This window comes from Promicromonospora sp. NPDC050880 (genome assembly GCF_044456525.1).
GTDB lineage: Bacteria > Actinomycetota > Actinomycetes > Actinomycetales > Cellulomonadaceae > Promicromonospora.
On record NZ_JBITFV010000005.1, the window covers coordinates 1 to 111,125 of the forward strand.

General features: G+C 73.0%; 110 protein-coding genes, 2 tRNA genes, 1 rRNA gene, 1 other RNA gene and 2 riboswitches. Of the genes, 67 read left to right on the forward strand and 47 right to left on the reverse strand.

Translation table 11 applies throughout. The features are described 5' to 3' along the window. Together rrf and ACIBBF_RS10660 are read left to right on the forward strand one after the other, a co-directional pair. Positions 1–87 (forward strand): 5S ribosomal RNA (gene rrf / locus ACIBBF_RS10655); the annotation flags it as partial. A 175-nt stretch (positions 88–262) separates the two neighbouring features. Next, complete coding sequence (locus ACIBBF_RS10660) at positions 263–1,522, forward strand: AGE family epimerase/isomerase (RefSeq protein WP_397413061.1); 1,260 nt, start codon at positions 263–265, stop codon at positions 1,520–1,522. Between the two features lie 92 nt (positions 1,523–1,614). On the opposite strand, the gene ACIBBF_RS10665 is transcribed toward ACIBBF_RS10660, so the two are convergent. From ACIBBF_RS10665 to ACIBBF_RS10680, 4 genes are read right to left on the reverse strand one after another with little or no spacing between them, the layout of a single operon-like run. Further along, on the reverse strand, positions 1,615–2,697 hold the full coding sequence (locus ACIBBF_RS10665; RefSeq protein WP_397413062.1) for a sulfate/molybdate ABC transporter ATP-binding protein: 1,083 nt from the start codon (positions 2,695–2,697) through the stop codon (positions 1,615–1,617). After that, positions 2,694–3,461: an ABC transporter permease gene (locus ACIBBF_RS10670; RefSeq protein WP_397413063.1), complete on the reverse strand. Its 768-nt coding sequence runs from the start codon at positions 3,459–3,461 to the stop codon at positions 2,694–2,696. Before ACIBBF_RS10670 ends, ACIBBF_RS10665 begins: the two co-directional genes overlap by 4 nt. Further along, positions 3,458–4,216, reverse strand: a complete 759-nt coding sequence (modA, locus tag ACIBBF_RS10675; RefSeq protein WP_397413474.1) for a molybdate ABC transporter substrate-binding protein — start codon at positions 4,214–4,216, stop codon at positions 3,458–3,460. Before modA ends, ACIBBF_RS10670 begins: the two co-directional genes overlap by 4 nt. Before the next feature lie 44 nt (positions 4,217–4,260). Next, on the reverse strand, positions 4,261–4,671 hold the full coding sequence (locus ACIBBF_RS10680; RefSeq protein ID WP_397413064.1) for a molybdopterin-binding protein: 411 nt from the start codon (positions 4,669–4,671) through the stop codon (positions 4,261–4,263). 100 nt (positions 4,672–4,771) lie between these two features. Between ACIBBF_RS10680 and ACIBBF_RS10685 the strand changes: the two genes are divergently transcribed. The 3 genes from ACIBBF_RS10685 to ACIBBF_RS10695 all read left to right on the forward strand — a co-directional run bounded on the left by ACIBBF_RS10685 (position 4,772) and on the right by ACIBBF_RS10695 (position 6,851). Then, on the forward strand, positions 4,772–5,230 hold the full coding sequence (locus ACIBBF_RS10685) for an RrF2 family transcriptional regulator (RefSeq protein ID WP_397413065.1): 459 nt from the start codon (positions 4,772–4,774) through the stop codon (positions 5,228–5,230). A 212-nt stretch (positions 5,231–5,442) separates the two neighbouring features. Continuing rightward, positions 5,443–6,357, forward strand: a complete 915-nt coding sequence (locus ACIBBF_RS10690; RefSeq protein WP_397413066.1) for a sulfite exporter TauE/SafE family protein — start codon at positions 5,443–5,445, stop codon at positions 6,355–6,357. Further along, positions 6,354–6,851: a molybdenum cofactor biosynthesis protein B gene (locus tag ACIBBF_RS10695; RefSeq protein WP_397413067.1), complete on the forward strand. Its 498-nt coding sequence runs from the start codon at positions 6,354–6,356 to the stop codon at positions 6,849–6,851. Before ACIBBF_RS10690 ends, ACIBBF_RS10695 begins: the two co-directional genes overlap by 4 nt. Before the next feature lie 24 nt (positions 6,852–6,875). On the opposite strand, the gene ACIBBF_RS10700 is transcribed toward ACIBBF_RS10695, so the two are convergent. Both ACIBBF_RS10700 and moaC read right to left on the reverse strand, forming a co-directional pair. Beyond that, on the reverse strand, positions 6,876–7,115 hold the full coding sequence (locus tag ACIBBF_RS10700; protein WP_397413068.1) for a MoaD/ThiS family protein: 240 nt from the start codon (positions 7,113–7,115) through the stop codon (positions 6,876–6,878). Beyond that, the gene (gene moaC, locus ACIBBF_RS10705; protein WP_397413069.1) at positions 7,112–7,582 is read right to left on the reverse strand and encodes a cyclic pyranopterin monophosphate synthase MoaC; all 471 of its coding nucleotides are present in this window, start codon (positions 7,580–7,582) and stop codon (positions 7,112–7,114) included. Before moaC ends, ACIBBF_RS10700 begins: the two co-directional genes overlap by 4 nt. Positions 7,583–7,706: 124 nt before the next feature. Here moaC and ACIBBF_RS10710 point away from each other — a divergent pair, with 124 nt between their 5' ends. Next, on the forward strand, positions 7,707–8,477 hold the full coding sequence (locus ACIBBF_RS10710; RefSeq protein ID WP_397413070.1) for a PAS and ANTAR domain-containing protein: 771 nt from the start codon (positions 7,707–7,709) through the stop codon (positions 8,475–8,477). On the opposite strand, the gene ACIBBF_RS10715 is transcribed toward ACIBBF_RS10710, so the two are convergent. Continuing rightward, a complete protein-coding gene (locus ACIBBF_RS10715; protein WP_397413071.1) occupies positions 8,466–8,747 on the reverse strand; it encodes a DUF4235 domain-containing protein in 282 nt (93 codons plus the stop codon). The two genes, ACIBBF_RS10710 and ACIBBF_RS10715, sit on opposite strands and share 12 nt — an antisense overlap. 37 nt (positions 8,748–8,784) lie before the next feature. Continuing rightward, positions 8,785–8,890, forward strand: a riboswitch (TPP riboswitch). Here ACIBBF_RS10715 and ACIBBF_RS10720 point away from each other — a divergent pair. From ACIBBF_RS10720 to ACIBBF_RS10730, 3 genes are all read left to right on the forward strand, one after another. Next, entirely contained in the window at positions 8,885–9,973 is a 1,089-nt protein-coding gene (locus ACIBBF_RS10720) for a thiamine ABC transporter substrate binding subunit (RefSeq protein ID WP_397413072.1), read from the forward strand. (Overlaps the previous riboswitch by 6 nt.) Further along, on the forward strand, positions 9,949–11,679 hold the full coding sequence (locus tag ACIBBF_RS10725) for an ABC transporter permease (protein WP_397413073.1): 1,731 nt from the start codon (positions 9,949–9,951) through the stop codon (positions 11,677–11,679). The genes ACIBBF_RS10720 and ACIBBF_RS10725 overlap by 25 nt, the downstream gene beginning before the upstream one ends. Further along, complete coding sequence (locus ACIBBF_RS10730) at positions 11,679–12,395, forward strand: ABC transporter ATP-binding protein (protein ID WP_397413074.1); 717 nt, start codon at positions 11,679–11,681, stop codon at positions 12,393–12,395. Before ACIBBF_RS10725 ends, ACIBBF_RS10730 begins: the two co-directional genes overlap by 1 nt. Before the next feature lie 221 nt (positions 12,396–12,616). On the opposite strand, the gene ACIBBF_RS10735 is transcribed toward ACIBBF_RS10730, so the two are convergent. Beyond that, positions 12,617–13,801, reverse strand: a complete 1,185-nt coding sequence (locus tag ACIBBF_RS10735) for a PrsW family intramembrane metalloprotease (RefSeq protein ID WP_397413075.1) — start codon at positions 13,799–13,801, stop codon at positions 12,617–12,619. Positions 13,802–13,875: 74 nt separating this feature from the next. Here ACIBBF_RS10735 and ACIBBF_RS10740 point away from each other — a divergent pair, with 74 nt between their 5' ends. After that, entirely contained in the window at positions 13,876–14,640 is a 765-nt protein-coding gene (locus ACIBBF_RS10740; RefSeq protein WP_397413076.1) for a copper homeostasis protein CutC, read from the forward strand. Next, positions 14,637–16,352, forward strand: a complete 1,716-nt coding sequence (pgi, locus tag ACIBBF_RS10745) for a glucose-6-phosphate isomerase (protein ID WP_397413077.1) — start codon at positions 14,637–14,639, stop codon at positions 16,350–16,352. Before ACIBBF_RS10740 ends, pgi begins: the two co-directional genes overlap by 4 nt. Before the next feature lie 102 nt (positions 16,353–16,454). Here the strand turns inward: pgi and ACIBBF_RS10750 are convergent, their stop codons facing one another. Further along, positions 16,455–17,573 (reverse strand): M20 family metallopeptidase, encoded by a 1,119-nt coding sequence (locus ACIBBF_RS10750; protein ID WP_397413078.1) that lies wholly within the window; start codon positions 17,571–17,573, stop codon positions 16,455–16,457. A 59-nt stretch (positions 17,574–17,632) separates the two neighbouring features. Next, entirely contained in the window at positions 17,633–17,986 is a 354-nt protein-coding gene (locus ACIBBF_RS10755) for a DoxX family protein (protein ID WP_397413079.1), read from the reverse strand. A gap of 125 nt (positions 17,987–18,111) precedes the next feature. Between ACIBBF_RS10755 and ACIBBF_RS10760 the strand changes: the two genes are divergently transcribed. From ACIBBF_RS10760 to ACIBBF_RS10785, 6 genes are all read left to right on the forward strand, one after another. Continuing rightward, a complete protein-coding gene (locus tag ACIBBF_RS10760; protein ID WP_397413080.1) occupies positions 18,112–18,510 on the forward strand; it encodes a winged helix-turn-helix transcriptional regulator in 399 nt (132 codons plus the stop codon). Between the two features lie 56 nt (positions 18,511–18,566). Next, positions 18,567–19,817: a phosphotransferase gene (locus ACIBBF_RS10765; RefSeq protein ID WP_397413081.1), complete on the forward strand. Its 1,251-nt coding sequence runs from the start codon at positions 18,567–18,569 to the stop codon at positions 19,815–19,817. After that, the gene (locus tag ACIBBF_RS10770) at positions 19,814–21,277 is read left to right on the forward strand and encodes a sensor histidine kinase (protein ID WP_397413082.1); all 1,464 of its coding nucleotides are present in this window, start codon (positions 19,814–19,816) and stop codon (positions 21,275–21,277) included. The genes ACIBBF_RS10765 and ACIBBF_RS10770 overlap by 4 nt, the downstream gene beginning before the upstream one ends. Beyond that, entirely contained in the window at positions 21,274–21,939 is a 666-nt protein-coding gene (locus ACIBBF_RS10775; RefSeq protein WP_397413084.1) for a response regulator transcription factor, read from the forward strand. Before ACIBBF_RS10770 ends, ACIBBF_RS10775 begins: the two co-directional genes overlap by 4 nt. 125 nt (positions 21,940–22,064) lie before the next feature. After that, positions 22,065–22,490, forward strand: a complete 426-nt coding sequence (locus tag ACIBBF_RS10780; protein ID WP_397413085.1) for a hypothetical protein — start codon at positions 22,065–22,067, stop codon at positions 22,488–22,490. 109 nt (positions 22,491–22,599) lie between these two features. Beyond that, positions 22,600–24,093, forward strand: coding sequence for a M81 family metallopeptidase (locus ACIBBF_RS10785; RefSeq protein WP_397413086.1), 1,494 nt, complete (start codon positions 22,600–22,602; stop codon positions 24,091–24,093). Here ACIBBF_RS10785 and ACIBBF_RS10790 read toward each other — a convergent pair. From ACIBBF_RS10790 to ACIBBF_RS10800, 3 genes are all read right to left on the reverse strand, one after another. Further along, positions 24,074–25,216 carry a GNAT family N-acetyltransferase gene (locus ACIBBF_RS10790; RefSeq protein ID WP_397413087.1) on the reverse strand — a complete coding sequence of 381 codons (1,143 nt, stop codon included), beginning with the start codon at positions 25,214–25,216 and terminating at the stop codon, positions 24,074–24,076. The genes ACIBBF_RS10785 and ACIBBF_RS10790 overlap by 20 nt on opposite strands. A gap of 71 nt (positions 25,217–25,287) precedes the next feature. Beyond that, entirely contained in the window at positions 25,288–26,427 is a 1,140-nt protein-coding gene (locus tag ACIBBF_RS10795) for a GNAT family N-acetyltransferase (RefSeq protein WP_397413088.1), read from the reverse strand. Between the two features lie 62 nt (positions 26,428–26,489). After that, positions 26,490–27,113 (reverse strand): NAD(P)-dependent oxidoreductase, encoded by a 624-nt coding sequence (locus ACIBBF_RS10800; protein ID WP_397413090.1) that lies wholly within the window; start codon positions 27,111–27,113, stop codon positions 26,490–26,492. A 112-nt stretch (positions 27,114–27,225) separates the two neighbouring features. Here ACIBBF_RS10800 and ACIBBF_RS10805 point away from each other — a divergent pair, with 112 nt between their 5' ends. Continuing rightward, positions 27,226–27,807 (forward strand): TetR/AcrR family transcriptional regulator, encoded by a 582-nt coding sequence (locus tag ACIBBF_RS10805; RefSeq protein WP_397413092.1) that lies wholly within the window; start codon positions 27,226–27,228, stop codon positions 27,805–27,807. Here ACIBBF_RS10805 and ACIBBF_RS10810 read toward each other — a convergent pair. Continuing rightward, positions 27,804–28,913 carry a LacI family DNA-binding transcriptional regulator gene (locus ACIBBF_RS10810; protein WP_397413094.1) on the reverse strand — a complete coding sequence of 370 codons (1,110 nt, stop codon included), beginning with the start codon at positions 28,911–28,913 and terminating at the stop codon, positions 27,804–27,806. The two genes, ACIBBF_RS10805 and ACIBBF_RS10810, sit on opposite strands and share 4 nt — an antisense overlap. A gap of 182 nt (positions 28,914–29,095) precedes the next feature. On the opposite strand from ACIBBF_RS10810, the gene ACIBBF_RS10815 reads away from it, so the two are divergent. The 8 genes from ACIBBF_RS10815 (at position 29,096) to ACIBBF_RS10850 (ending at position 41,224) form a co-directional block, all read left to right on the forward strand. Next, complete coding sequence (locus tag ACIBBF_RS10815; protein WP_397413096.1) at positions 29,096–30,388, forward strand: extracellular solute-binding protein; 1,293 nt, start codon at positions 29,096–29,098, stop codon at positions 30,386–30,388. Positions 30,389–30,396: 8 nt separating this feature from the next. Then, positions 30,397–31,416 (forward strand): carbohydrate ABC transporter permease, encoded by a 1,020-nt coding sequence (locus tag ACIBBF_RS10820; RefSeq protein ID WP_397413098.1) that lies wholly within the window; start codon positions 30,397–30,399, stop codon positions 31,414–31,416. Continuing rightward, complete coding sequence (locus ACIBBF_RS10825) at positions 31,416–32,291, forward strand: carbohydrate ABC transporter permease (RefSeq protein WP_397413100.1); 876 nt, start codon at positions 31,416–31,418, stop codon at positions 32,289–32,291. The genes ACIBBF_RS10820 and ACIBBF_RS10825 overlap by 1 nt, the downstream gene beginning before the upstream one ends. Positions 32,292–32,353: 62 nt before the next feature. Beyond that, on the forward strand, positions 32,354–34,786 hold the full coding sequence (locus ACIBBF_RS10830; RefSeq protein WP_397413102.1) for a beta-glucosidase: 2,433 nt from the start codon (positions 32,354–32,356) through the stop codon (positions 34,784–34,786). Next, positions 34,783–36,360, forward strand: a complete 1,578-nt coding sequence (locus ACIBBF_RS10835) for a glycoside hydrolase family 43 protein (RefSeq protein ID WP_397413104.1) — start codon at positions 34,783–34,785, stop codon at positions 36,358–36,360. Before ACIBBF_RS10830 ends, ACIBBF_RS10835 begins: the two co-directional genes overlap by 4 nt. 47 nt (positions 36,361–36,407) lie before the next feature. Next, on the forward strand, positions 36,408–36,770 hold the full coding sequence (locus ACIBBF_RS10840) for an RNA-binding S4 domain-containing protein (protein ID WP_397413106.1): 363 nt from the start codon (positions 36,408–36,410) through the stop codon (positions 36,768–36,770). Between the two features lie 129 nt (positions 36,771–36,899). Next, positions 36,900–40,010, forward strand: coding sequence for a S8 family serine peptidase (locus tag ACIBBF_RS10845; RefSeq protein ID WP_397413108.1), 3,111 nt, complete (start codon positions 36,900–36,902; stop codon positions 40,008–40,010). Between the two features lie 86 nt (positions 40,011–40,096). Further along, positions 40,097–41,224, forward strand: coding sequence for a dipeptidase (locus ACIBBF_RS10850; protein ID WP_397413109.1), 1,128 nt, complete (start codon positions 40,097–40,099; stop codon positions 41,222–41,224). A 1-nt stretch (position 41,225) separates the two neighbouring features. Here the strand turns inward: ACIBBF_RS10850 and ACIBBF_RS10855 are convergent, their stop codons facing one another. From ACIBBF_RS10855 to ACIBBF_RS10865, 3 genes are all read right to left on the reverse strand, one after another. Then, positions 41,226–41,498 carry a hypothetical protein gene (locus tag ACIBBF_RS10855; RefSeq protein ID WP_397413111.1) on the reverse strand — a complete coding sequence of 91 codons (273 nt, stop codon included), beginning with the start codon at positions 41,496–41,498 and terminating at the stop codon, positions 41,226–41,228. A 163-nt stretch (positions 41,499–41,661) separates the two neighbouring features. Further along, positions 41,662–42,207, reverse strand: a complete 546-nt coding sequence (locus ACIBBF_RS10860; protein ID WP_397413113.1) for a GNAT family N-acetyltransferase — start codon at positions 42,205–42,207, stop codon at positions 41,662–41,664. A gap of 224 nt (positions 42,208–42,431) precedes the next feature. After that, positions 42,432–45,740, reverse strand: coding sequence for a S8 family serine peptidase (locus ACIBBF_RS10865; RefSeq protein WP_397413115.1), 3,309 nt, complete (start codon positions 45,738–45,740; stop codon positions 42,432–42,434). 385 nt (positions 45,741–46,125) lie between these two features. On the opposite strand from ACIBBF_RS10865, the gene dnaK reads away from it, so the two are divergent. The 5 genes from dnaK (at position 46,126) to ACIBBF_RS10890 (ending at position 50,757) form a co-directional block, all read left to right on the forward strand. After that, positions 46,126–47,991, forward strand: coding sequence for a molecular chaperone DnaK (dnaK, locus tag ACIBBF_RS10870; protein ID WP_397413117.1), 1,866 nt, complete (start codon positions 46,126–46,128; stop codon positions 47,989–47,991). Continuing rightward, the gene (gene grpE / locus ACIBBF_RS10875; protein ID WP_397413119.1) at positions 47,988–48,683 is read left to right on the forward strand and encodes a nucleotide exchange factor GrpE; all 696 of its coding nucleotides are present in this window, start codon (positions 47,988–47,990) and stop codon (positions 48,681–48,683) included. Before dnaK ends, grpE begins: the two co-directional genes overlap by 4 nt. Positions 48,684–48,756: 73 nt before the next feature. Beyond that, positions 48,757–49,758: a DnaJ C-terminal domain-containing protein gene (locus ACIBBF_RS10880; RefSeq protein ID WP_397413121.1), complete on the forward strand. Its 1,002-nt coding sequence runs from the start codon at positions 48,757–48,759 to the stop codon at positions 49,756–49,758. 91 nt (positions 49,759–49,849) lie between these two features. Further along, entirely contained in the window at positions 49,850–50,302 is a 453-nt protein-coding gene (locus ACIBBF_RS10885) for a heat shock protein transcriptional repressor HspR (RefSeq protein ID WP_397413123.1), read from the forward strand. A gap of 146 nt (positions 50,303–50,448) precedes the next feature. Further along, positions 50,449–50,757 carry a DUF1540 domain-containing protein gene (locus ACIBBF_RS10890; RefSeq protein WP_397413125.1) on the forward strand — a complete coding sequence of 103 codons (309 nt, stop codon included), beginning with the start codon at positions 50,449–50,451 and terminating at the stop codon, positions 50,755–50,757. Positions 50,758–50,838: 81 nt separating this feature from the next. Here ACIBBF_RS10890 and ACIBBF_RS10895 read toward each other — a convergent pair whose 3' ends face one another. Next, positions 50,839–51,606 (reverse strand): hypothetical protein, encoded by a 768-nt coding sequence (locus tag ACIBBF_RS10895; RefSeq protein WP_397413127.1) that lies wholly within the window; start codon positions 51,604–51,606, stop codon positions 50,839–50,841. Between the two features lie 249 nt (positions 51,607–51,855). On the opposite strand from ACIBBF_RS10895, the gene ACIBBF_RS10900 reads away from it, so the two are divergent. Then, entirely contained in the window at positions 51,856–55,302 is a 3,447-nt protein-coding gene (locus ACIBBF_RS10900) for a sigma-70 family RNA polymerase sigma factor (RefSeq protein ID WP_397413129.1), read from the forward strand. A gap of 13 nt (positions 55,303–55,315) precedes the next feature. On the opposite strand, the gene upp is transcribed toward ACIBBF_RS10900, so the two are convergent. Then, complete coding sequence (gene upp, locus ACIBBF_RS10905; RefSeq protein ID WP_397413131.1) at positions 55,316–55,951, reverse strand: uracil phosphoribosyltransferase; 636 nt, start codon at positions 55,949–55,951, stop codon at positions 55,316–55,318. A gap of 170 nt (positions 55,952–56,121) precedes the next feature. Between upp and ACIBBF_RS10910 the strand changes: the two genes are divergently transcribed. Next, entirely contained in the window at positions 56,122–56,556 is a 435-nt protein-coding gene (locus ACIBBF_RS10910; RefSeq protein ID WP_397413476.1) for a nucleoside deaminase, read from the forward strand. Positions 56,557–56,573: 17 nt separating this feature from the next. On the opposite strand, the gene ACIBBF_RS10915 is transcribed toward ACIBBF_RS10910, so the two are convergent. Together ACIBBF_RS10915 and ACIBBF_RS10920 are read right to left on the reverse strand one after the other, a co-directional pair. Further along, positions 56,574–57,209 (reverse strand): hypothetical protein, encoded by a 636-nt coding sequence (locus ACIBBF_RS10915; RefSeq protein ID WP_397413133.1) that lies wholly within the window; start codon positions 57,207–57,209, stop codon positions 56,574–56,576. Beyond that, positions 57,209–58,345, reverse strand: a complete 1,137-nt coding sequence (locus ACIBBF_RS10920; RefSeq protein ID WP_397413135.1) for an L-histidine N(alpha)-methyltransferase — start codon at positions 58,343–58,345, stop codon at positions 57,209–57,211. The genes ACIBBF_RS10915 and ACIBBF_RS10920 overlap by 1 nt, the downstream gene beginning before the upstream one ends. 113 nt (positions 58,346–58,458) lie before the next feature. Here ACIBBF_RS10920 and ACIBBF_RS10925 point away from each other — a divergent pair, with 113 nt between their 5' ends. After that, complete coding sequence (locus tag ACIBBF_RS10925) at positions 58,459–59,349, forward strand: Sir2 family NAD-dependent protein deacetylase (RefSeq protein WP_397413136.1); 891 nt, start codon at positions 58,459–58,461, stop codon at positions 59,347–59,349. Here ACIBBF_RS10925 and ACIBBF_RS10930 read toward each other — a convergent pair. Next, positions 59,327–60,286 carry a transglutaminase domain-containing protein gene (locus ACIBBF_RS10930; RefSeq protein ID WP_397413138.1) on the reverse strand — a complete coding sequence of 320 codons (960 nt, stop codon included), beginning with the start codon at positions 60,284–60,286 and terminating at the stop codon, positions 59,327–59,329. The genes ACIBBF_RS10925 and ACIBBF_RS10930 overlap by 23 nt on opposite strands. A 175-nt stretch (positions 60,287–60,461) precedes the next feature. On the opposite strand from ACIBBF_RS10930, the gene ACIBBF_RS10935 reads away from it, so the two are divergent. Next, positions 60,462–60,782 carry a hypothetical protein gene (locus ACIBBF_RS10935; protein ID WP_397413140.1) on the forward strand — a complete coding sequence of 107 codons (321 nt, stop codon included), beginning with the start codon at positions 60,462–60,464 and terminating at the stop codon, positions 60,780–60,782. A 35-nt stretch (positions 60,783–60,817) separates the two neighbouring features. Then, positions 60,818–61,387, forward strand: a complete 570-nt coding sequence (locus ACIBBF_RS10940) for a hypothetical protein (protein WP_397413142.1) — start codon at positions 60,818–60,820, stop codon at positions 61,385–61,387. Positions 61,388–61,644: 257 nt separating this feature from the next. On the opposite strand, the gene ACIBBF_RS10945 is transcribed toward ACIBBF_RS10940, so the two are convergent. After that, positions 61,645–62,397, reverse strand: coding sequence for a GntR family transcriptional regulator (locus tag ACIBBF_RS10945; protein WP_397413144.1), 753 nt, complete (start codon positions 62,395–62,397; stop codon positions 61,645–61,647). Positions 62,398–62,585: 188 nt separating this feature from the next. Here ACIBBF_RS10945 and ACIBBF_RS10950 point away from each other — a divergent pair. Continuing rightward, positions 62,586–62,672, forward strand: a tRNA-Ser gene (locus ACIBBF_RS10950). Between the two features lie 49 nt (positions 62,673–62,721). Here the strand turns inward: ACIBBF_RS10950 and ACIBBF_RS10955 are convergent. Further along, positions 62,722–63,336 carry a TetR/AcrR family transcriptional regulator gene (locus tag ACIBBF_RS10955; RefSeq protein ID WP_397413146.1) on the reverse strand — a complete coding sequence of 205 codons (615 nt, stop codon included), beginning with the start codon at positions 63,334–63,336 and terminating at the stop codon, positions 62,722–62,724. 51 nt (positions 63,337–63,387) lie between these two features. Between ACIBBF_RS10955 and ACIBBF_RS10960 the strand changes: the two genes are divergently transcribed. Beyond that, the gene (locus ACIBBF_RS10960; RefSeq protein WP_397413148.1) at positions 63,388–63,873 is read left to right on the forward strand and encodes a nuclear transport factor 2 family protein; all 486 of its coding nucleotides are present in this window, start codon (positions 63,388–63,390) and stop codon (positions 63,871–63,873) included. Between the two features lie 14 nt (positions 63,874–63,887). Here the strand turns inward: ACIBBF_RS10960 and ACIBBF_RS10965 are convergent, their stop codons facing one another. Beyond that, positions 63,888–64,085, reverse strand: coding sequence for a hypothetical protein (locus ACIBBF_RS10965; RefSeq protein ID WP_397413150.1), 198 nt, complete (start codon positions 64,083–64,085; stop codon positions 63,888–63,890). Between the two features lie 100 nt (positions 64,086–64,185). Next, the gene (locus ACIBBF_RS10970) at positions 64,186–64,728 is read right to left on the reverse strand and encodes an AAA family ATPase (RefSeq protein WP_397413151.1); all 543 of its coding nucleotides are present in this window, start codon (positions 64,726–64,728) and stop codon (positions 64,186–64,188) included. A 337-nt stretch (positions 64,729–65,065) separates the two neighbouring features. Between ACIBBF_RS10970 and ACIBBF_RS10975 the strand changes: the two genes are divergently transcribed. Beyond that, entirely contained in the window at positions 65,066–65,473 is a 408-nt protein-coding gene (locus tag ACIBBF_RS10975) for a carboxymuconolactone decarboxylase family protein (RefSeq protein ID WP_397413153.1), read from the forward strand. Between the two features lie 42 nt (positions 65,474–65,515). Here the strand turns inward: ACIBBF_RS10975 and ACIBBF_RS10980 are convergent, their stop codons facing one another. Continuing rightward, complete coding sequence (locus ACIBBF_RS10980; RefSeq protein ID WP_397413155.1) at positions 65,516–65,896, reverse strand: winged helix-turn-helix transcriptional regulator; 381 nt, start codon at positions 65,894–65,896, stop codon at positions 65,516–65,518. 119 nt (positions 65,897–66,015) lie between these two features. Between ACIBBF_RS10980 and ACIBBF_RS10985 the strand changes: the two genes are divergently transcribed. Together ACIBBF_RS10985 and ACIBBF_RS10990 are read left to right on the forward strand one after the other, a co-directional pair. Next, positions 66,016–66,924, forward strand: coding sequence for an NAD(P)-dependent oxidoreductase (locus tag ACIBBF_RS10985; RefSeq protein WP_397413157.1), 909 nt, complete (start codon positions 66,016–66,018; stop codon positions 66,922–66,924). After that, complete coding sequence (locus tag ACIBBF_RS10990; protein WP_397413159.1) at positions 66,921–67,808, forward strand: NAD(P)-dependent oxidoreductase; 888 nt, start codon at positions 66,921–66,923, stop codon at positions 67,806–67,808. The genes ACIBBF_RS10985 and ACIBBF_RS10990 overlap by 4 nt, the downstream gene beginning before the upstream one ends. 3 nt (positions 67,809–67,811) lie before the next feature. On the opposite strand, the gene ACIBBF_RS10995 is transcribed toward ACIBBF_RS10990, so the two are convergent. The 11 genes from ACIBBF_RS10995 to ACIBBF_RS11045 all read right to left on the reverse strand — a co-directional run bounded on the left by ACIBBF_RS10995 (position 67,812) and on the right by ACIBBF_RS11045 (position 79,037). Next, positions 67,812–68,711: a GDSL-type esterase/lipase family protein gene (locus tag ACIBBF_RS10995; RefSeq protein WP_397413161.1), complete on the reverse strand. Its 900-nt coding sequence runs from the start codon at positions 68,709–68,711 to the stop codon at positions 67,812–67,814. 1 nt (position 68,712) lies between these two features. Continuing rightward, complete coding sequence (locus tag ACIBBF_RS11000; protein WP_397413163.1) at positions 68,713–69,963, reverse strand: glycosyltransferase; 1,251 nt, start codon at positions 69,961–69,963, stop codon at positions 68,713–68,715. Between the two features lies 1 nt (position 69,964). Further along, positions 69,965–71,110 carry a glycosyltransferase family 4 protein gene (locus ACIBBF_RS11005; RefSeq protein WP_397413165.1) on the reverse strand — a complete coding sequence of 382 codons (1,146 nt, stop codon included), beginning with the start codon at positions 71,108–71,110 and terminating at the stop codon, positions 69,965–69,967. A 160-nt stretch (positions 71,111–71,270) separates the two neighbouring features. Further along, a complete protein-coding gene (locus tag ACIBBF_RS11010) occupies positions 71,271–72,587 on the reverse strand; it encodes a hypothetical protein (RefSeq protein ID WP_397413167.1) in 1,317 nt (438 codons plus the stop codon). Positions 72,588–72,653: 66 nt separating this feature from the next. Continuing rightward, positions 72,654–73,568 carry a DUF4097 family beta strand repeat-containing protein gene (locus tag ACIBBF_RS11015; protein WP_397413169.1) on the reverse strand — a complete coding sequence of 305 codons (915 nt, stop codon included), beginning with the start codon at positions 73,566–73,568 and terminating at the stop codon, positions 72,654–72,656. After that, positions 73,565–74,227: a LuxR C-terminal-related transcriptional regulator gene (locus ACIBBF_RS11020; RefSeq protein ID WP_397413171.1), complete on the reverse strand. Its 663-nt coding sequence runs from the start codon at positions 74,225–74,227 to the stop codon at positions 73,565–73,567. Before ACIBBF_RS11020 ends, ACIBBF_RS11015 begins: the two co-directional genes overlap by 4 nt. After that, positions 74,215–75,603 carry a sensor histidine kinase gene (locus ACIBBF_RS11025; protein WP_397413173.1) on the reverse strand — a complete coding sequence of 463 codons (1,389 nt, stop codon included), beginning with the start codon at positions 75,601–75,603 and terminating at the stop codon, positions 74,215–74,217. The genes ACIBBF_RS11020 and ACIBBF_RS11025 overlap by 13 nt, the downstream gene beginning before the upstream one ends. Positions 75,604–75,699: 96 nt before the next feature. After that, on the reverse strand, positions 75,700–76,920 hold the full coding sequence (locus ACIBBF_RS11030) for an acyl-CoA dehydrogenase family protein (RefSeq protein ID WP_397413175.1): 1,221 nt from the start codon (positions 76,918–76,920) through the stop codon (positions 75,700–75,702). A gap of 63 nt (positions 76,921–76,983) precedes the next feature. Then, a complete protein-coding gene (gene pnuC / locus ACIBBF_RS11035) occupies positions 76,984–77,667 on the reverse strand; it encodes a nicotinamide riboside transporter PnuC (RefSeq protein ID WP_397413177.1) in 684 nt (227 codons plus the stop codon). Between the two features lie 115 nt (positions 77,668–77,782). Then, positions 77,783–77,920: riboswitch (FMN riboswitch) on the reverse strand. 102 nt (positions 77,921–78,022) lie between these two features. Next, on the reverse strand, positions 78,023–78,772 hold the full coding sequence (locus ACIBBF_RS11040) for a helix-turn-helix domain-containing protein (protein ID WP_397413179.1): 750 nt from the start codon (positions 78,770–78,772) through the stop codon (positions 78,023–78,025). Between the two features lie 70 nt (positions 78,773–78,842). Continuing rightward, entirely contained in the window at positions 78,843–79,037 is a 195-nt protein-coding gene (locus tag ACIBBF_RS11045) for a hypothetical protein (protein WP_397413181.1), read from the reverse strand. A gap of 23 nt (positions 79,038–79,060) precedes the next feature. Here ACIBBF_RS11045 and ACIBBF_RS11050 point away from each other — a divergent pair, with 23 nt between their 5' ends. The 3 genes from ACIBBF_RS11050 to ACIBBF_RS11060 all read left to right on the forward strand — a co-directional run bounded on the left by ACIBBF_RS11050 (position 79,061) and on the right by ACIBBF_RS11060 (position 82,330). Continuing rightward, positions 79,061–79,987, forward strand: a complete 927-nt coding sequence (locus tag ACIBBF_RS11050) for an LLM class F420-dependent oxidoreductase (protein WP_397413183.1) — start codon at positions 79,061–79,063, stop codon at positions 79,985–79,987. 96 nt (positions 79,988–80,083) lie between these two features. Beyond that, a complete protein-coding gene (locus tag ACIBBF_RS11055) occupies positions 80,084–80,959 on the forward strand; it encodes a serine aminopeptidase domain-containing protein (RefSeq protein ID WP_397413185.1) in 876 nt (291 codons plus the stop codon). Positions 80,960–81,040: 81 nt separating this feature from the next. Beyond that, positions 81,041–82,330, forward strand: coding sequence for a uracil-xanthine permease family protein (locus tag ACIBBF_RS11060; RefSeq protein ID WP_397413187.1), 1,290 nt, complete (start codon positions 81,041–81,043; stop codon positions 82,328–82,330). A gap of 66 nt (positions 82,331–82,396) precedes the next feature. On the opposite strand, the gene ACIBBF_RS11065 is transcribed toward ACIBBF_RS11060, so the two are convergent. After that, on the reverse strand, positions 82,397–82,957 hold the full coding sequence (locus ACIBBF_RS11065) for a hypothetical protein (RefSeq protein WP_397413189.1): 561 nt from the start codon (positions 82,955–82,957) through the stop codon (positions 82,397–82,399). Between the two features lie 132 nt (positions 82,958–83,089). Between ACIBBF_RS11065 and ACIBBF_RS11070 the strand changes: the two genes are divergently transcribed. From ACIBBF_RS11070 to ACIBBF_RS11100, 7 genes are all read left to right on the forward strand, one after another. Then, complete coding sequence (locus tag ACIBBF_RS11070) at positions 83,090–83,800, forward strand: TetR family transcriptional regulator (RefSeq protein WP_397413191.1); 711 nt, start codon at positions 83,090–83,092, stop codon at positions 83,798–83,800. 68 nt (positions 83,801–83,868) lie between these two features. Further along, a complete protein-coding gene (locus ACIBBF_RS11075) occupies positions 83,869–84,813 on the forward strand; it encodes an ATP-binding cassette domain-containing protein (RefSeq protein WP_397413193.1) in 945 nt (314 codons plus the stop codon). Then, a complete protein-coding gene (locus ACIBBF_RS11080) occupies positions 84,810–86,465 on the forward strand; it encodes an ABC transporter permease (protein ID WP_397413195.1) in 1,656 nt (551 codons plus the stop codon). The genes ACIBBF_RS11075 and ACIBBF_RS11080 overlap by 4 nt, the downstream gene beginning before the upstream one ends. A 188-nt stretch (positions 86,466–86,653) precedes the next feature. Continuing rightward, the gene (locus ACIBBF_RS11085; protein WP_397413197.1) at positions 86,654–86,950 is read left to right on the forward strand and encodes a type II toxin-antitoxin system VapB family antitoxin; all 297 of its coding nucleotides are present in this window, start codon (positions 86,654–86,656) and stop codon (positions 86,948–86,950) included. Positions 86,951–86,969: 19 nt separating this feature from the next. Continuing rightward, positions 86,970–87,644: a LytR C-terminal domain-containing protein gene (locus ACIBBF_RS11090; RefSeq protein WP_397413199.1), complete on the forward strand. Its 675-nt coding sequence runs from the start codon at positions 86,970–86,972 to the stop codon at positions 87,642–87,644. Positions 87,645–87,664: 20 nt separating this feature from the next. Further along, on the forward strand, positions 87,665–88,294 hold the full coding sequence (locus ACIBBF_RS11095) for a hypothetical protein (protein ID WP_397413201.1): 630 nt from the start codon (positions 87,665–87,667) through the stop codon (positions 88,292–88,294). A 63-nt stretch (positions 88,295–88,357) separates the two neighbouring features. Next, positions 88,358–89,071, forward strand: a complete 714-nt coding sequence (locus tag ACIBBF_RS11100) for a YcnI family protein (RefSeq protein WP_397413203.1) — start codon at positions 88,358–88,360, stop codon at positions 89,069–89,071. Positions 89,072–89,136: 65 nt separating this feature from the next. Here the strand turns inward: ACIBBF_RS11100 and ACIBBF_RS11105 are convergent, their stop codons facing one another. Continuing rightward, positions 89,137–90,075 (reverse strand): endonuclease/exonuclease/phosphatase family protein, encoded by a 939-nt coding sequence (locus ACIBBF_RS11105; protein WP_397413205.1) that lies wholly within the window; start codon positions 90,073–90,075, stop codon positions 89,137–89,139. A 135-nt stretch (positions 90,076–90,210) separates the two neighbouring features. After that, positions 90,211–90,295, reverse strand: a tRNA-Ser gene (locus ACIBBF_RS11110). Between the two features lie 162 nt (positions 90,296–90,457). Between ACIBBF_RS11110 and ffs the strand changes: the two genes are divergently transcribed. The 4 genes from ffs (at position 90,458) to ACIBBF_RS11130 (ending at position 93,528) form a co-directional block, all read left to right on the forward strand. Then, positions 90,458–90,554: signal recognition particle sRNA small type (ffs, locus tag ACIBBF_RS11115), an RNA gene on the forward strand. Between the two features lie 375 nt (positions 90,555–90,929). Further along, on the forward strand, positions 90,930–91,817 hold the full coding sequence (locus ACIBBF_RS11120) for a MetQ/NlpA family ABC transporter substrate-binding protein (RefSeq protein ID WP_397413207.1): 888 nt from the start codon (positions 90,930–90,932) through the stop codon (positions 91,815–91,817). After that, positions 91,817–92,869 carry a methionine ABC transporter ATP-binding protein gene (locus ACIBBF_RS11125; protein ID WP_397413208.1) on the forward strand — a complete coding sequence of 351 codons (1,053 nt, stop codon included), beginning with the start codon at positions 91,817–91,819 and terminating at the stop codon, positions 92,867–92,869. The genes ACIBBF_RS11120 and ACIBBF_RS11125 overlap by 1 nt, the downstream gene beginning before the upstream one ends. Then, positions 92,866–93,528: a methionine ABC transporter permease gene (locus ACIBBF_RS11130; RefSeq protein ID WP_397413210.1), complete on the forward strand. Its 663-nt coding sequence runs from the start codon at positions 92,866–92,868 to the stop codon at positions 93,526–93,528. The genes ACIBBF_RS11125 and ACIBBF_RS11130 overlap by 4 nt, the downstream gene beginning before the upstream one ends. Here the strand turns inward: ACIBBF_RS11130 and ACIBBF_RS11135 are convergent. Beyond that, the gene (locus ACIBBF_RS11135) at positions 93,458–95,164 is read right to left on the reverse strand and encodes an HNH endonuclease (protein ID WP_397413212.1); all 1,707 of its coding nucleotides are present in this window, start codon (positions 95,162–95,164) and stop codon (positions 93,458–93,460) included. The two genes, ACIBBF_RS11130 and ACIBBF_RS11135, sit on opposite strands and share 71 nt — an antisense overlap. 323 nt (positions 95,165–95,487) lie before the next feature. Between ACIBBF_RS11135 and ACIBBF_RS11140 the strand changes: the two genes are divergently transcribed. Further along, a complete protein-coding gene (locus ACIBBF_RS11140; protein ID WP_397413214.1) occupies positions 95,488–98,232 on the forward strand; it encodes a DNA polymerase III subunit gamma and tau in 2,745 nt (914 codons plus the stop codon). Beyond that, positions 98,229–98,645, forward strand: a complete 417-nt coding sequence (locus ACIBBF_RS11145) for an NUDIX domain-containing protein (RefSeq protein WP_397413216.1) — start codon at positions 98,229–98,231, stop codon at positions 98,643–98,645. Before ACIBBF_RS11140 ends, ACIBBF_RS11145 begins: the two co-directional genes overlap by 4 nt. 5 nt (positions 98,646–98,650) lie before the next feature. Here ACIBBF_RS11145 and ACIBBF_RS11150 read toward each other — a convergent pair whose 3' ends face one another. Further along, complete coding sequence (locus tag ACIBBF_RS11150; protein WP_397413218.1) at positions 98,651–98,827, reverse strand: hypothetical protein; 177 nt, start codon at positions 98,825–98,827, stop codon at positions 98,651–98,653. Between the two features lie 227 nt (positions 98,828–99,054). Here ACIBBF_RS11150 and ACIBBF_RS11155 point away from each other — a divergent pair, with 227 nt between their 5' ends. From ACIBBF_RS11155 to ACIBBF_RS11170, 4 genes are all read left to right on the forward strand, one after another. Next, positions 99,055–99,471 carry a MarR family winged helix-turn-helix transcriptional regulator gene (locus ACIBBF_RS11155; protein WP_397413477.1) on the forward strand — a complete coding sequence of 139 codons (417 nt, stop codon included), beginning with the start codon at positions 99,055–99,057 and terminating at the stop codon, positions 99,469–99,471. Further along, positions 99,468–99,860, forward strand: a complete 393-nt coding sequence (locus tag ACIBBF_RS11160; protein ID WP_397413220.1) for a VOC family protein — start codon at positions 99,468–99,470, stop codon at positions 99,858–99,860. Before ACIBBF_RS11155 ends, ACIBBF_RS11160 begins: the two co-directional genes overlap by 4 nt. A gap of 113 nt (positions 99,861–99,973) precedes the next feature. Beyond that, the gene (locus tag ACIBBF_RS11165) at positions 99,974–100,552 is read left to right on the forward strand and encodes an NADAR family protein (RefSeq protein ID WP_397413222.1); all 579 of its coding nucleotides are present in this window, start codon (positions 99,974–99,976) and stop codon (positions 100,550–100,552) included. Between the two features lie 110 nt (positions 100,553–100,662). Further along, positions 100,663–102,108, forward strand: coding sequence for a serine hydrolase domain-containing protein (locus tag ACIBBF_RS11170; RefSeq protein WP_397413224.1), 1,446 nt, complete (start codon positions 100,663–100,665; stop codon positions 102,106–102,108). A 21-nt stretch (positions 102,109–102,129) separates the two neighbouring features. Here the strand turns inward: ACIBBF_RS11170 and ACIBBF_RS11175 are convergent, their stop codons facing one another. Next, a complete protein-coding gene (locus ACIBBF_RS11175) occupies positions 102,130–102,603 on the reverse strand; it encodes a nitroreductase family deazaflavin-dependent oxidoreductase (RefSeq protein ID WP_397413226.1) in 474 nt (157 codons plus the stop codon). Between the two features lie 111 nt (positions 102,604–102,714). Here ACIBBF_RS11175 and ACIBBF_RS11180 point away from each other — a divergent pair, with 111 nt between their 5' ends. Then, on the forward strand, positions 102,715–103,635 hold the full coding sequence (locus ACIBBF_RS11180; protein WP_397413228.1) for an ABC transporter ATP-binding protein: 921 nt from the start codon (positions 102,715–102,717) through the stop codon (positions 103,633–103,635). Beyond that, positions 103,632–104,756: an ABC transporter permease gene (locus ACIBBF_RS11185; RefSeq protein WP_397413230.1), complete on the forward strand. Its 1,125-nt coding sequence runs from the start codon at positions 103,632–103,634 to the stop codon at positions 104,754–104,756. The genes ACIBBF_RS11180 and ACIBBF_RS11185 overlap by 4 nt, the downstream gene beginning before the upstream one ends. A 3-nt stretch (positions 104,757–104,759) precedes the next feature. Here the strand turns inward: ACIBBF_RS11185 and ACIBBF_RS11190 are convergent, their stop codons facing one another. Further along, a complete protein-coding gene (locus tag ACIBBF_RS11190) occupies positions 104,760–105,329 on the reverse strand; it encodes a DUF5063 domain-containing protein (protein WP_397413478.1) in 570 nt (189 codons plus the stop codon). A gap of 12 nt (positions 105,330–105,341) precedes the next feature. Then, the gene (gene recR, locus ACIBBF_RS11195) at positions 105,342–105,947 is read right to left on the reverse strand and encodes a recombination mediator RecR (RefSeq protein ID WP_397413232.1); all 606 of its coding nucleotides are present in this window, start codon (positions 105,945–105,947) and stop codon (positions 105,342–105,344) included. Between the two features lie 54 nt (positions 105,948–106,001). Here recR and ACIBBF_RS11200 point away from each other — a divergent pair, with 54 nt between their 5' ends. Both ACIBBF_RS11200 and ACIBBF_RS11205 read left to right on the forward strand, forming a co-directional pair. After that, positions 106,002–106,751 (forward strand): YqjF family protein, encoded by a 750-nt coding sequence (locus tag ACIBBF_RS11200; RefSeq protein WP_397413234.1) that lies wholly within the window; start codon positions 106,002–106,004, stop codon positions 106,749–106,751. 104 nt (positions 106,752–106,855) lie between these two features. Beyond that, positions 106,856–107,635, forward strand: coding sequence for a sulfite exporter TauE/SafE family protein (locus ACIBBF_RS11205; protein ID WP_397413236.1), 780 nt, complete (start codon positions 106,856–106,858; stop codon positions 107,633–107,635). 31 nt (positions 107,636–107,666) lie between these two features. Here ACIBBF_RS11205 and ACIBBF_RS11210 read toward each other — a convergent pair whose 3' ends face one another. After that, positions 107,667–108,419, reverse strand: a complete 753-nt coding sequence (locus ACIBBF_RS11210; protein ID WP_397413238.1) for an SDR family NAD(P)-dependent oxidoreductase — start codon at positions 108,417–108,419, stop codon at positions 107,667–107,669. A 244-nt stretch (positions 108,420–108,663) separates the two neighbouring features. On the opposite strand from ACIBBF_RS11210, the gene ACIBBF_RS11215 reads away from it, so the two are divergent. Together ACIBBF_RS11215 and ACIBBF_RS11220 are read left to right on the forward strand one after the other, a co-directional pair. After that, positions 108,664–109,941 carry an aspartate kinase gene (locus ACIBBF_RS11215; protein WP_397413240.1) on the forward strand — a complete coding sequence of 426 codons (1,278 nt, stop codon included), beginning with the start codon at positions 108,664–108,666 and terminating at the stop codon, positions 109,939–109,941. A 1-nt stretch (position 109,942) separates the two neighbouring features. Next, a complete protein-coding gene (locus tag ACIBBF_RS11220) occupies positions 109,943–111,049 on the forward strand; it encodes an aspartate-semialdehyde dehydrogenase (protein ID WP_397413242.1) in 1,107 nt (368 codons plus the stop codon). The last annotated feature ends 76 nt before the right edge of the window (positions 111,050–111,125 follow it).

Sequence of the window (111,125 nt, forward strand, 5' to 3'; positions counted from 1 at the left end):
GGTCCCATTCCGAACCCGGAAGCTTAGCCTCATAGCGCCGATGGTACTGCCCTGGAGACGGGGTGGGAGAGTAGGACGCCGCCGGACAACCATTCAGCGTCAGGGGATGAACCCCCGGACCGCCCCTGCTGGGGGTGGCCGGGAGCGGTTCATCCCCTGACGCATTTCTATGCCCCGAACAGAGCGCCCTCAACAGAGCCGCGACCCTCCCGCCCTGGGACGACTTGCCGTCGTCACGCACCCCGCGGCTATCGTGGCGGGTGTGAACGCAGATATGACCCGCACCGGCGCGGAATCCACCAGCTCCCAGGCCGCAGGCATTGCCGACCCGACGTGGCGCAGGGAGCACTTCGTGTCGCTGCTGCGTTTCGCCGAGGCGTCCCTCCGTGAGGACGGCGCGGCCTGCTGGCTCGACGACGCCGGCCGCCCGGACGCCTCGCACCCCGTCGAGACCTGGATCACGTCGCGGATGGCGCACATCTTCGCCGTCGGGCATCTGCTGGGGGTCGAGGGCGCGGGTGAGCACGCGGCTCGTGCGATCACCGGGCTGCGGGAGGTGCTCGCTGACGCCGAGTTCGGCGGGTGGCTCGCCTCGCGCGGTGAGGGCGACGACGTCGTCGGCACGAAGGAGGCCTACGCCCACGCGTTCGTGGTGCTGGCGGCGTCGACCGGCAAGGTTGCCGGCGTCGCGGGCGCGGCCGAGCTGCTGACCGAGGCCCTCGCGGTGCTGGACGCACGATTCTGGGAGCCGGAGCATCAGCTGCACCTCGACGAGCGGAGCCGGGACTGGGCCTCGGCATCGGACTACCGCGGGGTGAACGCCAACATGCACTCCGTCGAGGCGCTGCTCGCCGCGCATGCGGCGACGGGTGACGGGCTGTGGCTGGACCGGGCGGCCGCGATCGGCGATCGGGTGGTGAGCTGGGCCGAGTCGAACGACTGGCGAATCCCCGAGCACTTCGACGCTTCCTGGCAGCCCCTGCTCGAGTACAACGCCGACCGTCCTCACGACCCGTTCAAGCCGTACGGTGCCACACCTGGGCACGGGCTCGAGTGGGCCCGCCTGCTGCTGCAGATCGATGCGGAGGCCGGGACAGCCGGTCGTCGCACCCGGGCGGCGTCTGCGCTGTTCGAGCGTGCGGTCGAGGACGGCTGGGATGCCGAGCACGGTGGCGGCTTCGTCTACACCACGGACTGGTCGGGGACCCCCGTGGAGCCGCGGCGGTTCCACTGGGTCGCGGCCGAGGCGGTCGCCACCGCGAACGTGCTGGGCAGGGTCACCGGCGAGGAGCGCTACGTCCGGCTCGAGGGCGAGTGGTGGGGGTGGATCCAGGAGCACCTGATCGACGCCGCGCAGGGATCGTGGCACCACGAGCTCGACACGGAGAACCGCCCGTCGGGTCGCACCTGGATCGGCAAGCCCGACGTCTACCACGCCGCCCAGGCCGTCATCCTGTCCGAGCTGCCGCTGACGGGCTCGTTCGCCGCCTCCGCGCAGCAGGCCGGGCAGATCCTGGCCTGACGCCTGACGCCTGACGCCTGACGCCTGACGCCTGACGCCTGACGGCCGGCGGCCGGCGGCCGGCGGCGCTTCCGCTGCGCACCGCTCGGGTGTCATGCCGGGTACAGGTCGACCTCGGTCGCCTTGACGGTGAACCAGACGGTGTCGCCGGGAGTGATCGCCAGATCGGCCGCTGCCTGCGGCGTGATGTCGGCGCTGAGCTGGCCGGCCCGGACCCGCACGAGCCCGCTCTGCGGTTCGAGCGCGGTCACCTCGACCGGCCACGCGTTGCGCGGTGAGCCCGCGGTGCGCTCGGGAAAGATCGAGACGGCCGACGGGCGGAACGCGGCCGTCATCGTCGCTCCGGGCTGCGGTGCTACCTGGTCGGCGGCCCCGCCGTCGTCGTGGAGCCGGCCCTGGACCAGGTCGCCGGTCGTGAGGCGGATCGCGCGCTCCGGGGCGGACCATGTGCCGGTCAGGATGTTCAGGCCCGCGATCCGGGCGGCGAAGGCGCTCCGCGGTCGGGAGAGCACCTCACGGGTGGGCCCCTGCTCGGTGACGCGACCGCCGTCGAGCACCACGACCCGGTCGGCGAGCAGGAGGGCGTCCAGCACGTCGTGCGTCGCGAGGAGCACCGTCCGCCCTGCGAGGACCTCCCGCAGGAGATGGCGGAGCGCCGGGGTGACGTCGACGTCGAGGGCCGCCATGGGTTCGTCGAAGAGGAGGAGGCGCGGGTCTGCCGCCAGTGCGCGTGCCACGGCCACCCGCTGGGCCTGGCCGCCCGACACCTCGGCGGGCCGGCGGTCGGCGAGCTCGGGCAGGCCGATCCGGTCCAGCCACCGTGCGGCGTCGGCGGCCGCGGACCGCGGGGACGCTCCTCGGGAGCGGGGGCCGAACGCGATGTTGTGCCGCACCGACAGGTGCGGGAACAGCAGCGGGTCCTGCGCCAGGAGGGCCACCTGCCGGGCGTGCGGCGGCACCCAGGCGCGGGTACGGCCCGCCTCGACCCGGGTGAGGGTGCGGCCGTCCAGCGTGACGTGGCCGTGGTGGGGGCGCAGGAGCCCGGCCGCCACGGACAGCAGCGTCGACTTGCCGGCGCCGTTCGGGCCGAGCAGGGCGACGGTCTCGCCGTCGGCCACCTCCAGATCGATCTGGACGTCGCGCTCGGGGACCTGCACGGAGAGGGAGAGGCTCACAGGGCGCTCCGGCTCCGCCGGGTCAGGCCGATGACCAGCACCGCGACCACCACGAGGACGAGGGACAGCGCGACGGCGGCATCGGGGTCGGTCTCCCGCTGGAGGTAGATCTCGAGCGGCAGCGTCCGCGTCACGCCCTGGAGGCTGCCCGCGAACGTGATGGTCGCGCCGAACTCCCCGAGGCACCGGGCGAAGGACAGCACGGTGCCGGACAGCAGTCCGGGCCACACCAGCGGCAGGGTCACCCGGAACAGGACGGTGCCGGGGCGGGCGCCCAGCGTGGCGGCGACGACGTCGTACCGGGTGCCGGCCGTGCGCAGCGAGCCCTCCAGGCTGATCACGAGGAACGGCAGGGCGACGAAGGTCTGCGCCAGCACGACGGCGGTCGTGGAGAACGCGATCTGGACACCGGCCACCTCCAGGGTCTGGCCCAGCAGACCGCGGCGGCCGAAGGTGTACAGGAGGGCGATGCCGCCCACCACCGGCGGCAGCACGAGCGGGATCAGCACCAGCGAGCGCAGCAGGTCGCGCCCGACAAAGCGTCCACGGGCCAGCACGAGTGCGAGCGGCACCCCGAGCAGCAGGCACAGCAGCGTGCTCACCGCCGACGTCCGCAGGCTCAGGAGCAGTGCGGCGACGGACGACTCGCTGGTGATCAGGGTCCAGAAGCTCGCCCAGTCCACACGGGCCGCCATCGCCGCGAGCGGGAGGAGTACCAGCAGGGCTCCGACCGCCGCGACCGCGGCGACCCACCGAGGGATCACGGTGCCGCGAAGCCGGCGTCGGTGAGGACGCGCTGCCCGTCCGCACCGAGCACGGCGTCGATGAACTCCTGCGCGAGCTCGGGCTCCTCGCTCCCGCCCAGCGCGGCGATCGGGTACACGTTGACCGCGCTGCCCGACTCGGGGAACTCGATGCCCTCGACCCGGTCGCCTGCGCCGCGCACGTCGGTGACGTAGACGAGCCCGGCGTCGGCCTCGCCGGTGGTCACCTTGTTGAGCACGTCGGTCACGCTCTGCTCCTCGCTGACGGGCGCGAAGGTCAGGCCGGCCGCCTGCTCCACGCGCTCGGTCGCAGCGCCGCAGGGCACCTCGGGCGCGCAGACCACGAGCTGCACGTCGTCGCCGGCCAGGTCGGCCAGCGACGCGATGCCGGCCGGGTTGCCCGGGGGTACGGCGATGGTCAGGGTGTTCGACGCGAAGTCGGCCGGCCGGCCGGCGAGCAGGCCGTCATCGACGAGCTTGTCCATGTTCGCGGTGTCGGCCGAGGCGAGCACGTCCGCCGGGGCGCCCTGCTGGATCTGGGCCACGAGGTCGGACGAGCCGGCGAACGACAGCTCGACGGAGACCCCCTCGTGCGCCGCCTCGAAGTCGGCGGCGATCTGCTCGAACGTACCGGTCAGCGACGCGGCGGCGTAGACGGTCAGGGTCCGCTCCCCGGCGTCGTCGGCCGCCGAGCCCGGACCGGCGCACGACGCCAGGGCCACGGCGGCGACGGCCGCCGCGATCGTGGTCATCATGCGGGTCGTCCCGCGGCGTACCGGCCTGTTCGCCGTCGTGCCGCTCATGCGGAATCCCTCCGGTCCTCGGTCTCGATCACGACGTTCGTGGACTTGATGGCGGCCACCGCGACCGACCCGGGCTCCAGCCCGAGGTCGCGTACCGCCTCGCTGCTCATCAGCGAGACCACGCGGAACGGCCCGCACTGGAGCTCGACCTGGGCCATCACGGCGTCGGTGCGGATGTCGGTGACCAGGCCGACGAAGCGGTTGCGGGCCGAGCTGCGCAGACCGGACGGCAGGCCGGGGGGCGAGGCGTGCTCGCGGGCCACCATCGCCACCTCGTAGCCGTCGACCACCTTGCGGCCTGACGCGTCCGTGTGCGCGCCGAGCAGCCCGCGGTCGATCCAGCGCCGCACCGTGTCGTCGCTGACGCCCAGGTACGCCGCCGCTTCTCTGATCCTCATCTGCGGCACGGAAGGAACGCTAGCACCGTGCACGCGGATACAGAACGCCTGAGCACTCCTCATCTGCGGCTCGGAGCGCCGCCGCCGTCCTCCGGGAGAGAATGGGTCCATGAGGATCTCCGCACGAGCCGACTACGCCGTCCGAGCAGCCGCAGAGCTGGCGGCTGCCGACCACGACGGACCCGTGCGCGCCGAGGCCCTGGCTCGCGCGCAGGACATTCCGCACCGCTTCCTGGAGGGGATCCTGAGCGACCTGCGCCGCGACGGGCTCGTCACGAGCCACCGCGGCGCCGGCGGCGGCTACCGCCTGGCGCGGTCCGCCGACACGATCACGATCGCCGACGTCGTGCGCGCCGTGGACGGCCCGCTCGTCTTCGTCCGGGGCAACCGGCCCTCCGACCTGGAGTTCCAGGGCGCGGCCGCGCCCCTGCTGCATGTGTGGGTGGCGCTGCGGGCCAACGTGCGTGCCGTGCTGGAGGCGGTTTCCCTCGCCGACCTGGTGGCGGGCAACCTGCCGGACGAGGTCCGGGCGCTGACGCAGGGTGAGTCGGCCTGGGCCAACTCCTGACGGCGCCCGGGGCCGCCCGGGAGGCGTCCACATCCTGAGAATCGTCCGGCTGATTTTCTGACGGATCCCCGAGGGTTCGGGCCCCTCGTTCCGCATGCGCACTAATCCGATGTCTGAGATGCTTGTTGTTTCCGACCGGGATGGATGGATACTGGGGGAACCGCGCTCGCGCGGCCCTGTGTCGCACCCCCCGGACCTGGAAGGCAACGACCATGAGAACCCTGATCCTGCTAGCGCTCGTCGGCCTCGGCGCGCAGCTCGTGGACGGCAGTCTGGGCATGGCCTACGGCGTCACCTCCACGACGCTGCTGCTGGCGATCGGCACCAACCCGGCAGCCGCCTCGGCCACCGTTCACCTCGCCGAGATCGGCACCACGCTCGCTTCCGGCGCCTCCCACTGGCGCTTCGGCAACGTCGACTGGAAGGTCGTCGCCAAGATCGGTATCCCCGGCGCGATCGGCGCCTTCGCGGGCGCCACGTTCCTCTCGTCGCTGTCGACGGAGATCGCCGCCCCGGTGATGTCGATCATCCTGCTGGCGCTCGGCCTGTACGTGCTGCTGCGCTTCACCGTGCAGGGTCTGCCCACCCGTTCGGACAAGCCGCTGCGCAAGCGGTTCCTCGCCCCGCTCGGCCTCGTGGCGGGCTTCTTCGACGCCACCGGTGGCGGCGGCTGGGGCCCGGTGGGTACGCCCGCGATCCTGGCCAGCGGCCGCCTGGAGCCCCGCAAGGTGATCGGCTCGATCGACACCAGCGAGTTCCTCGTCGCGATCGCCGCCAGCGTCGGCTTCTTCGTGGGCCTGTCGGGTGAGGGCATCGACTTCACCTGGGTGCTGGCGCTGCTCATCGGCGGCCTGATCGCCGCGCCGATCGCCGCCTGGCTCGTGCGCCTCGTGCCGCCGCGCATCCTCGGGTCGCTCGTGGGTGGCGTCATCGTGCTCACCAACACGCGCACCCTGCTCAACAGCGACTGGATCGCCGCCACGGACCCCGTGAAGATCCCCGTCTACGTGGTGATCTGGCTGGGCTGGGCTGCCGCCGTCTTCTGGTCGGTGCGGGCGCACCGGCGTGCCAAGGCCCTGGAGTCCGAGCAGTCCCCGGAGCCGGAGGCCGATAGCGTGTCGGCATGACGTCCGACCAGGTAGCGGTGATCACCGTCTCCGACCGTTGCGCGCGCGGCGAGGCCGAGGACCGTTCCGGCCCCACCGCCGTGTCGCTCCTGCGCCAGGCGGGCCACACCGAGGTGCGCACCTACCTGGTGCCCGACGGCGTCGAGCCGGTCCGCGGAGTGCTGCGGACCGCGCTCGACGACGGCGCCCGGCTGGTGGTCACCACGGGCGGTACGGGTATCACGCCCCGCGACCTCACCCCTGAGGGCACGGCCGAGGTGCTCGAGTACCAGATCCCCGGCATCGCGGAGTCGGTGCGGCAGCAGGGGGTCGCCGCCGGGGTGCCCACGGCCGTGCTCTCCCGCGGGCTCGCCGGCGTCGCCCGGTCGGGTGACGGGGCGCGTGCGCTCGTCGTGAACCTGCCGGGATCCTCCGGCGGCGTGCGCGACGGGCTCCAGGTGGTGCTCACGCTGTGGCCCCACGTGCGGTCGCAGCTCGACGGCGCCGACCACTGAGCCCGCGACGGCGCGGAGCTCGGCTCAGCCGCCCGCGAAGGGCGGCAGCACGTCCACGGTGACCCCGTCCGGCACCGGCGCGGCCCCGTCCGTCGTCCGTGCCCCCGCGACGAGCAGGGCACAGCGCGGCAGCACGTCGCCGAGGCCCGGGTGGGCGCCGGCCAGGGCGGCGCGGAGGGCGGCGACCGAGGTCGGCCCGTCGACCTGTTCGGTGGGGAGCCCGGCCGCCTCGCGGGCACCGGCGAAGTAGCGGACGGTGATCATGCGCCGCGCACCCAGTCGCCGGACTTGCCGCCCGTCTTGCGCTCCAGGCGCACGTCCGCGAGCGAGACGGACTTGTCGAGCCCCTTGACCATGTCGACGACGGCCAGACCGGCGACCGCCACGGCCGTCAGCGCCTCCATCTCGACACCCGTGCGGTCGGCGGTGCGCACGGTCGCCGTGATCTCGACGCCGTCGTCGGTCACCACGAGGTCCACCGCGGCGCCGTGCACGCCGATCACGTGCGCCAGCGGCAGCAGCTCGGGTGTCCGCTTGGCGGCCGCGATGCCCGCGATGCGGGCCACGGCCAGGACGTCGCCCTTGGGCACGGCGCCGTCCCGCAGGGCGCGCACGACGTCGGGGGTGCAGCGCACCGTGCCCGAGGCGGTGGCAGAGCGGACCGTCGGCTGCTTGGCGGTGACGTCGACCATGCGGGCCTGGCCGCGGTCGTCCAGATGCGTGAAGCTCACGGGACCAGGGTGCCACGAGCGCTCCGGTGCCCGTTCGGCTGTCCGAAGTATCCGAACTGTTCTAAGGTGGTTGGTCTCGGAGTCATGAAGCGGCTCCAGGTCCCCTCGGATCTGGGAGGTTCACATGTCCCCCGACAAGAAGCACGGTCTCGCCCTCGTGGACGGCGGCGACGTCTCGTCCGCCCTGCCGCGGGTCGCGCCCGGCGAGCTGGCGGACGCCCTCGGCATCGGAACCAACCTGCTGATCGGCCGGTACCGCGTAGGCCTGGCAACCGGCGACTGGTGGTGGTCCGACGAGGTCTACACCATGCACGGCTGGCGGCGGCACGAGGTGGAACCCGGCCTCGACGCGCTACGTTCCCGCAAGCACCCTGACGACCGCCTCCGGGTGGTGCGCGCCGCCAGCGAGGCCCTGCGGGTCGGCCGGCCGTTCGCCTGCGCCCACCGCATCGTCGACAAGAACGGGCGCACGCGATCGGTCGTGGTCATCGGCCAGGGGCAACGTCGAGAATCCGGCGGAGGCCCCGAGGTGGCGGGCTACGTGCTGGACGTGACGCCGGTCCAGAAGGAGGCGCTGAACCGCCGCTCGGCCGGGGCGGTCCAGCGCGCGTTCGTCAGCCAGGCGGCGATCGAGCAGGTCAAGGGCGTCATCGTCGCGGTACGCGGAGTGGACGAGGCGACCGCCGACGCGACCCTGCGCGAGGTCGCCGCCACCGTCGGCGTGCCCCTGCGTCTCGCGGCGGACCAGGTCATGGCCGCGCTCCGCGCCGACGACGAGAAGGCGGGGGTGACGCAGGCCGCGCTGACGCGCGCGCTCGACGCCGTCCAGCCGGTGGGGCGGCCGCGGAGCCATGACGCGCTGCTGACCCGGCGGCCGCGCCGGTCACACCGCTGAGCGACGCGCCGCGATACGCAGTGCGGCGGTGTGCGCGCCCTTCGCTGCCAGGCGCTTGGCGAACACCGCCGTGCCGGCCGCGACGGCCGCGAACACCGTCGCCTGCACCAGGTCCAGCTCCGGGTCGTCCGGCTTGTTGGGCGCGTCGTTGCCGGTCACACCCTTCCAGATCATGCTGACCGCCTTCTGCGCGACCCAGCCGGCCGCGATAGTCAGGGCGAGGGTGCCGACCTTCTCGGCGAGTGTCTGTTCCGTCTCAATCTGGGCCACCTCTACACCGTAGCCCCCGACGGCGGACTAGGCTGCACGGAAACGACAGGGGAGCGCCCCGACGGCGCTGAGAGTGCGGAGAACCGCAGACCCTTGAACCTGATCCGGTTCACACCGGCGGAGGAAGTCGAGGCACGATGTTGCGTCTTTCCGGTGCCCCCTGGGGCGCCTTCCACAGCGGTACGGTCGGCGGCGCGGTCGCCGTGGCACTCCTGGTCGCCGGCTGCGCCGGCGGTTCGGGCGCTACCGGTTCCGAGGACACCACGTCGGCAGGCGCGGCGTCGGGCACCGTGACGCTGGTGACCCACGACTCGTGGGCGCTGGACGAGAAGCTGGTGGACCGGTTCGAGCAGGAGTCGGGCCTGACCGTCGAGGTCAGCGCGGCGGGCGACGCCGGGACGCTCGTGAACCAGCTGGTGCTGACCAAGGACGCGCCGCTGGGCGACGCCGTGTTCGGCATCGACAACACGTTCGCCTCCCGCGCGCTGGAGGCCGGGGTGGTCGAGGAGTACACGCCGGAGGGCCTGCCCGAGGGCGTCGAGCAGGTGGGGGGTGCGCTCACACCGGTCGACCAGGGCGACGTGTGCGTGAACGCCGACGAGGCGTGGTTCGAGGAGTCGGGCCTGGAGGTGCCGAAGACCATGGAGGACCTCGCCGACCCCGAGTACAAGGACCTGCTCGTGGTGACCAACCCGGCGACGTCGTCCCCGGGGCTCGCGTTCCTGCTGGCGACGATCGGCGCGTTCGGCGAGGACGGGTTCGAGGACTACTGGGCGTCGCTCGTGGACAACGGCGTCAAGGTCGCCGACTCGTGGGAGGACGCCTACTACGTGGACTTCTCCGGGGCGGGCGAGGGCGGTGAGCGGCCGCTGGCGCTGTCGTACGCGACGTCGCCCGCGTTCACCGTGACCGAGGACGGCGCCGCGTCGACCACCAGCGCGCTGCTGGACACCTGCTTCCGGCAGGTCGAGTACGCAGGCGTGCTGGCCGGCTCCGACAACCCCGAGGGTGCCCGCGCCCTGGTGGACTTCCTGCTCACCGAGGACGTGCAGGCCGCCCTGCCGGAGTCGATGTACATGTACCCGGCCGATGCCTCGGTGGAGCTCCCCGCCGACTGGCAGAAGTTCGCGCCGCAGGCCGAGGCGCCGTTCGAGGTGGACCCGGCCGACGTGAGCGAGCACCGCGACGAGTGGATCGAACGGTGGACCGAGACGGTCGTGGGCTGAGCCGGAGCCGGACGCCGGCGGACCGGCCTGGGCGCGGGCCCCGGCCCGCACCGTTCCTGTGGGGAGCGGCGGTCGCCGTCCCCCTGGCCTTCCTCGGCGTCTTCTTCGCGTGGCCGGTGGTCGCGCTCGTCGTGCGGGGCTTCGTGCTCGACGGCGCGCTCGATCTCACCGGCTTCACCGAGGTGCTGTCCCGGCCGCGCACCTGGCGGCTCGTGGGGCTCACGCTCACCCAGGCGGTGCTCGGTACGGCGTTCTCGGTGCTGCTCGGGCTGCCGCTCGCCTACCTCCTGTACCGGCGGGCGTTCCCCGGGCGCACTCTGGTGCGCGGGCTGGTGACGGTGCCGTTCGTGCTGCCGGCCGTCGTGGTCGGCGTCGCGTTCCGCGCGCTGTTCGCGCCCGGCGGCACCCTCGGGTTCCTCGGGCTGGAGGAGTCGCTCGCCGGGATCGTCGTCGCGCTCGTGTTCTTCAACGTGTCCGTGGTGGTGCGCACCGTCGGCGGGCTGTGGGAACGGCTCGACCCCCGTGCCGAGGAGGCCGCGGCCTCGCTCGGCGCGGGGCCCGCCCGGGTGTTCCGCACCGTCACGCTGCCCTCGCTCGCGCCCGCGATCACGTCCGCGGCCTCGGTGGTCTTCCTGTTCTGCGCCACCGCGTTCGGGGTGGTGCTCGTGCTCGGCGGCGTGCGGTACGGGACCATCGAGACCGAGATCTGGGCCCGCACCACCCAGTTCCTGGACCTGCGGTCGGCGTCCGTGCTCTCGATCCTGCAGCTCGTGGTCATCTCGGGCGCCCTGGCCGTCTCCGCGCGGGCCCGGCGGCGCCGCGAGGCCGCCCTGCACCTCGTCTCGGCGCGCCGGACGGCACGCCCCCTGTCCTGGCGCTCGCCCGCCGACGCCGGCGCGGCGCTCGCGGGCATCGTGATCGTCGCCGGGCTCATCGTGTTGCCCCTGGCCGGCCTGGTGGCCCGATCGTTCCGCGAGCCCGACGGCTCCTGGGGACCCGGTAACTATCTCGCGCTCGGCACCACCGGCGAGCGCAACGCCCTGGTCGTCACCGTCTGGGAGGCCACGGCCACCTCGCTGCGGATCGCACTGGCCGCCACCGTGATCGCGCTGGTCGTGGGCGGGCTCGTGGCCCTGGTCGTGTCCCGGCGGCCCCGGTCGGTGGGGGCGCGCCGCGCCGTCGGGACGCTCGACGGCCTGTTCATGCTGCCGCTGGGCGTGTCCGCGGTGACCGTCGGCTTCGGGTTCCTCATCACCATGGACCAGCCGGTGCTCGGCGTCGACCTGCGCACCTCGGGGTTGCTCGTGCCGGTGGCCCAGGCCGTCGTGGCCGTGCCGCTCGTGGTGCGCACCGTGCTGCCGGTGCTGAGGGCCATCGACCCCCGCCTGCGCGAGGTCGCCGCCGTGCTCGGCTCCGGGCCCGGCCGCGTGCTGCGCACCGTGGACCTGCCGATCGCCCTGCGGTCGGTCGGGCTGGCCACCGGGTTTGCGTTCGCGGTGTCGCTCGGCGAGTTCGGCGCCACCTCGTTCCTCGCGCGGCCCGACGGCGCCACCCTGCCGGTCGTGATCTACCGGCTCATCGGGCGGCCCGGGGCGGAGAACTACGGGATGGCGCTCGCGGCGTCCGTGGTGCTGGCCGCGCTGACCGCGACGGTGATGATGGTGGCGGAGCGACTGCGCGACGACCGCGCGGGAGGGGAGTTCTGATGGCGGGGCTGGAGGTCCGGGACGTCTCTGTCCGGTACGGCGGCACGACGGCCGTGGACGGCGTGACGCTGGCCGTCGAGCCCGGCGAGGTGGTGGCGCTGCTCGGGCCGAGCGGCTGCGGCAAGTCATCTCTGCTGCGGGCCGTGGCCGGGCTGGAGCCGCTGGCCGTCGGGCACGTGCTGTACGACGGCGCCGACCTCGCCGGGGTACCCGTGCACCGGCGCCGGTTCGGGCTGATGTTCCAGGACGGGCAGCTCTTCCCGCACCGGGACGTGCGGCGGAACGTGGCCTACGGGCTGGAGACCCTGCCCCTGACCCGCCAGGAGCGGGACGAGCGGGTCGCCGCGCTGCTGGACCTCGTGGGGCTCGCCGGGTACGAGCAGCGGTCGGTGCCCACCCTGTCCGGCGGGGAGCAGCAGCGGGTGGCCCTCGCGCGCGCCCTGGCGCCGCGGCCCCGGCTGCTGCTGCTCGACGAGCCGCTGTCGGCGCTCGACCGACAGCTCCGCGAACGCCTGGCCGGCGAGGTGCGGGCAGCGCTCGTGGAGACCGGGACGACGGCGGTGTTCGTGACGCACGACCACGCCGAGGCCTCCGCGGTGGCCGACCGGGTGGGTGTCATGGACCGGGGCCGGCTGCTCCAGGTGGCGGCGCCCCAGGAGCTGCGCACCGCGCCGGCGTCGGACCGGGTGGCCGAGTTCCTGGGGTTGCGCGGCTGATCCGGCCCGGTCGGGTCAGACCGCACCGGCCTGCTGGACCGACCTTGGTCAGGGTGCCGCTACCGAAGGGTGACCCGACTCGGTACCCCGGTCGGATGCCCCGGCCGCGGTCGCGTCGGGAGGCTGTGACCAGGCACGACGGACGTGCCGAGAAGGAGAAGGACGCATGGCCGAGAACCTGGTGACCCGTAGCCCGTGGCCCGCCTGGGCGGTGCCGCTGGTCAGGGCTGGCCCGGCGGGCGGAAGCCGCTCGCGCCCCACGGTGACGCAGGCGGGTGCGGCAGCCGCGCGACGAACGCGGCCCGGGCCTGCTGCATGACCCACACCAGGTACTGCCGCTGCTGCTCCAGGCCGTGCGGGTCGAGGTCGCGCTGCGCCCCGGCCCGCTGGTGCAGCAGGGCCAGCTCGGTGGCGGCCTGCTGGTAGTCGGTCATGGCGCGCTCGGCCTGCCGCCCGCCCGCCGCGCGTGCCCAGCTCCGGGCCGCGCGGCGGCCCGGCAGGCTGGACAGCATGCGCAGGTCGTCGTTCGTGACGATGCCGATCGGGCCGTACAGCGGCAGGTAGTGCCCGATGAGCTGGACGATCCGACGGCGGTCGCGCGCGAGGATCACGATCAGCGCGACGAGCACGGCGAAACCGACGAGGTAGGCCCCGGCGAGGCCCAGGATGCCGAACTTCGTCGAGCCGTTCCACAGGCTGTGGAGAACCATCGCGCCGAGCAGACCGTAGAGCGGTGCCCGCCGGCGCAGCGGGCCGGGGCCCGCCAGCGCGGCCACGGCCACGCCGATGCCGGTCATCGCGGTGCACAGCGGGTGCAGCAGCGGCGAGACGATGGCACGCAGCACGAACACGTACCCGAGCTGGTCCGACTCGAGCGCGTCCACGAAGTACTGGACGTTCTCCGTCGCGGCGAAGCCCAGGCCCACCATCGCGGCGTAGATGACGCCGTCGGTCGGGCCGTTCAGCTCCTGGCGACGCCACCACAGCATGCCGAAGAGCACCGCGCCCTTGAGCAGCTCCTCGACCACCGGCGCGCCGAACGTCGCGACGAGGTACCAGCCCTCCTCCTCGCCCGTGAGCTCGGTCTCGGTGAGGAGCGACAGCCCGAGGGTGTTGAGGATGCTCGCGAACAGCGCCGCCACGCCCGCGCCCCACAGGAACGCGAACACCAGGGCGTTCGGCGGCTCCGGCTCGAGCCGGTCCAGCGCGAGCACGAGCGGCAGCCAGACGGCCACCGGCAGCAGCGCCAGCAGCAGCCCGACGACGAACGACGCGCCACCCGTGAGCGCGTCGAAGGCCAGGATGACCAGCAGGCAGACCGAGGCGAAGACGATCCCGACGATCACTCCGACGGGGGCACGTCCGGGAGCGCGCCCCTGGAGGATCGCACTGGGATCGATGGCCATGCCATGGGACCCTACCGACTCGGCCCCCGTGACGGCGGGCGAACGCGCCCCTCCCGCACGGCTACGCTGGCGCCGTGCCCCCACGTGTCGCGCTCGAGCTCGCAGTCCAGGACCCCGCCGGGGCGGTGATCGCCGCGGGCGTCGGCGCCCGGCGCGTCGAGCTCTGCTCCGCGCTCGGCGCCACCGGCGGCATCACGCCCAGCGCCGGGCTCGTCGAGGCGGTGGTCGCTGCTGCCGCGGTCGTCCCGGCGTCCGACAGCGCGCCGATCCTCGAGGTGCACGTGCTGGTGCGGCCCCGGCCCGGCGGTTTCGTGTACTCGGCCGCGGAGACCGACCTCATGGTCCGCGACGTCACGCTCGCCGTCGACGCCGGGGCCGACGGGGTCGTCGTGGGCGCGCTCACGCCGTCGGGCGAGGTGGACGTGGCGTGCGTGCGCGAGCTGGTCGCGGCCGCCGAGGACGCCGAGGTGACGTTCCACCGGGCGCTGGACGTCGTGGCCGACCCGGTCGCCGCGCTCGACGTGCTCGCCGAGCTGGGCGTGGCGCGCGTGCTCACCTCCGGCGGCGCCGCCCGCGCGGCCGACGGGCTGGAGCGGCTGGCCGCGCTCGTCGAGCGCAGCGCCGAGGTGGGCATCGAGATCATGGCCGGCGGCGGCGTGACGGCGGCGGACGTACCCGCGCTGCTCGGCGTGGGCGTGGACGCGGTGCACCTGTCCGCCAAGCGCACCGTGGTCGACCCCGCGGGGCCCGGCGGCGGGGGTGAGACCGGCTACGAGGTGACGGATCAGACACTCGCCGAGGCTGCGGCGCAGGCTCTCCGCACTACGGTTGAGTCATGACCTCAGAGCCGGGCCGTGTGCCTGTCGACGCCACCACCACCAACGCCTGGGGCTCGCTCACCGAGCTCTCCAAGAACCTCCGGCCCGACCTGCGCGGCTGGTTCGCCGCCGACCCGGACCGCGCCGCGCGCCTGAGCCACCAGGCCGCAGACCTGCACGTCGACCTCTCGAAGAACCTGGTCACGGACGAGGTGCTCGCCGCGCTCCTCGCCCTGGCCGACGAGGTGGGCCTCGCGGAGCGCCGCGCCGCCATGTTCGCGGGCGAGCACATCAACGTCACCGAGGACCGCGCCGTGCTGCACACCGCGCTGCGCCGCCCGTCGGACGAGCCGCTGACCGTCGACGGCCAGGACGTCACGGCCGACGTCGCCGACGAGCTCGCCAAGGTGTACGCCTTCGCCGAGAAGGTCCGCTCCGGGGAGTGGACCGGTGTCACGGGCGAGCCCGTGCGCACGATCGTGAACATCGGCATCGGCGGCTCCGACCTGGGCCCCGTCATGGCCTACGAGGCGCTGGAGCCCTACGTCCAGGACGGCCTGGAGGTGCGGTTCGTCTCCAACATCGACCCCACCGACGTGGCGCAGAAGACCGCCGACCTCGACCCGACGACCACCCTGTTCATCGTCGCGTCCAAGACCTTCGGCACCCTGGAGACCCTCACCAACGCGCGGCTCGCCCGCGACTGGCTGTGGCGCTCGCTGGTGGCCGCCGGCGCCATCGAGGACTCCGAGGACGGGCGCGCGGACGCCGTCGCCAAGCACTTCGTGGCCGTGTCCACCGCCCTGGACAAGGTCGAGGCGTTCGGCATCGACCCCGCCAACGCGTTCGGGTTCTGGGACTGGGTGGGCGGCCGTTACTCCGTGGACTCGGCCATCGGCACGTCGCTCGCCGTCGCCGTCGGACCGGACGCGTTCGCCGACTTCCTCGGCGGCTTCCACGCCATGGACGAGCACTTCCGGACCCAGCCGTTCGAGACCAACGTGCCCGTGCTGATGGGGCTCCTCAACGTCTGGTACACCAACTTCCGCGACGCGCACACGCACGCCGTCCTGCCGTACGCGCAGCAGCTCCACCGGTTCCCGGCGTACCTGCAGCAGCTCACCATGGAGTCCAACGGCAAGTCCGTGCGCTGGGACGGCTCGCCCGTGACCGCCGAGACCGGCGAGATCTTCTGGGGCGAGCCCGGCACCAACGGCCAGCACGCGTTCTACCAGCTCATCCACCAGGGCACCCGGCTCATCCCGGCCGACTTCATCGCCGTGGCCAACCCCGCCTACCCGCTGGCCGACGCCGTGGGCGACGGCGGCGCCGTGGCCGCGGGCGCCGACGTGCACGGGCTGTTCCTCGCGAACTTCTTCGCGCAGACCAAGGCGCTCGCGTTCGGCAAGACGGCGGACGAGGTGCGGGCCGAGGGCGTCGCCGAGGAGCTGGTCTCGGCCAAGGTCTTCAGCGGCAACCGGCCCACGACGTCCATCCTCGCCCCCGCGCTGACGCCGTCCGTGCTGGGCCAGCTCGTGGCGCTGTACGAGCACATCACGTTCGTGCAGGGCGTCGTCTGGGGCATCGACTCGTTCGACCAGTGGGGCGTGGAGCTCGGCAAGAAGCTCGCGCTGGAGATCGCCCCGGCGGTCGCCGGCGACGAGGCGGCGCTCGCGGCGCAGGACCCCTCGACGGCGGCCCTCATCGCGAAGTACCGCGAGCTGCGCGCCTGAGGCGACCGCACTCGCACCGGTAGCCCGTCAGGCCACGTAGCCTGGCGGGCCTACCGCTGTCTACTGCGGTGCCCGTCGCGGGCGGTCTTCACCTGGCGACGGTCACCGGGCGGGACCGTCCGCCACCAGGTCCACGACCAGGGCGCGGAGCAGTGCGGTGCGATCGGGGATGCGCCCGACCAGCACGTGCTCGTCGTCCGCGTGCGCGCCGCCGCCCACGGCGCCCAGGCCGTCCAGCGTGGGCGTGCCGACGCCCGCGGTGAAGTTCCCGTCGGAGGCGCCGCCCACGGCGACGCCGGTGAGCGGCGGCAGACCGGCGTCCGCCGAGAGCCGCTGCGCCCGGGCGAACAGGTCGGCGGACAGCGCCCGCTCCAGCGGCGGCCGGTTGATCCCTCCCTCGATCTCCACCACCGCCCCGGGCAGCACCGGCGCCAGCGCACGCAGGGCGGCGTCGACCCGCACCTGCTCGGCCGCGGTCCGCGCCCGGACGTCCACGGCGAACGACGCGTCCGCCGGGACGGTGTTGCGCGTGGTGCCCGACGTCGCGTCGGTCGGGGTCACGGTGGTGCCGACGGCGGGATCGCCCAGCGCGGCGACGGCGAGCACCTGGTGCGCCAGCTCGACCGACGCGTTCACGCCCTTCTCCGGCTCCAGGCCGGCGTGCGCCGCCCGTCCCTTGATCACCACCCGGTAGATCGACGTGCCCTTGCGCTCCAGCTTGAGCGCGCCGCCGTCGGCCGACGCCTCCAGCACCAGCGCGGCCGCCGCGCCCCGGGCCTCGTCCTCGATGAGGGCCTGCGACGACGGCGAGCCGAGCTCCTCGTCGCCGGTCACCAGCAAGGTGACCCCGGTACGGTCGCCGAGCGAGGCCAGCACGTGCAGCGCCATGGCCAGGCCGGTCTTCATGTCGAAGCTGCCGGGGCCCCGCAGCACCCCGTCGACGATCTCGAACGGGTGCGTGCGCAGGGAGCCGACCGGCCACACCGTGTCGTGGTGCGCCAGCACCAGCACGCGTGTGGGTCCGCCGAGCCGCCACCGCAGGTGGATCCCGAGCCGTTCGGGCGCCACGCCCAGCAGGTCCGTGCCGAGCCGGGCCACGAGGTCGGCCGAGCGGGCCAGGGCGTCCGGGTCCGACGACGGCGACTCCTGCTCCACCAGGGTTCGCAGGTCTGCGAGCAGAGCGTCGGTGGCGGGTAGGTCCGGGTGCGGGTCGTAGGCCATGGACCGACCGTAGCCGCCGGGCCCGAGAGGGTGCCCGGACGGCTCGGCGGCCCGGCGGCTCAGAGCGAGAGCAGCCGCAGCACGAACGCCGCGGCCGAGAGCACCAGCAGGCCCCCGGTCGGTCCCATGCCCGGCCAGTCCTTCGCTCGGGCGTGGGTGATGACGGCACCGAGGAAGTACACGACGAAGCAGCCCGTGGCGGCGATGCCGATCGGCGCCCACCAGATCCCGGCGAGGGTGCCGAGGGCGCCCGCCACGAGGAGCGACCCGAGCACCGGGATCAGCCGTCGTGGCACGCCGAGCGTGGTGGTGAGCGGCTCGACGACCTGCGGGTTGCCCGTGAGCTTGCCGTACCCGCTGAACGCGGTGACCAGGATCAGGAGCGCCGAGACGATGACAGAAGCGACGAACACGTGTCCTCCGGAGAGATGGCCGGGCCCGGCCCGGCAAGGAGCGGCCGCCCGTCCGGGCGCCCGGTGCATCGTGCGCCACCGGAGACAGCTTGCCAAGGGGCAGGTTAGTGACTGACCATGGGTAAGTGACTGCCGAGGCGACCAGGAGCGCACCCCGTACCCCCGTGGCGAGCCCGGAGGACGGGGACGACTGCCGGCTCTTCCAGCGCGCCGTCGAGCTGGCTGGGCGACGCTGGTCCGGCGCCATCCTGTTCGCGGCCGTGGCGGGTGCCCGGCGCTTCGTCGAGTACCGGCGGGCCGTGCCCGGGATCTCCGACCGGCTGCTGACGCGACGGCTGCGCGAGCTGGAGCGGCAGGGGTTCATCACCCGCGAGGTGGTGCCGACCATGCCCGTGCAGATCAGCTACACCGCGACGCCGGCGGGCGCCGAGCTGATCACCGCCCTGCGGCCGCTGGGCGAGTGGGGTGTCCGGCACCGTGACGTGCTCGAGGCGCTGGAGGCCGAGCAGGAGAGCGTGGGTTAGAGGATTCTCATCCGGATGAGCGGGCTCCCGGGCCGCCCGGCTGCGAGGATGGCGAGGTGAACACCCACCTGGACCTGCTCACCGGCGACTCCGCCGCGGGGCTCCTCGACGCCGCCGTGGCGACGGCCGGCGGCGAGCTCGTGGACTGGCGGGTGCGTCAGGTGGACCACCGTCCCGGCTCGACCACGACGGTGGCGTACCGGGCGACGGTCCGCTGGGACGGCGTGACCCGCTCCGAGACGCTCGGCGCGAGCGTCGGCCGGGCCCGCGACAGCAGCAAGCCGGGCGTGGTCACGCTGTCGGACGGCGACGCGACCGTCGCGGTGTGGCGGTTCCCGGACGACCCGGCGCTGCCCGCGCTGCCCGGGGCGTTCGACCCGGCGGGTGTGGAGGAGCTGCTGGCGGGGCTCGGTGTGGGGCACCAGGCCCGGGCGCACCCCGAGCTCACGGTGCGGGCCTACCGCCCCACCCGGCGTGCGGTGATCGAGGCCCGCGCGGCGGCCGCCCGGGTGTTCCTCAAGGTGCTGCGCCCGCGCAAGGTCGCCGACCTGCACCGGCGGCACGAGCTGCTGTCCCGGGCCGGGCTTCCGGTGCCACGGCCGCTCGGCTGGTCCGACGACGGCCTGCTGATGCTGTCCCCGCTGCGTGGCACCGAGATGCGGGCCGCCGTCCGGGACGGGGCGCGGATCCCGTCGCCCGACGAGGTGCTGGACCTCCTCGACCGGCTGCCCGGCGAGGTGCGTGACCTGCCGCGCCGCCCCGCGTGGAGCGAGTCGGCCGAGCACTACGCCGGCGTGATCGGGGCCGCGCTGCCGGCCGAGGCCGGCCGGGCCGCGGACCTGGCGGGTGCCGTCGGGGAGCGGCTCGCGGAGCGCGGCACCGGCACCGACCCCACGCACGGTGACCTCTACGAGGCGCAGATCATGCTCACCGACGGGCGCATCACCGGGCTGCTCGACGTCGACTCCGCGGGCCCCGGGCACCGTGCCGACGACCTGGCCTGCCTGGTGGCGCACCTGGACGTGCTGTCGCTGGTGCGCGGCACGGACCCGGCCCGGACCACCTCCGCGGCCCGGATGCGCCGGCTCGCGGCCGACTACGCCGCCGCGTTCGCGGCCGCGCCGCGCGGCCGGGGCGCCGACCGCGGCGACCTGTCGGCCCGCGTCGCCGGCGTGCTGCTGTCGCTGGCCACGGGCCCGCACCGCGTCCAGGAGCGCGGCTGGCAGGACGCGACCTCACGCCGGCTGGACGCCGTGGCCGCGTGGCTCGACGGGTCGCGGCTCGCCGCGGGCGTGGGCACGGCATGAGCCTGAGCCGTCCGTCGGTCCGGGCCAAGGTGGTGGGCGTGGTGGTGGCGGTGACCGCCATCGGCCTGCTGGGGGCGGGGCTGCTCACGCACGCCATCCAGTCCCAGCAGATCATGGACGACATCTCCGAGGACTTCGACCAGGAGGTCAGCGAGCTGCAGCGGCTCGCCGTCGACGGCGTGGACCCCGAGACGGGGGAGGACTTCCACGGTGCCGGGCGGCTGATGAGCGTCGCCATGGAGCGGAACGTCCCAGGCACCAACGAGATGTTCGTCAGCTACCTGGACGGCAGGCACCAGCAGTCCAACCCGCCGACGTCGTCCCGCGTGGTGGTCGAGAGCGCCGTCGTGCAGGACGTGGTGGATGGGCTCACGCCGCAGTCGGAGCGGACCGTCCAGCAGGAGATCGACACCGAGGTCGGCCGGGTGTGGTTCGTCGTCGTGCCCGTGACCGTGCCGGACCGGCAGGAGGTGGGCGCGTACGTCATGGCGGCCGCCCTGGACCGGTCGCTGGAGGCCGAGAACGCGGTGATGCGCACGTACGCGATCGTGTGCTCGGTCGCGCTGGTGGCCCTGGGGCTGTTCGCATGGGTGGTCGTCAGCCGCCTGCTGCGGCCGCTGCGCCAGCTCAGCGCCACCGCCACCAGGGTCACCGAGACCGACCTGTCGCAGCGCGTCCCCGTCGCCACCGACGACGACCTCGGCGAGCTCGCCGGGGCGTTCAACACCATGCTCGACCGGCTGTCGACCGCGATCGAGACCCAGCGCCGCTTCCTGGACGACGCCGGCCACGAGCTCCGCACGCCGCTGACCGTGCTGCGCGGCCACCTGGAGGTGCTCGACCCGGACGATCCCGCGGACGTGCGCGAGACCCGGGACCTCCTGCTCGACGAGACCTCCCGGATGGGGCAGATCGTCGAGGAGCTCGTGCTGCTCGCCAAGGCCGAACGGTCCGACTTCGTGACCCCCGCCCCGGTGGACCTGGGCCGGTTCACCGACGATGTGCACGACAAGGCGCGCGCCCTCGGGCCGCGACGCTGGGTCGTGGACGCGCGGGCCGACGCCGAGGTGGTCGCCGACGCGCACCGCCTCACCCAGGCCGTGCTCCAGCTCGCGGACAACGCCGTGAAGTTCACCGGTCCCGACGACGAGGTCGGCATCGGCACCCAGGTGGTCGACCGTCCGTCCGGCCGCGTGGTGCGGCTCTGGGTGCGGGACACGGGCCCGGGCGTCCCGCCCGAGGACGCGGAGCGGATCTTCGACCGGTTCGCCCGGGGCACCACCACGGGTGGCGTACCCGGGTCGGGGCTCGGCCTGGCGATCGTGCGGGCCATCGCGCAGGGCCACGGCGGGGACGTCGTCGTCGAGCGGTCCGACGGCAGCGGCGCGCGGTTCGTCATGACGTGGCCCGCCGGCCCGTCCCCGGTACCTCAGGGTGAGACCACGACGGAGGCGGCGTGAACCAGATCCTGATCGCGGAGGACGAGGAGCGCATCGCGCAGTTCGTCCGCAAGGGGCTCAAGGCGCACGGCTTCCAGCCCACCGTGGTGTCGGACGGCGCGTCGGCGCTCGCGCACGCCATGTCGGGCGGCTACGACCTCATGGTGCTGGACATCGGGCTGCCCCTGCTGGACGGGTTCACGGTGCTGCAGCGGCTGCGCGACGTCGGCTCCACCCTGCCCGTGGTGATCCTCACCGCACGGGACTCGCTGTCCGACCGGGTGGCGGGCCTGGAGGGCGGGGCGGACGACTACATGTCCAAGCCGTTCGGGTTCGACGAGCTCCTCGCGCGGATCCGGTTGCGGCTGCGCCGGGCCACCGCCGAGGGGGCGGCGTCCGACCGGCTGGAGCACGGCGGCGTCAGCCTGGACCTGCGGACCCGGACCGCGACCGCGGCCGGGCGCGAGGTGGAGCTGTCGGCGCGGGAGTTCGCGCTCGCCGAGGTCTTTCTCCAGCACCCCGGTCAGGTCATGTCGCGCGAGCAGCTCCTGTCCCGCGTGTGGGGGTACGACTTCGACCCCGGCTCCAACGTGGTGGACGTGTACGTGCGGTACCTGCGCAAGAAGCTGGGTGCCGACCGGATCGAGACCGTGCGCGGCGCGGGCTACCGGTTCCGGGGCTGAGGGAAGATGGTCGGGGGAACATGAGAGCCGTCTCATCGGGGTCTCCTCGTCACCTCATCCCCGGGGAGCAGACTCGTCGTCAGGAGGCACCCGGGACGGGTGCCGCGAGAACGGAGGTCACCGAGATGAAGCCGTCGACCATGAAGAAGCGCTGGGCCGTCGTCGGGGCGGCAGCCGTGATCGGCGTCGCGGGTGCGAGCACCGCCGCGGCTCTGAACGACCCGGCCCCGCGGACCGAGGCCGCCGCGGCCGTCTCCCTCACGGGTTCCACCGGGTCGGACGGTGGCGCCGACGCGGCCACGGACCCGTCGCCGGAGTCGGCGGACTCGCCCAACGAGTCGGCCCGGGACACGCCCGGCTCGGCGCAGTCGGCGGACTCGCCCGGCGACGCGAACTACGACCCGTCGCCGGAGTCGGCGGACTCGCCCAACGAGTCGGCCGTCGACACCGCGGGCTCGGCACAGTCGGCGGACTCGCCGGACGACGCCAACTACGCCGGCGACCAGGACGACACCCCGGGCGACGACACCCCGGACGACGCGAACGACTGAGCCGGAGCCACCTCCTCGTACCAGAGCCTCAGGTCACCCGGGTGACCTGAGGCTCTGACATGTGGCGCAGGGGTACTTTGTCCCGGGTTCTCCTGTCTACACTGCGCGCGTGACCCGTACCCCCGGCCGACCGCGGATCGCGGTCTGCGGCATGGCCATCGAGTCCAGCACCTACTCCCCGCACCGGTCGGGGTGGGCGGCGTTCACGCTGCTGCGCGGCAACGACCTGGTCCGGCGGTACCCGTTCCTGCGGGACGGCGCCCCGCTGCGCCGGGCGGCCGAGTGGGTGGGCGTCCTGCGCGCCGCCGCGTTCCCGGGCGGCCCGGTCCTGACCGACGTCTACGAGACGGTCCGTACCGAGATCGGCCTGGCCCTGGAGGCGCAGGGTCCGTTCGACGGGGTGCTGCTCGACGTGCACGGTGCCATGTCGGTGCTCGGGTACACCGACGCCGAGGCGGACCTCGCGCGGGCGGTGCGCGCCGCCGTCGGGCCGGACTGCCTGGTGGCCGCCACGATGGACGTGCACGGCAACGTGTCCCGCGACCTGGCCCGGGCCGTGGACCTCGTGTCCTGCCACCGCACGGCGGCGCACGAGGACGACGACGAGGCCCGGGAGCGCGTCGCCACCGACCTGCTGCGGCGGATCGACGGCGGCGGACGGCCGCACAAGGCGTGGGTGCAGGTGCCGGTGCTGCTGCCGGGGGAGCGGACCAGCACCCGGCACGAGCCGGCGAAGGGCATCTACGAGGACGTGGCACGGGTCGCGGAGCTGGACGGCGTGCTCGACGCGTCCCTGTGGGTCGGGTACGCGTGGGCGGACGAGCCGCGCTGCCGGGCCGCCGTGGTCGTCACCGGGGACGAGCCGGACGTCCTGGTGCGGGAGGCCGGGCGGCTGGCCCGCCGGTACTGGGACGCGCGGAACGAGTTCGACCTGGTGGCGCCCGCCGGCACCTACGAGGAGTGCCTCGCGGCCGTGCTCGCGAGCGACGCGCGACCGTTCCTGCTCTCCGACTCCGGCGACAACCCCATGGCGGGCGGCGCGGGCGACGTCACGTGGACGCTCGCCCGCCTCCTGGCGGAGCCCGCCTTCGCCCGCCCGCCCGAGGAGGGCGGGCGCTCGGCCGTCTACGCCTCCCTGCCCGACGCCGCGGCCGCACGGCTGGTCGCCGACGCCGGGGTGGGTGCCGTGGTCGAGGTGGAGGCCGGTGCCCGCGTCGACGCCGGACCGCACGGCCCGGTGACGCTGCGGGGCGTGGTCGAGCACGTGCGGACCGACGACCCGCTCGCGGGGATCGTGTGCGTCGTCGCGGCCGGCGGGCTCCGGGTGATCCTGACCGGGCGCCGCCGGCCGTTTCACCTGGAGTCGGACTTCACCGCGCTCGGCGTGGACCCGCGCGGTACCGACGTGGTGGTGGTCAAGATCGGCAACCTGGAGACCGAGCTGCGCGACATGGCCGAGGACTGGATGCTCATGCTCACCCCCGGCGGCGTGGACCAGGACCTGCTCCGGCTGCCCCGCACCAACCTGGGTGGACCGGTGCACCCGTTCGACGGCGACGCCGCGTTCGGCGACGGGCCGGACCTCACTCCGGAGCTGGTGTGAGCGGGCCCTGGAAGTTGGCGCAGCCGCCCGTCGGGACGAACCCCAGCGCGACGTTGATCGCCAGCATGTGCGGGTTCTCTTCGTTGTTCCAGGTGTAGATCCGCCGGGAGCCGGGGCGCAGCCGCGCGTGCTCGCGCAGGTTCACGGCCTTGACGAGCATGCCGAGCCGGTGCCCGCGGTGCTCCTTGAGCACCACCGTGGCCTGCTGGTCGGTGTGCTCGGGCTTGAGGTCGTTCCACTGGAGCATGGTCATCGCGACGAGCCGGCCGGTCGCCACGTGCTCGGCGGCCGTCACCACGTACCGGTCACCCTTGGCGGCGATCGCCGCCTCCTCCCCGCGGATGCGGTCCGCGTCCCACACGTCGGACTCGACCTCCAGGCCGCCGCGCGGCTCGTCGTCCGACAGCGCCTGCTCCAGGGCGGCGTACTGCTCGATCCACTGCTCCGGCGTCGGCGCCGTCCAGGTGTGGACGCGGTACGCGTCGCCCGCGACCGCGCGGGACTCGGCCTCGAAGCGCGACACCACCTCCGGCGCCGCGGGCAGGTCCATGCGGGACCGGCGCTCCACGAGCTCCAGCGTCAGGCCCAGCCGCTGCGCGAGCCGCACGCCCGGCAGGTCCGCCGCCACGGCACCGCTGCCCGAGGCCGGCGTGAGCATCCCGGCGGCCGCGTCCTGCGCGGGACCGAAGTCGACGGGCGCCAGGAGCGTCGTACGGCCCTCGGCGCGGGCGACGTCCTGCACCCATCGGGCCAGCGCCGACCCGATGCCCTGCCGCCGGTGCTCCGGGTGCACCACGACCACGCCGATCGCCAGCTCCGGGTTCGAGTGCACGTGGAGGAACAGGAAGGCGCTGCCCACGACCTGCGGTCCGGCGGGCGTGTCCACCACGGCGATCTGCCGCAGCTTGCGCAGGTAGTCCTGGTTGTTCATCCCCACGAGGATCCCGATGGCCGTCGGGGCGATGTCCGAGCTGCCGAGGTCCTCGGCCGCCGCGGTGGCGTGCAGGTCGGCGATGCCGCGGTAGGCCCACGCCTCGGCGTCGTCGAGCGAGGCGGGGTGCGGCGGGGTGACGAGCCGCCACGTCGCCGTCGACGGGGCGGGTACTGCCGAGGGTGTGGTCATGGTCCCAGGGTGCTCCTGGCCGGGCCGTGGAGCACGGCTTTTTCGGGCGAGGAAGGGCACGGAGCCCGCACTCAGCGGAGGAGCTTCTGGAGGGCGGCCTCGGCGCCCGAGGGGCGGAAGCCCAGGGCCACGTTGATGGCGAGCATGTGGGCGTTCTCCTCCGCGTTGAACGTGTGGATCCGCTCCGTCTGCGGGTAGCGCGCCGTGAGCTCCCGCAGGTTCACGGCCTTGACCAGCATGCCCAGCCGGTGCCCGCGATGCGTGCCCAGCACGATCGTCTCCTCCTGGAACACGAACGCCGGCTTGCCGTCCTGCAGCAGGAACGACGTGCCACCCGCGACCTCGCCGGTCGGGACGTGCTCCACCAGCGTGGTCAGGAGCCGCTGCCCGCTGTCGGCCCGGTCCTGGAGGTAGACCCGCACCCGCTCGGCGTCCCAGGTCTCCTCGCCGAAGTCGAGCGCGCCCTGCGGCACGTCCGTCGACATCCGGGTCATGAGCTGCGCGTAGCCCGCGTGCCACTCCTCGGGGACGCCCTCCCACGTGTGCGTCCGGTAGTCGGCGCCGGCGGCGGCACGCGCGTCCGCCTCGAACGTCGCCAGCACGGCCGGGTCCACCGGCAGGTCGAGGCGCGACATGCGTTCCACCTGCTCGACCGTGTAGCCGCGGCCGATCGCGAACCGGATGCCCGCGGCGTCGGCGGGCAGCCGCCCGGCGCCGGTGGCGGGCAGCACCGCCTCCTCGTCCTCTGCCGCCTCGCGCGGGGAGAGCGACCAGCCGAAGAACGTGGTCCGGCCGGCCTCGGCCGCAACCTGCTCCAGGCGCTCGGTCAGGGCGGTGCCGATGCCCCGGCGCCGGTGGTCGGGGTGCACACCCACGTAGATGTCGGCCGTGTGGGTGTTGTGCTCGCGCGGCATCGACAGGAAGCCGAACCCGATCACGTCCTCGGCGGTCGGTGTCGCACCGCCGGGCAGGTCGCGGACGGCGACGACGCGCCGCTTGTCCGCGTACTCCTGGTGCAGCATGCCGCTCACGCTCTGCTGGGCGGTGCGGGCCAGGTCGTCGTGGCCGACGTTGGCGATCTCGAGCGCCTGCTCGACGGCCGTCATGCCGTGGTACGGCCAGGCGTCCGGATGCTCGGCCGAGGGCACGGGCGGCACCTCGCTGACGTGCCACGGCGTCTGCTCCGGCGCGTGGCCGGCGGGTGTGGTCATGGGACCAGGGTGCCCGGCCCGCCGTCGGGCGGCGAGCCAATTTCGGCGGGCCGGACCCCCGGTCACGCGGCGACGGAGATCGCCTGCCCGACGGCGGTGCGGTCGCCCAGCGCGTCGACCATCGCCAGCGCGAGGTCGGGCCGGGCGATGGTCCAGGCCCAGCGCACGTTGCCGTCCCGCCGGGACTTGTACCGGCCGGTCCCGCGCCGGTCCTGGAGACGGGGCGGACGCATGATCGTCCAGTCGGCGTGGCCGGCCCTGATCACCTTCTCCATGGCTTCCAGGTCGGCGTTCGCCTCGGCCAGCGCCCGCTTGAGGATGGGCTTGGCGACGTAGCGGGACAGCGGGTCGTCACCGTCGACCAGCCAGCCGCTCGCGCTGATCGCGACCAGCCGGCGCACGCCCGCGGCGTCCATCGCCGCGAGCACGGCGGTGATGCCGTCGCGCAGCACGTGCGGCGACTCGCCGGGTACGGGGCCGAGGCAGCTCGCGACGGCGTCGACCCCCTGGAACGCGGCGGTGAGCGCGGCGACGTCGGACGCGTCGGCCACGCGGACCTCGTCCGGGGGGTCGGCCAACCGCGACGGGTCGCGCACCACGGCCACGACCTCGTGGCCGGCCGCGGTGGCGGCCCGGACGAGCTCGCGGCCGGTACGGCCGCTCGCTCCGACGACAGCGATCCTCATGGTGCCTCCTCCGGTCCCGGAGCGAATCCGCTCCGGGTGTGAGTGAATGTTTACTCACACCCTGTCACCAGGCATGATGGTGGGTCAAGGGAACGGGGCGAGAATGGCGGGCATGAGCACACGGGAGCGGATCCTCGACGCGGCGGCGCGTGTCATGCGCGAACAGGGTGTCGCGCACGCGACCACCAAGGAGATCGCGCGCGCGGCCGGCTGCTCCGAGGCGCTGCTGTACCGGCACTTCGACGACAAGCAGGGACTCTTCATGGCGGTGCTCCAGGAGCGGCTGCCGGGGTTCGTGCTGCCGGACTCGGCCGTCGGCTCCGGGTCGGTGGCGGACAACCTCGCGCGCATGGTCACCGGGCTGCTCGACTTCTACGTCGAGAGCTTCCCCGTGTCGGCCTCGATCTTCTCCAGCAGCACGCTCCTCGCCCGCCATCGCGAGGCCATCGCCGCGCACGGTGCGGGGCCGCAGACGCCACAGCTCCGGGTCCAGGCCTACCTGGAGGCGGAGCGCGCGGCCGGCCGGGTACGACCCGACGTGGACGCCGAGGCCGCCGCACGGCTGCTGGTGGGCGCAGCCCTGCACCAGGCGTTCCTGGCCACGTTCTGGGGCGACGGGTCGACGGCGGAACCGGGTCTCGCAGACCGCCTGGTGGCGCCGCTCCTGCCGGGCCTCCTGCCGGACCGGGGCTAGGCCGGGGGCGGTGGCGCCGTGCTCGCGCGCTCGACCAGGCGGGTGGTCAGGCGGGTGTGCCGGCCGGCCGTGTCGCCCGACTCCAGCATCGCGATGACCATCCGCAGGGCCTCGGCGCCCATCTCGTGCAGCGACTGCGCGACGGTGGTCAGCGGCGGCGTCGACGCGGCGGCCTCGGGGATGTCGTCGAAGCCGATGACCGAGAGGTCCTCCGGGACGCGCAGGCCCAGCTCCTGGGCCACCTGGATCACGTGGATCGCCGACAGGTCGTTCGCGGCGAAGACGGCGGTGGGCCGGTCGGGGCGTTCGAGCAGGTCGTGGGTGGGGCGGTCGGATCGGTCCGGGCGGTAGCCGCCCTCCAGCACGAGGGTCGGGTCCGGGGTGAGCCCCGCGGCCGCCATCGCCTCCCGGAAGCCCAGCTCGCGCAGGCGCGCGGACTCCAGGTCGGCGCGTCCGCCCAGGTAGCCGATGCGTGTGTGGCCGAGGCCGATGAGGTGCTCGGTGGCGGTACGGGCGCCGCCCAGGTTGTCGGAGTCGACGGTGGCGGGCCCGGTGGGCCCGGTGTGCGGGTCGATGGCGACGATGGGTACGCCGTCGTGCTGCGGCAGCGCGAGCGTGGGGGTGACGATGACGACCCCGTCGATCAGGGTGCCCGCCAGGCGGGAGAGGGAGCGGCGCTCCCAGCCCACGTGGTCGGAGCGCCCCGCGTCACCGCAGTAGGCGAGGAGCTCGTAGCCCGTGCCCTCCACGGCCGCCGAGATGCCCTTGAGCAGCTCGGTGCTGAAGGGCTCGAACTCGGCCACGAGCACGCCGATCACGTTGGTCTGCCGGCGGCGCAGGCTGCGGGCGACCAGCGACGACTCGTACCCGAGGTCGGCGACGACGCCGAGCACCCGCTCCGCCGTCGCCGCGGCCACGCCGTAGCGCCCGTTGACGACCTTCGAGACGGTGGCCACCGAGACGCCGGCCACGCGGGCGACGTCGGTGATGGTGGCGCGGCCGGTCGCGCTCGCCTGGACGACGGACGGCTCCGGGGTCCCGGAGGCGTCCGACGCGTCGTCACCCGGTCCGGCGGTGGACCCGGGTGAACTCGTCCCACTGTGCACGGAAGAGACAGTACATCCGGGCCACGGCGGCAGCCGACTGGCCAATCCGTTTCGAAATCGATATCGAAACCGTTTGACGAAACCATGACCCGACTGCCACGCTCATGCGAGACGGGCTCCGCGGTCCGTCGAACCGGCAGGCTCCTGCCGACCGTCGATGACGACTTTCAAGGGGTTCCACAATGATGAGGAAGACGCGGGCCTCAGGCATTCTTGCCTTGGGCGCCACCGTTGCCCTGCTCGCCACGGCTTGTTCCGGCGGCGGCAGTGAGGGAGGTTCGGACGGCGACGTCACGATGACCTTCTGGCACAACTCGACCACCGGCGCCGGCAAGGCGTACTGGGAAGACACCGTCGCGGCCTTCGAAGAGGCCAACCCGGGCGTCACGATCAACGTCCAGGCCGTCCAGAACGAGGAGATGGACGGCAAGCTGCAGACCGCCCTCAACTCGGGCGACGCGCCCGACATCTTCATGGCCCGTGGCGGCGGCAAGCTGGCCGACGTCGTCGAGGCGGGTCAGGTCATGGACCTCAGCGACTCGATCGACGAGGCCACGATGACCGCCGTCGGCGAGGCGGGTTTCAGCGCCTTCACCGTCGACGGCGCGATCTACGGCATGCCCACGGCCATCCTGCCCGGCGGCATCTACTACAGCCAGGACCTCTTCGACGAGGCCGGCATCACCGCCACCCCCACCACCGTGGAGGAGCTCGACGCCGCGGTCTCGGACCTGAAGGCGGCTGACATCGCCCCGATCGCGCTCGGTGCCAAGGACGCCTGGCCCGCCGCGCACTGGTACTACTTCTTCGCGCTGCGCGAGTGCTCGCAGGAGACCCTGGAGAGCGCCGCGTCGTCGCGCAGCTTCGACGACGAGTGCTGGCTGCGCGCCGGCGAGGACCTGCAGGAGCTGGCCGCGACGGAGCCGTTCAACGACGGCTACCTCACCACGTCGGCCCAGCAGGGTGCCGGCTCCTCGGCGGGCCTCATCGCCAACCACAAGGCTGCCATGGAGCTCATGGGCGCCTGGGACCCGGGCGTGATCGCGTCCCTGACCCCGGACCAGAAGCCGCTGGCGGACCTCGGCTGGTTCCCGTTCCCCGCCACGGAGAGCGGCGACGGCGACCCGGCCGCGTTCATGGGCGGCGTCGACGGTTACTCCTGCTTCGTGGAGGCCCCGCCGGAGTGCGCCGAGTTCCTCAACTTCTTCATGCAGAAGGAGTACCAGGAGAACTACGCGGAGGCGTTCGTGACGCTGCCCGCCAGCAAGGACGCCCAGGGCGTCGTCACCGACCCGGCGCTGAAGTCGGTGCTGGAGGCGTACAACGAGGCCCCGTACGTGTCCGTCTGGCTCGACACCCTCTACGGCCAGAACGTCGGCAACGCGCTCAACGCCGGTGTCGTCGACATGCTGGCCGGCAACGGTGACCCGCAGAGCATCGTCGACGCCGTGAACGCCGCGGCCGCGATGGAGTAACGGCAGCGATGACTCACTCCCTGGGCGAGAACTCAGCGACGACCGTGACCACCTCGCCTGAGGGGCTCTCGGCGGCCGGGGGCGGCACCACGCCGCCCCCGGCCCGCCGGCGGCGGGGCGGCCGGCCCGACTGGCGCAAGACCTTCGAGATCACCCTGCTCTCGGGTCCTGCGATCGTCGTGTTCGTCGCGTTCGTGATCCTTCCCGTGGTGCTCGCCGCCTACTACGGGTTCTTCAAGTGGAAGGGGTACGGGCCGCCGACGGAGTTCGTCGGGCTCGACAACTACCTCACGATCTTCCGCGACACCGCCTTCCACGAGGCGATCATGCACAACGGCTTCATCGTCGTGCTCTCGCTCGTGCTGCAGGGGCCGGCGGCGGTCGTGCTCGCGCTGCTGCTGAACCAGAACATCCGCGGGCGGTCGATCATCCGCGTGCTGATCTTCGTGCCGTACGTGATCTCCGAGGTGATCGTCGGCACCGGCTGGAGCCTCATGCTCCAGACCTCGGGCGCGGTCAACGACCTGCTGGAGAAGGTGGGTCTGGGCTTCCTGGCCGTCGACTGGCTGTCCGACCCCAAGATCGCCATCTGGTCGCTGATGATCATCATCACCTGGAAGTACATCGGCTTCGCCGTGATCCTCTTCCTGGCGGGACTGCAGAGCATCCCCGAGGAGCTGTCCGAGGCCGCCGCCATCGACGGCGCCTCCTACTGGCAGATCCAGCGCACCATCACGATCCCGCTGCTGGGGCCGACGATCCGGATCTGGGCCTTCCTGTCCATCATCGGCTCGCTCCAGCTCTTCGACCTCGTCTACATCATCTGGGGTCAGTACGTCTCCGCGACGGCGGGTACGTCGACGATGGCGACCTACATGGTCCTCAACGGGCGCCTCGCCGGGAACTACGGGTACGGCAACGCCGTCGCCGTCGTGCTGTTCCTGGTCTCGCTCGTCATCGCGCTGGTCTACCAGCGCTACGTGCTGCGCCGGGACACGGCGGGCGCGCTCACGGAAGGGAAGAAGTGATGGCGACGCTGCTCGAAGCCCCCACCACCTCCGGGCAGACGCTGCGCAAGGCTCCGAAGGTGGCCTGGGGCAGCCCGCTGACGTACGTGGTCGCGTTCTTCTTCGTCGGTATCTGCATCGCCCCGGTGCTCTACATCATCGCGGGCGGTTTCCGGACGAACGCGCAGATCACCGCCGACCCGTCCGGGCTGCCCAGCCCCTGGGTGATCGAGAACTACGTCGAGGTCCTGGTCAGCGAGGTGTTCTGGCGTCAGGTCGGCAACTCCGCGATCGCCGGCGTGCTGACGACCGTGGGCGTCGTCGCGCTGGGGCTCATGGCGAGCTTCGTCCTGGCCCGGTACGACTTCAAGCTCAACGGGGCCATGTACGCACTGTTCGCCGCGGGCCTCATGTTCCCGATGACGGTGGCGATCACCCCGCTGTACATCCTGATCCGGGACCTCGGCCTCATGAACACCATGGGCGGCATCGTGCTGCCGCAGATCGCCTTCGCGCTCCCGACGACGGTGATCATCCTGGTCCCGTTCCTGCGGGCGATCCCCCAGGAGATCGAGGAGGCGGCGTCGATCGACGGCGCGAGCCGCCTCGGCTTCTTCTTCCGGATGGTGGTCCCGCTGTCCCTGCCGGGCGTGATCACGACCGGCATCCTGGCGTTCGTCGCGTCCTGGAACTCGTACCTGCTGCCGCTGTTCATCCTGAACGACGAGCTGTCGTACACCCTGCCCCTCGGCGTCCAGGCGTTCGCCTCGCAGTACTCCGTCGACACCGCACGGGTGCTCGCCTTCACGTCGTTGTCCATGATCCCGGCGCTGATCTTCTTCTCGCTCTTCGAGCGGCGCATCGTCGGCGGCCTCACGGGTGCCGTCAAGGGCTGACCGACCGCCCGGGTTCGGAGCTTGTCTCACACATACGTAGGACCGAGAAAGGAAAACGTTCCATGACGGAGCTGCCGCTGGCGCTGAGGGCGATGCCCGAGGTGTCGGAGCGCGTGCGCGACCTGCACGCACAGATGACCCTCGAGGAGAAGCTCGCGCAGCTCGTCGGGTACTGGCTGGACCAGGGCGGGAACGTCGTGGCGCCGATGCAGGGCGAGATGGCCGGCGACCAGGGGTCCACAGCGCTCCCGGAGATCACCAGGAACGGCCTGGGCCACTACACCCGCGTGTACGGCACGCGGCCGGTGGACCCGGTCGAGCGGGCCGCGTGGCTCTGGGACGAGCAGCGCCGCATCAAGCGGGAGACGCGGCTCGGGATCCCCGCCCTCGTGCACGAGGAGTGCCTCACCGGGCTGGCCGCCTGGAAGGCGGCGACCTTCCCGACGCCGCTGGCGTGGGGAGCGTCGTTCGACCCGGAGCTGGTGACCGAGATGGGTCGCCTCATCGGGGAGTCGATGCGCGAGCTGGGTATCCACCAGGGCCTCGCACCGGTGCTCGACGTGATCCGTGACCCGCGCTGGGGGCGCGTGGACGAGTGCATCGGCGAGGACCCGTACCTCGTCGGCACGGTGGGCACCTCGTACGTGCGAGGCATGCAGGACGCCGGCGTGCACGCCACCCTCAAGCACTTCGTGGCCTACTCCGCCTCGAAGGCGGGGCGCAACCACGCCCCGGTGAGCGCGGGGCCCCGCGAGATCGCCGACGTGTTCCTCCCGCCGTTCGAGATGGCGGTGCTCGACGGCGACGTCCGGTCCGTCATGGCGTCGTACAACGATGTCGACGGTGTGCCGATGCACTCCTCCGAGGAGTACCTCACGGGCGTGCTCCGCGAGAAGTGGGGGTTCGACGGCGTCGTGGTCGCGGACTACTTCGGCGTCGCGTTCCTGAACGTCATGCACGCGATCGCCGCGGACCGGGGTGCGGCCGCCGCGGCCGCGCTGCAGGCGGGCGTCGACGTCGAGCTGCCGACCGGTGACGCCTACCTCGAGCCCCTCGCGGCCCTCGTCAAGGACGGCGCCGTGCCGATCGAGGTGGTGGACCGCGCGGTGCTGCGCGCACTGCGCCAGAAGGAGCAGCTCGGCCTCCTGGAGCCGGACGTGTACGAGGACGCGCCGCCCGCGGTCGTGGACCTGGACTCGCCCGCACACCGTGACGTCGCGCGGCGCCTCGCGGAGGAGTCGGTGGTGCTGCTGGCCAACGACGGTGTGCTGCCGCTCGGCTCGTGGCACGACGCGCCGTCCCGGGTCGCGGTGATCGGGCCCAACGCCGACCGGCCCGAGGCCCTGATGGGCTGCTACTCCTTCGCCAACCACGTGCTGGCACACCACCCGGGCGTGCCCGCCGGGTTCGAGATCCCGTCCGTGGCCGAGGCGCTGACCGCCGAGCTCGGCGGTCAGGGCGGGCCCGAGCTCGTGTTCGCGCGCGGCTGCGACGTCGAGGGTGACGACACCTCCGGGTTCGCCGACGCCGTCGCCGCCGCGGAGTCCGCCGACGTCGCGGTCGTCGTCGTCGGGGACCAGGCCGGGCTGTTCGGCCGTGGCACGGTGGGCGAGGGCAACGACAGCGAGTCGCTCGACCTGCCGGGCGTGCAGCGCGAGCTCGTCGAGGCGGTGCTCGCCACGGGGAAGCCGGTCGTGATGGTGCTGCTCACCGGCCGCCCCTACGCGATCGGCTGGGCGCTCGACGACGCGAGCGCCACGGCGGGCAGGACGCCCGGCGCGGTGCTCCAGTCGTTCTTCCCCGGGGAGGAGGGGGGCACGGCCCTCGCGGGCGTGGTCTCCGGGCGGGTCAACCCGTCCGGCCGCCTGCCGGTGTCGCTGCCGCGTTCGGCGGGTGCGCAGCCCTACTCCTACCTGCACCCGGTGCTGGGCGGCGCGTCCGAGGTGACGTCGACCGACTCGACCCCCGTCCGGGCCTTCGGCTTCGGCCTGTCGTACACCACGTTCGCGCGCGAGCTGGTGTCCGTCGACCCGGCGGTCGAGGCCGGTGGCACGTTCAGCGCCGTCGTGACCGTGACCAACACGGGGGACGTGGCGGGGTCCGACGTCGTGCAGCTCTACGGGCACGACGTCGTGAGCTCGGTCGCCCGGCCCACGGCACAGCTCCTCGGGTACCACCGGGTCACGCTGGAGCCCGGGGAGTCGGCGACCGTCGCGTTCGACGTGCCGACCACCCGGTTCGCCTTCACCGACCGCACGATGACGCGCGTCGTCGAGCCCGGTGACGTCGAGGTGTGGGTGGGCGCACACGCGGCCGACAGCGTTGTCAGGGTGGTCGCCGAGGGCATCGCCGACCTGAACGAGCCCAACGACGCACCCGAGTCGGGTGCTGCGGCCGCGGCGCCCGCGGCGCGCCGGGTGGTCACGATCACGGGCACGGCGCACGAGGTCACGACCGCGGACGCGCGGTGGGTCGGCGCCACGGTCGTGCCGTGACACCGGTCCGCAACCCGATCCTGCCGGGCTGCCACCCCGACCCGACGATCTGTCGGGTCGGGGCGGACTACTACCTCGTCACGTCGACGTTCGAGTACTTTCCCGGCCTGCCCGTGTTCCACAGCCGGGATCTCGTCCACTGGGCGCAGATCGGGCACGCGCTCGACCGGCCGGGACAGCTCGACATGCAGGGGATCGCCTCGTCGGGCGGGCTGTACGCGCCGACGCTGCGGTACCACGACGGGGTGTTCTGGCTGGTCTGCACGCTCGTGGACCAGCAGGACCGGGCGCGGGGCGGCAACTTCGTGCTGACCGCGACCGACCCGTCGGGGCCGTGGTCGGACCCGGTCTGGCTGGGTGAGGACGGCATCGACCCGTCGTTGTTCTTCGACGACGACGGCCGTGTCTGGCTGCACGGCACCCGGCTGGCCCGGGAGCCGGAGTGGCACGACCAGACCGAGGTGTGGCTGCGCGAGCTCGACCCGGCGACCATGCGGCTCACCGGTCCCGAGCACGTGCTCTGGCGGGGCGCCGTCCTGGGTGCGGTCTGGGCGGAGGGACCGCACCTGTACCGGGTCGGCGACACCTACTACCTGCTGGCCGCCGAGGGCGGCACGGAGTTCCACCATGCCGTGTCGGTCGCGCGCTCCGACTCGGTGACCGGTCCCTACGTGGGCAACCGGGCGAACCCGGTGCTGACCCACCGGCACCTGGGGCGTGGGACCGACGTCGTCGGGGTGGGGCACGCCGACCTGGTGGAGGCGCCCGACGGCTCGTGGTGGGCCGTGCTGCTGGCCATGCGCACCTACGGCGGCTATCACTACAACCTCGGTCGCGAGACGTTCCTCGTCCCCGTGGCGTGGGAGGACGGCTGGCCCGTCTTCGCACCGGGACAGGGGCGGGTGCCCGAGGTCGTGGAGGTACCCGTCTCGGTCGCCGCAGGACCTGTCGCGACGCCGCCCCCGCCGCCGGAGGCGGGCGTGGTGCCGCCCGGCGACCTGCGCTGGACCGGTCTGCGCGGTCCGGCCGACTTCGCCACGCCGGACGGCGAGGGCTGGCGGCTGCGCCTGCGCCCGGAGACCCTGGCGGACGCCGGCACGCCCGCGTTCCTGGGCGTGCGCCAGCAGCACCGGGACGTCACCGTCCGGGCCGTGCTGCGCTTCGACCCGGCGAGCCCGGACGAGCAGGCCGGTCTGGTGGTGCGCCAGTCGGAGAAGGATCACGTGGTGCTGGTGGTGACCGGGACCTCGGAGGACGGCGGGCGCCGGGTCCGCGCGGTGCACCGGCAGGACGGGGTGGCGACGGTGCTCGGGGAGCGTGCCCTGCCCGACGGCACGGACGGTCCGGAACCGGTCACCCTGGTCCTCCAGGTCCGGGGTCAGGACTACGGGCTGCTCGCCGCGTCGGGCGACGATCCGCCGGCGCTGCTGGCCGTGGCCGACGGTCGCACCCTGGACAGCGTGTCCGCCGGGGGCTTCCTCGGGCTCTGGCTCGGTGTGGTCGCGACGAGCAACGGTGCGCCGTCGTCCTCCGTGGCGACCGTGGAGCGGTTCGAGTACGAACCGTCGGCCTGACGAGCGGCGCCCCGCGGGGCGCCGCTCCCGGATGGCAGGATGGCCGGGTGCGGATCGACGTCTGGTTGTGGGCCGTGCGGCTGACCAAGAGCCGGTCGGTCGCGGCCGAGCTGTGCCGCACCGGCAGGGTCCGGATCAACGGGAAGGTCGCCAAGCCGTCGGCGCCCGTCGCCGTGGGCGACCGTGTGACGTGGCGTGACCCGCTCCGCGACCGGGTGATCGAGGTGGTCGAGCTGCTGCCCAAGCGGGTCGGCGCCCCGATCGCGGTCCGGGCGTACCTGGACCACAGCCCGGCGCTGCCGACGCGCGTCGAGCGGGAGGCGGTCGGGCTGCGCGACCGCGGCACGGGTCGTCCGACCAAGCGGGAACGCCGCGAGATCGACCGGCTGCGCGGCCGCCGCGAATCCTGAGAAATGCCCGGGTGATTTCTCTCCGTTTTCGGAGTTTCGCCTGATCCGGGGCGCTACGTTCACGGCATACCCCCTGCCGCGCGCAGGTCCCGTGCGCCCGGAACCCGGGCGCCCCAGCCTGGAGTATCCATGCATCCACGCACCCGACGCCTGTCCAGGACCCTGGCCACGGCCACCGCCCTGGCGCTCCTGGCGGCACCCGGCACGGCGGTCGCCGTACCAGGCCCCGCCCCTGTTCCGCCGGCCGCTCCCGGGGACGCACCCCGCGGCGCCGCGGACGCCGCCGACGCCTCCGGCACCGCCGCCGGCCGGGTCGCGCCCGGCGCCGTCGACCCGGCCGACAAGATCGCCCCCGCCGCCGCGAAGGCCTTCGCGACCCGTGGCACCACCGACTTCTGGCTGCGGTTCGACGACGAGCCCGACCTGTCGGCCGCCGCGGGCATCACGAGCTGGTCCGAGCGCGGCCAGTACGTGTACGACACGCTCACCGCCGCGGCCGAGTCCGCCCAGGCGCGCACGATCGCCGCCCTGGAACGCTCCGGTACCGAGTACACGTCGTACTGGGCGACCAACGCGATCCTGGTCGAGGACGGTTCGCTCGACCAGGCGGTCGAGCTCGCGGGCGCCCCCGAGGTCGCCGAGGTGCGGGCCACGACGCAGCACGCCGTGGAGGAGCCGGAGACGACACAGGCCGCGACCACGGCCGCGGCGGGCGCCCCGACCTACGGCATCAAGGCGATCAACGCCGACGACATGTGGAACCAGGGCTTCACCGGCGAGGGCATCGTCGTGGCCGGCCTGGACACCGGCGTGAGCCGCTCCCACCCGGCGCTGTCCGCGCAGTACCGCGGCGCGACGACCACCAGCAACTACAACTGGTTCGACGCCGCCCACGTGGGCGCCACCACGCCCCGGGACGACCACGGGCACGGCACCCACACGATGGGCACCATGGTCGGCACCGGCAACGGCACCACGAGCATCGGCGTGGCCCCGGGCGCGCGGTGGATCGCGGCGAACGGCTGCGCCGACGCCTGCCTCGACTCCTGGCTGGTCGCGGCCGGTGAGTGGATGCTGGCACCGACCCGCGCCGACGGCAGCGCGGCCGACCCGAGCAAGCGGCCGCACATCGTGAACAACTCGTGGGGCATGTCCCGCACGAACGACCCGTTCATGGAGGACGTCATCACCGCCTGGGAGGCGGCCGGCATCTTCAGCACCTGGTCCAACGGGAACGACGGCGAGTGGGGCTGCGAGTCCTCGGGCAGCCCCGGGGCGCGCCAGGCGTCCTACTCGGTCGGCGCGTTCTCGTCGGCGGGCAGCATCGCCGCCTTCTCCTCGCGGGGCCCCGGCCAGGGCGGCGCCGTGAAGCCCGACATCGCCGCGCCCGGCGTCGACGTCCTGTCGGCCGTCCCCGGCAACGGGTACGAGCGGTGGTCCGGTACGTCCATGGCCGCCCCGCACGTCTCGGGCGCCGTCGCGCTGCTGTGGGACGCGGTGCCCGCCCTCGTGGGCGACGTGCCCCGGACCCGCGCGATCCTCGACGGCGCGGCGCACGACGTGAACAACACGGCCTGCGGCGGGACCGCCGACGACAACAACGTGTGGGGCGAGGGCAAGCTCGACGTGCTCGCCGCGTACGAGCTGGCCCAGGAGGAGTCGTTCACCGACACCCCCGCGCCGACGGTCTCCGGCGACGCCTACGAGGTGGGTACGCCCCTGACCGCCACGGTCGGTACGTGGACCCCTGCCGCGACGCTCAGCTACCAGTGGCGCCGTGACCTCGACCCCGCCGACGGCCGGCCGGGCGCGATGATCTCCGGGGCGACCGGGGCCACCTACACGCCCAAGGGCCGGGACGCCGGCGCGGCGCTCTCCGTGACCGTCGTCGGCACGGCGGACGGCTACATCCCCACGGCCGTGACCAGCGCGCCGACACCTGTCGTCCAGAAGACCGCGATCAAGGCGGCCGCCCCGACGATCAGCGGGACCGTCCGCGTGGGCAGCACGCTGCGGGCGCTGTCCGGCACCTGGACGTCCGGCACGCGGTTCACCTACCAGTGGAAGGTCGACGGGACCGCGATCTCCGGCGCCACGAAGTTCACCTTCACGCCGCGCGCCGCCGACCGCGGCAAGCAGCTCACCGTGACCATCACCGGTTCCCGCCGCGGGTACGACGGCGCCGCCCGGACGAGCGCGGCCAAGGCCGTCGGCTACGGGGTGTTCACGCAGACCCGCCCGCGCCTCGTCGGATCGCCCGCCCCGGGCGGCACCGTCTCGGTGTCGGCGCCGCCGTCCTCGCCGTCGGCCGCCACCACCACCTACCAGTGGCGGGTCGACGGCCGGGCGATCAGCGGTGCCACCGGGTCCTCCTACCGGATCCCGTCGACCTGGAAGGGCCGCACCCTCTCGGTCTCGGTGACGCGCAAGCGCACCAGCTACACGACCAAGACCGTCACCTCGACCCAGCGGGCCATCGGCACCCGGTTCTCCTCCGTGCCGACGCCGCGCATCACGGGCACCGCGCGGGTGGGGTCCACCGTGCGGGTCGCCGCGGGCACCTGGCGGCCCGGCGCGTACGTCACCTACCAGTGGTACTCGAACGGCGTGCCGATCGCGGGCGCCACGGGGACGACGTACCGGATCGCCGGCGCGCACGTGGGCAAGCGGCTGTCGGTCGTGGTGACCGGCCGCAAGTCGGGCTACGCCACGACCGACAAGAGCAGCACCTCGGTGCCGGTCTACCAGCCCGCCGACACGGTGCCCGCGGACGAGTGGTGGTACGTGGGCCGCTACGGCGTACCGGCCGCCACGTACGTGGCCAAGAACACGAAGGACTGCGTCTGGGAGCGCCTGAACGACGCCGACGTGGTGCTCGGCGCGGACTGGGGCTCCGGGCAGCGCGTCGCCACCGCGAAGTCGACGGACGGCTCGTTCCGGTCGATGGACTGCGGCACCTGGGTGCGCCACTACCCGGGCATGGTCACCCCGCGGAACACGACGCCGAAGGACGGCGTGTACGTGCTCGGTGACCAGCTCGAACGCGGCACCTACGTGACACCCGGGCCTGCCGCGGCCGGCGAGACCTGCTACTACGCGTTCATCAAGGAGTTCACGGGCCTGGCGAACCGGTCCAACCTGGCGGGGCACCGCATGGTGGACGAGGCCACGACCATCACCATGCCGTCGACGGCCAAGGGCTTCGAGACCGCCGGCTGCTACTGGTACCGCGTGAGCTGACCCCCCGTCGTGTCGGACGTACGGGCCACCGGGGTGGCCTGTACGTCCGACACGTTCCCGGGCCGGCGGGCGGTAGCGTCGTCCGCATGACGACCGCCGACCGCATCTCCGCGCTCCTCGAGAAGCACCCCGTCTGGGACGGGCACAACGACCTCCCGTGGGAGCTGCGCGAGCAGTCCTTCTACGACCTCGACGCCGTCGACGTCGGCCGGCGGCTCACGACGACCCACACCGACCTGCCGCGCCTGCGCGAGGGCGGCGTCGGTGCCCAGTTCTGGTCGGTGTACGTGCCGTCGACGCTCCAGGGCGGGGCCGCCGTCACCGCCACCCTCGAACAGATCGACTGCGTGCACCGCCTCGTCGAGCGGTACCCGGACACGCTCCGGCTCGCCCTGACCGCCGCCGACGTCGAGCAGGCGTGGAGCGAGGGCCGCATCGCCTCCCTCATGGGTGCCGAGGGCGGTCACTCCATCGACGGCTCCCTCGCCGTCCTGCGCATGCTCCTCACGCTCGGGGTGCGCTACATGACGCTCACGCACAACGACAACGTGCCCTGGGCCGACTCCGCCACCGACGAGGAGGTGCTGGGCGGCCTCTCGGCGTTCGGCGAGGACGTGGTGCGCGAGATGAACCGGATCGGCATGCTCGTCGACCTCTCGCACACCTCCGCGGGCACCATGCGCCACGCGCTGCGTGTCACGCGGGCCCCGGTGATCTTCAGCCACTCCAGCGCCCGCACCGTCTGCGACGTGCCCCGCAACGTGCCCGACGACGTGCTCGGCACCCTGGCGACCAACGGCGGCGTCTGCATGGTGACGTTCGTACCGCAGTTCGTGTCGCCCGCCGTGGCCGCGTGGCGTGCCGAGGGTGCGCAGGCCGCGGCGGCGGAGGGCATCCGGAGCGCCGACATCGGCGCCTTCGAGCCGTTCGTCGCCCGGTGGCAGGCGGAGCACCCCCAGCCGCGCACCACGCTGTCCGACGTCGTGGCGCACGTCGAGCACGTCCGCGAGGTCGCCGGCATCGAGCACGTCGGGCTCGGCGGCGACTACGACGGCACGCCCAGCCTGCCCGAGGGCCTCGAGGACGTGACCGGCTACCCCCGCCTGCTCGCGGCGCTCGCGGAACGGGGCTGGTCGGACGCCGACCTCGGCCGGCTGTGCAGCGGCAACGTGCTGCGCGTCCTGCGGGACGCGGAGGCCGTCGCGGACGGCTGACTCAGCTGGGGAGCTGGACCACCTTGCGCTGGAAGCCCAGGGCCACCTTCTGCAGGGACTCCAGGGGGTCCTGGTCGTTGTGGTGGCTGATCTGCCGGAGCATCGACCCGGACGAGGCGAGCAGGGCGACGATCACGTCGCGCGCGTCCTCGCGCGTCTCGAGCGCCTCCTGGAGCAGGTCCTGGACGTGTGGTGACTTCAGGCCGTCCTCTTCGGGATCGAGCAGAGCTGTCAGGAGCGCGATCGACAACGAGCTTCCGTGGATGCTTGCCATGGTGGTCTCCCCCCGGTCGGGGCCCGGGTCCCCGGGCATCAGCCACCCCGCGGGCTGGCCCGCGGGGTACGCGTCCGACGCCCCACCCCCGCGGCCTCGGTCGTGCACCCCTGTGTACCGCAGGTCAAGACGTCGCGCCTGTTGACGGGGGTGAAAACAGCCCTCAGTCGTGCAGGATCAGCTGGAACACGACGTGGTCCTGCCAGTCGCCCGCGATCTTCAGGTAGCTCGGCGCGTAGCCGATCTTCTCGAAGCCGACCCGCTTCAGCACCGCCTGCGAGGCCGTGTTGTGCGGCAGGGTGGCCGCCTGCAGGCGGTGCAGGCCGAGGCCGTCCCGGGCGTGGGCAGCGAGGGCCTCCAGGGCGCCCGTCATCAGGCCCCGCCCCGTGTACCGGGCGTCGATCCAGTAGCCGATGTGGCCGTTCTCGAAGGCGCCGCGCACGATGTCGGTGAGGTTGAGCCGGCCCACGATCTCGCCGTCCGGCGCCTCGAGCACCGTGTACAGCGCGTTCCCGTTGGTGTTGGCGAGCACCTGGACCCACAGCCGGTCCTTGTGCCACTGCTCGGTCCAGAACTCCTCGGGCCGGGCCGGGTCCCACGGTGCCAGGTGCTCCCGGTTGCGGATGTAGGCGTGGGCGACCGCGACGGCGTCGTCCTTGGTCAGCTCGCGCAGCGTGACGCCGTCGGCGAGGGGGGTCTCGAAGGGCATGGCGCCACTGTAGGTTCTCGCCGGCTCGTTGGGGAGGCACCCGTCGGACCAGTAGGTTCGTGCCCTCGCGTCGGCCAAGGATTCTCAGTCTCGTGTCGGCGGGCGCGAACTGGCGGGCCGGCCGGGCTTCGTGCCGGCCGGCCCGCTGCGGGGGTGAGGTCCGCACCGGGATCCCCCACCTCGGCAGGACCCGCGCCAGGACGTCGTGGCGCGGGTCCGGCCTGCTACTTCACGAGGTAGGCGCGCTTCACCCTCTCCTTCACGGTGTTGCCGGCCTGGTCGGTGGCCTCGGTCCGCAGCGAGATCGCGGTCGCGCCCTGCGGGGCCTTCACCCGCGCCACGCCGCCGGACAGCTTGGCCGCCTTCCAGGTCCTGCCGTCGTTCGCGGACCACCAGAACCTCGTCGCGACGGCGCCGTCGGCACCCTCCACCCGCACACCGATCGTCGTGTGCGCCGGTGCCCTGCCGGTGGTGCCGATCCCGGCGACGTCGTACCGGACGTCGAGCATCGGGCGCTCGTACGGGTCGTCGAACGACCACTCGCCGGGCTCCGCGCGGAACGTCCACTCACCGCGCACTCCGGCGCCGGTGTGGAAGACGCCGGACGGGAGCTTCCCCGTGTACGTCATCGCGTAGTCCGCGCCGGCGTCGGGGACGACCAGTTCCGCCCCGCCCTCGGTGGTGTCGGCGACCACCTCGCCGTCCTGACGCACCACGAGCCGGCCGGTCCCCGACCCGACCTCCGCGTTGCCCGCCGCGTCCGACCAGCCCGAGGCATCGACGAGCATGGTGTTCTCCGCCTGCGCCACCTCGGCCTGCGGGGTGCGCGGGGACCCGCCGATCTCCAGGGTGTTGCGGCTGCCGGGCTTGTACTCCCTGAGGTCCGACCGGAACATCGCCACAGGCTCTCCGCCCTTCTCGTACGACACGTCGCGGGTCCACTCCACCCCGTCGGCCGTCAGATAGTCGGTACGGGTTCCCGGCACCGTGGGGAAGGCGTCGTAGGGCGTCGGGAGACCCTCCAGGTTGCCCTCGGCCAGGCCCCCCCACTGCGCGTTGAGGGTCGCCCCGGACACCGGCTTGTGGTGCGTGACCTTGACCGCGGCGAGGTCCTTGGCGCGGGCCTTGAACGTCCCGGTCGTGACCGCGGTCTGCGGGAACATCAGGTTGTAGGTGTACGACGGCGGCTTGGCGCCCGTCACCGGTTCGGACAGGTGCCCCTCGACGGTGACCCGGTGTTCACCGATGGTCGCCGCGGGCGTCTTCCCGAGGTACACCTTCGAGGTGCCCGACGCGAAGATCGCCCCGGAGACCGCCGGCACGCCGTCGACGGTCCGCTCGACCAGCACCCCGGTGCCGACCGTCTTCGTGGCCTTCGGGGCCTTGATCGATACCGGCATCGCCCTGCGCGCGTCCAGGGTGACGGTCATGTCGCCCGTCACCCTGAGCTGGGGAATGTCGGAGCTCACCAGCTGCGACACGTCACCGTCCGCGTTCGTCCGGTACTGGAACCGGGTCAGGTCGTAGGTCCCGGCGGGGAGCTGGTGCACCCCGTCCTCACCGTTCTCGGTGTAGTCCGAGACGTTGTAGCGGCCTTCCAGGTCGTCCAGCTTCACCAGGCTGTACTCGGTGATGCCCCGGTGCGGCTTGCCGTCGCGCCCGATCCCCTTGAGGGTGACGTCGAACAGCTCTGGCCCCTGCTCCCAGCCGATCGGCGTGCGCACGGTCGCGCCGTCAGCGCCCGTCGCGAGGATCGTGCCGCTGTACTGACCGGCGTCCCCGGCCGACTCGTCGAGGGTGACACCGACCGAGGCGGTGCCGCCGGCGGGGACGGTCACGCTGTTCTTGTCGAGCGTGATGCCGGTGGCCGTCGCGCCCTCCTCGTCCGTCGCCACCACCGTCAGGTCCAGCGTGACCGCGGCCTCGGACAGGTTGCGGTACCGCACGGACCGTGACGTCGTCCCGTCGTGCGGGAACTCGAGCTTCCCGAACGACACCGACGCCGGATGCGCCAGCACCTCCTGCTCGGTCGCCGAGGGGATGTGCAGGCGACCCGAGCCCACCTCGAAGACGGACCCCGGCACCGGGTCTGCCGACCCCATGAGGATCGCCTTGGCCTGGAGGGGCCGCAGGTCCGGCTGGGCCTGCAGCAGTGCGGCCGCCGCGCCCGCGACGTGCGGCGTCGCCATGGACGTGCCGCTGTACTCGACGTACGGATCCTTCGTGCCGCCGCCGGAGCGCGCCGCGGCGATCTCGACGCCCGGCGCCGCCAGCTCCGGCTTCACGGCGCCGTCGATCCGCGGCCCGCGGCTGGAGAACTCCGCGAGCTGGTCGGCGTCGTCCACCGCGGCGATCGTCAGGGCCGACGCCGCCGCCGCGGGATAGCCGATCGAGTCCACCGTCCCGGCGTTGCCCGCCGCGACGACGAACAGCGTGCCGTGCTCCGTGGTCAGGCGGTTCACCGCCTTGGACATCGGGTCCTTCCCGGAGGACTCCTCCCAGTCCGAGCCGAGCGACATGTTGATCACGTCCGCACCCTGCTTCGCGGCCCACTCCATGCCCGCGATGATGTCCGAGTCCGAACCGGTGCCGTCGTCACTGAGCACCTTGCCGATCATGAGGTCGGCGTCAGGCGCCATGCCCCTGTTCGCGCCGTCCGAGGCGATACCGGAACCCGCGATCGTGGAGGCCACGTGCGTGCCGTGGCCGTCGGCGTCCTGGACACCGCCGGAGCCGGAGAAGTCCTTCTTCGCGACGACGGCCCCCTTCAGGTCCGGGTGCGACTCGTCGATGCCGGTGTCCAGCACGGCGACCTTGACGCCCTTGCCGGTGAAGCCGGACTCCCACGTCTCCGGGGCGCCGATCTGCGGGGCGGACTCGGCGTCCAGGGCCTCGGCCCTGCCGTCCAGCCACACCTTCTCGATTCGCGGGGTGTCGTCCGCGGCCGTCGCCGACGTCGTGGACACGTCGCCGTCCTGTGCGCGGAGCGTGTCGAGCAGGTCGGTGCCGGAGGCGCCGCCGACGTCGGCCGCGACCACGCCGGCCGACGTCAGCGTCCGCTGCGGCTCCACGCCCGCGGCCTGCCAGTCGGAAGGAGCGGCGAGTGTCGCGGCGCCGCCGGTCACGGCCTGCTCGACCAGCACCGGGAGGGTGTCCCGGTCGCCGTAGCCGGCGTCGGCCAGCCCGGCGACGTCGAACAGCCGCTTGTCGAGCTTCGTGTCGATCAGCCCCATGACGTCGGTCGGGATGACGTACAGGTGGTCACCGTCGATCCGCTTGCTGAAGGCGATGCCCTCACGACCCTCGGCGTGGCGGATCGACACGGTGCGCCGGCCGTCGGTCCCGGTGGTGACGGTGACGCGGTCGCCGGTCAGCAGCGTGACCGTCACCCGTTCGGTCTTTCCGGCCGCCGAGGTCGACGTGACGCCGGCGGCGGGTTCCTGGGATGTCGTGGCCGAGGCACTGGTGAGCGCTCCTCCGCCGACGACGAGCGCGACGGCGAGGGCCGCGGCGGCTGTTGCTCTGGTGTGCACGAGTTCTTCCTTCGCCAGGTCCGACGACGCGGCCGCCGGACTCCCCCTGTTGACAGCGTCGAAGGTAGCCACGTCCGCCCTGGCGATGGGCCGCTTTAAGGGTCATCCGGGGGAAAGATCAGTTACGTCCCTGATAGGGGTGTCAAGCGGTCGGTGTGATCGTCTCCGCGATGGCCCTGATCGGCGCAGGGGTCGCCGACGGGACGGTGACCGAGGCGCGTCGGCATCCGCCCCCGGGTGATGCCGGGCATGCCGGGGGAACTTTTCGGCAGTCCTCGGAGTTGAGTGAGATGGACTCAACTTTGCGGCGGTGAGCTTGCTTCCCGTCGGACCCCGACCTAAAGTTGAGTGCAGAAGGCTCAATCTGTCGAGGAAGGCAGGCAACATGGCACGCGCAGTAGGTATCGACCTCGGCACCACCAACTCGGTGGTGTCGGTTCTCGAGGGTGGCGAGCCCACCGTCATCGCCAACGCGGAGGGCTCGCGGACCACCCCGTCGGTGGTCGCGTTCTCCAAGACCGGCGAGGTCCTGGTCGGTGAGGTCGCCAAGCGTCAGGCCGTCACCAACGTGGACCGCACCATCTCCTCGGTCAAGCGCCACATGGGCACCGACTGGACCGTGGACATCGACGGCAAGAACTACACGCCGCAGGAGATCTCGGCCCGCATCCTGGGCAAGCTCAAGCGCGACGCCGAGGAGTACCTGGGCGAGCCCGTCACGGACGCCGTGATCACCGTCCCGGCGTACTTCAACGACGCCGAGCGCCAGGCCACGAAGGACGCCGGGCAGATCGCCGGCCTCAACGTGCAGCGCATCGTCAACGAGCCCACCGCCGCCGCGCTCGCGTACGGCCTGGACAAGGGCAAGGAGGACGAGCTCATCCTCGTCTTCGACCTCGGTGGCGGTACGTTCGACGTCTCCCTGCTCGAGGTGGGCAAGGACGAGGACGACTTCTCGACCATCCAGGTGCGCGCCACCTCCGGTGACAACCGCCTCGGCGGCGACGACTGGGACGCCCGCATCGTCGACCACCTGATCAAGCAGGTGAAGAACTCCTCGGGCGTCGACCTGTCCAAGGACAAGATCGCGCTGCAGCGCCTCCGCGAGGCCGCCGAGCAGGCCAAGAAGGAGCTCTCGTCCGCGACGAGCACCAACATCTCGATGCAGTACCTGTCGATGAGCGAGAACGGCCCCATCCACCTGGACGAGAAGCTCACGCGCGCTCAGTTCCAGCAGATGACGCAGGACCTCATCGACCGCACCAAGGCGCCGTTCCACGCGGTGATCCGCGACGCCGGCATCTCGGTGTCGGACATCGACCACGTCGTGCTCGTGGGTGGGTCCACCCGCATGCCCGCCGTGACCGACGTCGTCAAGGAGCTCACCGGGGGCCGCGAGCCCAACAAGGGCGTGAACCCGGACGAGGTCGTGGCCGTCGGCGCCGCGCTGCAGGCCGGTGTCATCTCCGGTGACCGCAAGGACGTGCTGCTGATCGACGTCACGCCGCTGTCCCTCGGCATCGAGACCAAGGGTGGCGTGATGACCAAGCTCATCGAGCGCAACACGGCCATCCCGACCAAGCGCAGCGAGGTCTTCTCCACGGCCGACGACAACCAGCCGTCCGTGGCCATCCAGGTCTTCCAGGGCGAGCGCGAGTTCACCCGGGACAACAAGCCGCTGGGCGTCTTCGAGCTCACCGGCATCGCCCCGGCCCCCCGCGGCGTGCCGCAGATCGAGGTCACGTTCGACATCGATGCGAACGGCATCGTGCACGTGTCCGCCAAGGACCGCGGCACGGGCATGGAGCAGTCGATGAAGATCACCGGCGGTTCGGCCCTGCCCAAGGACGACATCGACCGCATGGTCAAGGACGCCGAGGCGCACGCCGAGGAGGACAAGAAGCGGCGCGAGGAGGCGGACACCCGCAACCAGGCCGAGGCCTTCGCCTACTCCATGGAGAAGCAGATCGCGGACAACCGCGACAAGCTTCCGGCCGAGGTCGTCACCGAGGTCGAGGCGGACATCGCCGCGGTCAAGTCCGCGCTGGAGGGCGAGGACGCCGAGGCCGTGAAGACGTCGTACGAGAAGCTCGGCGCGTCCTCGCAGAAGATCGGCGAGGCGCTGTACTCGGCCGAGCAGCCCGCGGCGCAGGGCGCCCAGGGCGGCCCGCAGGCGGCGAACGCGCAGTCCGCCCCTGACGAGGACGTCGTCGACGCCGAGATCGTGGACGACGAGGACGAGCGCAAGTGACCGAGGAGAACCCGCAGGGGACCCCCGAGCCCGAGGGCTCGGGGGAGCACCCCTTCCAGTTCACGGACAAGCGCAAGGTCGACAGCTCCGGCGACGAGGCGCGCCCGGCCACGCCGGGCGAGCCCGCCGCGGCGGGCGCGGAGACCCCGGAGGAGTCCGCCCCGGCGGACCAGCCGGGCGAGGCCGCCGGCCAGGAGGGTGCGTCGGACGACCCGCTGGCGGGGCTCGACTTCGAGCCCTCCGGTGACGCCGGCGAGGCCGTAGAGGTGCTGAAGGCCAAGGCCGAGGCAGCCGAGCACCTGGACGCGCTGCAGCGCGAGCGGGCCAGCTTCACGAACTACCGCAACCGGGCGCTGCGCGACCAGGAGGCCGCGCGGGACCGGGGCGTGCAGGACGTGCTCAGCGCCCTGCTGCCGGTGCTCGACGACATCGAGCGTGCCAAGCAGCACGGCGAGCTGGACGGGCCCATGGCCGCGATCGCGGAGAAGATCGACCAGAGCCTGCAGAAGTTCGGCGTCGAGCGGTTCGGCAAGGTGGGCGAGGAGTTCGACCCCACCGTGCACGAGGCGCTCATGCACTCGACCGACGCCGACGCGTCGGCCACCACGGTGAACCTCGTGGTCGAGCCCGGGTACCGGATCGGCGAGAAGGTGGTCCGGGCGGCGCGCGTGGGTGTCGTCGGACCGGAGTAGGTCTCGTCTCCCGGAGCCGGGCACGCCCTGACGGCGTGCCCGGCTCCGGGAGCACAGTGCGGAAGGAGGTGCCATGACCGGTCAGGACTGGATGGAGAAGGACTTCTACGCCGTGCTGGGCGTGTCCAAGGACGCCGACGACGCGGCCGTCAAGAAGGCCTACCGCAAGCTCGCGCGCCAGTACCACCCCGACCAGAACCAGGGGAACGCCGCAGCCGAGTCCAAGTTCAAGGAGATCGGCGAGGCCTACGCGGTCCTGTCGGACCCGGAACAGCGCCGGCAGTACGACGCCGTGCGCGCCATGGCCGGCGGTGCGCGGTTCTCCGCAGGCCCCGGCGGCGCCGGGGCGGGCGGCTTCGAGGACATCATGGGCGCGATGTTCGGCGGCGGCCAGGGCCGGGGCGGCCCGCGGGTGCGCTACTCCCAGGGCGGGGCGGGCACCGCGGGCTTCGAGGACATCCTCGGCTCGATGTTCGGCGGCAGGTCCGGCTACGCGTCCACGGGGCCGGCCGGGTTCACCGCGCCGAGCCCGGGGGCCGACATCGCGGCACAGGTCACGCTGCCGTTCCGGGCGGCCGTGGAGGGCACGACCGCGGACCTCGAGGTGGGCGGCCGCACCATCCACGCCCGGATCCCCGCGGGGATCAACGACGGCAAGAAGATCCGTCTGCGGGGCAAGGGGCAGCCCGGGACCAACGGGGGCCCGGCCGGAGACCTGGTGGTCACCGTGCACGTGGCGCCCCACCCGGTCTGGACGCTGGACGGGCACAACCTGCGGATGACGGTGCCGGTCACGTTCGCAGAAGCGGCGCTCGGCACCACGCTGGACGTGCCGACCCTCGACGGGTCGACCGTGCGGCTCAAGGTGCCCGCGGGAACGCCGTCGGGCCGCGTGCTCCGGATCAAGGGGCGCGGGGTGCGCAGCGCGAGCGCGACGGGCGACCTGCTCGTGGGCGTGCAGGTGGCCGTGCCGCAGAAGCTCAGCAAGAAGGCCAGGGAGGCGCTGGAGTCCTTCGCTGCCGAGAGCGACGGCGAGGACGTGCGCGCGGGGCTCGCCCAGCGCGCGGCGGAATGACACCCGGCGCGGTGGGGCAGGTGCCCCGCCGCGCCGGTCTCGGCTAATCTGCCGGGACGCCGGACCAGCGGTGACGAGACAGGGAGGGCACATGATCGACGACGACGCACCGGTGCTCACCGTCTCCAAGGCCGCGGAGCTCGCGGGGATGCACCCGCAGACTCTGCGGCAGTACGACCGGCTCGGTCTCGTGGTGCCGCGGCGCACGCGCGGGCGCGGCCGCCGGTACTCGCGCCGCGACGTGTCGCGCCTGCTCCAGGTGCAGCGGCTCGCGCAGGTCGAGGGCATCAACCTGGCCGGCATCAAGCGCATCCTCGACCTGGAGGCGCACGTCTCGGTCCTGGAGGAACGTCTCAGCGACCTGCTCATGCGCGTCCAGGAGGAGGGCCGGGTGTTCGCCGCCGGACCGTCCGCCGGTGACGTCGTCGTCGTGCAGCGCGGCCAGCGGGTCCGCAGCACGGCGATGCGGGTCGACCTCGAGCACCGCGGGGTCGGCGGCGGCGCCGTCGTGCTCTGGCGGCCGACGCACCGCCGCGAGGAATGACGCACGATTTCAGCAATGCCATTCTTTCCTTAATGGAAAGGCGTACCGGCAGATAGGTAAGGCATTCCTTGCTCTCCGCCTCCTGCATTTCTGGAATACGATCGAGGTATTCCGGAGGTCAAGCACGGCAGGCGAGGAGAGAACAGATGAGCACGCTGATGGAGATGCCCGAGGTCGTCGAGTGCTCGATCGACGGCTGCGGCTACAACCACGACCACGGCTGCCACGCGGGCGCCGTCACGATCGGCGGTCACACGGGGGACGCCTCGTGCGCCACGTTCATCCCGCTGAGCACGAAGGGTGGCCTGGAGAAGGTCATCGCCCACGTCGGGGCCTGCCAGCGTGGTGAGTGCCTGCACAACGACAACCTGGAGTGCGGCGCGCCGTCGATCCGGGTGGGCGCCGGTCCCGAGGACCCGGGCCACGCCGACTGCCTGACCTTCCAGGAGCGCTGAGCCCGCACGAGCGACAGGGCGCCCGCTCTCCGTCGAGCGGGCGCCCTGCGCTGGTTCGTGGGACGCCGGGGCGCCGCGGGCTCAGCGAGCCAGGTGGTCCAGCAGGAGCAGTGCGTCGTCGTGCGTCCCGGGCAGGCGCTCCACCCAGACCCGGGTGGGCCGCCGCACCTCGGTGGTGAGACCGAGCACCTCGGCGTTGCGCTCCACGACGCGGCGGAGCGACTGGCCCAGCTCGGCGGTCGACGGGCCGCGCTCGCAGAGCACCACGAAGGTGCCGTCCCCGATCGCGGCCATGGGGTGGCCCTCGCCGAAGACCTGGTGCAGCGTGCGGCCGATGGCCGCGGAGCGTGCCAGCCGCTGCCAGGTGTCGAGGTTGTCCAGGCCCACGTCGAGCACGAGCAGGCAGTGCGTGCTCCCGGCCGTGGTGCCCGAGCGCTGGGCCGTGCCGTACGTCTCGCGCAGCCGCTCGCCCAGGTACTCGCCGGTCGGCAGCCCTGTCGACGGGTCGCGCGTGGCGATCTGGTAGGGGACCCGCTCGCGTTCACCGACCCAGCCGATCGCCGCGGCGCGCAGCGCGCCCACGTCCGTCGGCCGGCCGAACGCGGCGTAGAGGCACGCCACGTCGTCCAACGCCTCGGTGATCCCGGCACCGACAGCCGCCCGGGCCGCGCCCAGCCGCTCGGCGGGCGCGATCACGCCCCGGCCCTCGGCCAGGGCCTCGGCCAGCGCCTCTGCGGCGGGGTGGTCCCAGTCGTTCGGCCGGATCCAGACCGAGGCGAGGCTCGTGGCGCGCCACCGCTCGCGCAGGTCGTGAATTCGCACCCGCGCCTCCTGCTGTGACTCGCTCATGATGAAGGGACCCTCACGGGGATACATCATGACGCACCTTCGGGGTCGGAGTAGCACACTTCACCCGGAGGCTGTGGGCGATTTGTATTTTTCAGCCCCTGGGATTCGCGGTGTGGCTCTATAGTCTTGGGCAGGACACGGCCGAGAGTCTGGGTGGACGTGAAGCAAGTCGAGAGCAGTACCGGGGAGACCCCGAGCGACGCGGAACTGATCCTGCAGGTCAGGTCGGGTAACCGCGAAGCTTTTGGCGTGCTCTACGAGCGTCACGCGGCCGCCGCACGAGCGCTCGCCCGCCAGTACGTCTCGCCGTCCGACGCCGAGGACGTCGTCGCCGACGCCTTCAGCAAGCTCTTCGAGATGCTCCGCCGTGGTGCCGGACCCGACACCGGGTTCCGCCCCTACCTCTACACCGTGGTGCGCCACCGCGCGTTCGACGTGCGGCGCGGCGCCGTGCGTACCCGGCCGAGCACGGACGACGAGATCGAGTCGGTGCTGGGCCGGGTGGCGTCCGAGGAGGACCCGGCCCTCGCCGACTTCGAGCGCAGCGTGGTCTACCGGGCGTACGCGGACCTTCCGGAGCGGTGGCGCGAAGTGCTCTGGTACGTGCTGGTCGACGACGTGAAGCCGGCGCAGGTGGCGCCGCTGCTGGGGCTCAGCCCGAACGGTGTCTCCGCGCTGCTGTACCGGGCCAAGGAAGCGCTGCGGGCGGGCTACCTGCAGCAGCACCTCACGCACGCACCGTCGGACACGTGCCGCACCGTCAACCCGCTGCTGGGCGGGTACGTGCGCGACAGCCTGTCGAAGCGGGAGACCACGAAGATCACCGAGCACCTCGCGACCTGCGGCACCTGCAGCGCGCTGGTGCTGGAGCTGCACGACGTGGCGCACGGCATGAAGACCGTCATCGCCCCGCTGGTGCTGGGCGCGGGCGGCCTCGCCCTCGTGGGTGCGGGGGCGCCGATCGGCGGGCTCGCCGTCGCGGCGAAGGCGGGCGCCGGTGCCGGTGCCGGAGCGGCGGCGGGCGCACCGGCCGCCACCACGGCGACCGTGAGCGCGGCCGGCACGTTCTCCGGCGGGGTGACGTCGGCGGTCACCGCCACGGCGGGTGCGGTCGCGTCGGCGGCGGCCGCCGCCACCGGTGGGAGCGTGGCCGCGGGCGCCATCGCGGTCGCGGCGGTCGGTGTGGTCGCGGCCCTGCAGATGGCGGCGCCGGTCGACGCCGGTCCGGTGGCCGTCGCCGACACGGTGGTCACCACGCCCGACGAGTCGGAGCAGCCCGGGACCGAGCAGGTCGACGGCCGTCCCGTGCAGCCGACCGACATCGAGCCCGGCGAGACCACCAGCCGTGCGTACCTCGTGGTCGGCTACACCGATGCGTCGACGCCCATGCTCCCGCGTGAGCGACAGGAGCTGTCGCTCACGGTCGAGAACGAGGGCGACGTCGCGGCCACGGGCACGCAGCTCGAGATCACGCTGCCCGAGGGTCTGACCGTCGCGCGGCCGGACGTGCCGTTCGGCACGGGCGCCGGCGCCCGCCTGGTGACGGCCTCGGTCGAGGACCCGGCCGGTGCCGAGCAGACCGCCGAGCCGGGTACGACGCCGACGCCCGGCGCCACCTCCGGCACGGGCGGGACGGGCACCGCCGCGGGCACTGCCACCGGCACCGCCGAGGAGCCCGGCAACGCGCAGGCGATGCCGGACTCGGAACCGACCACCCCCGCCACCGTCGGGTTGGTCGAGACCGCGGCCCCGGCGGCCTGCACCCCGACGGAGCAGGACAACGTGCTGCTGTGCTCGCTGGGCGAGGTGACCGCCGGCCAGGAGCTCCGGGTCGTGGTGCCGGTCGAGGCCAGCGCGGGCGGTGACTACCCGGTCGGTGCCGTGGTCTGGGCCGACGGTATGGAACCCACCGAGATCGACCTCCCGGGCCGCACGGTCTCCCCCTTCGGTCAGGAGCTGTCCGCCGCGACCACCGACGTGTCGCTCGCGAGCCCGGGCACGGCCGCCCTGCCCGTGCGGGTGACCAGCACGGGCGACCGCGCGGTGCCGCCGGGCGGCTGGGCCGTCGACGTCACGCTGCCCGACGGCGTCACGCCGGCCGCGGCGCAGCCCGAGCTGTCCTGCGCCGCGGGCGAGCTGAAGAACGTGTGGCGCTGCACGCCGTTCGCCGGCACGGATGCCGCGGCCACGGAGCTGGCCCCCGGCGCCACCGCCGACGTGGCCCTGAACATCGCGACGGTGACGCCGTCGGCCTCGGAGTACGCCGTGCTCGGCTCCGCCAATGTCCGACCGGTCCTGGACGGCAACGCCCACTCGGCGCTGGCCACCCTGGCGGTGACCTCGGCCTGGGCCGACGCCGCCGACGGTGTCGGCACGGTCGCCGCGTCGTGCGTCGCCACGGGCGGTGCCGGCGTCGCGCAGGCGGCCGTCACGGGGACGTACACCAACACGACCCAGCGGACGGTCCGGGTCGCCCTGGAGGCCGCCGGCGAGCAGGTCGCCTCGAAGGAGCCGCTCGCCCCGGGCGAGTCGGTCCGGCTGACGGTGCCCGACGGCCTGCGGCTCCCGGCCGGCCAGGCGGTCTTCGCCCTGGCCACCGACGTGGAGGGCGGCACGTACACGACGCGGGTCGCCGCCGGTGAGCACCAGCGGGCGGACTGCTACGTGCCGAAGTGGGACACGGACACGAGCGTGCGCACCCTCAACCAGGGCGGCACCGTCGCCGTGGAGGGCTCGATCACCAACCGGACCGGCGAGACGATGACCGCGGTCATGCTCGTCCCGGTGGGCGACAGCACCCTGGAGTCGGTGCGCGTCCCGGTCGCGGCCGGCGGCAGCGTGACCCTCACGGTGAACACGGACCGTACGCAGCTCCCGGCGGGCGAGGTCACGTTCCGCCTCTCCCGCGAGGGCGTGGACACCGACGGCGACCTCCCGGTCGACCCGGTGGTGCCCAAGACCCACCCGACGGCGTCCTACGGCGCCGCGCGGATCGCCCCCGCGGTGGTCTCCTCGACGGTGGCCGCGGGCACCTGCGAGTTCGACGCGACGCAGGACCACTCGGTGCAGACCTTCGTGGTCTCGGTGAGCAACAAGGACTCGACCCTGCCCGTGCTGTTCCATGTGGGCGGCGTGTCCCGGACGGTCGCCGCCGGCGAGGCGATGCAGATCGAGTACCCGGTGGTCTGGGGCACCTCGACGGTCGAGGTGAAGGCGGCGGGTCGCACGCTGGACACGCTCGACACGCAGTTCGAGTCGTGCGCCGAGCTCACCTGGCCCACGCAGGACCTGGGTGTGACGGTCGCCGCCGAGTGCACCGACTACCGGGTGGCGCTGACGGCGGCGGTCGAGAACCGCACCGCGCACGACTGGATGGGTGTCCTGGTGCGGGAGAGCAGCGGCGAGGTGGGCGCCGAGGCCCAGGTCGTCGCGGGCCAGACCACCCCGCTCACGCTCGTCCGCGACACCCTCATCAGCGAGGGCAGCAACGTGAGCGTGCGGCTCACGCGCGAGCTGGAGGGGAACACGCACACGGTCGAGCGGTCCTTCTGGGTCAAGGGCGCCGCCTGCCTCAACCCGGACGGCAGCGACGTGTGCGAGCCGGCCCCGGAACCGGAGCAGAGCGCCACACCCGCCGCGACGGCGGGCCCCTCGCGCACGGGCCGGGGCTGGCCCTGGGGCGGCTACTGCGAGTGACCGCCCCGGTCGCTCAGACGATGCCGTACAGCCGGTCCCCGGCGTCGCCCAGGCCGGGCACGATGTAGGCCTTCTCGTTGAGCCGCTCGTCGACGGCGGCGACGACCACCGTGAGGTTGGCCCGGTCGCCGACGTGCTCCTCCAGGAGCTGGATGCCCTCCGGCGCCGCGAGCAGGCACACCGCGGTGACCTCGCGTGCGCCGCGCTCCAGCACGTAGTCGATGGCGGCGACCAGCGTGCCGCCCGTGGCGAGCATCGGGTCGATGAGGAAGACGTGGCGGCCCGTGAGGTCGTCGGGCAGCCGGTTCGCGTACGTGACGGCCTTGAAGGTCTCCTCGTCGCGGACCAGGCCGAGGAACCCGACCTCGGCGGTGGGTAGCAGGCGGCTCATGCCGTCGAGCATGCCCAGGCCGGCGCGCAGGATCGGCACCACCAGCGGCGGCGGGGACGCGAGCCGGGTGCCCGTCATGGAGGTGATCGGCGTCTTCACCTCGTGGGGCTCGGTGGCGATCTCGCGCGTGGCCTCGTAGGCCAGCAGCGTGACGAGCTCGTCCACCAGCAGGCGGAAGGTGGGCGAGGCCGTGGTCTCGTCCCGCAGGACGGTCAGCTTGTGGGCGACCAGGGGATGATCGACGACGTGGAGGCGCATGACGCCAACGCTACCGGGCGGCGGCGCACCGACACGGCGCGAAACCCCGGAACGTAGCGAGCCCCACACCTGCCGACGCGTTGTCGGACGTGCGGGTCACTAGGGTGACCTGTGTGTCTGACACCGCGGGGATGAGCGTCGCCGAGCGGCGCGCGTACTGGGAGCGCCTGATGGGTACCGCGCTCGACGAGGCACGCCGCGCCCTCGGCACCGGCGACGTGCCGGTCGGCGCTCTGCTGCTCGACGAGTCGGGGCGCACGATCGGCGTCGGGCACAACGAGCGGGAGGCCACGGGCGACCCGACCGCGCACGCCGAGGTGCTCGCGATGCGGGCCGCGGCCCGGGCGCGCGGCGAGTGGCGGCTGACCGGCTGCACGCTCGTGGTGACGCTGGAGCCGTGCCCGATGTGCGCGGGCGCGCTCGTGCAGGCCCGGGTGCGACGCCTCGTGCTCGGGGCCTGGGACCCGAAGGCCGGTGCGACCGGCTCCGTGTGGGACCTGGTGCGGGACCAGCGGGCGCTGCACGAGGTCGAGGTGCTCGGGGGCGTCCGTGCGGACGAGTGCGGCCTGCTGCTGCGCGAGTTCTTCGAGGCCCGGCGCCGCTGACTGGCGGGCCCGCCCGGTCAGACCTGGGGCAGGGCCGCGTGGAGCTGGTCCAGCAGCGTCCGCAGCCGCAGCAGGTACAGCCGCTCGTTGGCGAGGCTCGACATGGCCGAGCCGGCGTCGTCGGCGTCCTGGTGCTTGATGAGCATGAGCTCGAACTCGGTGAGGTCGCGCCGCCAGTTGTAGCCCTGCACGTGTTCGCGCCAGCGGTGCAGCTTCTCCACGAGCGCGCGGTCGGGCGACCGGGACAGCACCCCCGAGGCGAGCGCGGCGTCGACGGCGGACAGGGCCAGGCGCGGGCTCACGGACAGGGCCCGTGCACCGCCGGTGCGCAGCCCGGCGAGCCGGCGCTCGACGACGGCACGGTTCTGCTGCAGCTCGAAGCCCACCGAGCCCACCACCTCCGAGCGGCGTTCGGTCTCGGCGTTCTGCCGCTCGACGACGAGCCCGGTGACACCCGCGAGCAGGGTCAGGGAGTTGACCCAGGGCTCCCACTCGGGACCGATGCCCAGTATCCAGAGGATCCCCAGCACGAAGGCGACGCCCAGCAGCGCGTAGGTGACCACGGCGACCGTGACCCTGCGGCGTCGTGCCCAGCGGCGGCTCGTCCAGGTCGCCACGACCCGGCGGCGCAGCAGACGCAGCCGCTGCCGCATCACTTCCACACGTCGAAGGCCGGCAGCTTGGCGGGCGCCGACTCGTCGTGGGCCAGGAGGCGCAGCTCCAGGCCGAACGGGCTGGGCCGCTGCGTGTGCCGGAACCGTTCCCGCTGGACGTGCGTGGCGCGCAGTCCCGCGCCCGCGACGAGCTGGTCGATGCGCTCGGTCGTGTACTTGCGGGTCGTGTACAGCCGGATGGTGTCCTGCGGTGCGAGGTGGATGGGGCGGCTGCCCGGGATCAGCATCCGGATCTCCTCGCCGCTCGCGTTCTGCCAGTACACCCGCAGCAGGATGCTGTCGTCCTCGACGGAGCCGGCGAACCGGATCTGGTCGAGGTCGATCCGGAGGTCGGTGTTGTACCGCACCGCGCTCGCCACGAACTCGACGAACCCGCGGGTCTGCCGGTACTCGGCCTCCGCCGCCCGCACGGCCGTCGCCGTCAGGTCCTCCGTCGTGGCGAACTCGACGAGCATCCGGTCCTGCGGGCGCAGCACCCGGGCCACGCCGTTGAGGAACTCCTGGTCGTCGTCGAAGTTGGCCACCGTGTTGCCGACCAGCGAGTAGAGGATCGCCTCGTCGCCGACCAGGCGGTCGAGGAACAGCTTGAGCTCCTCGAGGTTGCCGTCCAGGGACAGGTCGATCTGCAGGCCCAGGGAGCGGTCCAGGGGGAAGTGCGCGTCGCGGACCGCGGTGCGCGAACCCGTGCGGAGCATCTCGGCGCTCATGTCCACGGGGACGTAGAGCATGGACGGGTGGGCCCGGTGCATGGTCTCCAGGAACATCCCGTCCTTGGCGCCCGTGCCGACGCCCAGGCTGACCAGGTGCACGCACTCGTCGGTGACGAGGGGCGAGATGCTGCGCCACTGCCGGCGGAACATTTCGGTGCCGACCTTGATGACCATGTAGGTCGGGTCGTTCGACGCGTTGAACCAGGCGATGGTCGGCCCGATGCCCCAGTAGGCGTAGCCGGAGGGGACCCGCTTGCCGTCACCCGACGTGGAGTGACCGTCGTCGAGGTGCTGTGCCAGCGTGGCGAGCTTGTCCGACTGGTCCTCGCCCACGAGGGTCACCGACCAGCCGAAGTCGTCACCCGCCAGGGTGCTGTCGATCCTTGCGATTGCCGAGTCGCCCACGCCGTCCCCTCATGCCGCTGTGCACGCCGGGCCCCAGGCTAGCGGGCCGCGGCCCGGTGCGAAATGGAACACAGAGGGCGTGCGGCCGGGTGCCGGGGGCATACCCTCGGAGGGTGTTTCCTCAAGCCCGTCCCACCACCTGGGAGCCGCAGGCCGTCGAGGTGGCCCGCACCACCGTGGACGACGCCGTGGAGGTGCTGACCGGCCTCCGCGTCGCCGCGCTCACGGGTGCCGGGGTCTCGACCGACTCCGGCATCCCCGACTACCGCGGTCCCGACTCCCCGCCGCGCAACCCCATGACCTACCAGCAGTTCGTGGGCGACGAGGAGTTCCGCCGGCACTACTGGGCCCGCAACCACGTGGGCTGGACGCACGTGAACCGGTCGCTGCCGAACGCCGGGCACCGCGCGCTGGTCACCCTGGAGGAGCGGGGCGTCCTCGCCGGGATCATCACGCAGAACGTGGACCTGCTGCACGAGGACGCCGGCTCCCGCAACGTCATCGACCTGCACGGACGTTACGACCGGGTGATCTGCCTGTCCTGCGGGCGGGTCATCTCGCGAGCCCACCTCGCCGAACGGCTCGACGCGCTGAACCCGGGCTTCCTGGAGTCCGTGGGCGAGGTCGCGGACATCGAGATCGCGCCCGACGCCGACGCCGTCATCGAGTCGACCGCCCACTTCCGGCCCGCGCCCTGCGAGTTCTGCGGGGGCGTGCTCAAGCCCGAGATCGTCTACTTCGGCGAGAACGTGCCGCGCGAGCGCGTCGAGCGCGCGTACGCGCTGGTGGACTCCGCCGACGCGATCCTGGTCGCCGGGTCGTCGCTCACCGTGATGAGCGGTCTGCGGTTCGTGCGGCACGCCGCCGAGGCGGACAAGCCGGTGGTGATCGTGAACCGCGGCATCACCCGCGGCGACAAGTACGCGACGGTGAAGATCGACGCGGGTACGAGCGACGTCCTGCAGGAGCTGGCGCGGCGCCTCAGCGGGCCGCCAGGTCGGTGACGCCGCCGTGGCCTGTCGGGGAGAGCGTCAGCACGCGCTCACCGGGGTGCAGGCGGGCGTCCTCGCGGTAGAGCTCGGCGAGCTGGTCGGCCGCCTCGCCGTCCCCGGCGTCGGCGGCGACGAGCAGGTAGGCCAGCTCGTCGGCGACGGCGTCGAACTCGGCGTCGGACATGTCGGCACCGGGTAGACCCGCGTCGCGGACCCACGCCGCCGCCTGCCCGCCCGCGGCCTCGCGGACGAACCGCGTGCCGAGCTGAGGTCCCCACAGGTCCCAGAGCAGCAGCTCGTCGCGGTGCCGGTGCGCCACCTCGTACAGCACGTAGGACCGCACGAAGTCGCGGCCGCGCACGTCCTCCGGCAGGTCCGGTCCGACGCCGAACGTCGCCGGGTCGGCCGTGCCGGCGCGGATCGCGAGCCACGCCTCGGCCGCCGTGACGAACGGGGAGGCGGGTCCGGTCGGCATGTCGTGCACGTCGAAGTCGAAGTCCGCCTGGTCGAGCTCGGGGTCGTAGCGCACCCACCGGCTGCCGTCCCAGCGCTCGCCCACCACGTGGTCGGCGTGCCAGCCGGGCGTGAAGTACGTGGCGAACCCGATCCGGGACCGGGCCGGCACGTCGTGCGTGCGCAGCACGCCCAGGGTGAGCAGCGTGTGGTCGCGGCAGCATCCGGCGACCTGCTGTGCCTGCGTGCGCGGCCCGTCGAGCGGCGCGCGCGACTCGGCGGCGTCCAGGATCGAGGAGAGCCAGCGGCGGTCCGGGTCGGCCTTCTGCGCCTCGGTCAGCGCCGGCCCGCCGGCGCGGTAGTGCACGACGGCGGTGCAGGCGAAGCGGTGCAGCGCCTCCGGGTCGGTGCTCAGCTCGGCGAAGTAGCCGGCGTGGTTTCCGGGGTTCGAGTACGGACTGTGGTCCGTGTAGTCGAAGAGCGTGGGTGCGGGCATCGGTGTCCTCCCTCGGCGGTGTCGGCACACTACCTCTCCGGCACGGGCGGGCGACAGTCCCGGCCACCGTCGTCGCGGCGAGGCGAGATTGTCGGACAACCTAGATACTTATGTAGGACGTCGCTACTCTGGTCGTGCAGCGAGAACTGCCCGCCCGCGCCGGAGGATGACCGCCATGGCAAAGACGACAGCGCATCAGTGGCCCGTGCGGCGTCGGCTCGGCCTCCTGGTCCGGGCGGTGCCGCGGATCCGCCGCAGGCCGCGGTCAGGCGGCGCCGACGGCGACACCGGGACGGCCGACCGGACCCGGCTCGCGGTGCGCGCCGGGATCCTCTCCCTGCGCCTCGACCTGATGGTCGACGATCCCGACGATGCCGTGGTCGCGCTCGACCGCGTCCTCGCGGCCCTGCGCCCGGGTGACCGTGTCTACGTGGTGGGTCCGCCGGGCGTGGCAGGGCGCCGGGTGGACGAGCGGCCGTTCACCATCTGGGCCTGACCGTGCGGGGACCGGGCTGGCTGGTGGAGCGGCACGTGACTGCCGCACGCACCGCCGTCGCCACGGTCACCTACGGGCTGCTCGCCACGGCTTTCGTGCTCGGCGTGCTCTGGTTCGTGCTCCCCGGGGAGCCCCGGTGGGAGCCTGCCGTCAACTCGCTGACCCTGGTGGCGGGCATGACGGGCCTCGTCGTCGAGCGGCTGAGCAGCGAGGCGGAGCGGCACGCCCAGGTGCTCGCCGCGGTGCGGCGCGAGCTGGAGCGGAACCGGGCGGTGCTCGCGGACAACGAGTTCGCCCGGACCGCCGACGACCGGCCCCGCGCGGTGTTCGCGCGCCTCGCGGTGTCCGCCGTCGACGCCGCGCTCGTCTCCGGCGCGCTCGACCGGCGCCGGGACACCGATCTGGTCACCGGGCTGCACCGATGGCGCGACACCGTCCAGGGGTTCAACCGGCGCCTCGACCTCACCGAGAACATGAGCGTGCTGGAGCGGCAGTCGGCGGGGGAGCGGGAGGTGTGGGACGCGGCGATGCGGGTGCGTGGCGGGTACGTGGCAACCACGCGGTCGCAGCTCGACGAGCTGCTGCGGGTGCTGCCGGTGCGGTGAGGATCCGCGCGCCTTCGGCGGTCACCGCTCCGGGGTGAGGTGGCCCCGCGAGGGTGTGTTGCTGGCAGTAGACGTTGTCTACCGAGAGTGTCACGCCTGCGCGAGGCACACCGATCCGGGTCGAGTCGCGTCGTCCTGGCCGGCCGGTCGAGGCACACCGGCGGAGTGGCCGGGCGTGGTGGCCGGGCGTGGTGGCCGGGCGTGGTGGCCGGACGGGGTGGGATCGGCCGGGTCGGTCCGGGCTCCGAGTGTCGTGGTCAGGCGGATTCCGGCGGCGTCCGCCGGGAGTACGCCGCCGCGACCGTCCGCTCGGACTGCACGAGATAGTCGTCCAGCTCGGCGGCTGCCGCCGCGCTGTCGCCGGTGAGAGTCATCTCCAGGATCCGCGCGTTGCGGGCCACGTAGGGAGCGTGCAGGTACTCCGGGTTCGCGAGCAGGCCGAACGCGAGGCGCAGCTCCGCCGAGACCGTCGCGTAGAGCCGGTCGAGGTGCTCGCTGTCGCAGAGCGCGACGATGCCGCGGTGGAACTCCATGTTGGCGGTGCCCGCCGCGCGCCAGTCCTGCGCGTCACGGGCCCGCTCGGCGGTCTCGACGGCGTCGCGCATGATCGCCGTCGCCGGATGCCCGGGCAGGGCGTCGCGCAGGGCCTGCCCCTCGACCATGCGGCGCACGCGGTAGATGTCGAGGATCGAGGCGAGCGTCGGGACGGCGACCATGACGCCGGCGTGCGGGCGTCGCACCAGCAGGTTCTCGTAGGTGAGCACCCGGAAGGCCTCGCGGAGGGTGTTCCGCGAGACCGCGAGGGTCTCGGCCACGGACTTCTCCGAGAGCCGTTCCCCGGGGCGGGCCGTGCCGGTGATGATCCAGGTACGGATCGCAGCGGCCGTGCGCTCGACGAGATCTCCGGCCTTGGCCTCGGCGGTCTCGGTGTGGCCGGTGGCCGCGGCAGAGTCCGTCGCGGCGGTGTCCGCGGTGGCGGAGCCGGGTTCTGCGTCAGCGGTCGTCGCCATGTACCCACTCTACGGTCGCGACCGTCGGAGGTGCTCTACGGTCGGGCCGAGGACGCCGGGCGTGGCCCGCCGTTTCGTAGGACAACCGCCGATCTGACGCGACGTGTGCCACGGCACGGCAACCGATTCGTGGAACCGGGGTCCGACCGGGTATCCTGCTACGGCCCGCTGCTGATGCGGTGGGCAAAGGTAGCGTGTCCGAGCGGCCTAAGGAGCACGCCTCGAAAGCGTGTGTGGGTGAAAGTCCACCGTGGGTTCAAATCCCACCGCTACCGCACCCTGAAGGCCCCCAACCGCGTCACTCTGCGGATCTGGGGGCCTTCGTCATGCGCCGGCCGGGTTCCCAGTGCTTGACCCGCCGGCCTGTCCAGCGGCCCTCGTGACCCCGTCCACCAGCATCCGCACCAGCTCCTCCCCGTCGACCTGCCACTTCTCCGTGGCCAGGTGCCCGCTGAGCTCCAGCCCCGCGATCCCGTGCGCGCTCGACATCAGTAGGGCGCCGTAGCGGAGCGCGTCGGGTTCGCCCACGACGTCGGCCACGATGGTGAGGAACTCGTCCTCCAGGCGGCTCGCCGCCGCCGATGACTCGGCGTCGTCAGCGGGGGTGCTGAACATCAGAGCGTAGCGGTGGGGGCGTCGCCGTCCGACCTCGATGAGGGCCAGCAGCGCCCGCTCGAGGCGTTCGGCCGGCGTGCTTCCCTCGTCGTCCCGCAGCTTTCGCACCTGGTCCGCGAGTGCGCCCCAGGCGTCGATCGCGAGCTGGGTGAGCAGGTGCTCCTTGTTTGCGAAGTGCCCGTAGGGCGCGCCGCGCGAGACGCCGGCGCGGGCGCCCACGGCGCGCAGGGTCACGGCGTCCGGGCCGCCCTCGTCGAGCAGCTCGGCCGCGGCGCGGACCAGTGCTCGCCGGGTCGCGGCGGCGGTCTCGGTTCGGGTCACCACGCGATCCACCCTACTTGACAGTGTCACATGAATGGGCGCATCGTAGTTGACATGACACTGTCACATGAAACCGACAAGGTCCTGCTCCGTCTCCTGGACCGCACCGAGATCAGCGACGTCCAGCTCCGGTACGCCACCGGCACCGACTCCCGCGACTGGGCGCTCTTCCGGAGCTGCTTCGCCGACGAGGTGGACGTCGACTTCAGCGCAGGGTTCGGGCAGCCCGCCGTCCGCCTCGCAGCCGACGACTGGGTCGCGATGACCGCACCGCGGATGGAGTCCTTCACCGCGACGCAGCACATGATCACGAACCACGTCGTCACCTTCGACGACGACGACCACGCCACCTGCGTCGCCTACGTCCGGGCCAGCCACCACCTGCCGAACAGCACGGGCGACAGCGACCAGACCGTGTACGGCTACTACACCAATCGGTTCGAGCGGACGCCGGACGGGTGGCGCATCGCCGGTCTCAAGCTGACGGCACTGTGGATGACAGGCAACTTCGGCATCTTCCAGACGGCGCTCGCGGGGTAGGCCCCACCGGGACGTCAGTCGCGCCGACGCATGACCTGGCGCGCGAGCAGCTGCCCGAGGTCTCGGAGCGCGGCGCCCAAGGCGACGAGGTCGCGCACCTCGGCACGCAGCACGTCCCAGACCTGGGCTCCCGTCGTCCCGGGCACCGGGTCGCCGAGCCGGCGCAGATGGCGGGGCTCCGGAGGCCGGTCGTCAGGTGAGTCAGGCGGCACGGCACGGATCCTATGGCTCGGAGGCGGGCTCATCCCGGGACTTCGGAAGGATCACCCGAGCAGATTGCTGGGTAACTGGTCCTCCTGTGCCCTCACCAGGTCAGTGCCCCGCCACCTGGACGAGGAACCCGTCGGCTGCCCGCCGCGACCGCAGCCGGTGGAACGTCAGGTGGGCGTTCGCGGGATCGGTCATCGCCGCCCCGTACCGCTCAGGATGCCGCCGGAGCTGCGTCCACGACCACCGCACGATCGAGTCGCTCGCCCAGGGACGCACCACGTCGTGCCAGGGCTGGCGGTTGCCGGTCCCCGGCCACAGCTCGGTCTGCTCCGCCGCGAGCCGGAACGATCGCCGGTAGACCTGCGCGAGCACGACCGGAGCCGGGGGATCGATCCAGACCACCGTGTCGGCTCGGGCCCAGACCGCCTGCTGGAGCACGGAGTAGTTGCCGTCGACCACCCAGGCTTCCCCGGCCACGGCGCGCTCGGCGTCCCGCACGAAGTCCTCCTGGGGCCGAGGGGTCCAGCCCGGTCCCCAGTAGAGCGCGTCGAGCTCCACGTGCCGGACGTCGAGGCGTTCCGCGAGGCGCCGCGCGAACGTGGACTTGCCCGACCCGGACGCTCCGACCACCGACACCCTGCGCACCGCGCGAACGTAGCCGACGGCCTATCGGAAGAGCCAGCGCAATGCGTCCGGCAGCAGCACCCCGGTGTGGTTGGGGTTGTGGCCGCCGTCGCCCAGGTGGTGGTCACGCCGCAAGGCTAGGCGCGCCCGCCGTCCCCGCCGCAGCGAATTTCGCCCGAGCTGCCCGACGCCCCGTCCCCACCCTGATTCCGCCGGGAGAAATCTCGGTTGACCTGCATCGTTGTCTTGCGCTGGGCCCCACGCATGGGCTGGACTGGTGTCGCGCCCACCGGCGCTCGCTCCTGTGTCACCGATCGAGCCAGTGCACCCCTGACGGCAGCTCAGAAGGAGAAGAACGATGTCCGAAAACGCGGCGACGCGCGCGGAGAGGTTCGCGTCCGGCATGGCGGCCCTCGATGCCATCCACGACGACGCCGGCCACGGAGTCATCGACTCGCTGGCCGACATCGCCCCCGAGCTCGGGCACCAGATCGTCGCGTGGGGGTACGGCGACATCATCTCCAGGCCCGGGTTGGAGCCGCAGCAGCGGCAGCTCGTGACCCTCGGCATCCTCACCGCGATGGGCGGCAGCGAGGCACAGCTCGAGGTGCATATCGACGCGTCGCTCAACGTCGGCCTCACGCCGGAGCAGATCATCGAGGTCTTTCTGCACAGCTCCGTCTACTGCGGGTTCCCGCGCGCCCTGAACGCCGTCGCCGCCGCGCGGAAGGTGTTCGCCGAGCGCGGTCTCATGCCGCTGTCCTGACGGCGCGGCCGGCGGCGCCCGCGCGGGCGCCGCCGAGCCGCCTCAGGGCCGGGGGAGCGCTGCCGCGTCGCGGTGCTCGACCAGGCCGGAACCCTCCCGCCGGATGCGCTCCACGCCCCAGGCGCCGAGCGGCCCCAGCGCGGCGTTGAGGGCGCGGCCGTGCTCGGTGAGCGTGTACTCGACGCGCGGCGGCACCTCGGCGTGCACCTGCCGGTGCACGAGCCCGTCGGCCTCCATCTCCCGCAGGTGCTGGGTCAGCATCTTCTCGCTCACGCCCGGCAGCCCGCGGCGCAGCTCCGCGAACCGGCGCACGCCGTGCTCGTCGAGCTCCCAGAGGATCAGGCCCTTCCACTTGCCGCTCACGACGTCGAGGGCGGCATCGATGCCGCAGATGTAGGGCCCCGTGCGGGGTGACTTCGTCATCGGGCCTCCTGATCGGGCTTACCGAAAGGTGAGTACCCCAGTAAATAGTGGGTACTTCCACGATGGTACGTCGCCCGCGGAGCATGGTTGGGTCACCTTCTACCGAGGAGAACCCTGCGATGACCACACCCGATGCCACCGGCGTCACGGTGCTCGGCCTGGGCGCCATGGGCAGCGCGCTGGCCGCCACCCTGCTCGACGCCGGCCATGCCACCACCGTCTGGAACCGCACCCCGGCCCGCGCCACCGATCTGGCCGCCCGGGGAGCCGCGGCGCCGTCCGACGTCGCCGGCGCCGTGACGGCCCACCCGCTCGTGATCGCCTGCCTGCTCGACCACGCCTCCGTGCACGAGACCCTCGACCCCGTCATCGGCACCATGCGTGGCACGGCGCTCGTGAACCTCACGACCACCACGCCGAACGAGGCCCGCGAGCTCGCCGCCTGGGCCGAGCGGAACGGCGTCGCCTACCTGGACGGCGCGATCATGGCCACCCCGCCCATGATCGGCACCGCCGAGGCGTCGATCCTGTACAGCGGCTCCGCGGACGTGTTCGCCACCGCGCGGCCCGTGCTCGACCGCTGGGCCACCAGCACCTACGACGGCGCCGACAGCGGCCTCGCCTCGCTGTACGACCTGGCCATGCTCTCCGGCATGTACACGATGTTCGCGGGCTTCCTGCACGGCGCCGCGATGGTCGGCTCGGTCGGTGTGACCGCCACCGAGTTCGCCGCCCGCGCCACCCCGTTCCTCAGCGCCATGACGGCCGGGTTCGCGCACGACGCCGCGGTGGTCGACGGCGGCGACTACACCGTGCCCGGCCAGCAGAGCCTGGACTTCTCCGACCTGAGCCACATCGTGCGCGCCAGCCGGGAGCAGGGGGTCGACCCCGCACCCGTCGCGGCCGTGCAGGAGCTGATCGCCCGGCAGATCGCCGCCGGGCACGGCGCCGAGGCCTTCGCCCGCATCTACGAGAGCCTGCGGGCAGACCGGTCCACCACCCCCGAACCCGCGGAGGCCGCCCGATGAGCACCACCGTCACCGTCCTCGGCCTGGGCCCCATGGGCCAGGCCATGGCCCGGACGCTGCTCGCCCAGGGCCACGCCGTCACCGTCTGGAACCGGACGCCGAGCCGCGCCGCCGACCTCGTCGCGGCGGGCGCCCGGCTCGCGGACTCGCCCGAGGACGCCGTCGCCGCGAGCGGGCTCGTCATCCTGAGCCTCACCGACTACCCGGCGATGTACGACGTGCTGGGGCCGGCCGTGGCCGCCCTGCCGGGCCGCGCCGTCGTGAACCTCAGCTCCGACTCGCCCGACCGGACCCGCGAGGGCGCCGCGTGGGTGACCGGGCACGGAGCCCGCTTCCTGACGGGCGGCGTGATGGTCCCCGCGCCGATGGTGGGCACCGACGCCGCCTACGTGTACTACAGCGGCCCGGCCGGGCTCCTGGAGGCGCACCGGGACGTGCTCGGCACGCTCGGCGCACCCCGCTACCTCGGCGAGGACCCGGGGCTGGCGCAGCTCATGTACCAGGCCAACCTCGACGTGTTCCTCACGGCGCTCGCGGCCCTCATGCACGCCACCGCCCTGCTGGAGTCCGCGGGCGTGCGGCCGACCGCCGCCCTGCCGGAGCTCCTCCAGACCCTGGCCGGCACCGGGGCGATCCTGGAGGCCGGCGAGAACCCCGGCGCGCAGCTCGAGGCGGGGGAGCACCCCGGCCACCTGAGCACCGTCACGATGATGGGCGCGACGGCCGACCACATCGTCGCCACCAGCGAGGCCGCGGGCGTCGACCGCGCCCTGCCGGAGGCCGTGCGGGCCTACTACACCTGGGCGCGCGAGCACGGCCACGGCGGCGACAACTGGACCCGGATCATCGACGCGATGCGGCCGCGGGTCGAGACACGGGGCTGAGGCTCAGCCGCGGCCGATCCGCCGGCGCGGGTCCAGGCCGGAGTCGGCGAGGCTCGTCACCATGCTGCCGTGCGTGAGCGCCCGTTCCGCCCGCAGGTCGTGCGCCACGGCGCGCAGCAGGCCGGGCAGGAAGTCCCGCCCGCGCCGGACGCACCACGGCAGCCCGGCCCGCACGAGCCACGTCACGCGCTGCCGGAGGTCGGGCGGGGCCGGCGCCGCGGGCAGCCGGGCGGCGACCCGCCGGGCCGCGTCGGCACCGTCCGGGACCACGGCGTAGGCCGGGTCGAGGGTCGCCAGAGCGGCCGCCACTGCCAGCGCCAGACGGCGGTGCCCGGCCGGCGACGGGTGCACGCGGTCGATGTGCCAGGCCTTCGCCCCGGCGGGTGCGATGGCGTGCGCGGCGTCGACCACGACCACGCGTCCCGGCACCTGGTCGGTGCCGCTCGCCGAGGCCAGCTCGTCGACCGCGGCACCGACGGCGGCGACCCGGCGCCGCATCACGCGCCGTACGGGGCGCGGGGCGAGCTCGAAGAGGCCGATCACGGGCAGCCGCACCAGGACGACGTCGGCGCCGGCCCTGCGCAGCTCCTGGACGCTCCGGCGCAGGTCCATGAGGGTCAGCCGGGCGTCGAAGTCGCTGCGGAGCACGTCGTTGCCGCCCACGAGCACGGTCGCGAGCCGTGGCCGCAGGGCGAGCGCCGCGGCGAGCTGTGCCTCCGCGACGTCCCGGGAGCGGGCGCCGTTGGTGGCGAGGTTGGTGAACTCCGTCATGCCGAGCACCGTGGCCAGGTGCGCGGCCCAGCCGGGGCCGTGCACGGCGTCCGGACCCACGGAGTCACCCACGCCCACGGTGATCGAGTCACCGAGGGCTACCAGGCGGCCGCGTCCCGACGCCGACGTCATCTCACCGGCGTCCCGCGCTGCCCACGTGGATCGGGCCGGACGGGTCGGTGACGTCGGACCGTCCCGGGTCGGGCCGGAGCTCGAAGGCCCGGCGGGAGTGCAGCTCCAGCATCGCGTCGCCGGTGGCGCTCCAGGGGAACAGCTCGGCGCGGGCGCGGGCGGCCTTGCGCCGCTGGTCCACGTCGCGGTCCAGCACCTCGTGCAGGGCGACGGCGAGGGCCGCCGCCTCCGGAGCCGCGGCCGCACCGGCGGTGCCGACCACCTCGGGCAGCGCGCTCGTCGAGCTGCAGACCACGGGCGTCCCGGACGCCAGCGCCTCCAGCGCCGCCAGCCCGAAGGTCTCGATCGGACCGGGCGCGATGACGACGTCGGCGCAGGTGAGCAGGGTGGCGAGCCGGTCCCGGTCAGGGACGAACGAGAGGAACCGGTGAGGCAGCCCGGCGGCCTCGGCCCGGCGCCGCATCGCCGGCAGCAACGGTCCCGAGCCGGCGACGACGAGGCGCACGGGGCGGCCGTCGCGCACGAGCTGTGCGGCGGCGTCGATCGCGAGGTCGGGGCGCTTCTCGGTGGACTGCCGGCTCGCGAGCACGATGAGCGCGGTGCTGGGCGGCGCGTACTCGGCGCGGGCCTCGGCGGACCAGCGGTCGGGCCGGAACCGCTCCAGGTCCACGCCGAGCGGCACGCGGTACAGCGGTGGCAGCGTGGTGCCACGGGACCGGGCGGCCAGCCGCTCCACCTCGCCGGCGGCGAACTGGGTGGTGGCGACCAGCCGGTCGAACCGGGTGAGGGTGGCGCGGTTGTAGAGGTCGGCGAGGGCCGGCGTGACGGCCGCGCCCAGCGCCGCGGCCTGACCGCCCGCGGCGGCGCCGGGGATCCAGGACCGCAGCACGCCGTCGACCCGCTCGTGCAGCATCATGAGGGACGGCACCCCGGCCTCGCGGGCCCAGTCGCCCAGCCCGGCGAGCGTGGTGCGGTCGCTGACCTCGAGCCGGTCGGGTGCGATGGTCTCCAGCAGCCCGCGCATCTTGCCGGGCTGCACCACGGCGCGGTAGCCCCCGGAGAACGGCACACGCGGTGCCGCGAGGCTGACCACCCGGACACCGTCCACGAGCGACACCCCGTCCCGCCGGCCGGGCACCACGAGCACGGGTTCGTGCCCCCGGGCGAGGTACTGCCCGGCCATGGCGTGCATGGCGGTCCGGATGCCCCCCGACCGGGGGCTGTAGAAGTTCGCTACGTGGACGATCCGCACGTCATACCTCCGCTGAGCCTGCTCTCGCGTGCACCCGGACCGCGTCCTCGTAGTGCCCCATGAGCTCGGAGCAGATGTCGTGCCAGGTACGACTCTCGGCACGTTCTCGCGCCGAGGTACCGAAGGCCCGCCGCTTGCGCTCGTCCCCCACCAGGTCGACGACGCGTGCGCGGAGTGCCTCGTGGTCTCCTGGAGGGTACAGCCAGCCGTCGTGGGAGTGCCGGACGATGTCCAGCGGCCCGCCCGCGGCGGGTGCCACGACCGGCACGCCGCTGGCGTGCGCCTCCTGGAGCGTCTGACCGAACGTCTCCAGCTCGCCCGGGTGCACGAACACGTCGAGGCTGGCCATCGCCCGGGACAGCTCGGCGCCCCGGAGCAGCCCGGTGAAGCGGGCCTGGGGGAGCACGTGCTCCAGGTGCTCGCGCTCGGGGCCGTCACCGACGATCACGAGGCGCACCCCCGGCAGGTCCTGCACCACGCGCAGTGCCTCGACCTGCTTCTCGGCGGCCAGCCGGCCCACGTACCCGACGAGGATCTCGCGGCCGCCCCCGATCGTGCGGCGCCACGCCTCGTCCCGGAACTGCGGGTGGAACGCCTGCGTGTCCACGCCGCGGCCCCACAGGCGCAGGTTGGGCACGCCGTGGTTCTCGAGCTGCCGCATGGTCGCGGTGGACGGGGCGAGCGTCATCGTCGCGCGCTCGTGGATGTCCTTGACCCGTTTCCAGAGCAGGGGCTCGAAGCCGCCCAGCCCGTAGCGCGCCGCATACCCCGGGACCTCCGTCTGGTAGACGGCGACGCTCGGCAGGCGGAGGCGCTCGGCGGCGAGGATGCCGCGCCAGCCGAGGATGAACGGGGAGGCCAGGTGGATGACGTCGGGTGCGAACGTCGCCAGCGTGCGCTCGGTGCGCCACTTCTTGCCGACGACGAGGCGCACGTCGGGGTACCCGGGGAAGCCGATCGAGCCGAGCTCGACCACGGGGGCACCACTGACGAAGGGCGGGACGTGCCCGATGGAGGCATCGGCGTCCGGAGCGAGGACCATGGCCTGGTCCCCCCGCTCCTGCAGATGCTCGAGTACCCGCAGGACGGAGTTGGTGACTCCGTTGACCTGCGGCAGAAAACTCTCCGCAACGATGGCTACGCGCACGTTACGAACCTGCCGGTCGTCGATGTCCGGGCAGAGGCTTCCATGCGGCGATCCGGGGAACGGGTGGCGTCGAGACGGTAACCGCGGGACAGGATGTCACGTTCCTGACCGTAGCGGAGCCACGAGCCACCTGGCATGGGGAACACCCCTGAACCGACCCTCAGTGCTGCCGCGGGACGGTCCGGCGCGTCCGCGCGAGCTGCACCAGCCGGACGACGGCCCCGATCAGCAGCGCCACGAGCAGCGCGTTGCGCAGAGCCCCCACGGTCGTGGCCAGCGGCCAGCCGCCGAGGAACTCGCCGTAGCGGATCGGGTAGATCTCCATGGTCAGCCGCGCCACGATCAGGGTGCCGAGGGCGGGCAGGAACCAGGTGCGCCGGGTGCCCTGGCTGCGACTGCCCAGCGCGATGGCGGCCGCCAGCGGCGGCCCGATCCAGGCGATGAACTGGGGCGAGCCCACCTTGTTGAAGACGATGAGCGCGAGCAGCTCCGCGGCGGCACCGAGCAGCAGGATGTCGCCCACCCGGTCCGGGCGCCGCCGGGCGGTCCACCAGACGAGCGCCGCCAAGAGGATCGCGGCCACCGGGAGCGCGACGTCCAGCGCCTGTGCCACGGCGTCCGGCCCCGCCCCGAGCACCTCGTAGGTGTAGATGACGTCGTCGTACTCGACCTGGATCGAGGAGTCCCACAGCCGCGCCACCGTGAACGGCGTGGCGGCGACCGACTCCACCTGGAGCTGCCGGTCGCCCTGCTCGCCGAACACGTCGAGCACGTTGTCCTGCCCGCCGCCCGCCACCGCGACACCCACGACGACGGCGGTCACCGCGGCGCCCGGCAGCACGACGTTCCGCAGCAGGTCCTTGAGGTTCGACGTCGTCGCGGCGAGCGCGAGGGCCACCGCACCCGGGGCGATCTTGATCCAGGCGCCCACCGTGGCCAGCGTCATGGCGAGGGCGGGGCGCCGGACGGCGACGAGCAGCGCCACCAGGATGATCGGGGCCAGCAGGCCGTCGAGCCGGCCGATCCAGATCGGACCGAGGGCGGCGAGGAACGCGAGCCAGAACCAGACGGCGGCCGGCCCGTGCGGCCGCGCCCGGCCGAGCACGGCCACGGCGACCGCGTTGGCGGCCGTCACCAGGCCCATCCACACCCAGTAGTAGCCGTCCGTCGAGTTGGTCAGCAGGGCCGGGACGGCCATCGGACCCAGTGCGCCGAGCGGGTACACCCAGTCGTAGCTGAAGACGGGCCACCACCCGTCGCTCATCCCGGTGCGGACCCACCACTCGTACAGGTTCACGTCGCCGAGGATCTGCCCCCCGAAGACCCAGGCCTGCAGGATGATCCAGCCGTGCACCAGCACGAACCCGGCCCACAGGGCCGGCCACGAGGTGACGATCCGGCTGGCGGACCGCAGGAGGTCCCTGCCCCCGGTCCGGGGGCTGGTCGAGATGTCTGACGGGCTCGGCACGGGCCACATCCTTGCACTGATCGACGGCGGCATCGGCGGACGAAGGGTATCGCCTCCGGCCCGATGGCCCGGTGGTCACGGGACGAGGTAGGCGACATCGCCGTTCGAGCTGCGCATCTCGACGGTGCGGTCGGCGTCCGGGTCGGTGGGCCCCTCGATGATCTCGTCGCCGTTCGACGTCTGGAGGGTCAGGGCCACGGGCTCGCCGTCGCCGATCACGGTGATGCGCCCGTTGCTGGTCTCCCCGTAGACGTTTCCCTCCACCGCGGAGATCTCCACGGAGCCGTTGCTGGTCCGGGCCCACGCGTCGCCGGCCACGGTGCCGACCGTGATCCGGCCGTTGCTGCTCTCGCTGGTGACCGAGCCGTCCACCTCGTCCACGGAGACCTCGCCGTTGGAGGAGGAGGCCTCCACGTCGGAGCCGGCGTTCCGCACGGTGACGTCCCCGTTGCTGGACCGCGCCACCACCGCGCCGCCGATGTCGGCCACCTCGATCCGGCCGTTGCTCGACCGCACGGAGAGCTCGCCGGCCAGCCCGCTCGCCACGACGTCGCCGTTCTCGGTGACCACCACCACCTCCGTGGCGGCGGGCAGGGTCACCTCCAGGGCTCCCGAGCAGCGGGGGAGGAAGGCAGTCCATGCGCAGCGGTGGGTGATCTCCAGCCGGTCCGCCGACTCGTCCGCGGAGTACCGCGGGTCGCGCAGGCCGCTGCGGGCGACGGCGTCGACCTCGACGTCGCCCTCGGCGGCCGTGACGGTCACGTCGCCGTCGGCCACCAGCTCGACGGTCCCCACGGCGTCGTAGGTCCGGTGGGTGGTGGTCGTCTCGGACATCATGAGGTCCACCAGGAACAGCGCCCCGACGCCGATGGCGGCGAGGCCGAGCACACCGCCGAGCGTCGCCAGGACGCGGGCCGTGGCGCCGCGCTGCGGTGGTGCGGGGGCGTACGCGGCGTCCTGGACGGAGCCGTCGGGAGCGGGCTGGGTCATGAGCGGGTTCCGTTCTGGTCGAGCCAGCGCAGCACGGCGAGCACCCGGCGGTGGTCGTCGGCGGCCGGCGGGAGGCCGAGCTTGGTCAGGATGTTGGTCACGTGCTTCTCCACGGCGGCCAGCCCCACCACGAGGCGGTCCGCGATCGCGGCGTTGGAGCGGCCCTCGGCCATCAGCGCGAGCACCTCGCGCTCGCGCCGGGTCAGCACGTCGAGGTCGGAGCCGGGATGGCGGGCGATGATCTGGGTGACCACCTCGGGGTCCACGACCGTGCCGCCCCCGGACACCCGGGTGACCGCGTCGAGGAACTCGTCGACGTCGGCGATGCGGTCCTTGAGCACGTAGCCCAGGCCGCGCGCCCCGCGGGCGAACAGCTCGCTCGCGTAGCTCTGCTCCACGTACTGCGAGAGCACGAGGACGGGCAGGTCGGGGTGCAGGCTGCGCAGGTGCACGGCCGCGCGCAGCCCCTCGTCCGTGTGGGACGGCGGCATCCGCACGTCGGTGACCAGCAGGTCGGGCAGGTCGGCGTCCGGCAGGGACAGGGCCCTGACGAGGGTGCCGGCGTCCGCGTACCCGCTCACGGTGTGGCCCTCGGCCACGAGCAGCCGGGTCAGGCCGTCCAGGAGGAGGACGGAGTCCTCCGCGATCACGATGCGCACGGGACCTCCACGGTCAGGCGGGTGCCCTTGCCGGGCGGGCTGTCGAGCTCGAACGTGCCGTCCAGGGCGGCGACCCGGCCGCGCAGGCCGGTCAGCCCGCCGTCGGCGGACAGCTCGGCGCCGCCGCGGCCGTCGTCGGACACCGCGACGCGCAGGCGTGCGGGGCCCTCGTCGCGGACCACGCTCGCGTGCACCAGCACGAGGTCCGCGGCGGCGTGCTTGGCCACGTTGGTCAGGGCCTCGGCGACCACGAAGTACGCCGCGGCCTGTGCTGCCGGGCTCGCCGGGGTGAGGTCGCCCGCGACCTCGACCCGGACCGGGACCGGGCTGCGGCCCGCGAGCGCGGACAGTGCGGCGTCCAGCCCGCGGTCGGACAGGACGGCGGGGTGGATGCCGCGCACCAGGTCGCGCAGCTCGGCGAGCGTCTCCTTGATCTCGCGGTGCGCGAGCTCCAGGGCGGCGACGGCGTGCCCGGGGTCCTTGTCGGCGAGCCGGCGGGCCACGCCCAGCTCGACGCCGAGCGCGACGAGGCGCTGCTGGGCGCCGTCGTGCAGGTCGCGCTCGATGCGGCGGCGTTCGGTGTCGGCGGCGGAGACGGCGGCCGTGCGCGACTCGGTGAGGGCCACGGCCCGTTCCTGTGCCGTGTGCGCGGCGGCCTCGGCCACGCGGGTCTCCCGCTCGGCGGCGACGAGGCGGGCGCGGGCCACCTCGGCCGCGGAGGGGCCGAGCAGCACCGTGGCCAGGCGCACCACGAGGTAGGACCCGTACTGGGCGAGGGTGGCCGCCGTCCACACGAGCACGACGGCGGCCGCCACCGCACCGCCGACGACGGCGGGCCACGGCAGCCCGGACCACTGCGCCAGGCCGCTGTCCCGGCCCACCGCCGCGAACACCACGGCCGCGACCGCCCCCGCCGCCAGGGCGGTGGCGAGCGCGAAGAAGAAGGAGGTCGTGAGCAGTCCCAGGAAGGCGTACAGCGTGGCAGCCCAGGCGCGGTCGTCGCGCACCGGGGACCACAGCCGGGACCAGGACGAGCGGCTCGTCGGGAGCGGCCCCGGCTGCGGGGCGGCGACCCGTATGCCGGTCTGGCGGGCGACGCGGGCGCGCTCGGCCGTCCCGAACCGCCGCGCGAGCAGGAGCCCGAGGGCGAGGAGCGGCACTCCGACGCCCAGGGCGGGGACCAGCCCCGACGAGACCAGGACGAGGATCCACAGGGCGAGGCCCGCGGTCAGGTGCCAGACCCACCCCACGGCCAGCGCGGCGACGGCGCGCCGGGTCGCGGGGTGGTACGGGGCCTGGAAGAACGCCGCCCCGGAGGTGAGCGCGGGGGCGACGTGGTCCGCGAGGGTGCGGGGTGGGCCGTCATCGCTGGTCATAGGCACGACACTAGGCGGACGCGCAGGCTGCGCGACATGCCGTCACCCCACGGCCCGGGTCTCGGGTTTCCCCTACCCCGCCCCCGCGCGGAGGGCTCAGGCGAAGGCGCTGGTGCCCGTGATCTCGCGGCCGATGATGAGGGCCTGCATGCTCTCGGTGCCCTCGTAGGTGTGCAGGGCCTCGATGTCGGCGAAGTGCCGCGCCACCCGGTTCTCCAGCAGGATGCCGTTGCCGCCGAGCAGGTCGCGGGCGATCGCCGCGATCTCGCGCGCGCCGCGCGTGCACGTGTACTTGGCGAGCGACGCCTGCGGGCCGGTGAGCTGCTCGGCCTCGTCGAGCCGCGTCATCTGCTTCACCAGGAGCTGCATCTGCGTGAGGATCGACAGCATCTTGGTCAGCCGTTCCTGCACCATCTGGCTCGCCGCGAGCGGGCGGCCGAACTGCACGCGCTGCTGCGAGTAGGCCACGGCGGCCTCGTAGCAGGCGATGGCCTGCCCGACGGCGCCCCAGGCCACGCCGAGGCGGGTCGCGAACAGCACGCGGCCGGTGTCCTTGAAGGAGCGCGCCTTCGGCAGCAGGTTCTCGGCCGGGACGAACACGTCGTTCAGCACGATGTGCGCCTGGTGGATCGCGCGCAGCGAGACCTTGCCCTGGATGGTCGTCGCCTCGTAGCCCGGGGTGTCCTGGGGAACGATGTAGCCGTGCACCTGGCCGTCCTCGCCACGGGCCCAGACCACCGAGATGTCGCCGATCGAGCCGAAGCCGATCCACTTCTTCTCGCCGTTGATCACGTAGCCCTCGACGCCGTCGCGCGTCTCCTTGACGGCGGAGGTCTCCAGGCCCACGGAGTCCGAGCCGTGCGTGGGCTCGGTCAGCGCGAACGCGCCCAGGATCTCGCCCCGGGCCATGGGCCCGGCGTACTTCTCGACCTGCTCGTCGGAGCCGAGCATCACGATCGAGCGCAGCGCCAGGCCGCCCTGCACGCCGCAGATCGTGGTCACGGAGCCGTCACCGCGCGACATCTCCATCGCGGCCAGGCCCTCGGCCATCTTCGAGACCTTCGGGAAGCCGGGCACGTCCACGCCGTCGCGCAGGAAGTCCAGCTCGGCCATGCGCTTGAGCAGGTCCATGGGGACCTCGTACCGCTCCCAGTAGCCGTCGATGACGGGCAGGACCTCGTCCTGCACGAACCGGCGGACCGCGAGCTGCCAGGCCCGCTCCTCCTCCGTGACGTCGGCGAAGGCGCCGGCGAAGTCGATGTCGAGCGGTTGCGAGACGTCGTAGGCGGGCGCCGTCACCCCGGGAGTCTGAGTCATGCCTCCATGGTGCTCCGGTACCGGATCTCAGGTCAAGCGATACGGCGTCTCACGCCCCGGCGCTCAGGCAGGTGCGGCGACGGCCGCCCGGCCCGTGCCCTCCCGCCGGCTGATGCGCCACCACGCGAAGAACCCGACCAGGGTGAACACGCCGTAGATCACGTACATCAGTGCGGTCGCCCAGTACCCGGCGGAGAAGAGCAGAGGTACGCCCACCAGGTCGACGGCCACCCAGATCAGCCAGAACTCGACCCAGCCCTTGGCCATGCCGTAGGTGGCGAGCACGGAGCCCGTGAAGATCCAGGCGTCGGCCCACACCGGCTCGTACGAGCCGAGGGCGCGGAACAGCGGGGTCAGGAGCAGGGTCCCGGCGAGCATCCCGGTGACCAGGCCGACGCGGGCCCGCCAGGAGGCCCAGGCCGGGTGCACGGCCACGGTGCCGACGCCGCCCGTGCGCTGCGTCTGCCGCCAGCGGTACCAGCCGTAGACCGAGACGGCGATGAACATGATCTGGCGCCCGGCCTGCCCCAGCATGTCGGCGCGGCCCGTCTCGCCGAACCAGGAGCCCATGAAGACGGTGAAGAGCACGACGTTGCCGACGATGCCCACCGGCCAGGCCCACACCTTGCGGCGCAGCCCGCCCAGGGCCGAGGCCAGGCCGAACAGGTTGCCGACGACCTCGCGCCAGTAGATCTGCTGGTCGCCGACCAGGAACGTCGCGTCGTAGGCGGCGCGGAACCAGTCCATGTCTCTTTCCCTCTCCGAAGTCCGCACACGGGGACTCCGGGGTGAGGGCCGGCGCGCCACGACGGCGCCGACGACGGCACGGTGCCGGGACCCCGAGGGGTCGGCGGAGCGCGCCGCACGTGCTTCCTCCCATCCGGACTTTCACCGTCGGTCCTGGAATCTCACCAGGTCAACCGGGTCCCTCCCGAAGGAACGACCCGGGTCGCGGACTATCACCGCCGGCTCGGAATTTCACCGACCCCGGAGCACGTGTGCAACTGCTGCTGCACGATCTCTAGCGGAACACAGGATGCCATGGGTGCATTCCCCCGGGAACGGGCCCGGGATGTCCGGTGCGCCACACGGGCCGGGCCGGTCAGACCAGGGCGTCGCGGACGGCGCGGGCCACCTCGTCGGGCCCGGCCACCCCCTCCACCACGGTGACGACCACGCGCCGCGACGCGGGGGCGCCGTCGGCGGCCAGCGGGCTGGCCGAGGTGCCGAGGACGGCGGCCCGCCGCAGGTCGGCGAACGCCTCCTCCAGCTCGGGGCGCAGGTCGAGCGACGGCGTGCGCAGCCAGCGCCGCAGGATCGCGTTGTGCACCGCGACCACGGACGCCGCGAACGCGATCGACGCCGTGGAGGCCGACCGCTCCGGCGGCAGGGTGTCGCGCAGGTAATGCGTGAACGCCCGCTCGTAGCGGTGCGTCGTGATGAGCTCCCGGTCGCGCAGCGCCGGGACCTGCTGCAGCAGGGCGTAGCGGGCGAGCGACGTCTCGCGTTGGCCCACGTGGTGGTCGAACACCATGCGCGCCGCGCGGCACACCTCGAGGTACGGGTCCACGTCGGGGTCCCAGGCGCGGCCCAGGTCGTGCCCCGACTCCTCGCTGGCCCGGGCGTCGGGCCGGGTGGCGGCCAGCATGACCACCACCTCCTCCAGCAGCAGCTCGTGGTCGGCGAAGACCACGTCCTCCTTGGAGCGGAAGCGGCGGAAGAACGTCGCGCGGCTCACCTTGGCGGCGTCGGCGATCTCCTCGACGGTGGTTCCCTCGTACCCCTGCCGAGTGAACAGGTCCACCGCAGCGTCGACGGCCTGCGCGTGCGTGTGGGTACGGACGGCGGTCATGCCAGGCAGGCTACCGCGTGCCCCCCGAGCCCCGTGAAGACTCCTTGAGCAAACCGTGACCTGCGCGACGCTAATTTTCCTGGGACGGGATCTTGCCCGACCGGAGTCTGCGCAGGTAGCGCACCTCGCGCACGGCCATGAGCAGCGCGAGCACCCCGGGGACAGCGGCCCACGGATGACCGAGCACCACGCCCAGCAGGCACACGAGGAAGATCAGCCCACCGCCCACGACGGTGGCGAGGCTGCCCCAGCGGATCCCGGTCACGGGGTGAGCGTAGTCTGCGAGACGTGACACTCGACCTGCGCATCTTCACCGAGCCCCAGCAGGGCGCGACCTACGACGACCAGCTCGCCGTCGCCCAGGCGACCGAGCGACTGGGCTTCAGCGCCTTCTTCCGCTCCGACCACTACCTGGCCATGGGCCGCGAGGGTCTGCCCGGCCCCACCGACTCCTGGGTCACGCTCGCCGGCCTCGCCCGGGAGACGTCGACCGTGCGGCTCGGCACGCTCGTGTCGTCGGCCACGTTCCGGCACCCCGGCGTGCTGGCCATCCAGGTGGCCCAGGTGGACCAGATGTCCGGCGGGCGCGTCGAGCTCGGGCTGGGCACCGGCTGGTACGCCGCCGAGCACAGCGCCTACGGCATCCCGTTCCCCGAGAAGCGCTTCGGCATCCTGGAGGAGCAGCTCGCCGTCGTCACCGGCCTCTGGGGCACGCCCGTCGGCGAGAAGTTCTCCTTCTCCGGCGAGCACTACCAGATCACCGACTCGCCGGCGCTGCCCAAGCCCGTGCAGGCCAGGATCCCGGTGCTGGTCGGCGGCGGTGGCCCGCGCCGCACGCCCGCCCTGGCGGCGCGCTACGGCGACGAGTACAACCAGTCCTTCCCGGAGATCAGCGGCATCGGCGCGCGCATCAAGGTGGTCGAGAAGGCCCTGTCCGACGCCGGTCGCGATCCCGGATCCATCGTCCAGTCGGTGGCGCTCGTCGCCGCCGTCGGGCAGGACGAGGCCGAGTTCACGCGGCGCGCGGCAGCCATCGGGCGCGAGCCCGCCGAGCTGCGCGAGCACGGCATCGCCGGGACCGTCGCCGAGGCGGTGGACCGGCTGAAGGCCCTGGAGGCGGAGGGGGTCCAGCGCGTCTACCTGCAGGTCCTGGACCTGGCCGACCTGGACCACCTGGACCTGTTCGCCCGCGAGGTGCGCCGCCAGCTCGGCTGAGCCGGCCGCGGATCACCCGCCCGGGAGGCCGGGTGAGAGAAACCTTCCTAGGGTCGGTGCCGGGGCGTGGGCCCCGACACCGACCTGGGAGGGTTCATGCAGAGCTTTTCTCGTGGCTTTTCTCGTGCCGTCCGGGCCGCGCTCGTGGCGTCCGTCCTCGCCGCCGGAACCCTCGCCGCGGTCCCTGTGGCCGTCGCCGAGGGCGACCACCAGCGCGGTCCCGACCCGACCGAGCAGAGCATCGAGGCACCGCGTGGCCCGTTCGACGTCGCCACGCTCGTCGTGACCCGGGCCGAGGCCGAGGGTTTCGGCGGCGGCACCGTCTACTACCCCACGGACACGTCCGAGGGCACGTTCGGCGCGGTCGCCGTCGCCCCCGGGTACAGCTCCTCGCAGGCTGCCGTCGCCTGGCTCGGGCCGCGCCTGGCCTCGCAGGGCTTCGTCGTGCTCACGATCGACACGATCAGCACCGCCGACGCGCCCCCGCGCCGCGGCGACCAGCTCCGGGCCGCGCTGGCGCAGCTCGCGGACACGGCGGTGGCGGACAGGATCGACCCCGCCCGGCTCGCCGTCATGGGCCACTCGATGGGTGGCGGCGGCAGCCTGGAGGCCGCCAAGGACGACCCGGCGCTGCGCGCCGCGATCCCGCTGGCCCCCTGGAGCGCCGACAAGACGTTCCCGGAGGTCACCACGCCCACCCTGGTCATCGGTGCCGAGGAGGACGTCATCGCGCCGGTGCGCCGGCACGCCGAGCGGTTCTACGACACGCTCCCGGCCGACGGCGACAAGGCGTACCTGGAGCTGCGCGACGCGAACCACTCCGCGCCCACCGTGCCCGACACCACGATCGCCCGCTACAGCATCGCCTGGCTCAAGCGGTACGTGGACGACGACGAGCGCTACGCCCGGTTCCTCTGCCCGCCCCCGGTCCCGGACGAGGTGATCAGCGAGTACCGCAGCAGCACCTGTTGACCGAGGCCGGCCGTTCTCGGCCGGGGTGGGCCGGTAGGATCCGCGCGACACTGACGCCCCGCGAGATCAAGGACAACAGCGATGCGACTCGGCTGGAAGCTGCACGGTGACGGCACCCGCATCACCCCGGGCGAGGTGGTCGCCCCCGACGAGCGCCTGAGCTGGCCGCGCACCGTCGGGATCGGTCTGCAGCACATCGTCGCGATGTTCGGCGCCACGTTCCTGGTGCCGGTGCTCACCGGTTTCGACCCCGGGACCACGCTCTTCTTCTCGGCGCTCGGCACCATCACGTTCCTGCTGATCACGGGCAACCGGCTGCCGAGCTACCTGGGGTCGAGCTTCGCGTTCATCGCGCCGATCCTGGCGGCCACGGCGTCGGGCGGTCAGTCCGTCGCGATCGGCGGCATCCTCGCCACCGGCGTGCTGCTGGCGATCATCGGCGCGGTGGTGCACTTCGCGGGCCCGCGCTGGATCCAGGCGGCCATGCCACCCGTGGTCACGGGCGTGATCGTCGCGCTCATCGGGCTCAACCTGGCTCCGGCGGCGTGGGGCACGTGCGACGAGGGCGGCGCCTGCTCGGGCTTCCGGGCCGCCCCCCTCACCGCCGTCGTGACCCTCGGCTCGATCATCCTGATCCAGGTCCTGTTCCGGGGTCTGCTCGGCCGCCTCGCCATCCTGCTGGGCGTGGCGATCGGCTATGCGTTCGCCGCGGTGCGCGGCGAGGTCGACTTCACGAAGGTCGAGCAGGCCGGCTGGGTCGGCCTGCCGCACTTCGTGGCCCCGTCGTTCGACCCGGCCGTGCTCGGCCTGTTCCTCCCCGTGGTGCTCGTGCTCGTCGCCGAGAACGTGGGCCACGTGAAGTCGGTGGCCGCCATGACCGGGCGGGACTACGACCGGCTCACCGGCCGGGCGCTGCTCGCGGACGGCGTGGCCACGACGCTCGCCGGTCTCGGCGGTGGCTCCGGCACCACGACGTACGCGGAGAACATCGGCGTCATGGCGGCGTCCCGCGTGTACTCGACCGCGGCCTACTGGGTGGCCGCGGTCGGCGCGCTGGTGCTCAGTCTGTCGCCGAAGTTCGGGGCGCTGATCGCCACCGTGCCCGCCGGGGTGCTCGGCGGTGCCACCACCATGCTCTACGGCATGATCGGCATCCTCGGTGCCCGTATCTGGGTGCAGGCGCGCGTCGACTTCTCCGACCCGGTGAACCTCACGACGGCGGCCGTGCCGCTCATCATCGGCATCGCCAACTTCACCTGGACCGCCGGGGACCTGGAGTTCGGCGGCATCGCGCTGGGCACCGCCGCGGCCCTGGTGATCTACCACGTCATGGGCGCGATCGGCCGCTGGCGCGGCACGGCCCAGGCCTGACGTGCGCCGGCCGGCCACGCGACGACGCGTGGCCGGCCGGTGCGGTCCCTCAGGCGGTCAGCCCGGTCACGGGCACCAGGTACGGGCCGACGGCGAGTACCGCGTGACCGTCGTCCGCTGCGTGCCGTCCGCCAGCTTGTAGCGGATCGTGGCCGCCGCGCGCAGCGGCAGCGTCTCGCCCGCTCCGTAGCAGGTCATCCACGTGGTGTGGTAGGCGCGGTCGCGGTAGCCGAACCAGCCGTCCGCGTCGTCCTTCCACGTGCCGCTCAGGAGCTGCCACTTGCCGCCCGCGTAGGCCTGGATCCGCAGGTCCACCGCGAGGACGTCGTAGTCCTTGCCGCCGTCGATGTCCGTGACCATCGCCTCGCCGTAGAAGCGCGGGCCGTCTTTGTACAGGTACATGCAGCTGCGTACCTGGGCGGGCTCGTCGACCCCCGGCTTGCAGGAGCGGTAGTACACCTCCGCGGCCGGAGCCGCGGCACCCGACGCCACACGGGCGGTGCTGACCGCCGGGGCGGCCGTCAGCTCGGCGGTGTCGCGGGCCTGCGCCGGGGCGACCGCCGCCAGGGCGGTGGCGATCCCGAGGGCGGCCACGGCAGCGGCGACCCGGTGGAGCCTTCTCATCATGGATTCTCCTGTCTGGGGTGAGTATCTCGTGGGCATTATTTCCGGTATGCGGCGGGGGAAGTGGCACTTTTCGGGGTCACCCCCGGGTGATTTGCTGGCGCATCGGCTGAACGCGCGTATAGGATGCTGAACATGCGTTCAACGAGTGGTGCCGAGCAGTCCCCGGGCGGAGGCGCGCCCGGCGACGCCGACCGCACGGCGCGGTCCCGCATCCGGGACGCCGCGATCAGCCGGTTCGCCGTCGAGGGCTTCGGCGCCTCCGTGCGGTCCATCGCGGCCGACGCCGGGGTCAGCGCTGGCCTCGTGATGCACCACTTCGGCTCGAAGGACCGGCTCCGCGCCGAGTGCGACGCGCACCTGCTGGCCACGATCAGCCGGCTCAAGCGCGAGAACGTCGAGATCGTGGCGTCCGGGCAGAGCTTCTTCCAGCGGTTCGCCGCCGCCGAGGAGAACGCCGTGATCCTCGGCTACGTGCTGCGCTCGATGCAGGACGGCGGGGAGCTCGCCCGCGAGTTCCTCGCCCACATGGTCGACGACGCGGTGGGCTACGCCCGCGACGGCGTCGCCGCCGGGGTGCTCGTGCCCAGCCGGGACGAGGCGGCCCGCGCCCGCTACCTCACGCTCTCGTCCCTCGGCGCGCTGCTGCTCGAGGTGACCCTGGACCCGCCGTCGGACCCGGGCGACCTCACCGCCATCGTCCGCGACTACATGACCAACAGCTACCTGCCCATGATGGAGCTGTTCACCGAGGGATTCCTCACCTCTCGCCGCATGCTCGACGAGTACCTCCTGTACGTACCGGACCCGCCGTCGCGCGACGGGGCAGCGCCCGCCCCTGGCTGACCGGTTCCCCGGCCCCCACTGGCGCTGCCCTGACACGGACCCCCACCACGTCAGAGAGCGAGTACGCCATGACCGCCACACCAGCGATCGAGATCTACGACCTGCGCAAGTCCTTCGGCAGCGTCCGGGCCCTGGACGGCCTGGACCTCACCGTCCAGCCCGGGGAGGTCCGGGGTTTCCTGGGACCCAACGGCGCCGGCAAGTCCACCACCATCCGGGTGCTGCTCGGGCTGCTCCGGGCCGAGTCCGGCACGGCCCGCCTGTTCGGCGGCGACGTCTGGCGTGACGCCGTCGCGCTGCACCGACGCATCACCTACGTGCCCGGCGACGTGAGCCTGTGGCCCAACCTGACCGGCGGCGAGTGCATCGACTACCTCGCCCGCCTCAGCGGGCGCGCCGACCGGGCCCGCCTCAAGGCCCGCAAGGCCGAGCTGCTCGAGCGCTTCGAGCTGGACCCTCGCAAGAAGGCGCGCACCTACTCCAAGGGCAACCGGCAGAAGGTCGCCCTGGTGGCAGCCTTCCTGACCGACCCCGAGCTGTACGTGCTCGACGAGCCCACCTCCGGGCTGGACCCCCTCATGGAGGCCGTGTTCACCGAGTACGTGCGGGAGGCCAAGGCGGCGGGCCGGTCCGTGCTCCTGAGCAGCCACATCCTGTCCGAGGTCGAGAAGGTGTGCGACACCGTCACGATCATCCGCAACGGCGTGGACGTCGAGTCCGGCACGCTCGACGAGCTGCGCCACCTCACCCGCACGAGCGTGACCGCCGTGGTCGGGGCCGACCCCGCGGCCCTCGCCGACCTGATCGGGGTGCACGACCTGGTGGGCACGCCCTCCGACGGCGCCGGGACCCGGGTCACGTTCGACGTCGACAACGCGCAGATCGGCACCGTGCTGTCCGCCGTCACCGCCCTCGGCGTGCGCAGCCTCACCGCGACCCCGCCGTCGCTGGAGGAGCTGTTCCTGCGCCACTACGGCGACGCGCTGCAGTCCGAGACGGCGGGCACGCGATGAGCGCCGCCGTCGCCACGCCGCCGGTTCCTGCCGTCGCCGGCCCCGCGCTCGGGTCCACCCTCGCCGGTACGGGCATGCTGCTGCGGTTCATGCTCCGCCGCGACCGCACGCGGATCCTCTGGTGGACCCTCGGCGTCACGCTCCTGTACGCGGGCGGGCTCGGCGAGTACGTGCTGCTCGACGACCCCGACGCCAGCGCCGCCCGCTCGGTGCTGGTCTCGTCGCCCGCGATGGTCTCCATGACCGGGCCGGGCTACGGCATCGACGACTACACCCCCGGCGCCGCCGTCGCGAACGAGTTCATCCTCTGGGTCGTGCTCACGCTGGCCGTGATGAGCATCCTCCAGGTCGTGCGGCACACCCGTGCCGAGGAGGAGAGCAGCAGGTCCGAGCTCGTGCGCGCCGGTGCGGTGGGCCGTCACGCGCCGTCCGTGGCAGCCCTGCTCCTGGTGCTCGTCATGAACGTCGTCATCGCCGTGACCAGCGCGATGGCGGTCACCGCGCAGGGCTTCGACGCGGGACAGTCGTTCGCGATGACCTCCGGGATCGCGCTCGGGGCGCTCGTCTTCGGTGCGGTCGCGCTCGTCGCGGCCCAGGCGTACGAGCACGGCCGGGGAGCCGTCGGCGTGTCCCTCGCGGTGCTCGGCGCGGCGTTCCTCCTGCGTGCGCTGGGTGACGTCCAGGAGCGGCACGGCAGCGCCCTGTCGTGGCTGTCCCCGATCGCCTGGGTCCAGCAGACCCGGGTCTTCGTGGACCTCAGATGGTGGCCGCTCGGCCTGTGCGTCGCCGCGATCGTCGTGCTGATCGTGGTCGCCGCGTTCCTGGGTTCGCGGCGCGATTTCGGGGGCGGGCTGGTCGCCGTCCGCCCGGGCCACGCCGACGCCCGGCCCACGCTGACCGGCCCCGGGCCGCTGGCCTGGGTGCAGCAGCGGGGTGCCCTGATGTGGACGGCGCTCGGCCTCGGCCTCATGTGGCTCGGCTCCGGCACCATCATCCGGGAGGTGCCGAAGATGCTCGACGCCGTCGAGGGCAACCCGATCTACGCAGCCCTCCTCGGCAGCAACGAGGACATGGTCCGCACATTCCTGGGCATCTTCGGCCTCTACATCGCGGCCGGTGCAGCCGCCTACGGCACCGCCGCGGCGCTCCGGGTCAAGGGCGAGGAGGAGGCGGGCCGCACGGAGATCACGCTGGCCACGCCGGTGTCCCGCGGGCGCTGGTTCGCGTCCTCGCTCGTGGTCGCGCTCCTGGGCACGGTGGTCGTCCAGCTCACCGGCGCGCTCGCGCTCTGGCTCGGCGCCGCCTCGACGGGGTACGACGACGTCCGGTTCGGCGAGTACCTGGAGCTGGGCCTCGCGTACCTGCCGGCCCTCGCGGTGCTCGTCGGTCTCGCGGCCGCCCTCTACGGCTGGCTGCCGCGGGCCACCGGCGTCGCCTGGGTGATGGTCGGGTACGTCTTCCTGGTGGGCATGTTCGCCGACCTGTTCGACCTGCCCGAGTGGGCACGCAAGATCTCGCCGTTCTGGTGGGTGGGCAACCCCGCGCTCGAACAGGTCGAGGCGTCGCGCCTGTGGGGACTGGGCGGGGTGGCGGCGCTGTTGTTCGTGCTCGCCTTCGTCGGATTCCGCCGCCGGGACGTCCCGGCCGTCTGACGGCCGGGCCGATGACGTTCCGACAACGATCCTGACCGCGATCAGCGGCAGGACGCCGCTCCGGCGTCCTGCCGGCTGTCGCGGTCAGGTACCGTCCGGTAGTGTGCGGGAGCCCGTCCGGTGCCCAGCAGGCAGGTCGTACCGCCGCTCCCGGACCGTGCCCCGCCGAGCCCAGTGAGGACGGACCGATGATCTTCAAGGCCGTAGGAGACGGCCGCCCGTACCCCGAGCACGGGCGGTCGCGTTCGCGTGACTGGGTGGACGTGCCCCCGCGCCAGGTACGGCTCGACGAGCTGGTGACCACCAAGCGCACGCTCGACCTCGACACGCTCCTCGCGGAGGACTCCACGTTCTACGGCGACCTGTTCGCGCACGTCGTGGAGTACGAGGGCACGCTCTACCTGGAGGACGGCCTGCACCGCGCCGTGCGGGCGGCCCTCCAGCAGCGTCCCGTGCTCCACGCTCGTGTCCTCACCATCCGCTGACCTCAGGTAGGTTCGACGCGTGACAACCCCCGGGTACGACCAGGCGCGCGTGGAGCGCCGGCGCCGCGAGCACGAGCGCCAGGCCGTGGTCTTCGGTGTGCTCATCGCATTCCTGGCGGTCTGCGGCATCTTCGCGCTCGCGGTCTTCTCGGGGGCGATCAGCTCCCCGTTCAACCGGCCGTTCACCACGGTGGGCGCCTCCGAGCAGAAGACGTATCCGGTCGCCTGCCTCCCGGCGGTCGAGGGGCAGCCCGACGGTGCTCTCCCGGTCGCCTACTCCGAGATCAAGGTCCGCCTGCTCAACGCGACCGACGGTCAGCTCGGCCTCGGCCAGGCCCACGAGACCGTCCTCTCCGACCGCGGCTTCGAGATCATGGAGGTCGGCAACGTGCCCGTGGTGCTGCCCGAGTCGGAGATCCGGTTCGGCCGCACCGGTATCGTGCAGGCCTACGAGCTGGCCGCGCAGTTCCCGAAGATGCGCCTGGTGCTCGACGACCGGGGCGGCCCCGCGGTGGACCTGCTCATCGGCGAGAACTACGACGTGCCCCTCGACGTGAAGGACGTCGACGTGGCCGCCGACCAGCCGCTGCGCAACGCCGAGGACTGCGTGCCCGCCGACTCGATCACGCCGGAGAAGCAGATCATGCCGGCCGTGCCGGAGCAGGCCGCCGACGAGGTTCAGCCCGAGGGGTAGTCCCGGCTAGGGTGCGTGCTGTGCCGGACCCGTCCTCAGGAGCAGTGGGCCTCGGCCGCGCGCTCCTGTGGGCCGTGGTCGTCCTCGCCCTCGCCCTGACGGCGCACCTCGAGGCCGGTGGCCACCTGCCGCCCGCCGAGGCGATCGCGCTCCTCGGCGCCCTCCTGCTCGCGGTGACCGCGGTCGCCGTCCGACGGCAGGTGCGCTGGCCCGGTGGCCTGGCGCTGGCCGGCCTCGGCCAGTACGCCCTCCACCGCGCGTTCACCTACCTGGGCGGCGCGTGCGCGGCGCCCACCCTGCCCGACGACGGCCTGACGGCCTGGGGTCATGCGCACCCGGCCGGAGCCGTCCTCGGCGGCGCCGGGGCCTGCGCGGCCGGGGCCGAGCCGACCGCGCTCGGCGCGGGGATGCTCCTCTGGCACGTCGTGGCCACGGTGGTCTCCGTCGCGTTGCTCGTGGGTGTGGAGCGCGGCATCTGGCTGCTCGCGTCCTGGCTGGTCCGTCCCCTCGCGGCGGCTTTGCTGCGGCTCCCGGTCGTGCGCCGGGCCCTCGTGCCGGTCGTGCCCGTGGTGCCGTCGGGCTCCGTCGACCTGTCCGTCGCGCCGGAGCGCGGGCCGCCGCCGGCCCTGGTGATGCGCCTCGCGGCCTGAGGAACTCGGGCGGGGGCGCGTCCACGCACGCCCGCACACCCCTCAGAACGAAAGACCGAGCACATGACTCGCTTCAGCATGCCCGCCCGCCGCGCCCTCGCGGCCGTTCCCGCCACCGCCGTCCTGGTGCTGCTGCCGTCGGTGGCGTACGCCCACGTGACCGTGAACCCCGACACCACCGCCGCCGAGAGCTACGCGAGCCTGACGTTCCGCGTGCCCACGGAGTCGGACACGGCGTCCACGTCGGAGCTGGTCGTGGACCTGCCCACCGACACCCCCTTCCTCAGCGTCACGCCGCGCAGCCTGCCCGGCTGGGACGTGAAGGTCGAGACCGCCACGCTCGACGAGCCGTTCGAGGTCGAGGGCGCGACCGTCGACGAGGCGCCCGTCCGCGTGACCTGGACCGCCCAGGAGGGGCACGAGGTGCCGCCGCACGAGTACCAGGAGTTCGCCGTCCGCGTCGGCGCGCTGCCCGAGGAGGGCACCACCGTGGTGCTCCCCGCGCACCAGACCTACACCGACGGCAACGTCGTCGACTGGGACGACCTCCCGGCGGACGACGGCACGGAGCCGGAGGCACCCGCGCCGGTGCTCACCACGACCGCTGCTGAGGAGGACGGGCACCACGGCGCCGCGACGTCGTCCGACGGTGCGGACGATGCCGCGGCGGCCACGACCGACGCCGTGGACCCGGTGGGCCGGTGGCTCGGCGGTGCCGGGCTCGTGGTCGGTGCCGCGGGGATCGGCGTGGCGCTGGCCACGCGCCGTCGCGCCTGATGGCGTGACCGGTCGCGCCGTCCGCATGCCGGGCGGCGCGACCGGGCGGTGCCCGCGGCCGGGCCTCAGGCGATGCGCAGCAGCGCCTGCACCGGGGTGTGGTCGCTGGGGTACCGGCCGTCCCGGGTCCACGTGTTGATCGCCGCCGAGCGCACCTCGACGCCGGGCGTGGCGAGGATCCAGTCGATGCGGGTGCCGTCCGGGTCCGGGGCGCCGTAGTTGGGGAACGTGCCCGCGTACGGCGTGAGCCGGCGGTCCGCGGCGAGCCAGGTGTCCTGGAGGCCGCCGTCGGTCACCAGCACGTCGTACGGAGCGGACGCCTCGGCCGCGGCGTTGCAGTCCGCCGTGAAGACGACGGGCAGGCCGGCCGCGGCGACCTGCTCCCGGACCACCTGGGCGCTGCGGAGGCGGGCGTTCTCGGCCTGGTGGTCGAAGTGCGAGTTGATGTGCACGAAGTCACGGCCGGTCACGGTGTCGTGGAACCGGGCCCACGTGACGATCCGGGTCACGGTGTTACCCCAGGTGGCGGAGCCGATCACGGCCGGCGTGTCGGAGAGCCAGAACTGGTCCCACCACGTCACCGTCAGCCGGCGCGCGTCGTAGAAGATGGCCGAGTACTCGCCCGCGGCTCCGCCGTCGCGCCCGAAGCCCACCATCTCGTAGCCGCGGCCCAGGCCCTCCTCGACCGCCGTGAGCTGGTTGAACTCCACCTCCTGGACACCGAGGATCGTCGGCTGCTCCAACCGCAGGAACGCGGCGGTGAGCGGCGCTCGCTCCGGCCAGTAGTCGGGCTCGCCCGGCTGGGTCTGGCCCTCGCGGTCGTAGCGCACGTTGAAGCTCATGGCGTGCAGCCACTCGCCGCGCGCGGGGCCGATCACGGGCCTGCCGCCGTGCGCGGTCTGCGCTGCAGCCGGCGCAGCCAGTGCGGCCGAGGCGCCGAGGGCGCCGACGGCTCCTGCTGCCGTGAGCATGGTGCGGCGTGAGATGCCGGGGGTCGTGGACATGCGCTCTCCTCCAGGTCAGGGGTTGATGCCGGTCAACCCGACCAGACCGAGATGAGCGCGCCCGTAACGCCGCATGACGTGGGGGCGAAACGACGATGACGCGAGACATCGGTGATGTCTCGCGTCATCGGACTGCGGAGGATGGGGGATTCGAACCCCCGAGGGCGTTAACCCAACACGCTTTCCAAGCGTGCGCCATAGGCCACTAGGCGAATCCTCCTCGCGTCCCACCCCTGGGCGAGCGCGCGGCCACTGGACCGAAGTCTGGCGCGGCCTGACGAGGATACCGGACACCTCGCTCGGACAACGAATCGTGGCGTGGGCCCGGCCTGTGCGGGGGCTCGCGGGTTCGGCCGGGCCTCCCGGATCGGTTAGGCTGGGGGCAGACCCCTCGTGCGGCACCATCTCGCCGAACTCCCCCAGGGCCGGAAGGCAGCAAGGGTAAGTGAGCTCTGGTGGGTGTGCGAGGGGTCCTCTCTTGCCCGGAGTTCTGCGGGTCCGCCACGATGCGGACAGATTTTCGTCCGCATGATGGGATTTTCCGGAAGCGGCTGGCTCTGGCGCCCTGCCGTGACGCACGATGTCCGCATGACCCGCACCTGGACCGCCGCCACGACGTCGCGCACCTGTCGCGACGCCATGTGTCGCGACCGCGTGCGCGGCGGGCGAATGTGCGAGCGCTGAGCGCGCCGTACCCTCCCGCGACCCGCTGAGGGTCGCACCCGCACCGTCCCGAGCTCGCCACGTTGCTGATGGCCGTGGCCCGCCGACGCACGTCGGCCTGCGCAACACGCCGGCCCCCGCATCCTGAGCACAGGCACACCCGCGTCCGTGCGCTCCGAGAGGACCCACCCATGTCTCGTTTCACCACTGTCTTGTCCGCAGGCCTCGCCGTCACCACCGCCCTCGCCCTGAGCGCCTGCGCGGGCTCCGACGAGATCACCCCCGCCACGGGCTCGGCCGACGACCCGGTCCGCATCGGCGTCGTCAACTCCGGCGACGACTACTGGACCACGTTCACCGACCTGGCCGAGGAGGAGGGCATCAGCGTCGAGCTCGTGAACTTCAGCGACTACCAGCTCCCGAACCAGGGTCTGACCGACGGTGACCTGGACCTCAACCAGTTCCAGCACCTGCAGTTCCTCGCCAACTACAACACCGCCACCGAGTCGGACCTCACGCCGATCGCGGCCACCGCCGTCTACCCGCTCGGCCTCTACTCGCTCAAGCACGACAGCGTGGAAAGCATCCCCGACGGCGGCGAGATCGCCATCCCGAACGACGACACGAACCAGGCCCGCGCGCTGCTCGTGCTGCAGGAGGCCGGCCTGATCGCCCTGCGCGACGGCGGCACCGCGTTCTCCACGCCGGCCGACGTGCTGGAGGACGAGTCGCGCGTGACCGTGACCCCGGTCGACGCCGCCCAGACGGCGCTCGCGCTGCAGGACGTCGACGCCTCGATCATCAACAACGACTTCGTGGGCGACGCCGACCTGACCGCCGAGGACGCCATCTTCTCGGACGACCCCGACTCGTCGGCCGCCGAGCCCTACATCAACGTGTGGGTGGCGCGCGGGGCCGACGCCGACAACGAGGTGTTCCAGCAGCTCGTCGAGATCTACCACTCCCCGGAGGTCACCGACGGCGTGATCGAGGCGTCGGGCGGCACCGGCGTCATCAAGGACAACTCCGCGGCCGAGCTGCAGGAGATCCTGGCCGGCATCCAGGAGGACGCCTCCTGATGCCTGCGGCGACCAGCAGCATCATCCGGTTCGAGAATGCCTCGAAGGTGTTCCCGGGCCGGGGGAAGGGCGCCGAGGTGCGCGCCGTCGACGGGGTCACCCTCGACATCCGCGAGGGCGAGATCTTCGGTGTGATCGGTCAGTCGGGCGCGGGGAAGTCGACCCTCGTCCGCCTGATCAACGCGCTCGAGCGCACCACCGGTGGCGACGTCGTGGTGGACGGCACGTCCCTCGGCTCCCTGAGCGAGGCGCGCCTGCGCCCCGTCCGCGCCGGGATCGGGATGGTGTTCCAGCAGTTCAACCTGCTCTCCTCCCGGACCGTCTCGGGGAACGTGGCCTATCCGCTCGAGGTCGCCGGCTGGCCGCGTGCTCGCCGCGAGGCGCGTATCGCGGAGCTGCTGGACTTCGTCGGCCTGGCGGACAAGGCGGGCGTCTACCCGTCCACGCTGTCGGGCGGGCAGAAGCAGCGCGTCGGGATCGCCCGGGCGCTGGCGACGAACCCGCGCATCCTGCTGGCGGACGAGGCGACGTCGGCCCTCGACCCCGAGACCACGCGCGACGTGCTGAACCTGCTCCAGCGCGTCAACCGTGAGCTCGGGATCACCGTGGTGGTGATCACGCACGAGATGGACGTGGTGCGGTCGATCTGCCACCGCGTGGCCGTGATGGAGCGCGGGCACGTGGTCGAGGTGGGCGAGGCCTACCAGGTGTTCAGCGCACCCGCGCACGACACCACGCGGCGGTTCGTCGCGACGGCTCTGCGCGACCGGCCCTCGCCCGAGGTGCTGGCCCGGCTACGGACCCGGCACACCGGGCACATCGTGACGGTCGGCGTGGACGAGGTGGCCGGCTCGTCGGCCGTGCTCACACGGACGCTGCGCGAGCACGGCGTGGACGGCACCGTCGTGTTCGGCGGGATCACCGAGGTCGCCGAGCGGCCGTACGGGTCGCTGACGGTGGAGCTCGTCGGAGAGGCCGCTGCCGTCGAGGCCGCGGTGGCGGCGCTGCGGAGCGTGACCTGGGTGGACGATCACGGGAGGGCTGACGCATGACCGAGGACTGGGAGCGGCTGACACCGCTGCTCTGGGAGGCCGCGGGCCAGACCGCGTTCATGGTGCTGATCACGCTGCTGGTCGGCGGCGTCCTGGGCCTGGCGCTCGGGCTCGGGCTGTACCTGACCCGGCCGGGGAACCTGCTGCAGCACCGGGTCGTGTTCGCGGTGCTGAACCTCGCGGTGAACATCGTGCGGCCGGTGCCGTTCATCATCTTCCTGGTGGCGCTCGGTCCGTTGACCCGTGCCGTGATCGGCAAGACGATCGGCATCGAGGCGTTCACGTTCGCGATGAGCTTCATGGCCACCTTCGTCTTCGCGCGGCTCGTCGAGCAGAACCTCGTCTCGATCGACCCCGGGGTCGTCGAGGCAGCGCGTGCCATGGGCGCGTCGCCGTTCCGGATCGTGCGGACCGTGCTGGTCCCGGAGGCGCTCGCGCCCCTGATCCTCGGTTACACGTTCCTGTTCGTGGGCGTGCTGGACATGTCCGCGATCGGTGGCTACCTGGGCGCGGGTGGCCTGGGCGACTTCGCGATCGTCCAGGGTTACCGGCAGTACGACTGGGCCGTGACCGCGGTCGTGGTCGTGATCATCGTGGTGATCGTGCAGGCGGTCCAGTGGCTGGGCAACGCCCTGGCCCGGCGGGCGCTGCGGCGGTAGACGACATTCGTCGACCGGTCTCGGTGCCGGCCGTCGCTGTACTGGACGGACGTGACGGCCCACTGACGCCCGCCGCCGTCGCTGCCGTGTCGTGGTCCGGCCGCGTCGGCGGCCTGGGCTGAGAGATCGCCATGCGCGGGCCGGACCGCCGAGGCGCTGTCCGGTCGGCCGGTCGTGGCCGGGGTGGCGCATGTTCCGCAGGCCGTGGTGGTCGAGGTGCGACCGACCGATACCGGTGACCGGTCGGCGTCGTGGTGACGACGACGTGCCGCCCCGTCTCCGGGTCGGTGCCTGCCGTCGAGCGCCAGCCGGGAGCCTCCTTGGCCTGGTTGCATGCGGCGCAGAGCCCTTGCCCGTTGGTGAGCTCGGTACCGCCTCCGTCCGCGGCTGCCCGGACGTGGTCGAGGTGCCGGATCGGCGCGTCGCACCAGGGTGTCCTGCAGGCGCCCTGATCCCTGATCCGGAGCAGGTCGGCGAGCCCGCCGGCGAAGAACCGCCGTCTGCTGGTGGCCCCGACGAGGTCGCCTCGGTCACCGGCGTAGACCGTCCGGAGCCACGCGGCGTCCAGGTCCAGCGCGCCGGCCACGAGGTTGCGGGCGACGGCCGCCGGGACGATGCCGTGCCCGGCACCCGTCGCGTCCAGTACGACAGCGGGCTCGTGCCCGCCGCCCAGCAGCGTCGCGTCCGAGACGACGAGGTTGACCGCGACCGGCACCGCAGCCGCGCGCTCCTGTCCGGTGATCCGTTCGACCAGCGTGTCGGCCATGATCTGCCCGGTCGAGCGCTCGTCACCGCGCGTCTGCCGGGCGGACTCCGCTGCGAACCGCAGCGCCGCGTAGACCTGGACACCCTGGGCCATGGGAAGCAGGGCCGTCACATGGGCCATCGCGTCCGGGGCGGGCCGGATGGACACCCGGCGTCCAGTGGCAGCCTGGGCTGCGCGCCGGACGAGCGCGACCGGGTCGAGCTCGTTGGCACGGGCCCTGATCAGCCCGACGAGCCGTCGTGTGCCGACTCCCTGCAGCGTCGCCGGGTCGGCGCACAGGTTGTCGTCGATGCGCGCGCGGTCCTCCGGGGTGAGACATGCCGTCTCCTTGACCAGGAGGAGCGCGCGCTCCTCGGAGAGCCTGCCGGTGCGCAGCGAGGTCAGGGTGTGGCGCATCTCCTCGTGCCAGACGTGCGCAGCCCCGAGCAGCGTCCGGGTGCGGTGCGGCGAGAGCCGCAGTGCGCGGGCAGCCTGCTGGACCGTGCTCGCGGTCGCGTCGCGTTCGGCGGACCGCGCCGTGACGGGAATCTGCCGGCCTGCCGCGTCGTGGTGCCCGGCAGGATCGGCCGCGTGTTCACGCGCTGCCCGCAGGGCGTCGTCGTGCAGCTCGACCAGGACCTGGGCTTGTACCGCCGCGCACGCCGCCTTGATCTCCTCCAGGGCGCGCAGGGTGTCGACCCGCGCGACGTCGGCTGCCGGTGTTGCCGCGGTCAGGAGCCAGGCGTGCAGGGTCGCGACCTGATCTGCACCGATCTGCGGACGGGACACGTCCGGCAGGCTGTGGGCAGCGCTGCCGCTGGTGCTTGTAGTCGTGTCGGTGGCGGCAGGCAGGCTTGGCGCGGCGCGCAGGCCAGGGGCGACATCGTGCATGGCTCATCACCCTTCCGCCGGAGACTTCGATCTGAAGCCATCGTATAGCACACGCGTTCGAAATGCAGAGGGAGTCGCGTTTGCCTGTGGACAACCTCCGCACCCGACCGGAACGCGAGGACGGTGCCTCCGGGACGCCCACGGCGGCAGTCCCGCTCGTCCTTCGTCACCGGGTGCGGCCTTGGGCGGGGCTGTCGCCTCGGCAGCGGCGGACCGCCCTCTCCGTACGTCGGGCACACCCGCGCAGCGCTCGCCGCACCGAACGAGCACCGTTGTGGACGGCCGGGACACGAGTGTCGGTGGTGGCGTCTATCGTTGCGGGGGTGAGCACCGCCCTCTACCGCCGCTACAGGCCCGAGACGTTCGCCGAGGTGATCGGCCAGGACCACGTCACGGGTCCCCTGATGCAAGCCTTGCGCAGCGGGCGGGTGAACCACGCCTATCTGTTCAGCGGTCCGCGCGGCTGTGGCAAGACGACGTCCGCCCGCATCCTCGCGCGCACCCTGAACTGCGCGAAGAACACGCCGGAGTCGCCGATCGACACCCCGTGCGGCGAGTGTCCCTCGTGCGTCGAGCTGGCGCGCGGCGGCCCGGGTTCGCTCGACGTGGTGGAGATCGACGCGGCGTCGCACAACGGTGTCGACGACGCGCGCGACCTGCGTGAGCGCGCCACCTTCGCGCCGGCGCGCGACCGGTACAAGATCTTCATCCTCGACGAGGCGCACATGGTGACGCCGCAGGGCTTCAACGCGCTGCTCAAGATCGTCGAGGAGCCTCCGCCGCACATCAAGTTCATCTTCGCGACCACGGAGCCGGACAAGGTCATCGGCACCATCCGGTCGCGCACCCACCACTACCCGTTCCGGCTCGTGCCGCCGGACGTCCTGTCCCCGTACCTGGAGCAGCTCTGCGGCGCCGAGGGGATCGAGGTGGGCGGCGGGGTGCTCCCGCTGGTCACGCGAGCGGGCGGGGGATCCGTCCGCGACTCCCTGTCCGTGATGGACCAGCTCATCGCCGGCGCGACGGGCGGGGTCGTGGACTACGACCTGGCGGTGGGGCTGCTCGGCTTCACCCACGCGAGCCTGCTGGACGACGTCGTGGACGCGCTCGCCGCCCGCGACGGAGGCTCGATCTTCCGGGTCGTGGACCAGATCATCGCGACGGGGCACGAGCCGCGCCGGTTCGTCGAGGACGTCCTGGAGCGCCTCCGCGATCTCATCGTCATCGCCGTCTCGGGCGATGCGGCCGGCGCCGTACTGCGCGGCATCCCGACCGATCAGCTCGACCGCATGCGCACGCAGGCGGGGCGCCTCGGCGTGGCCGAGCTCTCCCGCGCGGCAGACCTGGTGAATGCCGCACTCACCGAGATGACGGGCGCGACCTCGCCGCGCCTGCACCTGGAGCTCTTGTGCGCGCGCCTGCTCCTGCCCGGGGCCGACGACGGCGCCGCGGGGCTCGCCGCCCGCATCGATCGGCTGGAACGCGGGGGGATCGTCGGATCCGGAGCGCCGTCGGCGCCCGCGGCCGGTGCCACGTCCGTGTCCGGCGCCTCCGCGCCGGCCGACCCGTCGCCTGCCGGCGGGCTCACCGGCCCGGCCGCGGCACGGGCCGTGCTGGACGCGCGCAGAAAGCGGGACGAGCCGGGCCGGGCGCCGGCACAGGCCCCGGCTGCAACCCGCCCCGCTCCGACGGCGGAGCCGGCTCCGGAGCCTGCCGCACCGGACGCTCCCGACGTGGCGGAGCCCGTCTCGGACTCGGGGTCGGAAGCCGCAGGGTCCGAAGCCGCCGGATCGGATGTCGCCCACGCGTCGACCGGCTCGGCGCCTGCGGCGCCCGCACCGGTGGAGACGCCGCCCGCAGAAGAGACGTCACGACCGGACGTGGCCGCGCCCGAGGCCGCACCGACGCCCGAGGCGACCGCGTCCGCTCCCGCAGCGGCTGCCCCTGCCGCGCCTGAGGCCGCGGCAGCCCCCGTCTCGTCCCGGTCGGGCGGTGAGGCACCCGCGGCAGACGGCGTCGAGCCCGGGGTCACCACGGAGACCGTCCGGCGGCGCTGGCCCGAGGTGCTCGGTGCGCTTGCCGCGGCCCGCGTGACGTGGTCGCTCGTCGGCCCGAACGCCCAGGTCGCAGCGCTGGACGGTGGCACGCTGAAGCTGGGGTTCGCGGCTCCTGGGCTCGCCCGCGCCTTCTCGAACGCCCGGCACACCAGCGCCGTGGAAGAAGCGGTCTACCAGACGCTCGGCATCCGCGTACGGGTCGAGGCGACCCTTGACGAGGGGCCCTCGGGCGGCGGTGCACCTGGTGGTGGTGTACCTGGCGGTGGCGCACCCGGTGGTTCCGCAGGGGGGTCCGGGACGACGCCGTCGCCCGGCGGCGGGTCCGGACCGAGGGCAGAGGGCGCCGGGGCCCCGGCCGCGCCCCCGATGTCGGACTGGCCGGACGTGCCTGCTCCCGGCGGTGGGGTCGCCTCGGCGACGGCTGCCACCGCACCTGCACCGGGTGGCGTACCGGGTGGTGTGCCAGGTGGTGCGTCGGGCAGCTCTCCGGCGAGCGCGCGCGCAGGTGTTGCTGTGGCGTCGGGGAGCGTCGCTGTGGCCGAACGCCCCGAGCCGTCTCGTCCGGAGCCGTCCGGGCCCGACGCAGGGCGCCCGGAGCCCACCCGTCCCGCGGCCCGTCCGCCGTCGGCGGCGAGCGCTGCCGACGAGGCATGGCTCTCGGGGGCGAGTGCGTCCGAGCCTCCGGCGGACTACGACATGCCTGAACCCGAGCCGGTGTACGAGGAGCAGGCTCCGGCGCCCACCCGCGCTCCGACGTCGGGCGCGGGCAGTGCACGCGAGGCGTTGCGGCAGGCGAACGAGCGGCGGGCACGCGCTGCGAGTGGTGCGCCCGAGGCGCGAGCGGCCGCGCACAGGCCCGAGCCGCAGACAGGGACGGGTGGCGGGCCGGACTTCTACGACGAACCGTCCGACGACGACCCGGACATCACCTCGGCCGGCCTGGTCGGCGTGCCGCTCGTGGTGCAGGTGCTGGGCGGAACGGTGATCGACGAGATCGTGGAGCAGGCATGAGTGCGGACAACCCGGTGACGACGCTGCGGATCGTCGCGGCGGTCGTGGAGCGCGCCGACGGGCGGCACCTGCTGGTCCGCAAGCGGGGGACGCAGGCCTTCATGCAGGTGGGCGGCAAGATCGAGCCGGGGGAGGAGCCCTTGACCGCGCTGCTGCGCGAGTTCGAGGAGGAGGTCGGGTTGCGGCTGGACCCGGCCGACGTCGAGAGCCTGGGCCGGTTCGGCGCGGTCGCCGCCAACGAGCCCGATCATGTCGTCGATGCCCACGCCTACCGCGTGCGGCTGCGTCCCGGTGTGGAGATCGCCGTCCAGGCCGAGCTCGAGGAGCTCGTGTGGATCGACCCGGCGGACCCGGTCGCACGCTATCCGCTCGCCCCGCTGTCCCGGGACCTGCTCACCGCGGCCGGGCACTGACCGGCTCAGCGGGCGTCCCGCTCCGCACGGTTGCGGGCGACGAGCGCGGCGCGCTCGCGCTCCATCCGGCGGCGGGGGTCGGTGTCGTCGGCCTGCTCGGCGGGGCCGGCCACGTGGAGCAGCAGCCAGTTGAGCCGCCACTTGAAGCGGTAGCCCAGGGTCAGGCCGTCGCTGTTGCGCATGGTGTGCCTCCACTTAATTGGTGTACCAATAGTTTGCACACCAACTGATAGCCTGGTCAAGATCGGAGAGGAGCTCCATGGCCGTCACGCCCAGGACGGGAGCCACGTCGCCGTCCGCCTCGACGTCTGTCTCGAAGTCCGCCTCGAAGGTGACCGCCGGCGAGGCGGACGCGCCCGCCGAGAGCCACGCCCCGGCCGAGTCCGCGGCGAGTGCGCCCGAAGACCTCCTGGCCCTCGACCGCCAGGTCTGCTTCGCCCTCGCGGTCGCCTCGCGCAGCGTCATCGCGCTGTACCGCCCGCTGCTCGAACCGATGGGGATCACCCATCCGCAGTACCTGGTGATGCTGGCGCTGTGGGAGCAGTCGCCCCTCTCGGTCAAGCAGCTCAGCGGGCTGCTCCAGCTCGACCCCGGCACGCTGTCGCCCCTGCTCAAGCGGCTCGAGGCGATCGGCTACGTGTCCCGGGGGCGCGACCCTCGCGACGAGCGGGCGCTCGCCGTCGAGCTCACCGACGAGGGCCGCGCGCTGCGGGAGCGTGCCCTCGAGGTTCCGCCGGCGATCATGGCGCGCCTGGGCATGTCGGCGGAGGAGCTCGGGCTGCTGCACCGCAGCCTGACCCGCGTGATCGCGGCGGCCGCACCGTGACCCGGGGCCGGCTGCACCACGTCGAGCTGTGGGTTCCGTCGCTGGCGCGCGCCGAGCGGTCCTGGGGCTGGCTCCTGACCACACTCGGGTACGCCGAGCACCAGCGGTGGAGCGCCGGGGTGAGCTGGATCCTGGACGGCACCTATGTCGTCGTCGAGCAGAGCCCGGCCATGGTGGCCGGTGCGCACGACCGCCTCGCGCCCGGGCTCAACCACCTCGCGTTCCAGGGCGGTACCCGTGCCGACGTGGACAGGCTCGCCGACGACGCCACCCAGCACGGCTGGGCACTCCTCTTCCCGGAGCGGCACCCGCACGCGGGAGGTCCCGATCACTACGCGGCCTACCTGGAGGACGAGGACGGCTACGAGGTCGAGGTCGTCGCGGGCTGAGACGCGCGCTCGATGCCGTGGCACCTCGGGCGGCACCTCGGTCGCGAACGGCATCGTGAACGGGATGACGTCCACGGCGAGCCGTGTCAGAGGCTCCTGGCACACTTCCGGGCATGTCCCACAACCTCACGCTCCGGCCTGCCTCCGCCCGCTCCGTCGACGAGCTCCGGGCACTCGTCGACGCGGGCGCGACACCCCGGTACCTGCACTTCTGGGGGCACCAGCCGGAGCCGGACGGCTCGGTCGGCAGGGGCAGCCTGAGCCAGTGGTTCGAAGCGCCCTTCATCGTGGACGGCGTGCACTACCGCACCGCCGAGCACTGGATGATGGCGCAGAAGGCCCGCCTGTTCGGTGACCCGGAGGCCGAACGGGCCGCGGTCGGGGCGCCGAACCCCGCGCTCGCGAAGGCGGCGGGTCGCACGGTGCGTGACTTCGACGATGCCGTGTGGGTACGCGAACGGTTCGAGATCGTGGTGCGCGGCAACGTGCACAAGTTCGCCTCGCGCCCCGAGCTGCGCGACTTCCTGCTGCGCACCGGCTCCCGTGTGCTCGTCGAGGCCAGCCCGCGCGACCGCGTCTGGGGCATCGGGATGGGCGCCCGGAACGAGAACGCGGAGCGTCCCGCCGCCTGGCGTGGCCTCAACCTGCTGGGATTCGCCCTGATGGAGGCCCGGGAACGGCTCCGGGACTGAGCAGGGCCGGCCGGCCGCCCGCCGGCCGTATCGGATGCCGACCCCGGCTTCCGGCGCCGCGTCCGGTCCGCAAGAATGTCGCGTCTCCCACCGAAAGGACGTGCTCCAGCATGTCGCGGATCCTGCCCCGTTCCACCCCGCGCGCACAGGGTGTGGATCCCACGGCGCTGCGCCGACTCATCGGTCGCCTGGACCGCCTGGAGCACGTGCACAGCGTGATGGTGGTGCGTCACGGGCACGTGATCGCCGAGAACTGGTGGCACCCGCACACCGCGGACCGTCCCCACACGATGTTCTCGGTGAGCAAGAGCTTCACGTCCACGGCCGTCGGCCTCGCGGTCCACGAGGGTCTCCTGACCCTGGACGACAGGGTCGTCGACCTGCTGCCCGACGACGTGCCCGCCGACCCGGGTGAGCACCTGCGCGCCATGCGGGTGCGCGACCTGCTGACCATGACGGCCGGCCACAGCGCCTCCACCATGGAGGGCATCGACCGCACCATCACGCTGCCCGGGGCACGCTGGGCCCGTGCCATCCTGGCGCAGCCGGTGGAGCACGAGCCGGGCACGCGTTTCGTCTACAACACGGGTGCGACCTACCTGCTGTCGGCGATCCTGCACCGGCTCACGGGCCGGCGTCTGCTCGACTACCTGACGCCTCGCCTGCTGGCCCCGCTCGGCATCACGCACGCCGCGTGGGAGCAGGACCCGGACGGCATCGACACGGGCGGGTTCGGGCTGTCGATCACCACGGAGGAGATGGCGGCGTTCGGCCAGCTCTACCTGCAGGGCGGAACCTGGGCGGGCGAGCAGCTCGTCCCGGCGGAGTGGGTGGCGCAGGCCTCGGCGCAGCAGGTCCCGAACGGCCCGCACGACTGGCCCGACTGGAACCAGGGCTACGGCTACCAGTTCTGGCAGTGCCGCCACGGTGCCTACCGGGCCGACGGCGCGTTCGGGCAGTACATCGTCGTGTGGCCGGAGAAGGACCTGGTGATCACCATGACGTCGGGCCTGGCGGACCTCCAGTCCGTGCTCGACGTCGTCTGGGACACGCTGCTGCCCGACGACGCCTGGGTCGCTCCCGAGGCCGGGGCACCCGACCCGGCAGCCCCGGTCCAGACGGCGCTGCCGACCCCGGCCGGTGCGGCGTCGAGCCCCGTCGAGGCGGCCCTGGACGGTGCGACCTTCGTGCTGGCGCCGAACGAGCGCGACGTGAGCGCCGTCGTCCTGGGCCGTGCCCCCGACGGCCGGACGGAGGTGACGATGACCATCGGCGGCGTGGACCACACGGTGCGGTTCGGGTACGGGGAGTGGAGCCAGGGCACCTGCTCGCTCCTGGGCGCCCCGGCCGACGTCGCCCCGGCCGACGTCGCCACGGCCGCCGCCTGGGCGGACGAGTCGACGCTGGACGGCCGGATCATCTTCCTGGGTACGCCGTTCGAGTGGCGTCTGACGCTGCGCTTCTCGGGGGACGAGGTCGCGGTCGTGATCGACCGCAACGTCTCGTTCGGCGAGCGTGGCTTCCTGGACGCGACGGGCACGGCCCGGCGCGCCTGAGCCGGTGCGCCCCGCCCGCCGTCACGCAGGGCGCAAGGCGACCAGCGGCAGCGTCTCCACGAGCCGGCGACGGTCCTCGTCCGTGCCCCGGTAGTCCTGGCCGAGCAGCAGACCGAGCGTCCTGCGCAGCACGGGCCGGAGCACGCCGTAGCGCTCCTCGTAGGTGACCATGACGTCGACCGCCTCGTCAGCCTCCAGGAACCGGACCTCCGCCCGGCGCGGCGTGCGCCCGAAGCTGACCCGGGCGTCCCCGTTCGCCCGGAGGTTGCGGAGCCACTGGGCCCGCGCGCCGAACCCGGAGATCACCACCGCCTCGCCGGAGTCCTTGTCGTACCGCAGCACTTCCAGCACCACGGTGTGCGCGGTGCCGCTCGTGCGGCCCACGTGGGTGAGCTGGAGGAACTTCCTGCCGAGCACCCGCCCCATGCCGTGGCGGTACAGGGCGTTGGGCGCGGCGAAGGCGGTCCGCAGCCAGGGCGGCAGGGTGGTGGTCATCGCTCCACCGTAGGGGTGCGTGGGCTGACCTGCGATGTCATCCCGAGGTGGGACCCGGGTTCATCCCCCGGCCTGACGGTTCGCGAGCGTGTCCCGCGCTACTGTCCCGGCATGACACCAGACGGTGGTATCCGCGCGCAGGGCGTGCGGCGTTCCTTCGGGCCGGTCCATGCCGTGGCCGACGTCGACCTGGTCGCCGCACCAGGTCGTGTCACCGCGCTGATCGGACCCAACGGGTCGGGCAAGACGACCCTCCTGCTCATGCTCGCCGGACTCCTGACGCCCGACGGGGGCACGATCAGCGTCGCGGGGGCCGACCCGGTGGCCGACAGCTATGCGGCGCGATCGCGGACCGGCTGGATGCCGGACGTGTTCGGCACGTGGGACTCCCTGACCGCCCGCGAGGTGCTGACCACCGTCGCGGCGGCCTACCGCATCGACGCCGCCGCCGGCCGGGCCCGCGCGGGCGAGCTGCTCGACCTCGTGCACCTGTCCGATCTCGCCGACCAGCCCGCGCACGTCCTGTCCCGGGGCCAGAAGCAGCGACTCGGCCTGGCGCGGGCCCTGGTGCACGATCCCGACGTCCTGCTCCTCGACGAGCCCGCCTCGGGTCTGGACCCGCGCTCCCGCGTGGACCTGCGCGTGCTGGTCCGGCGTCTTGCGGCGCAGGGCAAGACGATCCTGGTCTCCTCGCACGTGCTCACCGAGCTCGACGAGATGGCCGACGACGCCGTGTTCATCTCGCGCGGGCGCACGGTCGCCACGCGTTCCGTGGCCGACGGCGACCTGCCGCGCGAGTGGCGGCTGACGGGTCTGGACCCCGCTGCGCTCACGGCCTGGCTGGACCAGCACGGTACGGCCTACCGCCGGGACACCGACGGACCCGGGGTGCTCGTCGAGCTCGCCGGGGACGCCGCGGCCGCGGCGCTGCTGCGCTCGGCAGTCGAGGGCGGCGTCGAGGTGTCGAGTCTCGCGCCCGCGGGCGGCGTCTTGGAGCAGGCCTACCTGGCCCTGGAGGAGGAGCGGCGATGAGCGTCGACGTGGAAGTTGCCCCGGCCGCACCGCGCGCCGGCGGGCGTGGCACGTGGTCCCTGTCCTGGCACGGCCTGCGCACCGTCACGGTGCTGGAGCTGCGCCAGCGCGTGCGGTCCACGCGGTGGAAGACCGCTCTGGTCGTGTGGTTCCTCGTGGTCGGCCTGATCACGCTGCTCACCACGGGTGCCTTCGCGATCCTCGCGGGGGACGAACCGAGCGGCGAGCCGTTCGGCGGCATGGTCTACAGCATCGTCGTCGGCTTCGTGCTGTTCCTCGGGCTGCTGGTGGCGCCCACCCTCTCGTCGGGTGCGATCAACGGCGACCGGAACGCGGGCACGCTCGCGACACTCCAGGTCACGCTGCTGTCGCCCGCGGAGATCGTGCTCGGCAAGCTGGCGGCGGCCTGGATCGCGGCCCTCGCCTTCCTCGTGGCGAGCATCCCGTTCCTGGCCTGGGCACTGGTCGGCGGGGGCGTGTCCTGGCTCGCGCTGCTCACCACGGTGCTCATGCTGGCGCTCGTGCTCGGCGTCGTGTGCGCCGTCGGGCTCGGCTTCTCGGCGGTGGTCGGCAAGACGTCCGGGTCCGCGGTGCTGACGTACCTCACCCTCGGCGGGGTCACCGCGGTGCTGCCGATCGTGTTCGCCCTTCTCGTGCCGGTGACCACCAGCCCGCAGGAGGTCCGGGTCTGGGACGTCGAGCCCGGGTACACCTGGGAGGAGACCGAGGCGCCCGAGTGCGAGTGGCAGACGCACGAGGTCGACGTCTGGCACAGCGAGCGCACCTGGTGGCTGCTGGCGCCCAACCCGTTCGTGGTGGTCGCCGACGCGCAGCCCCTGACCGGGGACCCGGAGACGCTCGCCGACGACGGCAACCTGCTCGCGCTGCTCCAGTACGGCGTGCGCTACGCGCGCACCGGCGAGACCGGCGAGCAGGACTGGTGCAGCTACATGGTCGACTCGGCCGACTCGCCCGTCGAGCCCGTCCGGGTCACCGACCAGCTCGTGTGGCCCTGGGGCCTCGGCTTCGACCTGCTGCTCGGCGCGGCCGGCGTCGTGGTCGCGGTGAACCGCCTGCGGGTCCCGACGGCGCACCTGCCGCAGGGCACCCGCGTCGCCTGACCGTCAGGAGTGGAGGGCGTCGTACTCCGCCTCGGCGGCGACGTCGTCCTCCACGTCCAGGCGGACGTGCGCGAGGAGCACCTGGAGCACACGCAGGGCGGACGCCGCCCGCTCGCCCCACAGCGAGAAGTAGGAGAACTGCCACCACCACAGGGCCTCGAGCTCGTGGCCGCTGTCGAAGTGCTGCAGGCCCTTGGCCAGCGCCTCGGCGACGCACGCGAGGTCACCCGACAGGGAGGCCGACCCGACCTCCGCGCCCAGCACCGGGTCCACGACCTCGGTGTAGTCGTCGAAACCGTCGAACATCTTCGACAGCGCCTCGCGCAGCGGGTCGAGATCGGTGTCCGGGCCGGTGTCCGGCTCGTAGCGCTCCTTGGGCACCACGTCCACGATCGCGGCCAGCCGTGCCCCGGCCGCCAGCAGGTCGGACGTCGCCAGGACGAGGAGCGACAGCTCGGCCCCCGGCATACCGCCGGACGCCACCTGCGTCACCGTCGACAGGAACGTCCGTGCCTGCGCGGACACCTGGTCGGCGACCTCCTGGAGGTCCGACCCGGGCGTGATCTCGCTCATCGTCATCCCCACCTACTTGTCGTTGCCGATGATCCGGCGGCCCTCGAACGCGCGCCCGAGCGTCACCTCGTCCGCGTACTCCAAGTCTCCACCCACCGGCAGACCCGAGGCCAGCCGCGAGACAGTGATACCCATGTGACCCATCAGTCGGGAAAGATAGGTCGCCGTGGCCTCTCCCTCGACGTTCGGGTCGGTGGCGAGGATGACCTCCTGCACCGTCCCGTCCGCCAGCCGGGCCAGGAGCTCGCTGATGCGCAGGTCGTCCGGTCCCACGTTCTCGATGGGATTGATGGCGCCGCCCAGCACGTGGTACCGCCCGCGGAACTCGCGGGTGCGCTCGATCGCGACCACGTCCTTGGGCTCCTCCACGACGCAGATCACCTCGTCGCTGCGCCGCGGGTCGAGGCAGATGCGGCAGCGCTCGGCCTCCGCGACGTTGCCGCAGAGCTCGCAGAACTGGACGCGCAACTTCACCTCGGTGAGCGCGTCGACCAGCCGCTTGACCTCCTGGTTGTCGGTCGCGAGCAGGTGGAACGCGATGCGCTGCGCGCTCTTGGGCCCGACGCCGGGCAACCGGCCGAGCTCGTCGATCAGGTCTTGGACCGCGCCTTCGTACACAAGAGGTCAGCCTACGGGGCGTCACCCACACGCGGCCCCTGGTACGTTCCCCGCGTGACCGGACCCGAGCCGCGTACGGGGATGTTCCTCACGGCGCAGTGGCGCCACCTCGTGCTGCTCAACTACGCCGTCGACCCCGCCGTCCTGCGCCCGCTCGTGCCGCACGGCGTCGAGCTGGACGCGTGGGACGGCACCCACCTGGTCAGCATGGTCGGATTCCGGTTCCTGGGCACCCGCCTGCTCGGCGTGCCCGTCCCGTTCCACCGCGACTTCGACGAGATCAACCTGCGGTTCTACGTGCGCCGCCGTACCGCCGACGGCTGGCGGCGCGGCGTCGTCTTCGTCAAGGAGATCGTGCCGCGCCCCGCGCTCGCGGCCGTCGCGCGCCTCGCATACGGCGAGAGCTACGTGGCGCGCCCCATGCGGCACCGCGTCGACCTGCACGACGGCGCGATCACCTCCGGCGGCCTCGTCGAGTACTCGTGGCGCGACGCCGGGGCGTGGCACAGCGTGCGCGCCACGACCGTGGGAGCTCCGCAGCCGCTCGTCGACGGCTCCCACGAGCAGTTCGTCACCGAGCACTACTGGGGGTACGCCGCCCAGCGGGGCGGCGGCGCGGTCGAGTACCGCGTCGAGCACCCGAGCTGGCAGGTGTGGCAGGTGCGCGACCCCGGCCTGGAGTGCGACGTCGAACAGGTCTACGGGGCCGCCTTCGCCGACGGACTGGCCGCCCCTCCGGTCTCGGCGTTCGTCGCCGACGGCTCCCCGGTCACCGTCCGCCGCGGCGCCCGCCTGCCCGCCTGAGCGCGCGGCCGTACCGCGCCGGCCGCCCGCCTGAGCGCGCCGCCGGAGAACCACCGGACGAGACGCTTCCTGGGCCGTCGAACCGATTCACGCACAATGCACCCGTGCCCGAACTCGATCTGCTGACCATCGTCCTGCTCCTGCTCGCCGGCCTCGCTGCCGGGTGGGTCGACGCCGTGGTGGGCGGGGGAGGGCTGATCCAGCTCCCCGCGCTGCTGCTCGTGCCGGGCATCAGCCCCGTCCAGGCGCTGGCGACCAACAAGCTCGCCAGCATCATGGGCACCTCCACCAGCGCCATCACCTACTACCGGCGCGTCCAGCCCGACCTGCGCACCGCCGGCCCCATGGCGCTCGCGGCCCTGGCCGGGGCGTTCGCGGGTGCGATCGGGGCGTCGCACATCCCGGACCAGCTCTTCAAGCCGATCATCCTCGTGGTGCTCGTCGGCGTGCTCGTCTGGACGCTGCTCAAGCCGAACGTCGGCCAGCACGACGACCTGCGCTGGGTCGGCAACGGGCACAAGCGGATCGCCGCCCTCATCGGCCTGCTGATCGGCGCCTACGACGGCCTCCTGGGCCCGGGCACCGGCACGTTCCTGGTGATCAGCCTCGTCAGCGCCCTCGGCTACTCGTTCCTCCCGGCGTCCGCGATCGCCAAGATCGTGAACTTCGCCACCAACCTGGGCGCGCTCCTCTTCTTCGTGCCCAGCGGCGCCGTCGTCTGGACGCTCGGGCTGGCGATGGGGCTCGCCAACCTGGTGGGCGCCTACATCGGCGCCCGCATGGCCGTGGCCAAGGGGTCGAGGTTCGTCCGCATCGTGTTCGTCGTCGTGGTGGGCGCCCTCATCGCGCGGCTGGCCTGGGAGGTCTTCGCCGGCCAGGGGTGAGGTCCAGCGGGACCCCACCCCTCTCGGCGGCTCAGACCTGGTTCGCCCCGCCGTCCACGTAGACGTTCGCGCCCACGACGTACCCGGCCTCCGGCGAGGCCAGGAAGGCCATCGCCGCGGCGACCTCCTCGGGCTCACCCATGCGGCCCGCGACCACGAAGGAGGCGGCGGCGGCACGGACGGCCGGCATGGCCTCCTCGCCGCCGTTGACGGCCGTGCCGCCCGGCGTCTCGATCATGCCCGGCGAGACCACGTTGACGCGGATGCCGCGATCCTTCAGCTCGGTCGACCAGGTGCGCGCGAACGACCGGACCGCCGCCTTCGACGCCGCGTACGCGCCGAACGCCGCCATGCCCCGGTCGGCGGACGTGGAGCCGGTCAGGATGACGGAGGCGCCGTCGTTGAGGAGCGGCAACGCCTTCTGCACGGTGAACAGCGTGCCCCGGACGTTGACCGCGAAGGTCTGGTCGAAGTGGTCCTGGGTGGTCTGCTCCAGCGTCATGAACTCCGCGACCGCGGCGTTCGCGACGAGCACGTCCAGCCCCTTGCCCCGGGCGCGGACCGCGTCGTAGAGGCGGTCGAGGTTGGCCGCCTGCGCGATGTCGCCGGCCACCCCCGTGGCCCGGTCGGTCCCGATCGTCTTGACCGCGGCCTCCAGCTCGGTCTCACGCCGGCCCGTCACGAAGACGTGTGCGCCCTCGTCCGCGAGTCGTACGGCCGTGGCCAGGCCGATGCCGGTGCTGCCCCCGGTCACGACCGCTGTCCTGTCGTCGAGGTGTCCCATGCGTTGTCTCCGTCACTCTCTCGGTGCCGATCGGTTCGGTGTCGATCCTCAAGGAGTTCGGGGATACCTTCCATAACGCACAGTCCGTGATTCTTTACGTATCGTCCAGGCGGCTTCCGTCTCGGCGTCCCGCACGATGAACGCCACATCGCCCGGGATGCCCGCCGCAGTACCATCGATCCGCAAACCCAACCACCCGGCGGGCCGTTGAGACAGACGGAGGCCGGCAACGGAAGGCAGGCGCATGGCACTTGTCGTGCAGAAGTACGGCGGATCCTCGGTCGGCGACGCGCGCAGCGTGAAGCGGGTCGCGAAGCGGATCGCCGAGGCCAAGCGAGCGGGCAACGACGTGGTCGTGGTGGTGAGCGCCATGGGCGACACCACCGACGAGCTCCTCGACCTCGCCCAGCAGATCACCCCTCTCCCGCCGCAGCGGGAGCTCGACATCCTCCTCACCGCGGGCGAGCGCATCTCCATGTCGCTGCTCGCCATGGCGATCACCAACCTGGGCGTGAAGGCCAAGTCCTACACGGGCCAGCAGGCCGGCGTCATCACGGACGCCGTGCACGGGCGGGCGCGGATCGTCGACGTCGTGCCCCACCGCATCCGCGAGACCCTGAACAAGGGCCAGGTCGCCATCGTGGCCGGGTTCCAGGGCGTCACGCAGGGCACCAACGACGTCACCACCCTCGGGCGCGGCGGCTCCGACACCACGGCCGTGGCGCTCGCGGCGGGCCTCGGCGCCGACGTCTGCGAGATCTACACCGACGTCGACGGCGTGTTCACCGCCGACCCGCGCATCGTCCCGGCCGCCCGCAAGATCGACCGGGTCTCCTACGAGGAGATGCTGGAGCTCGCGGCCTGCGGCGCCAAGGTGCTGGCGCTGCGCAGCGTCGAGTACGCGCGCCGGTACGGCGTGCCGGTGCACGTCCGCAGCTCGTTCAGCGCCCACGACGGCACGCGGGTGGTCGCGGCCGAGAAGAAGTCGAAGGAGAACGTCATGGAAGCCCCGATCATCTCCGGCGTCGCGCACGACCGGTCCGAGTCCAAGATCACCGTGATCGGCGTCCCCGACGTGCCGGGCATGGCCGCCCGCATCTTCGAGGTCGTCGCCGGGGCGGGCGCGAACATCGACATGATCGTGCAGAACGTGTCGGCCGCGGCCACGGGTCTCACCGACATCTCCTTCACGCTGCCGGACGGCGACGGCCCCGCCACCATGGCGGCCCTCACGGCCGTGCAGGGTGAGCTGGGCTTCGACTCGCTGCAGTTCGACGACCAGATCGGCAAGCTGTCGCTCGTGGGCGCGGGCATGAAGTCCCACCCCGGTGTCTCCGCGCGGCTGTTCGGCGCGCTGCGTGACGCCGGGATCAACATCGAGATGATCTCCACCTCGGAGATCCGCATCTCGGTGGTCACCCGCGCGGACTCGCTGGACGACGCGGTGCGCGCCGTGCACACCGCGTTCGAGCTCGACGGCGCGGACGGCGAGGCGGTCGTCTACGCAGGAACGGGGCGCTGACATGGTCCAGATCTCCGAGTACGGCGTGCACGTCGCCGTCGTCGGCGCCACCGGCCAGGTGGGTGGCGTCATGCGCCGTCTGCTGGCCGAGCGCCAGTTCCCCGTGGCCTCGATCCGGTTCTTCGCCTCCGCGCGCTCCGCGGGCACCACCCTGTCGTTCGACGGCGTGGACGTGCCGGTCGAGGACGTCGCGGCCACCTCCACCGAGGACCTGGCCGAGATCGACATCGCGCTGTTCTCCGCCGGCGGCGGCACGTCGCGCGAGCACGCACCGCGGTTCGCCGAGGCGGGCGCCGTCGTCGTCGACAACTCGTCGGCCTGGCGGCGCGATCCCGAGGTGCCGCTCGTCGTGTCCGAGGTGAACCCGGAGGCGATCGCCGACGCGGTCAAGGGCATCGTCGCCAACCCGAACTGCACCACGATGGCCGCCATGCCGGCGCTCGCGCCCCTGGCGCAGGCGGCCGGGCTGGAGCGGCTGCGCGTGGCCACCTACCAGGCGGTGTCCGGTTCGGGCCTGTCGGGCGTGGCCGAGCTGGCCGGTCAGGTGCGTGCGGCTCTCGGGCAGGAGATCGAGGGCCTGGTGCACGACGGCGCCTCCGTCGACCTGCCGGACCCCGCCGTCTACGCGGCGCCGATCGCGTTCAACGTGCTGCCCCTGGCGGGCAACCTGGTCGACGACGGCTCGGGCGAGACCGACGAGGAGCAGAAGCTGCGCCACGAGTCGCGCAAGATCCTGGGCCTGCCCGACCTGGCCGTGGCCGGCACCTGCGTGCGCGTCCCCGTGTTCACCGGGCACTCGCTGTCGATCCACGCGGAGTTCGCGCGGTCGATCACGCCGGACGAGGCCCGCAAGCTGCTGGCGGACGCGCCCGGCGTCCAGCTCGTCGACGTGCCGACGCCGCTCGCCGCGGCCGGCGTCGACCCGTCCCTCGTGGGTCGCATCCGGCAGGACCAGTCCGTGCCGGACGGCCGCGGGCTCGTCCTGTTCGTCAGCAACGACAACCTGCGCAAGGGCGCCGCGCTGAACGCGATCCAGATCGCGGAGCTCATCGCGGCCGACCTCGCGGAGCTCGAGGTCCTGGACGCCGCGGAGGCGGCCGACACGTAGTCCGGCCGGTTCGTGGTCCGGCCGACAGGGCCGGCGACACGCCGGGGCAGAGCGACACGCGCTCTGTCCCGGCGTT

Bases quoted from the DNA above. Each gene is read 5' to 3' on its own strand.
- ACIBBF_RS10695 (WP_397413067.1), top strand. From the start codon at position 6,354: ATGACGTCCGACCAGGTAGCGGTGATCACCGTCTCCGACCGTTGCGCG.
- ACIBBF_RS11025 (WP_397413173.1), bottom strand. From the start codon at position 75,603: ATGACCAGCGATGACGGCCCACCCCGCACCCTCGCGGACCACGTCGCC.
- ACIBBF_RS11120 (WP_397413207.1), top strand. From the start codon at position 90,930: ATGTCTCGTTTCACCACTGTCTTGTCCGCAGGCCTCGCCGTCACCACC.
- ACIBBF_RS10830 (WP_397413102.1), top strand. From the start codon at position 32,354: ATGACGGAGCTGCCGCTGGCGCTGAGGGCGATGCCCGAGGTGTCGGAG.
- ACIBBF_RS10735 (WP_397413075.1), bottom strand. From the start codon at position 13,801: ATGGCCATCGATCCCAGTGCGATCCTCCAGGGGCGCGCTCCCGGACGT.
- ACIBBF_RS10795 (WP_397413088.1), bottom strand. From the start codon at position 26,427: ATGACCACACCCGCCGGCCACGCGCCGGAGCAGACGCCGTGGCACGTC.
- ACIBBF_RS10995 (WP_397413161.1), bottom strand. From the start codon at position 68,711: ATGACGTCGGCGTCGGGACGCGGCCGCCTGGTAGCCCTCGGTGACTCG.
- ACIBBF_RS11010 (WP_397413167.1), bottom strand. From the start codon at position 72,587: ATGTGGCCCGTGCCGAGCCCGTCAGACATCTCGACCAGCCCCCGGACC.
- ACIBBF_RS11060 (WP_397413187.1), top strand. From the start codon at position 81,041: ATGCGACTCGGCTGGAAGCTGCACGGTGACGGCACCCGCATCACCCCG.
- upp (WP_397413131.1), bottom strand. From the start codon at position 55,951: ATGCGCCTCCACGTCGTCGATCATCCCCTGGTCGCCCACAAGCTGACC.
- ACIBBF_RS10685 (WP_397413065.1), top strand. From the start codon at position 4,772: ATGAGGATCTCCGCACGAGCCGACTACGCCGTCCGAGCAGCCGCAGAG.
- ACIBBF_RS10985 (WP_397413157.1), top strand. From the start codon at position 66,016: ATGACCACACCCGATGCCACCGGCGTCACGGTGCTCGGCCTGGGCGCC.
- ACIBBF_RS11165 (WP_397413222.1), top strand. From the start codon at position 99,974: ATGTCCCACAACCTCACGCTCCGGCCTGCCTCCGCCCGCTCCGTCGAC.
- ACIBBF_RS11220 (WP_397413242.1), top strand. From the start codon at position 109,943: ATGGTCCAGATCTCCGAGTACGGCGTGCACGTCGCCGTCGTCGGCGCC.
- ACIBBF_RS11170 (WP_397413224.1), top strand. From the start codon at position 100,663: ATGTCGCGGATCCTGCCCCGTTCCACCCCGCGCGCACAGGGTGTGGAT.
- ACIBBF_RS10750 (WP_397413078.1), bottom strand. From the start codon at position 17,573: ATGGCCTACGACCCGCACCCGGACCTACCCGCCACCGACGCTCTGCTC.
- ACIBBF_RS10770 (WP_397413082.1), top strand. From the start codon at position 19,814: ATGAGCCTGAGCCGTCCGTCGGTCCGGGCCAAGGTGGTGGGCGTGGTG.
- ACIBBF_RS10860 (WP_397413113.1), bottom strand. From the start codon at position 42,207: ATGCCCTTCGAGACCCCCCTCGCCGACGGCGTCACGCTGCGCGAGCTG.
- ACIBBF_RS11075 (WP_397413193.1), top strand. From the start codon at position 83,869: ATGACCGCCACACCAGCGATCGAGATCTACGACCTGCGCAAGTCCTTC.
- ACIBBF_RS11175 (WP_397413226.1), bottom strand. From the start codon at position 102,603: ATGACCACCACCCTGCCGCCCTGGCTGCGGACCGCCTTCGCCGCGCCC.
- ACIBBF_RS11150 (WP_397413218.1), bottom strand. From the start codon at position 98,827: ATGCGCAACAGCGACGGCCTGACCCTGGGCTACCGCTTCAAGTGGCGG.
- ACIBBF_RS11070 (WP_397413191.1), top strand. From the start codon at position 83,090: ATGCGTTCAACGAGTGGTGCCGAGCAGTCCCCGGGCGGAGGCGCGCCC.
- modA (WP_397413474.1), bottom strand. From the start codon at position 4,216: ATGATGACCACGATCGCGGCGGCCGTCGCCGCCGTGGCCCTGGCGTCG.
- ACIBBF_RS10895 (WP_397413127.1), bottom strand. From the start codon at position 51,606: ATGAGCGAGTCACAGCAGGAGGCGCGGGTGCGAATTCACGACCTGCGC.
- ACIBBF_RS11210 (WP_397413238.1), bottom strand. From the start codon at position 108,419: ATGGGACACCTCGACGACAGGACAGCGGTCGTGACCGGGGGCAGCACC.
- ACIBBF_RS10815 (WP_397413096.1), top strand. From the start codon at position 29,096: ATGATGAGGAAGACGCGGGCCTCAGGCATTCTTGCCTTGGGCGCCACC.
- ACIBBF_RS10690 (WP_397413066.1), top strand. From the start codon at position 5,443: ATGAGAACCCTGATCCTGCTAGCGCTCGTCGGCCTCGGCGCGCAGCTC.
- ACIBBF_RS11180 (WP_397413228.1), top strand. From the start codon at position 102,715: ATGACACCAGACGGTGGTATCCGCGCGCAGGGCGTGCGGCGTTCCTTC.
- ACIBBF_RS10780 (WP_397413085.1), top strand. From the start codon at position 22,065: ATGAAGCCGTCGACCATGAAGAAGCGCTGGGCCGTCGTCGGGGCGGCA.
- pnuC (WP_397413177.1), bottom strand. From the start codon at position 77,667: ATGGACTGGTTCCGCGCCGCCTACGACGCGACGTTCCTGGTCGGCGAC.
- ACIBBF_RS11130 (WP_397413210.1), top strand. From the start codon at position 92,866: ATGACCGAGGACTGGGAGCGGCTGACACCGCTGCTCTGGGAGGCCGCG.
- ACIBBF_RS11185 (WP_397413230.1), top strand. From the start codon at position 103,632: ATGAGCGTCGACGTGGAAGTTGCCCCGGCCGCACCGCGCGCCGGCGGG.
- ACIBBF_RS11065 (WP_397413189.1), bottom strand. From the start codon at position 82,957: ATGATGAGAAGGCTCCACCGGGTCGCCGCTGCCGTGGCCGCCCTCGGG.
- ACIBBF_RS11055 (WP_397413185.1), top strand. From the start codon at position 80,084: ATGCAGAGCTTTTCTCGTGGCTTTTCTCGTGCCGTCCGGGCCGCGCTC.
- ACIBBF_RS10930 (WP_397413138.1), bottom strand. From the start codon at position 60,286: ATGCCCGCACCCACGCTCTTCGACTACACGGACCACAGTCCGTACTCG.
- ACIBBF_RS11040 (WP_397413179.1), bottom strand. From the start codon at position 78,772: ATGACCGCCGTCCGTACCCACACGCACGCGCAGGCCGTCGACGCTGCG.
- ACIBBF_RS10800 (WP_397413090.1), bottom strand. From the start codon at position 27,113: ATGAGGATCGCTGTCGTCGGAGCGAGCGGCCGTACCGGCCGCGAGCTC.
- ACIBBF_RS10790 (WP_397413087.1), bottom strand. From the start codon at position 25,216: ATGACCACACCCTCGGCAGTACCCGCCCCGTCGACGGCGACGTGGCGG.
- ACIBBF_RS11215 (WP_397413240.1), top strand. From the start codon at position 108,664: ATGGCACTTGTCGTGCAGAAGTACGGCGGATCCTCGGTCGGCGACGCG.
- ACIBBF_RS10820 (WP_397413098.1), top strand. From the start codon at position 30,397: ATGACTCACTCCCTGGGCGAGAACTCAGCGACGACCGTGACCACCTCG.
- ACIBBF_RS10990 (WP_397413159.1), top strand. From the start codon at position 66,921: ATGAGCACCACCGTCACCGTCCTCGGCCTGGGCCCCATGGGCCAGGCC.
- ACIBBF_RS10960 (WP_397413148.1), top strand. From the start codon at position 63,388: ATGACACTGTCACATGAAACCGACAAGGTCCTGCTCCGTCTCCTGGAC.
- ACIBBF_RS10720 (WP_397413072.1), top strand. From the start codon at position 8,885: ATGTTGCGTCTTTCCGGTGCCCCCTGGGGCGCCTTCCACAGCGGTACG.
- ACIBBF_RS10935 (WP_397413140.1), top strand. From the start codon at position 60,462: ATGGCAAAGACGACAGCGCATCAGTGGCCCGTGCGGCGTCGGCTCGGC.
- ACIBBF_RS11030 (WP_397413175.1), bottom strand. From the start codon at position 76,920: ATGACTCAGACTCCCGGGGTGACGGCGCCCGCCTACGACGTCTCGCAA.
- ACIBBF_RS11085 (WP_397413197.1), top strand. From the start codon at position 86,654: ATGATCTTCAAGGCCGTAGGAGACGGCCGCCCGTACCCCGAGCACGGG.
- ACIBBF_RS11125 (WP_397413208.1), top strand. From the start codon at position 91,817: ATGCCTGCGGCGACCAGCAGCATCATCCGGTTCGAGAATGCCTCGAAG.
- ACIBBF_RS11190 (WP_397413478.1), bottom strand. From the start codon at position 105,329: ATGAGCGAGATCACGCCCGGGTCGGACCTCCAGGAGGTCGCCGACCAG.
- ACIBBF_RS10980 (WP_397413155.1), bottom strand. From the start codon at position 65,896: ATGACGAAGTCACCCCGCACGGGGCCCTACATCTGCGGCATCGATGCC.
- ACIBBF_RS11135 (WP_397413212.1), bottom strand. From the start codon at position 95,164: ATGCACGATGTCGCCCCTGGCCTGCGCGCCGCGCCAAGCCTGCCTGCC.
- ACIBBF_RS11080 (WP_397413195.1), top strand. From the start codon at position 84,810: ATGAGCGCCGCCGTCGCCACGCCGCCGGTTCCTGCCGTCGCCGGCCCC.
- ACIBBF_RS10730 (WP_397413074.1), top strand. From the start codon at position 11,679: ATGGCGGGGCTGGAGGTCCGGGACGTCTCTGTCCGGTACGGCGGCACG.
- ACIBBF_RS10890 (WP_397413125.1), top strand. From the start codon at position 50,449: ATGAGCACGCTGATGGAGATGCCCGAGGTCGTCGAGTGCTCGATCGAC.
- ACIBBF_RS10915 (WP_397413133.1), bottom strand. From the start codon at position 57,209: ATGCGGCAGCGGCTGCGTCTGCTGCGCCGCCGGGTCGTGGCGACCTGG.
- ACIBBF_RS10885 (WP_397413123.1), top strand. From the start codon at position 49,850: ATGATCGACGACGACGCACCGGTGCTCACCGTCTCCAAGGCCGCGGAG.
- ACIBBF_RS10945 (WP_397413144.1), bottom strand. From the start codon at position 62,397: ATGGCGACGACCGCTGACGCAGAACCCGGCTCCGCCACCGCGGACACC.
- ACIBBF_RS11105 (WP_397413205.1), bottom strand. From the start codon at position 90,075: ATGTCCACGACCCCCGGCATCTCACGCCGCACCATGCTCACGGCAGCA.
- ACIBBF_RS10710 (WP_397413070.1), top strand. From the start codon at position 7,707: ATGTCCCCCGACAAGAAGCACGGTCTCGCCCTCGTGGACGGCGGCGAC.
- ACIBBF_RS10880 (WP_397413121.1), top strand. From the start codon at position 48,757: ATGACCGGTCAGGACTGGATGGAGAAGGACTTCTACGCCGTGCTGGGC.
- ACIBBF_RS11145 (WP_397413216.1), top strand. From the start codon at position 98,229: ATGAGTGCGGACAACCCGGTGACGACGCTGCGGATCGTCGCGGCGGTC.
- ACIBBF_RS10845 (WP_397413108.1), top strand. From the start codon at position 36,900: ATGCATCCACGCACCCGACGCCTGTCCAGGACCCTGGCCACGGCCACC.
- pgi (WP_397413077.1), top strand. From the start codon at position 14,637: ATGACCTCAGAGCCGGGCCGTGTGCCTGTCGACGCCACCACCACCAAC.
- ACIBBF_RS10855 (WP_397413111.1), bottom strand. From the start codon at position 41,498: ATGGCAAGCATCCACGGAAGCTCGTTGTCGATCGCGCTCCTGACAGCT.
- dnaK (WP_397413117.1), top strand. From the start codon at position 46,126: ATGGCACGCGCAGTAGGTATCGACCTCGGCACCACCAACTCGGTGGTG.
- ACIBBF_RS11100 (WP_397413203.1), top strand. From the start codon at position 88,358: ATGACTCGCTTCAGCATGCCCGCCCGCCGCGCCCTCGCGGCCGTTCCC.
- ACIBBF_RS10825 (WP_397413100.1), top strand. From the start codon at position 31,416: ATGGCGACGCTGCTCGAAGCCCCCACCACCTCCGGGCAGACGCTGCGC.
- ACIBBF_RS10850 (WP_397413109.1), top strand. From the start codon at position 40,097: ATGACGACCGCCGACCGCATCTCCGCGCTCCTCGAGAAGCACCCCGTC.
- ACIBBF_RS10910 (WP_397413476.1), top strand. From the start codon at position 56,122: ATGGGTACCGCGCTCGACGAGGCACGCCGCGCCCTCGGCACCGGCGAC.
- ACIBBF_RS10975 (WP_397413153.1), top strand. From the start codon at position 65,066: ATGTCCGAAAACGCGGCGACGCGCGCGGAGAGGTTCGCGTCCGGCATG.
- ACIBBF_RS10805 (WP_397413092.1), top strand. From the start codon at position 27,226: ATGAGCACACGGGAGCGGATCCTCGACGCGGCGGCGCGTGTCATGCGC.
- ACIBBF_RS10700 (WP_397413068.1), bottom strand. From the start codon at position 7,115: ATGATCACCGTCCGCTACTTCGCCGGTGCCCGCGAGGCGGCCGGGCTC.
- ACIBBF_RS11015 (WP_397413169.1), bottom strand. From the start codon at position 73,568: ATGACCCAGCCCGCTCCCGACGGCTCCGTCCAGGACGCCGCGTACGCC.